Origin of the sequence: Sulfitobacter sp. (assembly GCF_036960155.1) — a bacterium.
Lineage (GTDB): Bacteria > Pseudomonadota > Alphaproteobacteria > Rhodobacterales > Rhodobacteraceae > Sulfitobacter.
Genome location: NZ_JBALWB010000012.1, coordinates 1 through 114,482, shown reverse-complemented (window position 1 = coordinate 114,482; position 114,482 = coordinate 1). Strand labels below are relative to the sequence as shown.

110 protein-coding genes and 2 pseudogenes (1 of these 112 running past the window's edge) are annotated in these 114,482 nt (G+C 53.4%); 61 read left to right on the top strand and 51 right to left on the bottom strand.

The window, feature by feature from the left end; translation table 11 throughout:
- The 8 genes from V7775_RS19960 to V7775_RS19925 form a co-directional block, all read left to right on the top strand.
- A protein-coding gene (locus V7775_RS19960) for an FAD binding domain-containing protein (protein WP_335753677.1) crosses the window boundary here: on the top strand, positions 1-680 show its 3' portion. Its footprint begins 175 nt before the window's first position; only the last 680 of its 855 coding nucleotides appear in the window; its start codon lies beyond the left edge, outside the window; its stop codon occupies positions 678-680.
- A gap of 13 nt (positions 681-693) precedes the next feature.
- Positions 694-1,188 carry a (2Fe-2S)-binding protein gene (locus tag V7775_RS19955; protein WP_335753676.1) on the top strand — a complete coding sequence of 165 codons (495 nt, stop codon included), beginning with the start codon at positions 694-696 and terminating at the stop codon, positions 1,186-1,188.
- Positions 1,185-3,611 carry an aerobic carbon-monoxide dehydrogenase large subunit gene (locus tag V7775_RS19950; protein WP_335753675.1) on the top strand — a complete coding sequence of 809 codons (2,427 nt, stop codon included), beginning with the start codon at positions 1,185-1,187 and terminating at the stop codon, positions 3,609-3,611. The genes V7775_RS19955 and V7775_RS19950 overlap by 4 nt, the downstream gene beginning before the upstream one ends.
- Before the next feature lie 51 nt (positions 3,612-3,662).
- On the top strand, positions 3,663-4,538 hold the full coding sequence (locus tag V7775_RS19945; protein WP_335753674.1) for an AAA family ATPase: 876 nt from the start codon (positions 3,663-3,665) through the stop codon (positions 4,536-4,538).
- Positions 4,535-5,722, top strand: coding sequence for a vWA domain-containing protein (locus V7775_RS19940; protein ID WP_335753673.1), 1,188 nt, complete (start codon positions 4,535-4,537; stop codon positions 5,720-5,722). The genes V7775_RS19945 and V7775_RS19940 overlap by 4 nt, the downstream gene beginning before the upstream one ends.
- Positions 5,719-6,498 (top strand): XdhC family protein, encoded by a 780-nt coding sequence (locus V7775_RS19935; protein WP_335753672.1) that lies wholly within the window; start codon positions 5,719-5,721, stop codon positions 6,496-6,498. Before V7775_RS19940 ends, V7775_RS19935 begins: the two co-directional genes overlap by 4 nt.
- Positions 6,491-7,096, top strand: a complete 606-nt coding sequence (locus V7775_RS19930) for a nucleotidyltransferase family protein (RefSeq protein WP_335753671.1) — start codon at positions 6,491-6,493, stop codon at positions 7,094-7,096. Before V7775_RS19935 ends, V7775_RS19930 begins: the two co-directional genes overlap by 8 nt.
- Positions 7,097-7,212: 116 nt before the next feature.
- Complete coding sequence (locus V7775_RS19925; protein WP_335753670.1) at positions 7,213-7,665, top strand: CoxG family protein; 453 nt, start codon at positions 7,213-7,215, stop codon at positions 7,663-7,665.
- A 150-nt stretch (positions 7,666-7,815) separates the two neighbouring features.
- On the opposite strand, the gene V7775_RS19920 is transcribed toward V7775_RS19925, so the two are convergent.
- The 6 genes from V7775_RS19920 to V7775_RS19895 form a co-directional block, all read right to left on the bottom strand.
- On the bottom strand, positions 7,816-9,501 hold the full coding sequence (locus V7775_RS19920; protein WP_335753669.1) for a phosphate ABC transporter substrate-binding/OmpA family protein: 1,686 nt from the start codon (positions 9,499-9,501) through the stop codon (positions 7,816-7,818).
- 112 nt (positions 9,502-9,613) lie between these two features.
- Complete coding sequence (locus V7775_RS19915) at positions 9,614-10,528, bottom strand: type IV pili methyl-accepting chemotaxis transducer N-terminal domain-containing protein (protein ID WP_335753668.1); 915 nt, start codon at positions 10,526-10,528, stop codon at positions 9,614-9,616.
- Between the two features lie 60 nt (positions 10,529-10,588).
- Positions 10,589-11,497, bottom strand: a complete 909-nt coding sequence (locus V7775_RS19910) for a type IV pili methyl-accepting chemotaxis transducer N-terminal domain-containing protein (RefSeq protein WP_335753667.1) — start codon at positions 11,495-11,497, stop codon at positions 10,589-10,591.
- Positions 11,498-11,792: 295 nt separating this feature from the next.
- Positions 11,793-12,596, bottom strand: a complete 804-nt coding sequence (locus tag V7775_RS19905) for a metal ABC transporter permease (RefSeq protein WP_335753666.1) — start codon at positions 12,594-12,596, stop codon at positions 11,793-11,795.
- On the bottom strand, positions 12,596-13,351 hold the full coding sequence (locus tag V7775_RS19900) for a metal ABC transporter ATP-binding protein (RefSeq protein WP_335753665.1): 756 nt from the start codon (positions 13,349-13,351) through the stop codon (positions 12,596-12,598). Before V7775_RS19900 ends, V7775_RS19905 begins: the two co-directional genes overlap by 1 nt.
- A complete protein-coding gene (locus tag V7775_RS19895; protein ID WP_335753664.1) occupies positions 13,348-13,860 on the bottom strand; it encodes a Fur family transcriptional regulator in 513 nt (170 codons plus the stop codon). The genes V7775_RS19900 and V7775_RS19895 overlap by 4 nt, the downstream gene beginning before the upstream one ends.
- A gap of 56 nt (positions 13,861-13,916) precedes the next feature.
- On the opposite strand from V7775_RS19895, the gene V7775_RS19890 reads away from it, so the two are divergent.
- Positions 13,917-14,888 (top strand): zinc ABC transporter substrate-binding protein, encoded by a 972-nt coding sequence (locus V7775_RS19890; protein WP_335753663.1) that lies wholly within the window; start codon positions 13,917-13,919, stop codon positions 14,886-14,888.
- Between the two features lie 90 nt (positions 14,889-14,978).
- Here the strand turns inward: V7775_RS19890 and V7775_RS19885 are convergent, their stop codons facing one another.
- The gene (locus V7775_RS19885; RefSeq protein WP_335753662.1) at positions 14,979-17,168 is read right to left on the bottom strand and encodes an NADP-dependent isocitrate dehydrogenase; all 2,190 of its coding nucleotides are present in this window, start codon (positions 17,166-17,168) and stop codon (positions 14,979-14,981) included.
- A 154-nt stretch (positions 17,169-17,322) separates the two neighbouring features.
- The gene (locus V7775_RS19880; protein WP_335753661.1) at positions 17,323-18,747 is read right to left on the bottom strand and encodes a DUF6880 family protein; all 1,425 of its coding nucleotides are present in this window, start codon (positions 18,745-18,747) and stop codon (positions 17,323-17,325) included.
- Between the two features lie 236 nt (positions 18,748-18,983).
- Between V7775_RS19880 and aspS the strand changes: the two genes are divergently transcribed.
- Positions 18,984-20,837 carry an aspartate--tRNA ligase gene (aspS, locus tag V7775_RS19875; protein ID WP_335753687.1) on the top strand — a complete coding sequence of 618 codons (1,854 nt, stop codon included), beginning with the start codon at positions 18,984-18,986 and terminating at the stop codon, positions 20,835-20,837.
- 277 nt (positions 20,838-21,114) lie between these two features.
- Positions 21,115-21,852 (top strand): GNAT family N-acetyltransferase, encoded by a 738-nt coding sequence (locus V7775_RS19870; protein ID WP_335753660.1) that lies wholly within the window; start codon positions 21,115-21,117, stop codon positions 21,850-21,852.
- Here V7775_RS19870 and V7775_RS19865 read toward each other — a convergent pair.
- A complete protein-coding gene (locus V7775_RS19865; RefSeq protein WP_335753686.1) occupies positions 21,849-22,568 on the bottom strand; it encodes a response regulator in 720 nt (239 codons plus the stop codon). The genes V7775_RS19870 and V7775_RS19865 overlap by 4 nt on opposite strands.
- A gap of 132 nt (positions 22,569-22,700) precedes the next feature.
- Here V7775_RS19865 and mce point away from each other — a divergent pair, with 132 nt between their 5' ends.
- Both mce and V7775_RS19855 read left to right on the top strand, forming a co-directional pair.
- Positions 22,701-23,105, top strand: coding sequence for a methylmalonyl-CoA epimerase (mce, locus tag V7775_RS19860; RefSeq protein WP_335753659.1), 405 nt, complete (start codon positions 22,701-22,703; stop codon positions 23,103-23,105).
- A 2-nt stretch (positions 23,106-23,107) separates the two neighbouring features.
- On the top strand, positions 23,108-23,404 hold the full coding sequence (locus V7775_RS19855; protein WP_335753685.1) for a DUF1467 family protein: 297 nt from the start codon (positions 23,108-23,110) through the stop codon (positions 23,402-23,404).
- Here V7775_RS19855 and V7775_RS19850 read toward each other — a convergent pair.
- From V7775_RS19850 to trpS, 7 genes are all read right to left on the bottom strand, one after another.
- The gene (locus V7775_RS19850) at positions 23,334-24,071 is read right to left on the bottom strand and encodes an EI24 domain-containing protein (protein ID WP_335753658.1); all 738 of its coding nucleotides are present in this window, start codon (positions 24,069-24,071) and stop codon (positions 23,334-23,336) included. The two genes, V7775_RS19855 and V7775_RS19850, sit on opposite strands and share 71 nt — an antisense overlap.
- Entirely contained in the window at positions 24,062-24,634 is a 573-nt protein-coding gene (locus V7775_RS19845) for a nitroreductase family protein (RefSeq protein ID WP_335753657.1), read from the bottom strand. Before V7775_RS19845 ends, V7775_RS19850 begins: the two co-directional genes overlap by 10 nt.
- Positions 24,635-24,637: 3 nt before the next feature.
- On the bottom strand, positions 24,638-25,744 hold the full coding sequence (locus V7775_RS19840; RefSeq protein WP_335753656.1) for a class II histone deacetylase: 1,107 nt from the start codon (positions 25,742-25,744) through the stop codon (positions 24,638-24,640).
- A 55-nt stretch (positions 25,745-25,799) separates the two neighbouring features.
- Positions 25,800-26,270 (bottom strand): VOC family protein, encoded by a 471-nt coding sequence (locus V7775_RS19835; protein ID WP_335753655.1) that lies wholly within the window; start codon positions 26,268-26,270, stop codon positions 25,800-25,802.
- 90 nt (positions 26,271-26,360) lie between these two features.
- Positions 26,361-26,981 (bottom strand): cysteine hydrolase, encoded by a 621-nt coding sequence (locus V7775_RS19830; RefSeq protein ID WP_335753654.1) that lies wholly within the window; start codon positions 26,979-26,981, stop codon positions 26,361-26,363.
- A 60-nt stretch (positions 26,982-27,041) separates the two neighbouring features.
- Positions 27,042-29,321: a mechanosensitive ion channel family protein gene (locus tag V7775_RS19825; RefSeq protein WP_335753653.1), complete on the bottom strand. Its 2,280-nt coding sequence runs from the start codon at positions 29,319-29,321 to the stop codon at positions 27,042-27,044.
- A 124-nt stretch (positions 29,322-29,445) separates the two neighbouring features.
- A complete protein-coding gene (gene trpS / locus V7775_RS19820; RefSeq protein WP_335753652.1) occupies positions 29,446-30,471 on the bottom strand; it encodes a tryptophan--tRNA ligase in 1,026 nt (341 codons plus the stop codon).
- 87 nt (positions 30,472-30,558) lie between these two features.
- Here trpS and V7775_RS19815 point away from each other — a divergent pair, with 87 nt between their 5' ends.
- Positions 30,559-31,254 carry a rhomboid family intramembrane serine protease gene (locus tag V7775_RS19815; protein ID WP_335753651.1) on the top strand — a complete coding sequence of 232 codons (696 nt, stop codon included), beginning with the start codon at positions 30,559-30,561 and terminating at the stop codon, positions 31,252-31,254.
- On the opposite strand, the gene murJ is transcribed toward V7775_RS19815, so the two are convergent.
- From murJ to V7775_RS19795, 4 genes are all read right to left on the bottom strand, one after another.
- Positions 31,251-32,795, bottom strand: a complete 1,545-nt coding sequence (gene murJ, locus V7775_RS19810; RefSeq protein ID WP_335753650.1) for a murein biosynthesis integral membrane protein MurJ — start codon at positions 32,793-32,795, stop codon at positions 31,251-31,253. The two genes, V7775_RS19815 and murJ, sit on opposite strands and share 4 nt — an antisense overlap.
- Before the next feature lie 100 nt (positions 32,796-32,895).
- On the bottom strand, positions 32,896-34,110 hold the full coding sequence (locus V7775_RS19805; RefSeq protein ID WP_335753649.1) for an MFS transporter: 1,215 nt from the start codon (positions 34,108-34,110) through the stop codon (positions 32,896-32,898).
- Positions 34,111-34,156: 46 nt separating this feature from the next.
- Positions 34,157-36,931 (bottom strand): [protein-PII] uridylyltransferase, encoded by a 2,775-nt coding sequence (locus tag V7775_RS19800; protein ID WP_443070149.1) that lies wholly within the window; start codon positions 36,929-36,931, stop codon positions 34,157-34,159.
- An 8-nt stretch (positions 36,932-36,939) separates the two neighbouring features.
- Positions 36,940-38,124, bottom strand: a complete 1,185-nt coding sequence (locus tag V7775_RS19795; protein ID WP_335753683.1) for a penicillin-binding protein activator — start codon at positions 38,122-38,124, stop codon at positions 36,940-36,942.
- An 89-nt stretch (positions 38,125-38,213) separates the two neighbouring features.
- On the opposite strand from V7775_RS19795, the gene rsmI reads away from it, so the two are divergent.
- The 4 genes from rsmI to V7775_RS19775 are packed head-to-tail and all read left to right on the top strand — an operon-like array spanning position 38,214 to position 41,359.
- Positions 38,214-39,077, top strand: a complete 864-nt coding sequence (gene rsmI / locus V7775_RS19790) for a 16S rRNA (cytidine(1402)-2'-O)-methyltransferase (protein ID WP_335753648.1) — start codon at positions 38,214-38,216, stop codon at positions 39,075-39,077.
- Positions 39,078-39,082: 5 nt separating this feature from the next.
- Entirely contained in the window at positions 39,083-39,463 is a 381-nt protein-coding gene (locus V7775_RS19785; RefSeq protein WP_335753647.1) for a YraN family protein, read from the top strand.
- Between the two features lie 58 nt (positions 39,464-39,521).
- The gene (gene gshB / locus V7775_RS19780; RefSeq protein WP_335753646.1) at positions 39,522-40,457 is read left to right on the top strand and encodes a glutathione synthase; all 936 of its coding nucleotides are present in this window, start codon (positions 39,522-39,524) and stop codon (positions 40,455-40,457) included.
- The gene (locus V7775_RS19775; protein WP_335753645.1) at positions 40,454-41,359 is read left to right on the top strand and encodes an alpha/beta hydrolase; all 906 of its coding nucleotides are present in this window, start codon (positions 40,454-40,456) and stop codon (positions 41,357-41,359) included. The genes gshB and V7775_RS19775 overlap by 4 nt, the downstream gene beginning before the upstream one ends.
- On the opposite strand, the gene V7775_RS19770 is transcribed toward V7775_RS19775, so the two are convergent.
- The 4 genes from V7775_RS19770 to cobU all read right to left on the bottom strand — a co-directional run bounded on the left by V7775_RS19770 (position 41,331) and on the right by cobU (position 44,752).
- On the bottom strand, positions 41,331-42,845 hold the full coding sequence (locus V7775_RS19770; RefSeq protein ID WP_335753644.1) for a YifB family Mg chelatase-like AAA ATPase: 1,515 nt from the start codon (positions 42,843-42,845) through the stop codon (positions 41,331-41,333). The genes V7775_RS19775 and V7775_RS19770 overlap by 29 nt on opposite strands.
- Positions 42,846-42,912: 67 nt before the next feature.
- Positions 42,913-43,590 (bottom strand): glutathione S-transferase, encoded by a 678-nt coding sequence (locus V7775_RS19765; protein ID WP_335753643.1) that lies wholly within the window; start codon positions 43,588-43,590, stop codon positions 42,913-42,915.
- 59 nt (positions 43,591-43,649) lie between these two features.
- Positions 43,650-44,234, bottom strand: a complete 585-nt coding sequence (locus V7775_RS19760) for a histidine phosphatase family protein (RefSeq protein ID WP_335753642.1) — start codon at positions 44,232-44,234, stop codon at positions 43,650-43,652.
- Positions 44,231-44,752 carry a bifunctional adenosylcobinamide kinase/adenosylcobinamide-phosphate guanylyltransferase gene (cobU, locus tag V7775_RS19755; RefSeq protein WP_335753641.1) on the bottom strand — a complete coding sequence of 174 codons (522 nt, stop codon included), beginning with the start codon at positions 44,750-44,752 and terminating at the stop codon, positions 44,231-44,233. The genes V7775_RS19760 and cobU overlap by 4 nt, the downstream gene beginning before the upstream one ends.
- 93 nt (positions 44,753-44,845) lie before the next feature.
- Between cobU and V7775_RS19750 the strand changes: the two genes are divergently transcribed.
- The 5 genes from V7775_RS19750 (at position 44,846) to V7775_RS19730 (ending at position 50,620) form a co-directional block, all read left to right on the top strand.
- On the top strand, positions 44,846-45,724 hold the full coding sequence (locus V7775_RS19750) for an RNA polymerase factor sigma-32 (RefSeq protein ID WP_335753682.1): 879 nt from the start codon (positions 44,846-44,848) through the stop codon (positions 45,722-45,724).
- Positions 45,725-45,844: 120 nt separating this feature from the next.
- Positions 45,845-47,041, top strand: coding sequence for a bifunctional phosphopantothenoylcysteine decarboxylase/phosphopantothenate--cysteine ligase CoaBC (gene coaBC, locus V7775_RS19745; RefSeq protein ID WP_335753640.1), 1,197 nt, complete (start codon positions 45,845-45,847; stop codon positions 47,039-47,041).
- Positions 47,038-47,499: a dUTP diphosphatase gene (gene dut, locus V7775_RS19740; RefSeq protein WP_335753639.1), complete on the top strand. Its 462-nt coding sequence runs from the start codon at positions 47,038-47,040 to the stop codon at positions 47,497-47,499. The genes coaBC and dut overlap by 4 nt, the downstream gene beginning before the upstream one ends.
- A 1-nt stretch (position 47,500) precedes the next feature.
- A complete protein-coding gene (locus V7775_RS19735; RefSeq protein ID WP_335753681.1) occupies positions 47,501-48,556 on the top strand; it encodes a HesA/MoeB/ThiF family protein in 1,056 nt (351 codons plus the stop codon).
- A 51-nt stretch (positions 48,557-48,607) separates the two neighbouring features.
- Positions 48,608-50,620 (top strand): M3 family metallopeptidase, encoded by a 2,013-nt coding sequence (locus V7775_RS19730; protein ID WP_335753638.1) that lies wholly within the window; start codon positions 48,608-48,610, stop codon positions 50,618-50,620.
- Here the strand turns inward: V7775_RS19730 and V7775_RS19725 are convergent.
- The 7 genes from V7775_RS19725 to V7775_RS19695 all read right to left on the bottom strand — a co-directional run bounded on the left by V7775_RS19725 (position 50,617) and on the right by V7775_RS19695 (position 57,758).
- Positions 50,617-51,546 carry a 2-hydroxyacid dehydrogenase gene (locus V7775_RS19725; RefSeq protein ID WP_335753637.1) on the bottom strand — a complete coding sequence of 310 codons (930 nt, stop codon included), beginning with the start codon at positions 51,544-51,546 and terminating at the stop codon, positions 50,617-50,619. The two genes, V7775_RS19730 and V7775_RS19725, sit on opposite strands and share 4 nt — an antisense overlap.
- Positions 51,543-51,953, bottom strand: a complete 411-nt coding sequence (locus V7775_RS19720) for a VOC family protein (RefSeq protein ID WP_335753636.1) — start codon at positions 51,951-51,953, stop codon at positions 51,543-51,545. The genes V7775_RS19725 and V7775_RS19720 overlap by 4 nt, the downstream gene beginning before the upstream one ends.
- A 69-nt stretch (positions 51,954-52,022) precedes the next feature.
- Positions 52,023-53,162, bottom strand: a complete 1,140-nt coding sequence (gene rodA, locus V7775_RS19715) for a rod shape-determining protein RodA (protein WP_335753635.1) — start codon at positions 53,160-53,162, stop codon at positions 52,023-52,025.
- Positions 53,159-55,084: a penicillin-binding protein 2 gene (gene mrdA, locus V7775_RS19710; RefSeq protein ID WP_335753634.1), complete on the bottom strand. Its 1,926-nt coding sequence runs from the start codon at positions 55,082-55,084 to the stop codon at positions 53,159-53,161. The genes rodA and mrdA overlap by 4 nt, the downstream gene beginning before the upstream one ends.
- Positions 55,085-55,103: 19 nt before the next feature.
- Entirely contained in the window at positions 55,104-55,736 is a 633-nt protein-coding gene (locus tag V7775_RS19705) for a rod shape-determining protein MreD (protein ID WP_335753633.1), read from the bottom strand.
- 3 nt (positions 55,737-55,739) lie between these two features.
- Positions 55,740-56,657 (bottom strand): rod shape-determining protein MreC, encoded by a 918-nt coding sequence (gene mreC / locus V7775_RS19700; protein ID WP_335753632.1) that lies wholly within the window; start codon positions 56,655-56,657, stop codon positions 55,740-55,742.
- Positions 56,658-56,711: 54 nt separating this feature from the next.
- Positions 56,712-57,758, bottom strand: a complete 1,047-nt coding sequence (locus V7775_RS19695) for a rod shape-determining protein (protein ID WP_335753631.1) — start codon at positions 57,756-57,758, stop codon at positions 56,712-56,714.
- Positions 57,759-57,938: 180 nt separating this feature from the next.
- Here V7775_RS19695 and V7775_RS19690 point away from each other — a divergent pair, with 180 nt between their 5' ends.
- Positions 57,939-58,523: a VOC family protein gene (locus V7775_RS19690; RefSeq protein ID WP_335753630.1), complete on the top strand. Its 585-nt coding sequence runs from the start codon at positions 57,939-57,941 to the stop codon at positions 58,521-58,523.
- 181 nt (positions 58,524-58,704) lie between these two features.
- Here the strand turns inward: V7775_RS19690 and V7775_RS19685 are convergent, their stop codons facing one another.
- Positions 58,705-60,270, bottom strand: coding sequence for a 2-isopropylmalate synthase (locus tag V7775_RS19685; RefSeq protein WP_335753629.1), 1,566 nt, complete (start codon positions 60,268-60,270; stop codon positions 58,705-58,707).
- A gap of 287 nt (positions 60,271-60,557) precedes the next feature.
- On the opposite strand from V7775_RS19685, the gene V7775_RS19680 reads away from it, so the two are divergent.
- Complete coding sequence (locus tag V7775_RS19680; RefSeq protein ID WP_335753628.1) at positions 60,558-61,223, top strand: SDR family NAD(P)-dependent oxidoreductase; 666 nt, start codon at positions 60,558-60,560, stop codon at positions 61,221-61,223.
- Positions 61,224-61,325: 102 nt separating this feature from the next.
- On the top strand, positions 61,326-61,781 hold the full coding sequence (locus tag V7775_RS19675) for a hypothetical protein (RefSeq protein ID WP_335753627.1): 456 nt from the start codon (positions 61,326-61,328) through the stop codon (positions 61,779-61,781).
- Here V7775_RS19675 and V7775_RS19670 read toward each other — a convergent pair.
- Both V7775_RS19670 and V7775_RS19665 read right to left on the bottom strand, forming a co-directional pair.
- Positions 61,778-62,122 (bottom strand): antibiotic biosynthesis monooxygenase family protein, encoded by a 345-nt coding sequence (locus V7775_RS19670; RefSeq protein ID WP_335753626.1) that lies wholly within the window; start codon positions 62,120-62,122, stop codon positions 61,778-61,780. The two genes, V7775_RS19675 and V7775_RS19670, sit on opposite strands and share 4 nt — an antisense overlap.
- Positions 62,119-62,442, bottom strand: a complete 324-nt coding sequence (locus tag V7775_RS19665; protein WP_335753625.1) for an NIPSNAP family protein — start codon at positions 62,440-62,442, stop codon at positions 62,119-62,121. The genes V7775_RS19670 and V7775_RS19665 overlap by 4 nt, the downstream gene beginning before the upstream one ends.
- Before the next feature lie 73 nt (positions 62,443-62,515).
- On the opposite strand from V7775_RS19665, the gene V7775_RS19660 reads away from it, so the two are divergent.
- Both V7775_RS19660 and V7775_RS19655 read left to right on the top strand, forming a co-directional pair.
- The gene (locus tag V7775_RS19660; RefSeq protein ID WP_335753624.1) at positions 62,516-63,202 is read left to right on the top strand and encodes an ArsR/SmtB family transcription factor; all 687 of its coding nucleotides are present in this window, start codon (positions 62,516-62,518) and stop codon (positions 63,200-63,202) included.
- A 66-nt stretch (positions 63,203-63,268) separates the two neighbouring features.
- Positions 63,269-63,991 (top strand): FkbM family methyltransferase, encoded by a 723-nt coding sequence (locus V7775_RS19655; RefSeq protein ID WP_335753623.1) that lies wholly within the window; start codon positions 63,269-63,271, stop codon positions 63,989-63,991.
- Between the two features lie 7 nt (positions 63,992-63,998).
- On the opposite strand, the gene V7775_RS19650 is transcribed toward V7775_RS19655, so the two are convergent.
- Positions 63,999-65,426 (bottom strand): MORN repeat-containing protein, encoded by a 1,428-nt coding sequence (locus V7775_RS19650; RefSeq protein ID WP_335753622.1) that lies wholly within the window; start codon positions 65,424-65,426, stop codon positions 63,999-64,001.
- 162 nt (positions 65,427-65,588) lie between these two features.
- On the opposite strand from V7775_RS19650, the gene V7775_RS19645 reads away from it, so the two are divergent.
- From V7775_RS19645 to gltX, 3 genes are all read left to right on the top strand, one after another.
- Positions 65,589-67,247: an NAD+ synthase gene (locus V7775_RS19645; protein ID WP_335753621.1), complete on the top strand. Its 1,659-nt coding sequence runs from the start codon at positions 65,589-65,591 to the stop codon at positions 67,245-67,247.
- Between the two features lie 124 nt (positions 67,248-67,371).
- A complete protein-coding gene (locus tag V7775_RS19640) occupies positions 67,372-68,169 on the top strand; it encodes an alpha/beta hydrolase family esterase (RefSeq protein WP_335753620.1) in 798 nt (265 codons plus the stop codon).
- Between the two features lie 109 nt (positions 68,170-68,278).
- Positions 68,279-69,613, top strand: coding sequence for a glutamate--tRNA ligase (gene gltX / locus V7775_RS19635; RefSeq protein ID WP_335753619.1), 1,335 nt, complete (start codon positions 68,279-68,281; stop codon positions 69,611-69,613).
- 7 nt (positions 69,614-69,620) lie between these two features.
- On the opposite strand, the gene V7775_RS19630 is transcribed toward gltX, so the two are convergent.
- Complete coding sequence (locus V7775_RS19630) at positions 69,621-70,184, bottom strand: gamma-glutamylcyclotransferase family protein (RefSeq protein ID WP_335753618.1); 564 nt, start codon at positions 70,182-70,184, stop codon at positions 69,621-69,623.
- A 124-nt stretch (positions 70,185-70,308) separates the two neighbouring features.
- On the opposite strand from V7775_RS19630, the gene V7775_RS19625 reads away from it, so the two are divergent.
- Positions 70,309-70,674 carry a glycine cleavage system protein H gene (locus tag V7775_RS19625; RefSeq protein WP_335753617.1) on the top strand — a complete coding sequence of 122 codons (366 nt, stop codon included), beginning with the start codon at positions 70,309-70,311 and terminating at the stop codon, positions 70,672-70,674.
- A gap of 2 nt (positions 70,675-70,676) precedes the next feature.
- Here the strand turns inward: V7775_RS19625 and V7775_RS19620 are convergent, their stop codons facing one another.
- The 3 genes from V7775_RS19620 to V7775_RS19610 form a co-directional block, all read right to left on the bottom strand.
- A complete protein-coding gene (locus V7775_RS19620) occupies positions 70,677-71,582 on the bottom strand; it encodes an inositol monophosphatase family protein (protein ID WP_335753616.1) in 906 nt (301 codons plus the stop codon).
- Positions 71,583-71,651: 69 nt separating this feature from the next.
- Entirely contained in the window at positions 71,652-74,168 is a 2,517-nt protein-coding gene (locus V7775_RS19615; protein WP_335753615.1) for an ABC transporter permease, read from the bottom strand.
- Positions 74,165-74,833 carry an ABC transporter ATP-binding protein gene (locus V7775_RS19610; RefSeq protein ID WP_335753614.1) on the bottom strand — a complete coding sequence of 223 codons (669 nt, stop codon included), beginning with the start codon at positions 74,831-74,833 and terminating at the stop codon, positions 74,165-74,167. The genes V7775_RS19615 and V7775_RS19610 overlap by 4 nt, the downstream gene beginning before the upstream one ends.
- A gap of 49 nt (positions 74,834-74,882) precedes the next feature.
- Here V7775_RS19610 and V7775_RS19605 point away from each other — a divergent pair, with 49 nt between their 5' ends.
- The 4 genes from V7775_RS19605 to preA all read left to right on the top strand — a co-directional run bounded on the left by V7775_RS19605 (position 74,883) and on the right by preA (position 78,714).
- On the top strand, positions 74,883-75,530 hold the full coding sequence (locus V7775_RS19605) for an arylesterase (protein WP_335753613.1): 648 nt from the start codon (positions 74,883-74,885) through the stop codon (positions 75,528-75,530).
- 144 nt (positions 75,531-75,674) lie between these two features.
- Positions 75,675-76,997, top strand: a complete 1,323-nt coding sequence (locus V7775_RS19600) for an NAD(P)-dependent oxidoreductase (RefSeq protein ID WP_335753612.1) — start codon at positions 75,675-75,677, stop codon at positions 76,995-76,997.
- 54 nt (positions 76,998-77,051) lie between these two features.
- A complete protein-coding gene (locus V7775_RS19595; protein WP_335753611.1) occupies positions 77,052-77,399 on the top strand; it encodes a DUF1428 domain-containing protein in 348 nt (115 codons plus the stop codon).
- A 10-nt stretch (positions 77,400-77,409) separates the two neighbouring features.
- Positions 77,410-78,714: an NAD-dependent dihydropyrimidine dehydrogenase subunit PreA gene (gene preA, locus V7775_RS19590; protein ID WP_335753610.1), complete on the top strand. Its 1,305-nt coding sequence runs from the start codon at positions 77,410-77,412 to the stop codon at positions 78,712-78,714.
- A gap of 86 nt (positions 78,715-78,800) precedes the next feature.
- Here preA and V7775_RS19585 read toward each other — a convergent pair whose 3' ends face one another.
- On the bottom strand, positions 78,801-79,457 hold the full coding sequence (locus V7775_RS19585; protein WP_335753609.1) for a TetR family transcriptional regulator C-terminal domain-containing protein: 657 nt from the start codon (positions 79,455-79,457) through the stop codon (positions 78,801-78,803).
- Between the two features lie 131 nt (positions 79,458-79,588).
- Here V7775_RS19585 and V7775_RS19580 point away from each other — a divergent pair, with 131 nt between their 5' ends.
- From V7775_RS19580 to V7775_RS19540, 9 genes are all read left to right on the top strand, one after another.
- Complete coding sequence (locus tag V7775_RS19580) at positions 79,589-80,839, top strand: Zn-dependent hydrolase (RefSeq protein WP_335753608.1); 1,251 nt, start codon at positions 79,589-79,591, stop codon at positions 80,837-80,839.
- Positions 80,836-81,165 carry a hypothetical protein gene (locus V7775_RS19575; RefSeq protein WP_335753607.1) on the top strand — a complete coding sequence of 110 codons (330 nt, stop codon included), beginning with the start codon at positions 80,836-80,838 and terminating at the stop codon, positions 81,163-81,165. The genes V7775_RS19580 and V7775_RS19575 overlap by 4 nt, the downstream gene beginning before the upstream one ends.
- The gene (hydA, locus tag V7775_RS19570; protein WP_335753606.1) at positions 81,166-82,626 is read left to right on the top strand and encodes a dihydropyrimidinase; all 1,461 of its coding nucleotides are present in this window, start codon (positions 81,166-81,168) and stop codon (positions 82,624-82,626) included. It abuts the gene before it with no gap.
- Complete coding sequence (locus tag V7775_RS19565; RefSeq protein WP_335753605.1) at positions 82,626-82,988, top strand: hypothetical protein; 363 nt, start codon at positions 82,626-82,628, stop codon at positions 82,986-82,988. The genes hydA and V7775_RS19565 overlap by 1 nt, the downstream gene beginning before the upstream one ends.
- Complete coding sequence (locus V7775_RS19560; protein WP_335753604.1) at positions 82,981-83,760, top strand: ABC transporter ATP-binding protein; 780 nt, start codon at positions 82,981-82,983, stop codon at positions 83,758-83,760. The genes V7775_RS19565 and V7775_RS19560 overlap by 8 nt, the downstream gene beginning before the upstream one ends.
- Before the next feature lie 66 nt (positions 83,761-83,826).
- A complete protein-coding gene (locus V7775_RS19555) occupies positions 83,827-84,747 on the top strand; it encodes an ABC transporter permease (RefSeq protein ID WP_335753603.1) in 921 nt (306 codons plus the stop codon).
- The gene (locus V7775_RS19550) at positions 84,744-85,586 is read left to right on the top strand and encodes an ABC transporter permease (RefSeq protein ID WP_335753602.1); all 843 of its coding nucleotides are present in this window, start codon (positions 84,744-84,746) and stop codon (positions 85,584-85,586) included. The genes V7775_RS19555 and V7775_RS19550 overlap by 4 nt, the downstream gene beginning before the upstream one ends.
- Before the next feature lie 55 nt (positions 85,587-85,641).
- Positions 85,642-86,637: an ABC transporter substrate-binding protein gene (locus V7775_RS19545; protein ID WP_335753601.1), complete on the top strand. Its 996-nt coding sequence runs from the start codon at positions 85,642-85,644 to the stop codon at positions 86,635-86,637.
- Between the two features lie 274 nt (positions 86,638-86,911).
- Positions 86,912-87,220, top strand: a complete 309-nt coding sequence (locus tag V7775_RS19540; protein ID WP_335753600.1) for an EthD family reductase — start codon at positions 86,912-86,914, stop codon at positions 87,218-87,220.
- 122 nt (positions 87,221-87,342) lie between these two features.
- Here the strand turns inward: V7775_RS19540 and V7775_RS19535 are convergent, their stop codons facing one another.
- The 3 genes from V7775_RS19535 to ettA form a co-directional block, all read right to left on the bottom strand.
- Positions 87,343-87,894, bottom strand: a complete 552-nt coding sequence (locus V7775_RS19535; RefSeq protein ID WP_335753599.1) for a L,D-transpeptidase — start codon at positions 87,892-87,894, stop codon at positions 87,343-87,345.
- 156 nt (positions 87,895-88,050) lie between these two features.
- Positions 88,051-88,257 (bottom strand): cold-shock protein, encoded by a 207-nt coding sequence (locus V7775_RS19530; RefSeq protein ID WP_108836582.1) that lies wholly within the window; start codon positions 88,255-88,257, stop codon positions 88,051-88,053.
- A 440-nt stretch (positions 88,258-88,697) separates the two neighbouring features.
- Positions 88,698-90,353 carry an energy-dependent translational throttle protein EttA gene (gene ettA, locus V7775_RS19525; RefSeq protein ID WP_335753598.1) on the bottom strand — a complete coding sequence of 552 codons (1,656 nt, stop codon included), beginning with the start codon at positions 90,351-90,353 and terminating at the stop codon, positions 88,698-88,700.
- An 83-nt stretch (positions 90,354-90,436) separates the two neighbouring features.
- Here ettA and V7775_RS19520 point away from each other — a divergent pair, with 83 nt between their 5' ends.
- The 4 genes from V7775_RS19520 to V7775_RS19505 all read left to right on the top strand — a co-directional run bounded on the left by V7775_RS19520 (position 90,437) and on the right by V7775_RS19505 (position 94,611).
- Positions 90,437-91,726, top strand: coding sequence for an alpha/beta hydrolase (locus tag V7775_RS19520; protein WP_335753597.1), 1,290 nt, complete (start codon positions 90,437-90,439; stop codon positions 91,724-91,726).
- 208 nt (positions 91,727-91,934) lie between these two features.
- Entirely contained in the window at positions 91,935-92,375 is a 441-nt protein-coding gene (locus tag V7775_RS19515) for a universal stress protein (RefSeq protein WP_335753596.1), read from the top strand.
- A gap of 13 nt (positions 92,376-92,388) precedes the next feature.
- Complete coding sequence (locus V7775_RS19510; RefSeq protein ID WP_335753595.1) at positions 92,389-93,939, top strand: alanine/glycine:cation symporter family protein; 1,551 nt, start codon at positions 92,389-92,391, stop codon at positions 93,937-93,939.
- Positions 93,940-94,008: 69 nt separating this feature from the next.
- Positions 94,009-94,611: a nicotinate-nucleotide adenylyltransferase gene (locus V7775_RS19505; RefSeq protein ID WP_335753594.1), complete on the top strand. Its 603-nt coding sequence runs from the start codon at positions 94,009-94,011 to the stop codon at positions 94,609-94,611.
- Here V7775_RS19505 and V7775_RS19500 read toward each other — a convergent pair.
- Entirely contained in the window at positions 94,603-95,427 is an 825-nt protein-coding gene (locus V7775_RS19500; protein ID WP_335753593.1) for a DMT family transporter, read from the bottom strand. The two genes, V7775_RS19505 and V7775_RS19500, sit on opposite strands and share 9 nt — an antisense overlap.
- An 87-nt stretch (positions 95,428-95,514) precedes the next feature.
- Between V7775_RS19500 and dacB the strand changes: the two genes are divergently transcribed.
- On the top strand, positions 95,515-97,011 hold the full coding sequence (gene dacB, locus V7775_RS19495) for a D-alanyl-D-alanine carboxypeptidase/D-alanyl-D-alanine endopeptidase (RefSeq protein WP_335753592.1): 1,497 nt from the start codon (positions 95,515-95,517) through the stop codon (positions 97,009-97,011).
- A gap of 13 nt (positions 97,012-97,024) precedes the next feature.
- Here the strand turns inward: dacB and V7775_RS19490 are convergent, their stop codons facing one another.
- The gene (locus V7775_RS19490) at positions 97,025-97,447 is read right to left on the bottom strand and encodes a tellurite resistance TerB family protein (protein ID WP_335753591.1); all 423 of its coding nucleotides are present in this window, start codon (positions 97,445-97,447) and stop codon (positions 97,025-97,027) included.
- 121 nt (positions 97,448-97,568) lie between these two features.
- Between V7775_RS19490 and V7775_RS19485 the strand changes: the two genes are divergently transcribed.
- Positions 97,569-99,146, top strand: coding sequence for a lysine--tRNA ligase (locus V7775_RS19485; RefSeq protein ID WP_335753590.1), 1,578 nt, complete (start codon positions 97,569-97,571; stop codon positions 99,144-99,146).
- Positions 99,147-99,368: 222 nt separating this feature from the next.
- Positions 99,369-101,663, top strand: coding sequence for a glycosyl hydrolase family 28-related protein (locus V7775_RS19480; RefSeq protein WP_335753680.1), 2,295 nt, complete (start codon positions 99,369-99,371; stop codon positions 101,661-101,663).
- A gap of 36 nt (positions 101,664-101,699) precedes the next feature.
- Here V7775_RS19480 and V7775_RS19475 read toward each other — a convergent pair whose 3' ends face one another.
- A complete protein-coding gene (locus V7775_RS19475) occupies positions 101,700-102,377 on the bottom strand; it encodes a hypothetical protein (RefSeq protein WP_335753589.1) in 678 nt (225 codons plus the stop codon).
- A 140-nt stretch (positions 102,378-102,517) separates the two neighbouring features.
- On the opposite strand from V7775_RS19475, the gene V7775_RS19470 reads away from it, so the two are divergent.
- Positions 102,518-102,916, top strand: coding sequence for an NYN domain-containing protein (locus V7775_RS19470; protein ID WP_335753588.1), 399 nt, complete (start codon positions 102,518-102,520; stop codon positions 102,914-102,916).
- A gap of 3 nt (positions 102,917-102,919) precedes the next feature.
- On the opposite strand, the gene uvrB is transcribed toward V7775_RS19470, so the two are convergent.
- Complete coding sequence (gene uvrB, locus V7775_RS19465; RefSeq protein WP_335753679.1) at positions 102,920-105,124, bottom strand: excinuclease ABC subunit UvrB; 2,205 nt, start codon at positions 105,122-105,124, stop codon at positions 102,920-102,922.
- Between the two features lie 159 nt (positions 105,125-105,283).
- Here uvrB and V7775_RS19460 point away from each other — a divergent pair, with 159 nt between their 5' ends.
- Entirely contained in the window at positions 105,284-105,595 is a 312-nt protein-coding gene (locus V7775_RS19460; RefSeq protein ID WP_335753587.1) for an ETC complex I subunit, read from the top strand.
- A 663-nt stretch (positions 105,596-106,258) separates the two neighbouring features.
- Here V7775_RS19460 and V7775_RS19455 read toward each other — a convergent pair.
- Complete coding sequence (locus V7775_RS19455) at positions 106,259-106,972, bottom strand: IS110 family transposase (protein ID WP_335753586.1); 714 nt, start codon at positions 106,970-106,972, stop codon at positions 106,259-106,261.
- A gap of 435 nt (positions 106,973-107,407) precedes the next feature.
- On the opposite strand from V7775_RS19455, the gene V7775_RS19450 reads away from it, so the two are divergent.
- The 5 genes and pseudogenes from V7775_RS19450 (at position 107,408) to V7775_RS19435 (ending at position 110,337) form a co-directional block, all read left to right on the top strand.
- Entirely contained in the window at positions 107,408-108,943 is a 1,536-nt protein-coding gene (locus tag V7775_RS19450) for a cryptochrome/photolyase family protein (protein WP_335753585.1), read from the top strand.
- On the top strand, positions 108,930-109,100 hold the full coding sequence (locus tag V7775_RS24885) for a DUF2256 domain-containing protein (protein ID WP_443070148.1): 171 nt from the start codon (positions 108,930-108,932) through the stop codon (positions 109,098-109,100). Before V7775_RS19450 ends, V7775_RS24885 begins: the two co-directional genes overlap by 14 nt.
- Entirely contained in the window at positions 109,097-109,528 is a 432-nt protein-coding gene (locus tag V7775_RS19445) for a hypothetical protein (RefSeq protein ID WP_335753584.1), read from the top strand. Before V7775_RS24885 ends, V7775_RS19445 begins: the two co-directional genes overlap by 4 nt.
- A pseudogene (locus tag V7775_RS19440) lies at positions 109,426-109,683 on the top strand (deoxyribodipyrimidine photo-lyase); the annotation flags it as partial. The gene V7775_RS19445 and the pseudogene V7775_RS19440, both read left to right, overlap by 103 nt.
- Before the next feature lie 108 nt (positions 109,684-109,791).
- Positions 109,792-110,337, top strand: a complete 546-nt coding sequence (locus V7775_RS19435; protein ID WP_335753688.1) for a hypothetical protein — start codon at positions 109,792-109,794, stop codon at positions 110,335-110,337.
- A gap of 21 nt (positions 110,338-110,358) precedes the next feature.
- Here V7775_RS19435 and V7775_RS24880 read toward each other — a convergent pair.
- Positions 110,359-110,565 (bottom strand): annotated as a pseudogene (locus V7775_RS24880) (M48 metallopeptidase family protein); the annotation flags it as partial.
- A 236-nt stretch (positions 110,566-110,801) separates the two neighbouring features.
- Between V7775_RS24880 and V7775_RS19430 the strand changes: the two are divergent.
- Positions 110,802-110,990: a hypothetical protein gene (locus V7775_RS19430; RefSeq protein WP_335753583.1), complete on the top strand. Its 189-nt coding sequence runs from the start codon at positions 110,802-110,804 to the stop codon at positions 110,988-110,990.
- A 52-nt stretch (positions 110,991-111,042) separates the two neighbouring features.
- On the opposite strand, the gene V7775_RS19425 is transcribed toward V7775_RS19430, so the two are convergent.
- On the bottom strand, positions 111,043-111,810 hold the full coding sequence (locus tag V7775_RS19425) for a CDP-alcohol phosphatidyltransferase family protein (protein WP_335753582.1): 768 nt from the start codon (positions 111,808-111,810) through the stop codon (positions 111,043-111,045).
- A complete protein-coding gene (locus V7775_RS19420; RefSeq protein ID WP_335753581.1) occupies positions 111,807-112,499 on the bottom strand; it encodes a phosphatidylserine decarboxylase in 693 nt (230 codons plus the stop codon). Before V7775_RS19420 ends, V7775_RS19425 begins: the two co-directional genes overlap by 4 nt.
- Before the next feature lie 564 nt (positions 112,500-113,063).
- On the opposite strand from V7775_RS19420, the gene V7775_RS19415 reads away from it, so the two are divergent.
- Positions 113,064-113,870 (top strand): crotonase/enoyl-CoA hydratase family protein, encoded by an 807-nt coding sequence (locus V7775_RS19415; RefSeq protein WP_335753580.1) that lies wholly within the window; start codon positions 113,064-113,066, stop codon positions 113,868-113,870.
- The last annotated feature ends 612 nt before the right edge of the window (positions 113,871-114,482 follow it).

The window sequence follows — 114,482 nt, the reverse complement described above, 5'->3', positions numbered from 1 at the left end:
GGCTCAACAGCATTAGTGTAAACGATGGTGTTGTGACTATTGGTGCGATGACAACCCAGCATGACATTATCAATTCAGAGCCAATGTTGGCTGCTGCTCCGATCATGAAAGAAGCTGCGTTGCAGATCGCTGATCCGCAGGTCCGCTACATGGGTACTGTTGGCGGCAACGTCGCAAACGGCGACCCTGGAAACGACATGCCCGGTCTGATGCAGTGCTTGAATGCGCAGTTCCATCTCACTGGACCAGAAGGTGATCGTACGGTTGATGCACGCGACTTTTACGAAGCGGCCTACATGACTGAGCGTGAAGATGAAGAGGTGCTGATATCTGTATCATTCGCGGTACCCGTAGGTGGATATGCCTATGAAAAGCAGAAACGCAAAATTGGTGACTATGCTACTGCCGCCGCTGCGGTTCAGATTTCCAAAGAGGGTGAAAAAGTAGCGACTGCTTCGATAGCGATGACAAACCTCAGCGATGTACCAGTTTGGTCCGAAGCTGCCGCTGAAGCACTTGTTGGAACTGATTGCGGTGACGCAGCAGTGAAGGCCGCTGTTGCTGCCATGCTGGAAGACATTGACCCGACAGAAGATAACCGCGGCCCTGTCGCATTCAAACGTCACGCTGCAGGCATTGTACTGGGCCGCGCCATCGCGCGCGCTTGGTCACGGGCCTAGGGAGGAGAACACCATGTCAAAAAAAATGCACGTCAAACTGAACGTAAACGGTGAGGACCATGAGTTCCTCGCGGAACCACGCGAACTGCTGATTTATGCGCTGCGCGAAAAGCTAAACATCACTGGCCCACACGTTGGGTGTGAGACATCCCATTGTGGTGCCTGCACTGTTACGATGGATGGCAAGTCCGTAAAGTCCTGCACAGTATTTGTGGCCCAGGCCAACGGAGCCGAAGTTACCACCATCGAAGGCCTCGGCACACCGGACTCCCTGCACGTTTTGCAAGAGAACTTCAAAGAGCACCACGGCCTTCAGTGCGGCTTTTGCACACCGGGTATGATCACCCGCGCAGCCAAGCTGCTTGAAGAAAACCCGAACCCTACCGAAGAAGAAGTTCGGTTTGGCATTGCTGGCAACATTTGCCGCTGCACGGGTTACCAGAACATCGTGAAATCCATTCTGTCAGCAGCGTCTGAACTGAATGCAGCCAAGGAGGCGGCACAATGAAGGACGAAATCACACGCGACGAACGGGTTGCCAATCTTAAAGGTATGGGCTGTTCACGCAAACGCGTTGAGGATGCTCGATTTACTCAGGGTAAGGGTAACTACGTCGATGACGTGAAACTGCCCGGTATGCTGCACGGCGACTTTGTGCGTTCACCTTATGCGCACGCTCGGATTAAATCGATCAACATTGATGCGGCGATGGCGCTGCCCGGTGTGACCGCGGTCTTGACTGCCAAAGACCTTGAGCCACTTGGCCTACACTGGATGCCAACGTTGGCAGGCGACAAGCAGATGGTTCTGGCAGACGGCAAAGTGCTGTTCCAAGGTCAGGAAGTTGCTTTCGTTGTGGCCTCTGATCGTTATGTCGCTGCAGACGCGGTTGAGTTGGTCGAAGTCGACTACGAAGAGCTGGAAGTGCTCGTTGATCCGTTTAAATCACTGCAGTCCGACGTGGTTTTGCGCGAAGATACGGTAAATGAAAACGGCAAGGCCATGGACGGCGCGCACGGTCCTCGCAACCACCCCAACCATATCTTCACATGGGAAGCTGGCGATCTGGAAGCTACAGATCAGGTCATCGACAACGCCGAAGTCGTTGCGACCGAAGAGATGTATTATCACCGCACGCATCCTTGCCCGCTCGAAACATGCGGATCAGTTGCGTCGATGGATAAGGTTAACGGTAAGCTGACCCTTTGGGGTACTTTCCAAGCGCCACACGTGGTGCGTACGGTTGCTTCTCTCCTGTCTGGCATCGAAGAGCACAACATCCGCGTGATCTCTCCTGATATTGGGGGTGGTTTCGGCAACAAGGTTGGCGTCTATCCCGGCTATATCTGTTCCATCGTGGCATCCGTCGTTACTGGCGTGCCAGTGAAATGGGTCGAAGACCGGATGGAAAACCTGATGTCCACCGCATTTGCGCGCGACTATTGGATGAAGGGCAAGATCAGTGCCACAAAAGACGGCAAGATCACGGGCCTGCATTGTCATGTCACAGCAGACCACGGCGCGTTTGACGCTTGTGCAGACCCTACCAAGTTCCCAGCGGGCTTCATGAACATCTGTACAGGTTCCTATGACATCCCAGTGGCGTACCTTGGCGTTGATGGAGTCTACACAAACAAAGCACCGGGCGGCGTGTCTTATCGCTGTTCCTTCCGTGTGACCGAGGCTGTGTACTTCATTGAGCGGATGATCGAAGTCCTCGCGATTGAGTTGAACATGGATCCAGCAGAGCTGCGGTCTATCAACTTTATCAAGAAAGAGCAGTTCCCCTACACCGCTGCACTTGGTTGGGAATACGACTCCGGCGACTATCAAACTGCTTGGGACAAGGCCCTCTTGGCTGTTGACTACAAAGGCCTGCGCGCCGAGCAAGCAGAGCGTGTCGAAGCGTTCAAACGCGGTGAAACCCGTAAGGTCATGGGCATCGGTCTGTCGTTCTTTACCGAGATCGTCGGCGCGGGTCCTGTGAAAAACTGTGACATCCTTGGGATGGGCATGTTTGACAGCTGCGAAATCCGCATCCACCCAACGGGTTCAGCGGTTGCGCGTCTTGGCACAATCTCTCAGGGGCAGGGCCACGCGACAACCTTCGCGCAAATCTTGGCCACCGAGATTGGCATATCTGCGGAAAGCATCACCATTGAGGAAGGCGATACTGACACAGCACCTTATGGTCTGGGTACGTACGGGTCACGCTCAACCCCTGTTGCTGGTGCCGCTGCTGCGATGGCTGGACGCAAAATCCGAGCCAAGGCGCAGATGATCGCAGCCTATCTTCTCGAAGTTCACGACAACGATGTGGAATTCGACGTGGATCGTTTCGTAGTCAAAGGCGCACCTGAGCTGTTTAAGACGATGAAGGAAATCGCCTACGCAGCTTATAACCAAGCAATCCCTGGTCTTGAGCCAGGTCTTGAAGCGGTCAGCTATTACGATCCGCCCAACATGACCTATCCGTTCGGCGCCTATGTCTGTGTTATGGACATCGACGTGGATACTGGTGTTCCAGAAGTTCGTCGTTTCTACGCGTTGGATGACTGCGGCACACGGATCAATCCGATGGTGATTGAAGGCCAAATTCACGGAGGTCTGACAGAGGCTCTTGCCGTCGCACTGGGACAAGAGATTGCCTATGATGACATGGGCAACTGCAAAACTGCTACGTTGATGGACTTCTTCCTTCCAACCGCGTGGGAAGTGCCCAACTACGAGACGGACTTTACCGTAACACCAAGCCCGCATCACCCAATCGGTGCCAAAGGTGTTGGTGAAAGCCCGCACGTTGGTGGCGTGCCGTGTTTCTCAAACGCTGTGCAGGATGCATTCCGTCCGTTTGGCAACCGTCATACCAACATGCCCCATGACCACTGGCGCATCTGGAAGACAGCCAACGATCTTGGCATGCACGACTAACGCACTTGGAACAGGCCGCGATGTGCGGCCTGTTCCACCGGGAGGATTTTGATGACTTGGACTACGTTACAATCGGCCATGGCCGAACAGGGATATATTGCCTCAGGTGATCTGGCGATGGCGCTGCATCTGTCGCTCTCACTTGGGCGTCCGCTGTTGCTGGAAGGGGCAGCTGGCGTTGGCAAAACCGAGGTGGCACGTGTACTTGCTGCTGCGCAGGACACACAGTTGATCCGTTTGCAATGTTACGAGGGCCTTGATGCCGCACAGGCTATCTATGAGTGGAACTATCAACGGCAATTGCTGGCTATCCGCGCCGCATCTGAAGATGGTGAGACGGGAAAGTCCGTTGAAACCCGTATTTTTTCAGATGAATTCTTGTTAGAGCGGCCACTGCTTAAGGCGATTCGCCAGCAAAAAGCTCCCGTACTGTTGATCGATGAAATCGACCGCGCGGATGAGGAGTTTGAGGCATACCTGCTTGAAATTCTCTCTGAATTCCAAATTACGATCCCGGAAATGGGAACTATCACGGCGACAACTCGGCCGATGGTTATTCTTACGGCTAATGGTACCCGCGACCTAAGCGATGCTTTGCGCCGTAGATGCCTTTATGCCCATGTTCCCTATCCAGATCATGAAACTGAACTGTCGATACTTGTTACGCGCTACCCTGACATCACTGATCTGCTGTGTGCGCAGATTGTGGGGTTTGTGCAGGCTTTGCGTAAAAAGGATCTGGAAAAGAAACCGGGCATTGCAGAGATGCTAGATTTTGCTGCGGCACTGATGGGCCTTGGCGTTGCTGATCTGACGGCCGATCCCGTGATATTGCAGGCGACCCTTGCGACCTTGCTGAAAACGCAAAGGGACCGCGACGCGATGCCTACTGAAATTGCGCAACGACTGGCAGGGAAAGCCGCATGAGCCTTGTAACCAAATTTGCAGCACGTGATCCGGGGCCTGCCGCGCGCATGGCTGGATTTGTTGCGCATTTGCGGGATAATGGCTTGCGTCTTGGCGTGGGCGAGACGGGAATAGCATTGGATGCTTTGACCCATATCAACGCTGCAATTCCACATGATACACGCCGTGCGTTGAAATCGATCTTTACGGGATGTGCTGAAGAAGCTGCGCAGTTCGATGGGCTGTTCAACAGCTTTTGGATGAACGGAGGACGCGTCAAAACCCGAGTAACGCCAACAGCTACGCCACACCTGAATGAAAACACACATTCGTCCCGCGATGCGGATACCCAAAGCGACCCCAGTAGCGGGGCAGGTGATATCAGCGCCCCTGACGGCGGAGATGGCGAAGCGGAAAGTGATGGCGAGGGCAAGTTGGTAGCCACGGATGTGGCCAACCTGTTCAAAAAAGACCTGCGCGATATCGTGCGCCCCGAGGACATTGCCGAAGCTGAAAAAATCGCGCTACGTCTTGGTGCCGCAATGCGGGATCGGCGCTCACGTCGTCGAAAAGCGGCGCGCAAAGGTGATCAAATTCACTTTCGTAAGGTCATGCGGCAAAGCCTTGCAACAGGTGGAGAGCCCTTTGCACTGCCCAAACGCAAGCGGCCTGAGCGGACCCTTAGGATTACAGCGATCTGCGATGTTTCTGGTTCAATGACAGTATACTCACGCATCTTTCTTGCGTTTCTAGCGGGGCTCATGCGAGCAGACGCGCGCGCTGACGCATATCTGTTTCACACCCGTTTGGTTCGGATCACCGAGGCGTTGCGCGACAAAGACGCTCTGCGTGCTCTTGCGCGCTTGTCGTTGCTGGCGGATGGTTTTGCCGGGGGGTCAAAAATAGGCGAAAGTCTGGACCGTTTTGCAGGCACCTATGGCCGTAAATTTGTCGACAACCGAACTGTCGTGATGATCCTTTCAGATGGCTATGACACGCAATCGCCTGACAGTATTTCAGATGCGTTGGAGCGTCTGAAAAAACGTGGCTGCAAGATAATTTGGTTAAACCCGCTAAAGGGCTGGGATGGCTATGAACCAACGGCGCGTGCAATGGCGGGAGCATTGCCGCACCTTGACCTGTTTCGCGCGGCCAACACGCTGGATGATCTGGCGGCACTAGAACCGGAGCTTGCCCGGTTATGACACCTCAACAACTTATGAATAACGGTCTGCAAGAGGGTGAAGATTGCTTTGCCATTGCGACGATTGTGCGCACAGCTGGTACAACGGCGGCAAAGCCCGGTGCAAAAGCATTACTGCGTGAAGATGGTACAATCCTTGAAGGTTGGCTTGGCGGCGGCTGTGTGCGCGGCGCGATCAAAACCGCAACCTTGCGCGCCTATTCAACGGGCCAACCGCAGTTCATTTCGGTCGCCCCAGAGGAAGAACTAACGCAAAAAGGTGTCCGTGCGGGCGATGACGTTGAAGGAATCCGATTTGCGCGCAATGGGTGCCCGTCCAAAGGCACAATCGATATTTTCATCGAACCCTTTCTGCCTGAACCAGAATTGTTGATTTTCGGGGAGTCTCCGGTCGCGACCAAATTACGGGAGCTTGCTCCGCATTTCGGTTGGACTATGACGGCGGCAAAGGGGGACACTCCGCTAGCGCCGCGAACCGCTGGGCGTGGCCGCTATCTGGTGATTGCAACACAGGGGCAGGGCGACCTTGTCGCGTTGCAAACGGGACTGGCGGATACAGCGGACTATGTTGCGTTTGTTGGCAGCACCAAAAAATATGCGAGTCTGTCCGACAAACTAATCACGGGTGGTATCGACGCAGCGCAGGTTGCTTCGGTTAACGCGCCGGCAGGCCTTAACATCGGGGCGGTTACCCCTTCCGAGATCGCGCTATCTATCCTTGCAGAACTTACGCAGGCCAAACGTGATCATCTAACGCGTGTTGCTCAAAATGGATAAGGTTGGAGCCATCATATTGGCTGCGGGCCTGTCCCGTCGGATGGAAGATCGCAATAAGTTGCTGCTGCCGATAGGTGGCGTGCCGATGATCCGGCGCGTTGTGGAGACCTACCTTGCCGCTGTGGACGGAGAGGTTTGTGTGGTCACCGGATTTGAGGCCGCTCGGATTGAGGCGACAATTTCAGACTTGCCTGTCCGCTTGATCCGTAATGCCGAGTACGAAAAGGGCCAACCCTTCTCTGTTCGCTCAGGGCTTCTTGAGGTGCCGATGGCTGAGCACCTGTTGATCGGATTGGGTGATCAGCCTGAGTTGACGGCCCAAGACTTGCGTACTTTGGTAGAGGCCCATTTGGCTACCGATTTGACCAAGATTTCGATCCCTTTCCACAACGGAATTCGCGGCAATCCGATCGTAGTACCAGCATCTATGCGTACTCAATTACTTGAGGATAAGACAAATCCTGGCTGCGGAAAATTCACTCGGAGCAACCCAAAATTGGCACAGAATGTATTGTTGCCGCAGGGTGGATTTTTTACCGACATCGACACACCAGCCGCATACGTGGCCTTTCAACAAATTGCGTCCAAAGGGGCATGACATGAACCAACTACGCAAATATTTTGGCGCGTTGCGCCAAAAATGGAGGCTCACTCCGGAGCAAGCCGAAACGCTTGCGACCATCAAATTCCCCTGCTGTTAAAAAAGGAAAAACAATGGAACTTAAAGACGAAATTGTAATCAATGCCTCTAAAGAACGGGTTTATGCTGCCCTGAATGATCCAGAAATTTTGCGTCAATGCATCCCGGGTTGCGAAGAACTGCTCCAGCATTCGGACACAGAGCTTGAAGCGAAGATTGTGCTCAAAGTTGGGCCAGTTAAGGCTCGTTTCAGCGGCGACGTTCAGTTGGACAGGAGCGGCGCGCCTGATGCGTTTTCACTGACTGGGCAAGGGAACGGCGGCGCTGCTGGGCACGCAAAGGGTGGCGCGGATGTCACGCTGGTGGCTGACGGCGATAAAACGATTTTATCGTATGACGCGAAGGCCCAGATCGGCGGCAAGCTGGCACAGTTGGGCAGTCGCCTTATCCAAAGCACTGCGAAGAAACTCGCGGCCAAATTCTTCAAGAGCTTTGCACAGGTCTTGGAAGAGGAAAAAACTGCTTAACGCGAAGATATTCAAAATGAATACGTTTACCGACTAGGTGGAAATCGCGTTCTTTTTGCTTTCAAAAATAAGCTGCCCTTGCCGTATAATTACGACGAGGGCAGCTTTTTATTTATTAGAACATTGGGCCCGCGCTTTTGACGGCATGGATCAATTTTGTACGCGTGCCCATACTTCGACGCGACGGTTGCTTGCACGACCAGAATCGGTGTCGTTACAATCGACAGGCATCTGTTCCCCAAAGCCCATACTCGTCAGGTTCAACCTCTGAAGTGTCGTTGGATCAAACTCTTGCGCTAACACATCCTGAACAGCTTGAGCACGGCGTGCAGAAAGCGATGTATTGGGTGCTGCCGGACCAGTGTTATCAGCGAATCCAACCAGAAGAACTTCTTGACCATCAAATTCGTTCCCACGAAGACGTTTCGCAAGATCTTTGATATTTAGAAGAGATTCTTCATCCAAAACTGAGGATCCGGTAAGAAAGCGGAACGTAATGGACAGCCGGTCAGCTGAACGTAACTCTCTCATCATAGACGCAAATTCTACTCCATCGAAATCAGGCTCGACTGCGGCTGTGTGGACTACGGCAACACCCATATCCTGAATTTTTTCGCGTTGGAGCTTGGCGGCCGTATATCCCCATTTGGTAATATTCGTTACTGCCGCTGCTGTCTGGGTCCACTCTAGGAACGATTGCGCAAATGGATGAGCGCCAGTTCCGCGTGCATAGGAATAGATGGGCTGTGTGAATGGGTAATGCTGGGTACGTATGCCGAATTGAGTAGGTTCTGCGGTCAACCCGCATGCTTTGCGTACTGCTAGCATTTTGGCGTTCGATTGGTCTGCTACAGTGCGATGCACTAGGCCAAGAGCATTACGGTTCGCTTTTACCGCCTCAACAACCTGTGCTTCGGTGCTATGGGTGATGACGGCGCTAGTGCTGGAGGCACTTAGCCCTGTGAGCCAGCCAGCCGTGTCGCCGCCTTCTTCAGCCATATGAATTGTAATCGGTGCTTCCCCTGCCCCAAGGGAGCGCCAAGAGGTGATATCCCGGTCCCAAATCCGGCTGATTTCAACAAGGCTCAAATCACGGACGGGGTTGTCACGGTGACCGACGATCACTTGTCCGTCAAAGGCTAAAGGGCTCTGTAATAGATCGTTAAGACCTGCAGCGGATGCAAGTAGCGTGTCAATTTGTTGTTGTTCATAGACGAGCACTTCAGCTGATCTATCTGAAAGTGCGCCAACAGCATCTTGTGGGCTTCTTATCACCAAGCTGATGTCAGCAACCAATTCGCTGTCATCTGAAGAAAAGATTTGAACGGACCGCGTCGTCTCATCATTTGTTTTGGATTCAAACGTCTGGCCCGTTTCCTCAGCGTAGCCAACAAGTAGGTCCGCCAACATTGTGCTGATCCGAGGGGATGATGCAAAAATTGTAAATTCTGGTTTGTAGGTGTCGATGACAGGACAGGCAGGCCCCTCGCAGCTTACATTTCCGGCTGCTACCCGAAATTCGCCCAGTGCATTGCGAATGACATAATGGCCTTCTTCAACGGCTAATAATTCGCCGCTTATTCGAGTTTCGTCATCAATTGAATTGAGCACAACCTGTCGAGTCGTTGCCACCACTTCGGGTATGATCGGCACAACGGGGCACCCAGCGCCAGTGCATTGAACTGCGTTGCGGGGGACGGTCATAAGCCCAAGAGTCCCCTTTATCGTAAAGTTCTCTTCATCAAAGGCGATCAATTCACCAGTAATCGAAATGCTTCCGGTGGGTGAATCAAGCGTAACAATGGGCTGTGATTGCGCGAAAGCAGGGAGGGACATGGCCAGTATTACTGCCCCAACGATTGAAGTTGCTGAGCATATTCTTTTTGGCAGGGGAAACATCGACTTCTCCAGTAATAACTTATTACAAATTAGTTTCATCAAAATAGCATTAAATTTTTGAACCCAACTCGACATATAAATGTTCGATGTGTTGGGCTGCCTCTAACAAGGCTTCTTCTTGTGATGCAATTGAGTAGAGTTCCAGAAGACCTGGTTCAGCACCGTCCGCGACGCTGCGAATGATTGGACCAAGGTCGCTCCAGCGGCTTTTTTCTTCTAACAACGCAAGTTTGATGTGTTCCGGCGGTGGCGGCAAAGTCAGTTCTTCAACGCCGCCGATCAACGCCTGCAGTGAATTTTCGTAGAGATCTGCAGAGTCAGCCAAAATTTTGCGGTTTTCTTCGGGTTTAAATCCAAGCGCGATGTTACCAACTTCTTTCGCCATCTTTTGCGTTAGCATCTCCTGACGGGCAGCCAGTTCAACTGAAATTAGAACAGCGAGCTTTTTCGTACTGTCGCCATATACCGAAAGTAGACGCTTTTCGACGTTTTCGGACATGAACAGCAATGCTGAACTTGCTCTGGCAATAGCGTCAAAGTCGGCTTCTTCAACGAATCCATTAGAGACGATGGAGGCCACGGCCCCCCGCATGATTGGCCAAACTGAATCAACAGCAGATAGCGCCTCGAGAACTTCACCACTTTGTTCTGCTGTGATCCCTAGGTCTGCATCACCGTTACGCAACCCCGCGAGCACTTTATCAAACCGTGCTGCCGCACTTTCGATACCAGCTAAGAAGCGAGACGGTTCGACATTCAGTTTGATGAAATTCGCGCACATTGGGATGCGCTGGGTGATTACGGCCTGTTCCTCGGCCAATCCGATGCGGCGAACGGCAGCAGAGAAATCGCTTTCGTCGCCAGCGGCCTGCGCTGCATTTCCGCTTACAAATAGCGTGCCCGCAGCCGCCGCTGCACCTCCTGCAAACTCTCGGCGGGTGAGGGCATTTAGAACCTTGGTCATCTTGTCATCCTTGTCATCGCTCAGGGGCGTAACGTATTGTGTCGATATTAATTTGTAGGTTTAGACTAGCTCGGCTTCTTTGATCAGCACGTCAGACATAACATCAAAGGCGGCAAGCATAACGTCGGCCTCTTTTGCCAGCTCTTGCACTTCGTCAGGGCTCACTTGATGGGATTGATCCAGTTTTTCAAGGATCGGTTGGAGCTTTGCCCAGCAATGTTTGGCCTTGGATAGCTGTTTTGAAATCTCTTCGCTCGGTGTGGGCAGTGTCTGTCCATTGTGCTGCATTTGACCTGCAAGCTTATCCAGACCAAACTGGAACAACTGTACCGATCCGGTCAACATCTCATGATGCGCTTCGACATCAAATCCGAGTGCCACCAGGATCGCTTCTTTGATCATCTTTTGCGACAGTGTCCGCTGCGTACCAACAACGTCGATTTGATACGCAAGGCCAAGCGGAATTTCTTCTTTGTATTCCAACAGAATTCGATGAATGAGGCTGTCGGCCAATGTCATAACCAGTGTGTTGGTCTTTTCGATCTTGGTAAACTGGGCTTCATCAACAGCATCTGTTTCGATGACCGCCTTGAGTTCAGGGCCAAGCGCTTTCCATCCAAACTCCACCGTATTGATAGCCTCAAGCACTAATTTGTTTTGCTCTGGCTCCATTGCGTAGTTTGAATCGCCCATCCGCAGTGCGGCTATGTCGGATTCGAACTCATCGTATTCTTCTCGCAGTACGTCGAGGTAGTGATTTTTTTCAACATCAAGCATGACAAAGGCTGCCGAAAGAGCCATGCGCTGTGTGAACATACGCAGATCGCCAGCAATCTTAATCTTATGGCTGATATCGATTGCGGCAGCGGCGATACTAGGGCTGAAGGCCAGAATACTCATGGCGATAATCGACGTGGATGACACCAATTTTAGAAGGGTCCTGCGGTCAATTGCTCTTGTACTTTTCATGGGGCCTCATTTGTCGAATGGTTACAATTAGATCCATGACAGCAATCGTACGGCACAGTATTACGGCGCTTTTATTTAGCCAGTCACCGACGCTTGGTATTTATGGTCCGAAAATACTAAGCTTCGATTTAAATCAGTGCAAGCGTTCCGATGCGTCGCAATCGCACTATTCTGGTTTCTTAATTGGGTTTGGTTCCGCTTTTCTATATCCGTACTTAACCTAACTTTGCCGCCAAATTAACAATGAGAAATTTGGCTACAAAGACCAAAATTCTAACAGTTATCCCGACGGGCCCTATCGCGATTGCACCGCTGTTCGTAGGCCATTCATAACGCTGAGCGTGGCGAAAATGAGAGCGGCGACGCAGACAATGGAGGGACCTGCGGGCGTATCCAGAATATAGGCAGCTCGCAGGCCAGTCACCGCTGAAACACTCCCTATGCCGGCGGCAACAATGGCCATGCCTTCGGGTGTTCGACTTAGAGGTCTGGCAGCGGCAGCAGGGATGATGAGCAGGGCGGCAATCAACAGGACGCCTACAACCTTGATAGCAACGGCAACAGTTACCGCAAGCGCAAGCGTCAGCACCAGCTGTTCACGTTTGGGATCGATCCCGCAGGCATAAGCAAGGTCTTCGTTCAGTGTTGACGTCAGCAACGCTGACCAGCGCCAGCAAATGAGGGCGACAACAACGGCGGCGCCACTCCATATTACCCAAAGGTCAGTTTTGGAGACAGCCAAAATGTCACCAAACAGGTAGGCCATCAGATCGATCCGTATCCCAGACAGGAACGAAACAGCGACCAAGCCAAAGGCAAGAGCCGAATGTGCCAGAACGCCCAACAGTGTATCCATCGCGTACCCGCGCCCCGTTAGAATGTTCACGGTTATGGCCATGACAAGCGCGACCGCTAAAGCCCCAGCAAAGACGGAAATTGATAGGGCCAGCGACAATGCCACGCCAAGAATGGCGGCATGTGCCGTAGCGTCGCCGAAATACGCCATGCGCCGCCATACAACAAAACACCCCAACGGAGCGGCTGCCAGTGCTACACCAATGCCCGCGATTGTCGCACGCATCATAAAATCATCAAACATTATTCCGCGGCCTCTGTGTGATCATGGTCGTGAGAATGATCGTGTGGATGGTGATCGTGGTCATGATCGTGGCGATAGAGGGCCAAGGCCCCCATCGTGCCGGACCCAAACAGCGCGCGGTACTCTGGCGCAGAAGCAACTACTTCTGGTGTTCCCTCGCAACAGACGTGCCCATTCAGGCAAACCACTCTGTCTGACGCGCTCATCACAACATGCAATTCATGGCTAATCATTAGGATCGCACAGCCTGTGTCGCGCCTGACCGTTTCTATCTGACGATAAAACGCTGCAGACCCCGGTTGATCAAGCCCTTGAGTGGCTTCATCCAGCAACAAAAGCTGCGGCTTGCCAATCAGCGCCCGCGCAAGAAGAACCCGCTGGAACTGCCCGCCCGACAGTCGAGCCATTTGGGCGCTAGCAAGGTTGGGTACCCCCGCCTGAGCAAGCGCTTCATTGACAGCAGAGGAGGCGGCACCGCGGGGGAGTGTCAAGAACCGCGCTACTGTCATGGGCAAGGTTGGATCAATGTGCAGTTTTTGTGGGACGTAGCCCAGCCGAACTCCCTCGCCGCGCGTGACCTGCCCCTTGTGAGGGCGCACCGCACCAATGATTGCGCGCAATAGGCTGGTTTTCCCTGACCCGTTTGGACCAACAATGGTTACGATTTCTCCGGCATCAATATTTAGCGTCACGTGTGACAGTACTGTATTGGCACCGTATCGAATGCTCAGGTTCTCAACTGAAACGAGGTTCATGAATCTTCCTTTTTGGCGCACCCGGGGCAGATACCTTCGGCTTCGACCACTGTGCGCTCAATTTGAAACCCTGTTGCTCGTGCGGCATCGCTCAGTGCGCTTTGGTCAGGGTCCGATTGCGCCTCTGCCACGGAATCGCACAAACGGCAAATCATAAACGAAGGGTTGTGGGATTCGTCAGGGTGGGCACAGGCAATAAAGGCATTGAGGCGTTCGATTTTATGCGCCAACCCGTGGTTCACCAGAAAATCGAGCGCGCGGTACGCAACGGGTGGCTGAGATCCGAAGCCGTCTTCGCGCAATCGGTCTAGGATGACATAAGCGCCTAACGCGCGATGCTCTTGCAGCAGAATTTCCAACACTTTACGGCGCACCGGGGTAAAGCGCAGGCCATCTTCAGCGCACCGTGTTTCTGCGGCTGATAGACCGTCCGAAACGCAGGCCGCATGGTCGTGCCGTGCAAAGCCAAGAGGCGTTGCCGTCGAATTGTTCCGAGCATCACTTGTCATGTTATTACATTTCTATTATGTGATTTGAAATGTTATAAAATCACATGGAGAATATGATGTCCAGAACGCTACTGCCTATTTCGCTTGTCACGGCACTGACCGCAGGCGTTGCTTTTGCCGATGTGCCGCGTGTTGCCACTGACATTGCGCCAGTTCATTCTCTGGTTGCGCGGGTCATGGGTGACCTCGGCACCCCGGGTCTGGTTATTCAGTCAGGTGCAAGCCCTCATGAGTATGCGTTGCGCCCGTCTGATGCGAACACCCTACAGACCGCCGATCTGATTTTCTGGATCGGTTCTGATTTGACGCCGACACTGGGTGACACCATCACAACCATCGCACCGGATGCTTTGGTTATCGAGCTTTTAGAGGATGAACGCACCGTAATGCTGGAAACCCGAGAGGGAGCCTTGTTTGAAAAGCATGATCACAGCGACGAAGAACATGAAGGCGAAGATCACGAGACGCATGAGGAACATGAAGATGGGCATGAAGATCACGCAGATCATGAAGGTCACGATCATGACCCCCATGCGTGGCTTTCGGTGCAAAACGCGGCAACTTGGTTGAACGTCATTGCCGGGCAGCTTTCCGAGGTGGACCCAGAGCACGCGGGCACTTATTTTGCTAATGCTGCGGCGGGCCGCGCAGAGTTGGCGGTCTTAAGTGATGAAGTCAACGAAATGCTTGAGCCCGTACGCACGGGCCGCTTCATTGTCTTCCATGACGCCTATCAATACTTTGAAACAGATTTTGATTTCACGGCCTCGGGAGCGATTTCAATCGGTGACGCATCTGATCCCAGCCCTGCGCGTATTGGAGAGATCAGAGACAGAATTGCCGCACAGGGCATTGATTGTGTGCTGACCGAGCCGCAATTTAACGCGGGCCTTGTGGCTGCTGTGCTCGATGGTTCTGAGGCAAAAACTAGCGTCCTTGACCCGATGGGATCGGACCTGAAATCGGGGCCTAAGCTGTATCCCCAAATGATCCGCAACCTAGCGGCGGCACTTGTTGAATGTCTGTAAGACATATCGTTCTGGGTATTTTGGTGATGTAAAAATAGAAAGGCCGCGCATTCGGGAACGAAGCGCGGCCTTTCTTATTATTTGATCCGCTTATCCGATGATACGGTTCAGCGTTTCTGAAGGGCGCATGACCTTAGCTGTCTTTGCTGGGTCAGTATGAAAATACCCACCCAAGTCGGCAGCGGACCCTTGAGCAGCAGCAAGTTCAGAAATGATCTGTGCTTCGTTTGATGCCAATGCTTCGGCGACGGGTTTGAAGTATGTCGCAAGATCGGCGTCATCTGATTGTGCAGCCAATGCATCAGCCCAGTACCGTGCGAACCAATAGTGACTGTCGCGGTTATCAGGCTCACCTACTTTGCGCGAAGGCGAGTGGCCATTGTCCAAGATGCCCTGTGTGGCGGCATCAACGGCATTGCCCAAAACGCGGGCCTTTTCGTTGTTCTTGGCATCTGCAAGGAAGGTCAGGCTTTCACCCAATGCACAGAACTCGCCCAGGCTGTCCCAGCGCAAGTGACTTTCTTCCTGAAGTTGTTGGACGTGCTTTGGAGCAGAACCGCCAGCGCCTGTTTCAAACAGACCGCCACCGTTCATCAACTTAACAATGGAGAGCATCTTGGCAGAAGTTGCCAGCTCTAGGATCGGGAAAAGGTCGGTCAGGTAGTCGCGCAGCACGTTGCCTGTGATGGCAATTGTGTTTTCGCCTTTTGTGATCGTCTCCAGTGATGCGCGGGTGGCTTCGCGCGGCGCCATGATCTCGAATTTGTCGGCAACGCCTTGGGTTTCGAGGATCGGTTTGACATAGGCAATCAGTTCCGCGTCGTGCGCGCGGTCTGCATCCAGCCAGAAAATTGCGCGGCAGCCTTCGGCCTTTTGGCGAGAAATGGCAAGATTGACCCAATCTTCAATCGGTGCTTGGCGTGCAGAGGCAGAGCGCCAGATGTCGCCCGCCTCAACAGCATGCTCATGAAGCACAGTACCGTCTTGCAGGATCATCTTTACGGTGCCTGCTGCTGGCATCTCGAATGTTGTCGGGTGAGAGCCGTATTCTTCGGCTTTCTGCGCCATCAAACCGACGTTTTGAACGGTGCCTGCGGTGGCTGGATTCAGCTTGCCGTTTTCCTTAAAGAATTTGACTGACTCGTCATAAACGGGCGCGTAGGAATTGTCAGGGATCACGCAGTTGGTGTCTGATTCAGTGCCGTCTGGTCCCCAACCCTTGCCGCCAGCGCGGATCAGTGCGGGCATGGATGCATCAATGATGACGTCTGATGGCACGTGAAGGTTGGTGATGCCTTTGTCGGAATCGACCATGTACATTGGCGGACGGGACGCAATGCACGCATCGATGTCAGCTTTGATTGCTGCGTTGCCTTCAACACGGGCCAGCAGATCGCCAAGGCCTGAGTTCGGGTTTACGCCAAGGTCAGCCATTGCATCGCCGTGCTTTTCAAACACAGGAGCAAGGAATGCTTTTACAGCGTGACCAAAGATGATCGGGTCAGAGACCTTCATCATCGTGGCTTTCATGTGTAGCGAAAACAGCGTGCCATCTGCTTCGGTCTCTTCGATCTCGTTTTTCAGGAACGCCTGAAGGGCTGCTGCGCTCATGAACGTGGCGTCAACAACGGTTCCAGCTGGGTATGTAATGCCCTCTTTCAGAACGGTTTCGCCTGTGTCTGTCGTAAGGACGATCTTGGCGGTTGCCTCAGCAGCAAGCGTTTTGGATGTCTCATTGGCGAAAAAATCGCCACCGGACATCGCGGAGACCTTTGTTTTGCTGTCGCCAGTCCATTCACCCATGCGGTGTGGATTGCTTTGGGCAAAGCTTTTTACAGCTTTTGCTGCGCGGCGGTCTGAGTTGCCTTCGCGCAAAACTGGGTTCACGGCAGAACCTTTGAGCGTGTCATACTTGGCGCGCACTGCTTTTTCATCGTCTGTTTTGGGGGCTTCGGGATAGTCGGGCAGGGCGAAACCTTGTGTCTGAAGCTCTTTGACCGCGGCAACCAGTTGCGGCACGGACGCAGAGATATTGGGGAGCTTGATGACGTTGGCATCGGCTGTTTTGACCAAAAGACCTAGCTCGGCCAGATCGTCGGACTGGCGCTGGTCTTCTTTCAGGTGCTCAGGGAAGGTAGACAGAATTCTGGCCGCAAGACTGATGTCTTTTGTTCCGACAGATACGCCTGCGGCGGCTGCAAATTTCTGAATAATCGGCAGGAACGATGCAGAAGCCAGCTCAGGCGCCTCGTCCACTTTGGTGTAGATGATATCTGACATGGGAATCTCCTTTGAAATGACTTTGCCGCTTCTTAGCGGATAGAGCGGGATACGTCGATAGTATACCGTGGTATACTGTGCGATCTGTAACAATGCGCTAAATCATCTGGAAAGCAGGTAGTTCAAGTACAGTACTGGCCGCTGTTACTGCCCATTAACGAACCTTTGCCCAGAATGATGCTTTGTGTGCATATCTCTCGCGTAAACTATCCAGATATGTTTGGTGCGAGTGAAACCTGCCATAGTCTTCAATTTCGTTATCTGCTGCTGTGCAATCCATTAAGAAATCGACAGATTGCGGGTATTGTTTGGCGCGACCATCCCACAGTGTGTAATCGATCATCACGCGCCACAGCAAAACTGCTGCCAGTGGATGGCGGTTGCGCAAGGTTTCCGCCGCAGGCGCGAGGAAGTGATCATGATGACCGTCAATTTCGGAAATTCGTTGTGTTATCAACTGCGCCGCATGTGGCAAATCAGGCCACTCTAGGAAGAACTGCAGAGCGGTTTCAGCGTTCTCATGCTCTAATGCGTGCGCCTTCGCGGCGTCTTCGACCTCGATGTCGTCAAAATCGGGGAGTACCTTGAGGTGATCACGTAGATGTTGCGCATCAAGGGTTGAGGTAAAGCAAGCCCAGCGGTGCGCTTGAGCGTCATCAATACGTCCCAGCGCAAGGAGACACGCCACATAGGCATGATCCCATTCTGTCTCAGACTGGGCGCCGTCAAGGTCGGCGTCGCATAAAATGTCTAGCGCGTCCTGTGGCTTTGCGCTGTCTAGATACAGCATGGCCACCTCGGCTGCGATGCGCGGGTACATCAGATCAGCACTGGAATACTGCGCGATATAGGCGTCCGTATCTCCCTGGGCTGTGGCAATGTCTTGTAGGGTCGTTCTGATGAGGCGCGCTTTTTGATCTTCAACAAAACTCCCTCCGCTGCTGCGCAATTCGCGCAGAAATTGAAGGGCCGCGTGATCGTCGCTTTCTTCTACGGCGGTGTCCTTATGCGCCAGTACTAACGCTTTAAGATGATCAAGACCCTCGCGGCCCAATGTCGGCGCAAGGGCTGGAATGATCCCGTCAAATTCGCCGCAGCTGTTTTCACGCACAGCGCCCCAAACACGTAGGGCTAGATCCATAGGCCCAAGCTGCGCGCGTGGCGCAATCTCGCCAAAATGGACAAAGGCCGCGTGAAACACGTCGGCGACTTCGCCGCGACTATCATCAACCCGTAGATACACAGAAGGGGCCATTTCGATGAATTGCCACAACAGGTCAAAGGCATCATTCGGCGCTTCTGGAGCGATCTTGTCCGCGATCATTTCCGATTGTGTGCTCAAGTCTTTGATCAGGGACTTCCGCTTGCGCCAGCTGACACGGCTCTTTGATCTGCGGATTGATGTCAGGCGTTTTTGCACATCCCGCGCCAGCTCTTCAGAGCCCAGATTATGGCTCAGTTCCAGCCTGATGCGACGCTTGATTTCAGCGCTACCGGTGCTGACTTCCATCAGCAGTTGCGCAAGGCGATCTGCACCAAGGGCGGCAAGATTGGCCTCGTTGAGGGTTTTCTTTGACATGGCTACTTCTGCCATTCGGTAAGGCAGAAGAAAAGGGTGAGGGATTGTTTGAGCCGCGCGCAGCGGTGATCCGTCGGATTGCCATGCAAATATAGGCCTGACGCCCCCTATTTCCTGCCGATTATTGGCCCGTCCCCTTGACTTCGCAAGCTGTGCGCGGTGTAGCTGCCCGCGATATATCCGTTTTGCGCGTAGCCATTGCTGCGCTGCATTTGCCGAACACAAGAGGGACCGCCATGCACGCCTACCGAAGCCAAACCTGCGCCGATTTGAATGCCACAAACGTGGGGGAGAATGTCCGCCTTTCAGGTTGGGTGCACCGCGTACGCGACCACGGTGGTGTGTTGTTCATCGATTTGCGTGATCACTATGGTATGACGCAGCTGATCTGTGATGCGGATTCGGCGGCATTTGCTGGCGTTGAAAAGGTGCGTTCCGAATGGTGCATACGTATCGACGGCGAAGTGAAATCTCGTGGTGCCGATTTGGTGAATGCCAAGATCCCAACTGGTGAGATCGAAGTTTACATTCGTGAGATCGAAGTGCTGGGCCAAGTAAACGGCGATCTGCCCCTGCAGGTTTTTGGGGAGCAAGAATACCCAGAAGAAACACGTCTGCGCTATCGTTACCTCGATCTGCGCCGCGAAAAGATGCAGCGCAACATGATCTTGCGCTCCGATGTTGTCAGCTCAATCCGCCAACGCATGTGGGATCAGAAATTTAAAGAATTCCAAACACCGATCATCACCGCCAGTTCACCTGAAGGCGCACGCGACTTTTTGGTGCCTTCGCGTCAGCACCCCGGTAAGTTCTATGCGCTGCCCCAAGCACCGCAGCAGTTCAAACAGCTGCTCATGGTTTCCGGTTTTGATAAGTATTTCCAGATCGCGCCGTGTTTCCGCGACGAAGATCCCCGCGCTGATCGCTCACCTACCGACTTTTACCAGCTCGACCTCGAGATGTCGTTTGTTGAGCAACAAGACGTGTTCGACACCATCCAACCCGTTCTGACGGGTATCTTCGAAGAGTTCGGCGGCGGTAAAGCGGTTGATCAAGAATGGGCCCAGATTTCCTATAAGGATGCGGCGCTGTGGTACGGCTCTGACAAGCCTGACCTACGTAACCCGATCAAGATGCAAGTTGTATCCGAGCATTTTGCGGGCTCTGGATTTGCCATCTTCGCAAAGCTGCTTGAGCAGGAAGGCACGCAAATTCGTGCGATCCCAGCACCAAAAGGCGGCAGCCGTAAATTCTGTGACCGCATGAACGCTTTCGCCCAAAAAGAAGGCCTGCCGGGCATGGGCTATATCTTCTGGCGCAAAGAGTCAGCAGATAGCATCGCACAAGAGCGCGGGATTTCTGTGAAAGAGGTCAACGCCCTCATCAAGTCCGGTGAAATCACGCTTGGCAACGAAGCGGCGGGACCATTAGCCAAGAACATCGGGCCTGAACGTACTGAAGCGATCCGCCAGCAACTTGGTCTTGAGGTAGGAGATGCGGCGTTCTTCCTGGGCGGCAAGCCAAAAGCATTCGAAGCGGTAGCGGGGCGTGCGCGCAACGTCATCGGCGAAGAATTGGGCCTAACGGATATGAACCGCTTTGCTTTTGCTTGGATTGTGGATTTCCCGATCTATGAAAAAGACGAAGTAAGCGGCAAGATTGATTTTGAACACAACCCGTTCTCGATGCCTCAGGGTGGAATGGATGCGCTGTTGGGTGATCCGCTTGAAGTGCTAGGTTACCAGTATGATTTGGCCTGTAACGGGTATGAGCTGGTTTCGGGCGCTATCCGGAATCACCGTCCCGAAATCATGTTCAAAGCCTTTGAGATCGCGGGCTACGGCAAAGATGAAGTTGAAAAACGTTTCGGCGGAATGGTGAATGCGTTCCAGTACGGTGCCCCTCCGCACGGTGGGTGTGCTGCTGGTATTGACCGCATTGTGATGTTGTTGGCCGAAGAGAGCAACATCCGCGAAGTGATCCTCTTTCCGATGAACCAGCGCGCCGAAGATTTGATGATGAACGCGCCAAATGATCCAATGCCAGACCAGCTCATGGAGCTGGGATTGCGTGTGATCCCACAGGACTAAACAAAAGCGCCGCAGGAGACTGCGGCGTTTTTTCGTTCTAACGTTCATGAGTTGAACATCCATCAGATACCGGAAGTCTAGGTCTGCTCGCTTGTACTTTTGGGTTCGAGCGAAGGATGCACGCCCATCCAAGAACAGCGCTAAATTGCAACTTTTCGATTAGACTGAGAGTGACAGGGCAGCTGAGCCACGCATTTGAAATAATGGCGAACTGGAATGCAGTTGCCGACGTTATTCAACGCTTGGCGTTGTGGTGAATGCATCCTATCACTGAGGTATGAATACATATTCCTCATCCGATGCGCCGATGAGCGCCGTTGTTGAAAACTGGACCCCGCCAGCGCGTCCGGATGGAGCCGTGCTGCAAGGGCAGTATGCGCGACTTGAACGACTAAGTGCTGAAACGCATGCAGCGCTTTTGTACCGCGCATATGCGGATCATGACGAGGTCTGGGATTATCTTCCCTACGGGCCGTTTTCGTCGGCCTCCCAATACCACCGATGGGTTCGCGACAATGCAAATCTGGATGATCCTTGGTACTACGCCATCAAGAACCTCAAGACGGGAGAGTTCGAGGGTGTAGCAAGCTTTCTGCGTATCTCACCTGAGTCCGGATCAATTGAGGTCGGAAGTATCAGCTTGAGCCCCGCCTTGCAGCGCACGACGGCTGCAACAGAAGCTATGTACTTGATGATGGCTTGGGCATTCGAGGCTGGATACCGTCGTTACGAATGGAAGTGCAACGCAGCTAACATGCCATCACGCCGCGCAGCACAACGGCTTGGTTTTAGCTTTGAAGGTGTGTTCCGTCAGGCAGCTGTCGTTAAAGGGCGCAACCGTGATACCGCGTGGTTTGCGGCGATTGACGCTGAGTGGCCAGCGTTGAAAGAGGCCTATGCCGCATGGCTGTCGCCTGCCAATTTTGATGCAGAAGGCCACCAGCGAGAGAGCCTTGGCGACATGACCCGACTTGTCCGTGTCGCCGAAGACCCTGCACAACCTCAGCAGCGTTAAATAGCTATCTTTGTCGCCAGCCGTTGCTGGATAAGGCCCGAAATCTGTGCTGTTTCAGATACGGCGGCTTCACCCGTGGCGCGCCTATTGGCTAGTGCACGGGCTGCGTCTTCCATGCGTACGTCTTCAACCGAGCGTGCAACGCCTTCTAGAAACTGCGCAATATAATCCAGCGCGGGGCCATTTGGTGAATTATCCAAAAGCTCTGCTGCGTAATTTATGTCGTCATGGTAAGCAATTTCGTCCGGCGATACTTGTTCGTCGACAATGGCACGCAAGCCAGGAGGTTGGCGATCGGCTGGTAATGCTGAAAGCACAAGCTGTTGAAAAACCGCCAAGGAGGTGATTGGTTTGCTCAAAAAACCTTGAGCACCGGCGGCCATGGCTTCACTTTCCAGCGCGTCATCTCCCGAAGTGGCGAGAACAACGCTTTTATCAACTTCGACTTGTGCCAACTCAGCAATCAAATCTGCACCGTTGCCATCCGGCAGCCCCATATCGATGACCACAACCGTGGGACGGTATACCTGAAGGTGGCGGCGGGCAGAGCGGATGCAGTCTGCGCGACGAATGCGGGCGCCAGATCGCAGGCATAAAAGGCGCATCGCCTCGCAGGCGTATCTACTGTCTTCAACGACCAAAACAGTCAGGCCCAATAGCGGGCGCGCAGCGGTAGGGGCCGGATAATTGGCCGCAAACGGGTCTTGGGTCTCCATATTGCTCTCCGATTCCATTTCAGGTTTCCTCATGGTTACCCAAGCATGCCTAAGAGACAGTTAACGCGTCGCATTGCGCAGCCGTGATTTGCACCCCATAAACGCGCAAAGCCCATTTTGTGAGGAAAAACCATGATCGGACGACTTAACCATTTGGCCATTGCCGTGCCTGACCTTGAGGCCGCAGCAGACCAATATCGCAACGCGCTGGGCGCAAATGTGGGGCCTGCACAGGATGAACCAGACCACGGTGTAACTGTAATCTTCATCGAGCTGCCAAACACAAAAATCGAACTGTTGTACCCACTGGGCGAAAGCTCCCCCATTAAGGGCTTTCTGGAAAAGAACCCTGCGGGCGGCATCCACCATATTTGTTACGAAGTGGATGACATTATCGCCGCACGTGACCATCTGAAATCAACAGGCGCACGCGTGCTAGGGGACGGAGAACCAAAGATAGGCGCACACGGTAAACCTGTGATTTTCTTGCATCCAAAAGACTTTAACGGCGCACTTGTCGAGCTGGAGCAGGTTTGATGATTGGCCCCGTATCGGGCATCGTCCTGTTTGCTATCGTCTGGTTTATGCTGTTCCTGATTATCCTGCCGATCCGCATCCAAACCCAAGGTGATTTGAAAGACATCGTGCCCGGAACGCATGCGGGCGCTCCGGAGCATCATCATCTAAAAAAGAAGGCGCTTTGGTGTACGGGCATTTCGTTGGTCATCTGGGGGGCGTTCGTTGCGATTATCCTGTCAGGCGTGATCAGCGTCGATGATCTGGAAAACTGGATGGGGCGGGGCGCCCCTGCGGCAGCATCTGAAATAAGTGAGTAAAGGTCGCAGCGCCCATTATGGGAATCAGCAGGTTCAGCAAAGGAACGGATAGCGGGATGGCCATTAAGGTTCCCGCTGCCCAGATCGTCAGGAAGTTTTTGCGCCGCAATTCTTTTGCGCGCTTGCGCCCAACCCTGCGCATGGCGACGAGAGTGTAATACTCTCGTCCCAACAGCAGCCCGTTCACCGCCCAAAAGATGAAAATCGCAATGGGCGCAAAGGCGGCATATAGGATCAGGGCGAGTAAATTAACGCCTATGATTACTCCCAAAAAGTTCACCGTATCGCGAAATGCTTCCCAAATTGGTGTGCGGGGCCGTTGGGGGATGTGGGGATAGTGCACCGCCTCTACAGCGTCCGCGACATCATCCAGAAACATCGACGTGATGGCCGAGGCAACAGGGATCATCAGGAATACAGATAGGACCACAAGTAACGCAACAGCGCCCCAGCTAAACAGATCGTCGAGCCACTGAACTTCACCCAAGAAGGGCAACCATATCGTGTCGCCAGTGAGCCAGTCGATAAACCAGACAAAGCCAGCAGCGGCACAGATCAACAGGGCCAGCGTTAAACCTACGCCCAGAAATAGAACCCGCCGAAAACGCGGATCGCCGATTTGGCCCAAGGCAAGACCGAAGGCTTTGAATATCGTGCCTAAAGCCATGTTGTGATGCCCTCAATTGCGGGGCGTGGACGATCCGGTGGCGTGCTTGTTTCAGTGCCGATGTGGATCAGTCCAGCGATGCGTTCATGCGGTTCGAGGCCAAAACCCTGTTCCATGAATGCGCGGTCGTGGCTTGCCCAACCACTAAGCCAGTTTGCGCCCCAGCCGGCCGCCAAGGCCGCGTTGACCAAGGCAAGACATACAGCACCAGCGGAATACGTCTGCTCTAACGCTGGGATTTTAGGGGATGTTTTTTGAACTTCAATGACCGCCACAGCGAGGTTGCCTAGGTCAAATTGAGCGCATCCTTTTGCGATTTGTTCGGGATCAAGGGCAAGTGCCTCGCCGCGTGTCTGCGCCAATGCAGACAGCGGAGCCATGGCAGCTTGATCAACAACGATAAACCGCCAAGGCTCCAACTTGCCGTGATCAGGAGTGCGGGCAGCAGCCGTCAGGAGCTGCATCAAGACATCTTTGTCCGGCACAGGTGCCGTGAGGGTCTTTGCCGGACGGGAACGGCGCGTAAGTAGAAATTCCAGAGCATTAGGGTTTGGCGTAGGCATATCTTACAGGTCCAATTCTGTCGCTAAATCGTCAATGTACTCTTTTTGGAACGCTAAGATGCGCGAGTTTGGTTGACGGATTGTCAGGCTTTTGTGCATGGGATCAGGAGCGTGAATATCACTGCCGCTCAGGGCTTCCATAACTGCGTGACCACAGAACGGAACGTACACCTCGGAATAACCACCTTCATGCACGACGACCATCTTGCCATCACATACCTCAGCTGCGGTTTGTTTGATGCGCGCAGTCATATCACCGAATGTCTGCGCCATGGCTAACATTGAACCCAACGGATCAGGCGCGGCACAATCATAGCCACATGCAACGATGATGATATCCGGTGCAAATGCTTTGATCTGAGGGATCACAACCGTATCGATGGCATGCAGGTATCCTTCATGGCCCGTGCCCGCAGGCAGTGGCAGGTTGAGGTTAAACCCTTCGCCCGCGCCTGTACCGCGGTCGTGTAATTTACCACTGGTGGGCGGGTAATTACCTTCTTGATGCAGCGAAATCGTCAGTACATCATCGCGGTCATAAAATGCCGCCTCAGAGCCGTTGCCGTGATGCACATCCCAATCTAGGATCACAGCGCGTTTGATCTGGCCTTCGGCCTGCGCGGCCTCGATGGCAATCGCGATGTTTGCAAGTAGGCAAAATCCCATTGGCTTGTCCGGCTCACAGTGATGGCCGGGTGGGCGGCTAAGGGAATACGCATTTTCCAAATCGCCGCTTGCGACCGCGCGAACAGCTGCCGTGGCGAGGCCTGCCGACAAGGCTGCGATCTGGAAGCCATCTTTGGCAAATGGCGCGTGGTGGCCTAGCTCTCCGCCGCCATTGTCGGAGGCCTCTTTGAATGCGTCCAGATAACTGGTTGGGTGGACCCGTTCAAGCTCAGCTCGGGTCGCGGCGGGGGCACTGCGCATATCAAGCTCACCTGAAAGGCCCGTAACGTCCATCAGGTTTTTGAAGCGGCGCTTGGTTTCTGCGCTTTCGGGCAGCCCTCCTGCGGCCAATGGCTGGACCAACCCACCAAGCGGCAGCGTTCCGGCATAGTTGCCGCCAGCATGCCAAAATGTACGTTCATCCCAGAAAAATCCAGTAGCCATATCGGTCCCCTTTATTTGGTCTGAACGTGACAAAGCGGGCGGGGAATGTCCACGGCTATGGTGCGCCGTCCATCAAGGCCTGCACATCTAGCCGCGCATTCACCATGGCGAGATTACCGTTGGCGTCATAAGGCCATTCTTCACGCGGACGATCATGGTACAGTTCAACCCCGTTACCATCAGGATCGCTGAGATAGACAGCCTCACTTACTCCGTGATCGGCAGCGCCCTCAAATCGGATGCCAGCGGCAGCAACACGTTTGAGGGCTGCACCCAGCGTTGCACGATCAGGATATAGAAATGCCGAATGATACAGGCCTGTATGTCCAGCAGGGGGCGGTGTCGCACCTTTGCTGGCCCATGTGTTCAGCCCGATGTGGTGATGATATCCGCCCGCCCCCAAAAAGGCAGCGCTATCGCCCACCCGCATGGTGACTTTAAAACCTAACACATCGCTATAAAAGGCAATGGAGCGGTCCAGATCAGAGACACGAAGATGCACGTGTCCGACGCTTGCATGGGGCATTTGGTAGTCCTTTGTGCTTGTGACAAGACATAGCTAAGTCGCCAGTCCGCTCACGACGAGGGCCCACAGTCGCACAAGGTCTGTGCAGCGTTACACAGCCTGAAGGGCAGCCGTCACTTGGGCAAGCGTCACAATGGCACCCGTTTGCAGGTACTCCATGGCTTTTAAGGATGCGTCATGCGCCTCTCGCGAGGAACCAGCGACGCAATCCTCAATCACACGGCAGAAATAGTCTTGCTGGTGGCCATCCACATAAGTGTAATGCACGCAGACATCAGTAAGGCCACCAACCATGATCAGCGTGTCTACTTTCAATCCCTTAAGCAGGATCTCAAGATCCGTGCCAAAGAAGGCCGAGTAGCGGCGCTTGCGGATCAGATAGTCAGTCGGCCGGAAATCCATTTCTTTAACGGCAATGTCAGTCTTTGGGTTGTCTTCAAGGCAGTGGATATCCTCGTCCCCATCCAGCTCACGGCCAAAATCCACCAGATCGGGGCGGTGGACCTCTTGGATGAAGATCACGGGAATATCTGCGGTACGAGCGGCATCAATGGCGCCGCGCGCTGCCAACATCCGGTCGCGGTAACCCGCCATGTTATCGATCGATCGGACTTCAGACGCGTCGATGAAAGTACTGGCCTGAATGTCGATCACGACAAGCGCTGCACGTCCTTCGACTAGGGCGCGTTTGGGGCGGTTTTGATTTACCATGTGATGGTCCTAACAGGTTTAGTCGGGGTTACATTTTTGCGCTTCACATCATCAATCTGATCATCGCTTGTTGTTCTGGGCTGCGCCGTCTTCGGCTTTAAGCTCTTGTACTGATTGCGTCGCAGCAGCCGAAATTGCCTGTTTGTCTTCTTCGGTCAGTTTCACACCTTCCATAGGAGGAAGAGCCACACGAACTTCACGACGGGCAAATTCCAATCCATTTTCAGCGAATGCAGCATTCACACGGCTAAAAATCTCCTTGCGGATTGTGAACTGAGAGCCCGGTTTGGCCATGAATTTACCACGGAACACCATGCCAACATCGTCGATCTCCAAAACGCCCTGCGATTTGAAGGGCTGCAGGAAATCATCTTTGAATTCCTCAAGAACCAACAGGTCTTGGCCAATCTTCTTGAATATCTTTTTGATTTTGTTGGGGTCGGTGTTGAACGGAACAGTAAAGCGAAGCTTCATAATCACCCAATCACGAGAAAAGTTAGTGATCTTGGGGATTTCGCCGTAGGGAATTGTGTGGATCGGTCCCTTATGGTGTCGCAGTTGCATGGAACGGATTGAGATTTTCTCAACAGTGCCCATGGTGTCTTCAACCGTGACATACTCACCAACGCGGAACGCGTCATCAACAAGAAAGAAGATGCCTGACACAACATCAGTCACCAGCTTTTGAGCACCAAAACCGATGGCAAGACCGACGATACTGGCACCAGCCAGCAACGGAGTTGTGTCCACGCCGATGTTACTTAGCCCCAACAATAGGAAAAGCGTGACGATGAAAATTCTAGCCACCAACAAAATCAGCGGCAGAACTGTTGATAGCCGTGAGCCGCCAGCACCGCCGCCGTCGCCGCCAACCTGCTGCTCATCAGGCATATAACCTGCCGCAGTCTGTTCTGCAGCCAGCTTGCGATTGACGAAAAGGGAAACCGCTTCGTACAGGAGGTACCCAATGGACATTATGATCAAGAACTCGATGACATTGGCGGCCAATTGCGCTCCCACGCCAGCAGCAGCAATCGCGGTTGCGCTCATTCCCCAGAAATCTGCGATCGACAGAACAACAATGGCAAAAATGACTACGCGGCCGATGCGGATATAGGACCGTTTGGATGCATAGTAAGCGCGCTCTGCCACAGGGCCTTCGCCCGTCATTGCGGGGGTCAGGTGACGGACCAAGCCGCGAATGGCAGTGTCCATGGCAGGGGCGAACATGAGTAGGATCATCGTCTTGTAATGCGGCGCAGTCGCGAGGAGCTCAAAGTTGCCGTAGCTCACGACGATGTTGATGATCCACCAAACAGTTATGATGATGGCGATATTTGCATAGGGATATAGCTGGGCCGCGCGCTCTTCTGTTGGAGTGACGTCTGGATCGGCACCTCGCATCATTTCGACCCCATCTTTGCGATAACGCCAGAACAGTATGACCAGATAAATATGCAGCCCCAAGTTCAGCCAAAAGGCAAGACGTGTCAGCCCCGGGGGTATTCCGTTATTGGCATTGAAGATTTGAATGGCACCGGAAAAACCGAGCAACATTGCGATCCAGAATTGGTGAAAACAAAACGCGCGCGCCGCTGGTGTAGCCACATTCAACAGCCGGTATTCTGGGTTCATTGGCGCAAAGAAGAAAAACGCAAAGGCCAACATAAGGCGGGGAAAGCCAATCATATAGATGCCGACGAGCTTCACTGTTGCCAGGAACATCTCGGGAATGAGTAGTTGCCCTGCCGTACGTGCCGCCACTACAAAAATGACCACGGCAACAACCTGCGTCGTCAGTCTTTGCGCCAAAAGCTGTAGCGTCTCGCGCAGTGTGGTGTTGTCGGGGTCCGCTGGCGGCAGAATGTGCCAGCCACGGGTTGCACGCCTGAAGACAATTTCAAACAGGGCACCAATCGCAAACACAAGTGCCATATAACCTAGCAATTGCAGGAGCCCTATCGCACCACCAATAGTTTCATAAAACTGGGTGAATGCACGGGCCTGTCCCGAAAACAGATCGGGTAAGCGTTTGATCGGAATAACAACAGACTGCCATGCGCCAGACGTTGCGTGGTATAGAAAAACTTCGTTACCTGCCGCATCATCCGAGACGATTTTTTCGGCCTGCGTATTGAGCTGATCTAGCAACAAGGCACGCACTTCGGAGTCTGATAGACGCGAGATCAATGCATTCGCAGATTCCGTTGTCAAAGGTTCAGGCAGAGAGAGTGTGATTTCAGCAGTTGCACCAGAAGATAAAAAGGGCACCTGGGCATCTGCTGTGTTGGCCCAAGTCAGGGCAGCAATCAGGAATGCGACTAAATATCTGAGATGCACTGAAACGTATCCTTTGATCTAAACTGTCGAACAACTAGAAAGATTAGTGGTCGTTACATCAAGGATAAAATCAGATTAGAGCGGCTGCTGTGTCTTTAATGGGGCAGCCGCCCGAGTGTTTACTTTAGGCACCGACCATGCCGACGATCTCATATGTTTTCTTCAGGATCGGAGTGGCGATCTCACGCGCTTGCATTGCGCCCTTTGCCAACAGACGGTCAATTTCAGCAGGGTCATTCATCAGACGGGCCATCTCGGTTGAGATCGGGGCCAACTTTGCCACGGCAAGTTCGGCCAAGGCGGGTTTGAATGTACCAAACTGCTGGCCTCCCACGTCTGCCAACACCTGTTCGACGGTTTGTTCGTTCAGGGCGGCGTAAATATTGACCAAATTGCGCACGTCGGGGCGGTCTTTTAGGCCCTCAATCTCTGATGGCAATGCGTCTTGGTCGGTCTTCGCCTTGCGGATTTTCTTTGCGATTGTGTCGGCATCATCCGTCATGTTGATGCGGCTCGCGTCTGAGGGATCAGATTTTGACATCTTTTTTGACCCATCGCGCAAGGACATCACGCGCGTAGCTGCACCCTCAATCACGGGTTCCGTAATGGGAAAGAAATCAACGCCGTAGTCATGGTTGAACTTGGCTGCGATGTCGCGTGTCAGCTCTAAGTGCTGTTTCTGGTCCTCACCAACGGGAACATGCGTCGCGTGATAGATCAAGATGTCGGCGGCCATCAGCGCAGGGTAGGCGAGCAGGCCCAGGGATGCAGCTTCAGCATTTTTACCCGATTTTTCTTTCCATTGGGTCATACGGCCCATCCAGCCCATTCGCGCTACACAGTTGAAAATCCACGCTAATTGTGTGTGTTCAGGTACCTGAGATTGATTGATCAGGATGGATTTCTCGGGTGAGATACCAGAGGCGATAAACCCAGCCGCAAGTTCGCGTGTGTTGTGGCGCAATGTGGCAGGATCAAGCATCTTTGCGGTGATCGCGTGTAGGTCAACCATGCAGTAGACCGTTTGGTAATCACCCTGGTCTTGCATGTCTACGAAACGCTTGATCGCGCCCAGATAATTCCCAAGCGTGAGGCCGCCGGACGGCTGAATGCCTGAAAAGACGCGGGGTGTGAATGTGGTCTCGGTCATGGGATGCTCCGGTTGGGGCTGGATATGCTGTTGCGTTGGGCTTACCCATGGCACCACGTCCCGTCAACCAGACCTGAAAGCCGCCCTATGTCAGACCAACACGAACCAGAATTTGAATCGCCGTTTAACAAGCTGCCAATTGTGGTTGTGTTCTTGTTTGTGATCATGGCGGGGATCGAGCTGACGTTGACCGCAGGGGCAGCCGGATTTGTCGGAGGGCCTGAGGCAATTGGCTGGCGATTGGGGCTGGTGCGCGATTGGGGTTTTTCGGGCGATTTGTTTGATGCGATGCTGGCCCAAGGGTATTGGGCGCCTGAGCATCTAGCACGCCTTGTGACCTATCCGTTTATCCACCTCAGCTTTACGCATGCGCTTGTCGCAATTGTTTTGATGTTGGCGCTGGGCAAGATGGCGGCCGAAGTGATGGGCCCGCTGGCGATGCTGGCGCTGTTTGTCTTGTCAGGTGTGGGCGGTGCGTTGGCTTATGCGTTGCTGTTGGATGATCCGGTTTGGTTGGTTGGGGCATACCCACCCGTTTACGGCTTGATTGGGGGATACAGCTTCCTGATGTGGCGTAAACTGGGGGCAACGGGAGGGCAGCAAATGCAAGCCTTCTCGCTGATTGCAATGTTGATGGGCATGCAACTGATCTGGAGTCTGTTCACCTCGGTTGGCTACGGCTGGGTTGCCGAACTATCGGGTTTTGTATGTGGTTTTGTGCTTAGCTTTCTATGCGCGCCCGGGGAATGGGCACGCATTTTGCAGAAGTTGCGGCAGCGTTAACGCCCGCGCCGCACGGCGGCTTTGAATTCGGATAATTTAAACGCGCCAAGCATCTGACCGCTGCCGAAATACACAAGGGCACCAATCACCATCAATATTAGCAGGCCCAAACCGCGCCACCACGGCAGCGCCAACAATGCGCTGAACTGGATGTTAAAGAACCAAAGCGCGACGCCCATTAGCAGAGATGCCGCAATGATCCGCCAAATGCGCTTCCTGAAACGCGCATCTACCCGCGCCGCGTCGCCAAAACCGCGTGCACCAATTGCTAGCAGCGCGTACATCGCCCAGCCCGCTATGGTGGCGGCGATAGCGGGGGCCAGCCAGCCAGCAATGGGCGCAAGTCCAACAGCAAGGGCTGCGTTGATTATCATCGCGACGATCGCAAAATAGAAGGGCCGCCGCGTGTCTTCACGGGCAAAATAAAGCGGTTGCACAATTTTTTGCAGGACAAAGGCAGGCAACCCAAGACCATAAATCATGACGGCTGTGGCAATGGCGGCGCTGTCATCAGTGCCCGATGCGCCGCGTTCAAACAGGACCGACACCAGCGTAAGAGGGATTACCATCAGCGCAACGGCGGATGGGATCGTAAGCGCCAGCGAAATTTCTGCCGCACGGCTGAGAGCTGTCTTAGCGCCAGCATCGTCACCAGCGCGCAAACGACGGGACAGATCAGGGAGCAGAACAACGCCAACAGCAATGCCGACAACACCCAAAGGCAATTGATACAGACGATCGGCTGCGAACAGCCAGCTCACCGCGTTTTCGTATTGGGATGCAACCAGCTGCCCCACCACAAGGTTGATCTGCATTACACCAGAGGCCAAGGCGGCGGGCAGGGCTATAGTCACAAGATCCCGCATGTCCTTGTTCCAGCGCGGACGTTTGATGCGTAGCGAAAACCCGGCCTGCGCTGCGGCGCGCCATGTAAGGGCCAATTGCGCGATACCTGCCACTGGGATGGCCCAGATCAGCCAATGTATCGCCTCACCACCCGTAAGAGCGGCAAAGGTAAGCGCAGAGATAACCGCAATGTTCAAAAGGACAGGAGCGGCTGCCGCAACGGCAAAGCGTCCCGTTGCATTAAGAATACCTGAGAACAGCGCGGATAGGGACATAAACAGGATGTAGGGAAATACGATACGCCCAAAGCCGACCGTAATGTCAAACCGCCCATCACCCGAAAATCCCTCAGCGGTGAGCCAGACCAATCCGGGCATAAAGACCATGCCAAGGGCGGTCAGTAAGGTGACTACAAAGAACAAGCCTGAGAACGCATTCTGCGCAAACTCTGCTGCACCCTCGTCACCCTCCAGACGTTTGGAAAACATCGGCACAAAGGCGGCGTTAAAGGCCCCTTCGGCGAAAAAACGGCGGAACATGTTGGGCAACCGAAAAGCTGCAACAAATGCATCCATCAAAGGACCGGGGCCGATCAACGACAGGATCATAACTTCCCGAACAAAGCCCAAGATGCGGCTGAGCAGGGTCCAGACTCCGACGGTGAAAAAACCTGACATCAGGCGAATGGGTTTCATGGATCGGGGCCTTTGTTACGGATATGCATTGGGGTAGCGATAGGCGCGCTGCTACGCAATTGTCTTTTGCTGGTACGCCTTGGTGTTGGGCGCTGGACCGCTAGTCGGATGGGTGCTCTGGCGCAATTTGTACCCAACGTGCCCAGACCGCAAGTCCGGCGAGGCATAGCAGGCCGCCACCCGTGTACCATCCAAGGATGCGCTGCAGATCGGCGGCGGGCAATAGCCCCGCGTCTTTTGCCGTTGTAGCCGCAAATAGCAGGGTCACCGCAAAAAACACCTTCCCTCCCAAACTTTTGAGCGAAAGATAGGTCGCGCGGGTTCCGTCTTTCAATAGGGGCTGAATACGCGCAAGGATGAAGGGGTAGGCCAGTGAATCGGGCACAATTCTAAGCATCAAAACGCCGATCACCAACACCGAGGTACTTGCGGCTAAGGTGCCCGCTAAAACGATCTGCAAGGCGAACGCACATAATAGTAACACTGGTAATCCTAATAGGCGACGCAGGCGAACTGCAACCAATGATGCGATGACGGAAATCAACATCATTGCGCTGGAAATTGCCCCACTGACCAATGGTGCCTCAGACGCGAGTCCCCATCCCTCTAATGCGGAATGAATAAAGGGTTGCCCAAAAACAAAAGGTAGATGACTGAAAGCGTACATTAGCACGGTCAATACAAACAGCCATGCCAACACAGGGTTCAAGAACGCGGTTTTCAGAGTCGCGATTTGCACAGCGATAGGCTCTGCGGTCTTTAGACGTTTAGGCTCGGCCATACGGAGAACCACAAAAAAGGCCACGGCAAATGAGGCGGCCGTCGCATAGAAAGGCGACTCGGGAGACCACAAAGACATAACGCCACCAGCAATTGCCGACAGGGCAAACCCTGCGAGGCTGAAACGCCACGCGCGTATTTCTTGTGCTTCAATTTCATCTGCGCGCCCCGTGGCGGCAAGGGATTCATACAACAACGAACTGTCGGTCCCGGACTTAAACGCCGCACCAGCGCCAATTAAGCATTGCCCCAGCGCAAACACCGCAAAACTACCCCCCATCGCGAGTGCAAGACAGCCAAGCAGCATACAAATCGCAGACAGCATCAAGGTGAACCGCCGCCCGATCCGGTCGGAGAAATAGCCCGATGGTACCTCTAGAACGGTGGTTGAGATATCATAGACTGAATACAAAATAATAGCTTCAGCACCAGAAAGTGAGGCCTGAAAATACAAAAACCAGACGGCTTGCCAAAACAGCAGGCTATTAAAAAACTGATACCAAGGCATCAACGTAACGGTGCGACTAAGGCTCACTGTGGGGTGCCTTTCAAATGGTTGGCATTGATCCTGCTGGTAATTTTCAGGTATCCGCCCGTTCCACACCTTCAACAATCGCTTCTCGCAGGCGTTTTTCCAGCGTGCGTTGTTTGCTTTCTGAGTGGTATTTGAGGCCAAACATGTCTTTGACGTAGAAGGTGTCAACAACCTGTTCACCGTACGTCGCGATGACCGCATTTGCGATGTAGACGTTTAGATCGGCCAACGTGCGCGCCAGATCATACAGCAATCCAGGGCGGTCACGGGTGTCGACCTCGATGATGGTGTAAATCTCGGAACCTTCATTATCAAAGCTGATGGAGGTGGGGACGCGAAATGCCTTTTCCCGCTTCTTGACCTTATCACGGGATTTGAGCGCATCGCGCGCGATCACCTCACCGCGCAGTGTTTTTTCAATCATCTGGCGTAGGCGCGGCAGTTTGGATGCTTCATAGGCATTGCCTTCGGCGTCCTGAATCCAGAATGCGTCGGTGACGTAGCCAGTTTTTGTTGTGTAGCTACGGGCATCCACAACGTTGGCCCCGACGAGTGCGAGCGCACCAGTGAGACGGCTAAAGATCCCGTGGTGATCTGGCATTACAAAACAGGCGCGCGTGGCGTCACGGTCTTCGTCGGGGTGGAGGTTGATGTTGATCACACTGTCGTCGATATCCCGGAACATCTTTGCAAATGCGACATGCGCGGTTACGTGCAGGCCTTGCCAGTAGGGATCGTAATAGCGAGATGTTTCTTCCTTGAGGGCCTTCTTGGGCCAATCCGGCAGCGCGGCACGTAGCGCCTTTTTGGCTTCTGTTCCACGGTTCTGGCGGTTCAGATCTTCGAGGCCAGTCTCAAGCGCGCGTTCGGTCTGCCGATAAAGCGCACGAATGAGGACGGCCTTCCAGTTATTCCACGTATTTGGTCCCACGCCGCGAATATCACAAACAGTAAGAACACAAAGCAGATCAAGGCGCTTAACGGTCTTAACAGCTTTGGCAAAATCACGGACTGTGCGGGGGTCTGCGATGTCGCGCTTTTGCGCCATGTCCGACATCAACAAGTGATAACGCACCAGCCATTCTACCGTGTCGACCTCGTCTTGTTTTAGACCCAGACGCGGTGCCACCTTGCGCGCAATCTGCGCACCAAGGATCGAGTGGTCTTCAGATCGACCTTTGCCAATGTCGTGCAACAAAAGGGCCACGTAAAGAACCTTGCGATTCACGCCACGTGTCAAGATCGAAGACGCTACGGGAAGTTCTTCTTCAAGCTCATTCTTTTCGATCATCGCGAGGTTTGCGATGGTCTGGATCGTATGCTCATCGACAGTATAACTGTGGTACATGTTGAACTGCATCATCGCCACGATGGGTTCAAATTCTGGGATAAAGGCAGCAAGCACACCCAGCTCATTCATGCGACGCAAGGCGCGTTCGGGGTTGCCGTGCTTTAGCAATAGATCAAGGAAAATGCGCTTTGCTTCGGGCGTGTTGCGCAACGTGTCGTCGATTAGATGAAGGTTGGCTTTGACCGTGCGCATGGCATCAGGATGGATCAACATACCAGTGCGCAGCGCTTCTTCAAAAAGGCGGAGCATGTTAACCGGATCACTCAGGAACGTTTCGGTGTCCTGAATGTCGATGCGGTTATGGGTGACCGAATAGCCCTTTTTGACCCGAGGTTTGCGGCGGAAGAGGCGTTCAAGCAGAGGCTCGGATTTTACGTGCATGTCTTCCAGCTTGGTCAGGAAGATGCGGGTGAGGTCTCCGACAATTGTCGCATGGCGAAAATAGGCCTGCATAAAGACCTCTACAGCGCGGCGGCCGTCACGGTCCTTGTATTGCATTGCTTCGGCTACGCTGACTTGCATGTCAAACGTCAACTGCTCGGTCGCGCGGTTGGTCAAAAGGTGAAGGTGTCCACGCACAGCCCAAAGGAAGTTCTCAGCGTCGCTGAAGGTTTTGTATTCATCTGCGCTGAAAACGCCCGCGCCGACCAGATCGGCGGCGTCTTCGACGTGGTGGATATATTTTGCGATCCAGAACAGCGATTGCAAATCACGCAACCCGCCTTTTCCTTCTTTTACGTTGGGTTCAACAACATATCGTTGACCTTGCTTTAGATGGCGGGCGTCACGTTCGGTCAGTTTGGCTTCGATGAATTCGTGACCTGACCCTGAAAACAGATCCCGCTTGAGCGTTTTGTCCAGTTTGTTGCATAGCTTTAGATCGCCGCAGACATATCGGTGCTCCAGCAGGGTGGTCTGGATTGTGAAGTCTTCGGTGGCGAGCTGCACACAATCACGGATTGTGCGGCTTGAATGGCCAACCTTTAGTTTGAGATCCCAAAGGATATACAGCATCGCTTCGATGACGTTGCTGGCCCATGGAGTGACCTTTGTAGGCACCAAAAACAGTAAATCTACATCTGAAAATGGTGCCATTTCGCCGCGCCCATATCCCCCCACGCCGATCACGCTCAGTGTTGCTGCACCTTTTGGCGCCGGGTACAGATGATTGACCGCTACCTTGAGGACGGATTTCACCATGCCATCGGTCAGGTAGGTATAAGACGCAGTCATTGCCTCAGCGTCAAACGGTTTTGCGGAAAATGAAGCGGCGATGGTGTCCCGCCCCTTAGTTTGCGCCGCGCGCAAAATCTTTACGGTTTCACTGCGCAAAGAGGTCTCAGAGCTATCTAACGCTGCTGCTGCCTCGATCTGTGCATCAATAGCGACACCATCATAGATGTCTACGGGATCGGCACTCAGACGGGGTATTATGGGGCCGTCTGAGTGCTTCGCTTTGGTTTTGCTCACTGATTTACTCAGAATCCAGCGCCGCTAAACGCTTTTGGAGCAGCTTCAAGCATTACGACTTGATTGTTGCGGACGGTAGCAACAGCCAGACCGCGCTGGTTTGTGCCGTCTGCGCGCAAGCGGAAGATGCCACTGGCACCCTTGAATCCAGCGCCTTGGGTCAATGCCGCACCAGTCAGAGCATTTTTCTTACCGCTTTTCACAAGTGACCCGACGGCCGCAATGCCATCAAATGCCAATCCTGCGATGTCCAACGGACGTTCGCCATAAGCGGCGTTGTAACGCGACGCAAATGCGGCACTTGGGGCAGGGTCAGGTAACGCGAACCAGCCGCCTTGAATGCCAGATAATGCGAGGGTCTGCGCAGGAATATCCCAACGTGTCAGCCCAATGTATTGCGATGATGCATTGGTAACGCCTGCGCTGGGCAATAGATCGGCCAACAAAGGCAACGCAGTTGCGGAGTTCGCGGTCATGAACAGTGCGTTGGCACCTGTGGTGCTCATGAGGGCCTTCACCTTTGGAACAGACGCGCGTACCGCTTCTTGGCTGAGGGCGTATTCAACTGAGCCTGATAGGGTTGCGCCATTTGCTGCGATGGCTTGCTGAATGGCGTTGCGGCCTAGCTGCCCTCCGATGTTGTCTGCATGTAGGACCACGATTTTGTCTTTGCCCGCGCGCTTTGCGTAGCTTACCAAACGGTTTGCAGTGTTATCAAATGTTGCTCCAAGCACAAAGACGTTGCCGCCTGCGATGGTTGTGTTGTTCGAGAACGACAAGACGTTAACGCCAGCTGGTGCCGCAGCATGACCTGCAGCGTTTGCAGCTTCACCGTATACGGGGCCCAAGATGATCTTGGCACCATCCGCCACAGCCTGAGCTGCCGCATTTGCGGCTGTGCTTGCTTTGCCTGCAGTGCCGTAAACGCGCAGGTCAATTTGAACGCCGTCCAGATCGCGAATCGCTAGGCGTGCAGCGTTTTCAAGGTTCTTTGCCAGAAGGTTGTCAGACGCGCTGCCGCCACGGGGAATCAAAAGGGCAACTGGTACAGGTGCATTGGGATCGATCTTAGGACCACCAGCAGTGCCTAATCCGCCAAGGGCAGCAGGATCACACGCTGAAAGGAGAATCGCGAAGATTGGTAATAACAATAGCCGCAGTGGCTTTCGGATGGTGCGCAGAATGGCAAACATGGTAACGGTACTCCCCAGAACGATGGCGTAGGCAACTGCCGACGCTAATACTGTGGCAATCATATCGTGTCCAAAGGGCGGGTCCAGCGTTGAATATCCATAAGCAGAAGTTAGTACCCGGTATTACATTCGTGGGTGTCCCAATTGGCACAGCCCGTGACATTACCTTGCGGGCGCTGGATGTGCTCGCCAGTGCAGACATGCTGGCCGCAGAGGACACACGTAGCCTGCTCAAATTGATGGACATTCACGGAATTCCATTGGATGGCCGCAAAATTACCGCGCTGCATGATCACTCTAGCGAGGGCGCTGTGATGCGCCTGATCAATGCCGTTAAAGATGGTAAATCAGTGGCCTATGCGTCTGAGGCGGGGATGCCACTTATTGCTGATCCGGGGTTTGAGCTGTCGCGCGCGGCGGCATTGGCAGGGGTGAATGTTACCTGTGCACCGGGGCCTTCTGCAGTGTTAACCGCACTTGCGTTGGGTGGTTTGCCCACAGATGCGTTCCATTTTTTCGGATTTTTGCCAAATGCCAAATCTGCCCGCTTAAATGGGCTGGAGGGGCTACGCGATACCCGCGCTACTTTGGTCTTTTACGAATCGCCCAAACGATTGGGCGCAATGTTGCGGGATGCACAGACTGCTCTGGGCGGCACCCGCAACGCCGCTGTCTGCCGTGAGCTGACCAAAAAGTTCGAAGAAGTACGGCGTGGAACACTAAACGAGCTTGCCGAATACTACAGCACGATAACCCCAAAAGGAGAGGTTGTTGTCCTTGTAGATCGCGGGGAGTTAGAAGTTGTTAACTCTGATGATTTAGAAACGTCGCTAAAGGCTGCCTTGCAGGATTTATCCATGCGGGATGCTGTTGACTTGGTTGCAAAGGCACACGCATTGCCGCGCAGACAGGTGTATCAAGCAGCTTTGGAGCTAAATACGCGAAAAGAGTGAACCGTATGACATCATCAGAAAATAAGATTCATCGTGGTGCTATGTCATTTCATGCGGGTTTAGCAGCCGAAGGGTGCGTTGCCCGAGATTACGAGCGGCGGGGTTTTACAATCGCGGATCAACGCTGGCGTGGCAAAGGCGGCGAGATTGATCTCATTGTGCAAGACGGTGATGCCCTGATTTTTATTGAAGTCAAACAAAGCCGTAGCTTTGATCGCGCAGCACTTAGCCTGAGTGAGGCACAGAGGCGGCGTATCTATAACAGTGCAGCTGAATATCTGGGCACACAACCGCGTGGAAGTCTGACTGATGTACGCTTTGACGTGGCGCTGGTGAACGGTCAAGGTGAGACACAAATAATTGAAAATGCCTTCGGTCACGGCTGAGGGCATTGCACCTGACCGCTTGCTTTGTCATCAAGATGACAACAGCAAGGATAAGCCCATGAAAATCGCCTTTCAGATGGACCCTATCGGGGACGTTGATATCAACGCAGACAGCAGCTTTCGCCTCGCCGAAGAGGCGCAGGCACGTGGCCATTCACTTTTCTTCTACACGCCAGATCATCTTGCGTACCAGGAAGGCCGGATAACTGCGCGCGGTCACGATATGACAGTCCAGCGCGTGGCAGGTGACCCTGCTGTGTTAGGGCCGTTTCGCGAAGTAGACCTCGCAGAGTTCGACGTTGTTTGGCTGCGCCAAGACCCCCCATTCGACATGAACTATATCACTTCGACACACTTACTGGATCGTCTCGCGGAAACCACATTGGTGGTGAACAACCCGTTTTGGGTGCGCAACTATCCCGAAAAGCTATTGGTCTTGGATTTCCCGGATCTTACGCCCCCCACAACAATCGCGCGTGATTTGACAACGATCAAAGAATTCAAAGAAAAGCACGGCGATGTTATTCTTAAACCGCTGTACGGTAATGGCGGCGCTGGTGTGTTCAAGCTGACCCGCGAAGACCGTAACCTCAGCTCGCTACATGAACTGTTTACCAGCTTCTCCCGTGAGCCGCTGATCGTTCAGAAATTCCTGCCCGACGTTGCTAAAGGCGACAAACGCGTAATTTTGGTGGATGGCGAACCCGTAGGTGCAATCAACCGTGTGCCCGCCGAAGGTGAAACGCGTTCGAACATGCATGTTGGTGGGCGCCCTGAAAAAATCGGGCTGACGGACCGCGACCTTGAAATTTGTTCGCGGATCGGCGGACTACTGAAAGAAAAAGGCCAGGTTTTTGTCGGGATTGACGTGATTGGTGACTACCTTACTGAAATTAACGTTACCTCCCCGACAGGCATTCAAGAGCTAGAGCGTTTTGACGGCGTGAACATCGCCGGAAAAATCTGGGACGCGATTGAAGCCAAACGCGCATGAGCGTGATGCAGCGCCTGCTGAACCCGTGGTTGCGGGCCGTTGAAAAGCGTCGCCTACGAACGGGAACACCAGCGGCGCTGCGAAAAGCGTTAGAAGTGCAGGCGCGTCTGTTTTTCCATGGGCCGCGCGGCACGCAGCAGCAATGGATATCCTACGGTGACATCCCTTGCAAAGAAATGACACCGCGCGGCAGTAATACTGAGCGGGTTCTTTTCTACATCCACGGCGGCGGATTTGTTTTTGGCAGTCCTGATACCCACAGTGCGATGGTGGCCCAGCTTGCAGACAGGATCGGCGCAAGGGCTGTCTTGCCGCGCTACAGGCTTGCCCCCGAAGCATCGTTTCCTGCGGCACCGCAAGATGTGCGCGCTGCATGGAACGGACTGCTGGCTACCGGTGTAGATCCGGCCAATGTGGTGATCGGCGGCGATAGTGCTGGCGGCGCGTTGGCCTTTGGACTGATTGCAACGCTGTGCGCTGATGGCGCAGCGATGCCCGGCGCGGTGTTCGGGTTTTCCCCACTGACGGATCTGACTTATAGCGGTGATAGCTTTCGCGCGAATGCCCAAAGTGATGTTATCTTGCCCGCCGAACGTGCTGAGGAATTGGCTGAACTGTTTTTAAAAGGCCAATCTGGCAGAGAGCCAAGTGTCAGCCCGCTGTATGGTCGCTTTGAAAATGCGCCTCCTGCTTGGGTCACGGTTGGAGATACGGAAATACTGTTGGATGACGCGCGCAGATTAATTGCGCGGCTGCAGGAAGATGGGGTGGAGGTCGAACTGGTCGTCGAGCATGACCTCCCCCATGTCTGGCCGATTTTTCACAACATCCTGCCCGAAGGTCGCCGCAGCCTTGATGCGCTGGGGCAATGGATCAGGCTAACGCAAAACTGGGAAGCCTAAAGCTGACCGCTTCGGCGATGTGGGGTTTGCGCACATTTTCAGAAGCGTCCAGATCAGCAATTGTGCGCGCAACCCTAAGCACACGATGATATCCGCGCGCAGACAGACCAAAACGTTCCGCTGCGCGCAGCAACAGTTCGCGCCCTTCTGCATCGGGTGCTGCGACTTGTTCCAGCACATCACCCTGCGCATCTGCATTGCATAACATGTCGGAATGGTCGGCAAATCGGTGTTCTTGTACCCCGCGGGCTTGGGCGACGCGTTCGGCGACCACAGCCGAGCTTTCGCCGGAAGATGGTAAGTCGAGGTCGCTATAACTAACTGGCGGTACATCGACGCGAATGTCAAAGCGGTCCATCAATGGGCCCGATATGCGCCCCAAATAGTCATCGCCGCAATGAGGTACCCGTGCGCAGGCACGGGCCGGGTCAGTCATGTAGCCGCATTTGCAGGGGTTGGCCGCCGCGACTAGCATAAAGCGGCAAGGGTATTTTACATGCGCGTTGGCGCGCGAAATCATCACTTCACCCGTTTCAACGGGTTGGCGCAGGGTCTCCAGAACATTGCGCGCAAATTCGGGGAACTCATCCATGAATAAGACGCCGTTATGGGCAAGGCTTACTTCGCCAGGTTTGGCATTGCGTCCACCGCCGATAATGGCCGCCATAGATGCAGTGTGGTGTGGTTCGCGAAAGGGTCGGGTACGGCTGATCCCACCTGCGTCCAAAAGGCCGGCAAGCGAATGGATCATGGAAGTACCAAGGGCTTCGGCGGCTGATAGCGGGGGCAGAATCGTCGCAAGGCGGGCGGCTAGCATTGATTTTCCGGAACCGGGTGTGCCCACCATCATTAGATGGTGACGCCCAGCAGCCGCGACTTCTAATGCACGTTTGGCGCGTTCTTGTCCCTTTACATCGCGTAGATCGCGGCTGTGTTCAATTAGCGCAACCTCCCCCGGCTCGGCGGGCGGTAGGGGAACCTGCCCCGTGTAATGGCGCACGACATCCCCCAATGAATGCGCTGCTATAACTTGGCATGCGTTTACCCATGCCGCTTCAGCACCGGAATCAGCGGGGCAAAGCAGGCTGCGATTTTCCTGTGCGGCGGCCATAGCCGCAGGGAGCGCGCCAACCACCGGAACCAAAGAGCCATCAAGCGACAGCTCGCCCAACGCGACAACAGTTTCCACAACGTCTTTGGGTAGAATTTCCAACGCTGCCAACAATGCCAGCGCAATGGGCAGATCAAAGTGGCTGCCTTCTTTGGGAAGGTCGGCGGGGCTTAGGTTTATGGTGATGCGTTTGGAGGGGAGCGCAATCGCCATAGAAGTGAGCGCGGTGCGGACGCGGTCACGTGCCTCGGACACTGCCTTGTCAGGTAGGCCGACAATGGAAAAGGCGGGAAGGCCGGGGGTGACGGCGCATTGTACTTCGACAATGCGCGCTTCAACCCCCTGAAATGCAACGCTGTAAGCGCGAGCAACCATCATCTATCTCCATCCCTACCGAATGGTTAATGGTAGGGCTTGGAGTCTTTAAGAATGGTTAATTTATCTAGACGGGCCAAGCAGCTGTGTTGCCCGTCGGAGGGTAGGGAAAAGGGTCGTAAGTGGTCTTTAACCCTTCAGCGCGCCATTGTTGAAAATCGGGATCACTGAGGGTGGTCATGCAATAGGCTTTGGTCGCATCGGATACGGGTAGGTTGTAGCCAATGATGCGTGCGCAAACTGGTGCATAGAACGCATCAGCCAAAGAATACGCGCCAAACAGCCACGGGCCATCGGTCGCTTTTTCACGAGCGAACGCCCAAAGCGTTTCGACCCTTGCGAGGTCTTTCTTTACCGCGTCAGATGGTTTGAAATCCGCGTCAATATGGGCCAACTGCATTGAGCAATCACCGCGTATTGCGCCAAATCCAGCGGTCATCTCCGCGCTTAACCAACGGGCGCGAATACGCGCAGAGGGATCAGCGGGCCACATGTTGGCCTCTGGATGGCGCTCTGCCAGCGTTTCAGCCATTGCAAGGCTTTCGCCTACAACGTCACCCTCGGGTGTGCGCAGAGCAGGGACAAGGCGTGCAGGGGCCAAATCGGCCATATCCTGCGCCATCGTGCCGCCGTAAAGGCCGATCAGATGTTCCTGAAAAGGAAGGTTGAATTTCTGCAGCATAAGCCAGCCGCGCAAAGACCAGCTCGAAAATGTGCGGTCACCAATATAAAGATCATATGTCATAAATCAGAGGGTACGCGTGGTCGCACCAAGGGGCAAATTCAAAAGCGTTTTGAATGACATCACGGGAGGTGATTGATCTGTTCAACGTTCCACTGTTCTTTGCCTTGGTGGCGCAAAGTCGTGACCGAAATATTGTCGATCTTGTGAGCCATCGCTTCATAGGCTGATACGCCTAACGCGCGTTGGACCTGGGTCAAGATCACACCAAAATGCGCGACTGCGATGATGTGCGCATTAGGGTGTGCTGTATTTAGGCGATCCACCACGGTATCGACACGCTCTGAGGTTTCATTCCAGCTTTCTCCGTCTGGTGCACGAATGTCACCGGGTTGCTCCCAAAAGGTGCGGCTAAGTTCGGGATCGCGCGCAGCGACGGCGTCAAATCGCATGCCGTCCCAAACGCCAAAATTCATCTCACGCAGGTCAGGGTCGTGGGGCAGGCGCGTATGGGTCGGTGCTGTAAGTGCGTCTGCAGTATGCACCGAACGGATCAAATCAGACGAAATCATCATCGCCTCTAGCGGTAGATGCGTGCGCACCCGTTCAATCAGTGCAGTATCCGTTAAATCAGCAGGAACATCGCGCCATCCGACAAATGATTTTTCATGGGTGGGCCCGTGGCGTACCCAGTGCCAAGTGGTCATGATAGCGCTCCTTTCAAGACTTGTGGCAAGCCGGCGACGACCATAACGGCAAGGTCTGCCTCGCGCGCTAATGCGATGTTTAACCTACCCTGAGCTTCGCGAAACAGCCGCGCTAGTTTGTTGTCTGGTACGATGCCATGCCCAACCTCATTGGATACGATGACCCACGGCGCTGGGCATCCTTGCAGAGCTTTCACAAGGGCGGCTGTCGCTATGACCAGATCATTTTCGGCCATCATCTGATTGCTGAGCCACATGGTTGCACAATCGATCAAGACGGGTGTGTTTGGGTCCAAATTCGCCAGCGGGGCGGTCAGGTCCATTGGCTCTTCGATTGTGACCCAACGCGCGTCACGCCGTGATTTATGTATTTCGACCTTAGAAAAAGTTTCGTCATCTTCAACACGGCCAGTCGCTAGGTAAATAACCCGTAACCTACTGCCAAGAATGTAGTTTTCGGCCCACTCAGATTTCCCTGATGCAGCGCCGCCGAGAATGAATGTACCGTTGGGCAACATTTCTGAGACCTTTTCCAAGCATTTTACAATTCAATGACTATTATTAACATGAGCCTACCGCAAGATGACGGCTTGGTTAATGGAGGCAGGCTGATGGTGACTGGGCGTACGCAGGACTTTTCGATAACCCGCACGGCGATGAAAGCTGAGCTTTTGGATGCTGAGACGGAGTTGAAATTAGCATATGCTTGGCGCGATGATCGCGATGAGGCCGCATTGCATCGTTTGATCACAGCTTACATGCGTTTGGCCATCTCGATGGCGTCAAAATACAAACGCTACGGGGCCTCGCGGAACGATCTCATTCAGGAGGCTAGCTTAGGCTTGATGAAAGCTGCGGAAAAGTTCGATCCTGATCGCGGTTTCCGTTTCTCTACCTATGCAACTTGGTGGATCAAGGCCTCTATTCAGGACCACGTCATGCGCAATTGGTCTATGGTGCGTACTGGTTCGACCTCGTCGCAGAAATCTCTTTTCTTCAATATGCGCCGTGTTCAGGCAAGACTGGAACGCGAGGCCGCATCGGCAGGTGAACCGCTGGACCGCCATCAGTTGCACCAAATGATCTCGACAGAGATTGGCGTGTCGTTGCGTGATGTGGAAATGATGGAGGGGCGTCTTTCGGGGTCCGATTATTCACTTAACGCTACACAGTCGGTTGAAGATGAAGGCCGCGAATGGATTGATGCGCTGGAAGATGACAGTGTGCAAGCGGCTGAGCTGGTCGAAGAACAACACGACACAGCGCAATTGCGTGCGTGGCTGGTGGCGGCGACGGGTGTTCTGAGCAAGCGAGAACAGTTTATTATACGCGAACGCAAGCTTCGCGATACGCCGCGTACATTGGCGAGCCTTGGTGATGAAATCGGCCTCAGCAAGGAGCGGGTGCGGCAACTGGAGGCAGGGGCCTTTAAGAAAATGCGGCAATCGCTTGAGGCGCAGTCGGACGAAGTATTCCACTTTTTGAACTGATGGTTTTGTGCCTGTGCACATCAAGATGACCTCAAGCTGTAACTTCCCAAAGTAGGGGTCTGGTGCTGCATGCCACTGCCGCCTATGTTGAGGTCGAAATGACGATCCGAGGGACGCACCATGCTTGCTGGAAAACACATCCTATTGATCATTGGGGGCGGGATCGCAGCGTTTAAATCGCTCGATTTGATCCGCCGATTGCGTGAACGTGGTGCAAGCGTGACACCAGTGTTGACCCGCGCAGGTGAAGAGTTTGTAACGCCTCTGTCGGTCTCAGCCTTAGCTGGAAATAAGGTGTTCCGCGATTTATTTGATTTGGGGGATGAGGCCGAGATGGGTCACATCCAGCTGAGCCGTGTTGCTGATCTGGTTGTTGTTGCCCCGGCGACCGCTGATTTGATGGCAAAGATGGCAGGGGGGCTGGCCAATGATCTGGCCTCGACGTTGTTGTTGGCTACAGACACGCCTGTGATGATTGTCCCTGCCATGAACGTTCGTATGTGGGAACACGCTGCAACCCAGCGCAACCTCACGACGTTACGCGGTGACGGGATCACGGTCGTTGGGCCAAATGAAGGCGATATGGCCTGCGGTGAACACGGCCCTGGCCGTATGTCAGAGCCAATGGAGATTGTCGCCGCTGTTGAAAACGCGCTCACGGATGGGCCGCTAAAAGGTCGTCGTGTGCTGGTTACATCAGGACCAACCCACGAACCGATTGATCCAGTACGCTACATCGCCAACCGATCGTCTGGCGCACAAGGGACAGCGATTGCTCGTGCATTGGCCGCTCTGGGGGCACATGTGGTTTTTGTCACGGGTCCGGCGGACGTAGCACCACCAGAGGGTGTCGAGGTGGTCCCCGTGCAAACGGCACAGCAAATGAAAGACGCGGTAGAGGCGGCCTTGCCAGTGGAAGCTGCGGTGTTCGCTGCTGCGGTAGCGGACTGGCGTGTCAGTTCGGCCTCTGATCGCAAGCTGAAGAAAACCAAAGACGGTCTGCCCGAACTTGAATTTGCCGAAAATCCCGACATCTTGCACGGCGTCAGTCAGATGAAGCAGGGGCGCCCAGCCTTGGTTGTCGGTTTCGCTGCAGAAACGAATGACGTGATTGAAAACGCCACTGCAAAACGGTTGCGCAAGGGCTGTGACTGGATCGTGGCCAACGATGTCTCGCCCGAGACGGGGATTATGGGCGGCAGCGAAAATGCAGTAACCCTGATCAGCAATGAGGGCGCAGAGGACTGGCCACGTATGAGCAAAGATGAAGTTGCGCAAAAACTGGCAGCCCGCATTGCTGCAGTGATCACCGCATGAGCGGCGTTAATATCGAGATGATTTGGGAACAAGGTGCCGATCGCACGCTGGGCCTTCCCACTTATGAAACCGCAGGGGCGGCAGGAGCCGATCTGCGGGCAAATCTACTAGATGAAACCCCCATCACTTTGGACACTGGTGCGCGGGCATTGATCCCAACTGGGCTGCGCCTTGCAATTCCCGAAGGGTATGAGGTGCAAATCCGTCCTCGTTCGGGGCTTGCTCTGAAACACGGGATCACTTTGCCCAACAGTCCCGGTACAATTGATGCGGACTATCGCGGACCGCTTGGGGTGATATTGATGAATTTGGGCGATGCTACGTTTACCGTTGAGCATGGCATGCGCATTGCACAGATGGTTGTGGCGCCTGTGGTGCAGGCGAAGTTTTCCATCGTCAAAGCACTGGATGAAACCGCGCGCGGCGCAGGGGGCTTTGGCTCCACGGGAACGGAATAGCATCGTGTTAGTATTTGTACTTGCAGGGGTCATTTGGGGGTTGGGTGCCGTCCTGCATACGCCGCGTTCGATGCGCTGGATCATGATAGCGGTATTGCTGGCTGGTGTGATTACAGGCCAACTGCTTCTACCAGAGGGCCATCCATTTCGCGATGCAACTGGAGGAAGTGCCGCAATCTGGCTCATCGTAGCTGTCATCGGCCTGCTGATCTGGGCGTATTCACGCATCATCATTCGGGTGCGCCAGCGCACTGGTGTGGATACCCAGCAACCCGAGGTATCAGGGGGCAAACAAGGCAGCTTTTCCGAAACCGAACTGAACCGCTATGCCCGTCACATCATTTTGCGCGAAGTCGGCGGTGCAGGGCAAAAGGCACTAAAGAATGCAAAGGTGTTGGTGGTTGGCGCGGGTGGCCTTGGTGCGCCCGCCCTTCAATATTTGGCGGCTGCAGGAGTTGGCACCATCGGCGTGATTGATGCCGATACCGTCGAGAATACAAACCTGCACCGACAGGTGATCCACAAAGATGCCTCCATCGGCATGCCCAAGGTGTTTTCTGCCAAGGCCGAAATGGAAGCGCAAAACCCCTTTGTGCAAGTGCGCGCTTATGATCGGATATTGGATGCCAGCATCGCACCAGAGTTGATTGCCGAATATGATCTTGTGCTTGATGGGACGGATAATTTTGAAACACGCTATCTGGTGAACGCCACCTGTGTTGCGGCAGGCGTTCCACTGATTTCTGGCGCGCTCAGCCAATGGGAGGGTCAGCTTAGCATCTTTGATCCTGCTAATGGCGCACCCTGCTATCAGTGCATTTTCCCCAAAGCACCCGCGGCCCATCTTGCGCCCAGCTGTGCAGAGGCAGGCGTGATTGGCCCGTTGCCCGGCGTGGTGGGCGCAATGATGGCTGTTGAAACGGTCAAAGTGATCACTGGCGCTGGCGCGCCGCTGCGCGGGCAGATGGTAATCTATGACGCACTTTACGCTGAAAACCGCACAATCCGAATAGCGCCACGCAGCGATTGCCCGATCTGCGCCGAAATCCAAAGCTGATTATTGTATCCCCCTCTTGGCATCTTACCTTGAGGGCAAAGGAGACCACCCATGAACCCGTTATTGCAAAACTGGACCACGCCATTTGGCCTCGCACCGTTTGACAAGATCTCGGATGATGATTTCGCCCCGGCGTTAGAGAAGGCGCTGACTGCGCATACCGCCGAGATAGACGCAATCGCCGCTAACTCCGCGACTCCTGATTTTGCTAATACTGTTGAGGCGTTGGAATCTGCTGGCCATCTTTTGGATCAGGTGTTGGGTGTGTTTTTCACAGTTGCAGGCGCAGATAGCACGCCAGCGCGGGAGGCGTTACAGCGTGATTTCTCTCCAATGTTATCGGCGCATTTTTCTGAGATTTCAGCCAACAAAGCCTTGTTCGAACGCATTGATGCGGTTTGGCAGGGACGCGATGCGCTGGGCCTTACAGATGAACAGGAACGCGTATTGATGTTGACCCACCGTGGGTTTGTGCGGGCAGGATCCGCGCTGACAGGCACGCATGAAGACCGCATGAAAGAGATCAAGGGGCGTCTTGCAGTATTGGGGACGCAGTTCACCCAAAACCTGCTCAGCGATGAGCGCAGCTGGTTTATGAAACTGAATGAAGATGACCTAGAAGGGCTGCCTGAATTTGTGATCGACGCGGCGCGCGCGGCGGGCGAAGAGAAAGATGCAGGCGGGCCAGTGGTCACGTTATCGCGCTCCCTGATTACGCCTTTTCTGCAATTCAGCCCGCGCCGTGATCTGCGTGAACAGGCGTTTAAAGCATGGGAAGCACGTGGCGCAAATGGCGGTGAAACGGACAACCGCGCCATCGCAGGTGAGACCCTGGCCCTGCGCAAAGAGCGTGCAGCCCTGTTGGGCTATGACAGCTTTGCAGATTATAAGCTTGAGACAGAAATGGCTAAAACGCCGGATGCTGTGCGGGATTTGTTGATGCAAGTCTGGGAACCAGCAAAAACACAGGCAAACGCGGACGCCGAAGTCCTGACCAAGATGATGCATGAAGACGGTGTGAACGGTGATCTTTCGCCGTGGGACTGGCGCTATTATGCAGAAAAGCGCCGCGCTGTTGAGCATGATCTGGATGAGGCTGCGCTGAAGCCGTACTTCCAATTAGACCGTATGATCGAGGCATCGTTCTCTTGTGCGACGCGTTTGTTTGGACTGGAGTTCAAAGCGCTCGATGTACCACTTTATCATGAGGACTGCCGCGCATGGGAAGTGACCCGTGATGGGGCACATGTTGCCGTGTTCATCGGGGATTATTTTGCACGTGGGCCCAAACGTTCTGGCGCGTGGTGTTCAGCGATGCGCGCGCAGGCGAAGTTCCCAAAGGTGCAATCGCCTGTGGTGATGAATGTGTGCAACTTTGCAAAAGGCGATCCAGCGCTTTTGTCTTATGATGATGCGCGTACGTTGTTCCATGAATTTGGCCACGCTCTGCACCAAATGCTATCCAACGTCACCTACGAGAGCATCTCTGGCACATCAGTTGCACGCGATTTTGTGGAATTGCCAAGCCAGCTATACGAACACTGGCTCGAAGTCCCAGAAGTGCTAGGAGAGTTCGCAACTCATGCCAAAACGGGTGAGGCGATGCCTAAAGAAATGCTGGATAAGGTGCTGGGTGCCGCGACCTTTGATATGGGGTTTTCAACGGTTGAGTATGTCGCCTCGGCGCTAGTTGATCTGGCGTTTCACGAGGGCGATGCACCTGCTGACCCTATGGTCAAACAGCGCGAAGTTTTGGACGGCATCGGAATGCCATCTGGGATCACAATGCGCCACGCCACGCCGCAGTTTGCGCATGTCTTTTCCGGTGACGGATATTCCAGCGGCTACTACAGCTACATGTGGTCCGAAGTGATGGACGCAGACGCATTTGAAGCTTTTGAGGAAGCAGGCGGAGCCTTTGATCCGGAGCGTGCAAAAGCGCTAGAGGAAAACATCCTCTCGACGGGGGGCAGCCGTGATGCGGCGGAACTGTACGTGGCGTTCCGCGGTCGACTGCCCGGCGTGGAGGCGCTGCTCAAAGGGCGCGGTTTGGTCGCTGCCTAATATCCAAGGGCGCGGTCGACGAGGTTGAGAAATGGCTCACCCGCTTCGCCGCGCCTGATGTTTTCAACTACTGCTTGGCTGGCAGTGCTGGCGCGGGTTTCGGCAGCGATGTGCGGCGTTACTGTGACCTGAGGATGCGCCCAATAGGGGTCGTTCTTGGGGAGCGGTTCTGTCCGAAAAACATCCAATGTAGCATGGGCGATCTGGCCGGAATCCAGTGCCCCTATCAGGGCGCCATCGTCAATCAGCGGGCCACGACCCGGATTAATCAGGAACGCGCCGCGTGGCATCATCGCCAGCGTTTGGGCGTTCAGGATGTCAGTGGTGGACGACGTGTCTGGTAATAGGGTCACTGCGATTTCTGCCAGCTCAAGCGCTTTGTTGAGGCCATCATCACCGTGTAGGCAGTTTACGCCCTGCACATCCTTGGGGCTGCGGGACCATCCTGTAACGCGAAAGCCAAGGCCCAGAAGGGTTTGTGCACAAGCAGTGCCCAATGCGCCAAGGCCAAGGATTACAATATTGCGTTCTTGCGCCAAAGGCGGCGTAAAGACTTCCCACGCATGCGATGGATTGACGATATGTGCATCCATCCCAAGGTGATACCGCATCACGTGGCCTGTGACCCACTCGACCATCCCTTTGGTCAGGCCGGGATCAACCATACGCGCGAGCGGAATTTTCAGGGTTTCATTACCAGTGATCTGTTCAACGCCAGCCCAAAGGTTCAGCACTGCACGTGCCCGTGTATAGGGCGTAAAATCTTGCAGGTCGCTGTTGGGCGCATAGATGATGTAATCGACATCAGTAGGTGCGATGTCCTGCGCGAGGTGGGCGGTGATCCCTGCCGCATCTAGCGCGTCGTGCAAGGGTTGCTCGTAGGTTACCCAGCGCTCGGGACGGGCGGCAAATAGGATGTTGATCATGTTGCAAATGCTCCGTCCATATCGGCAAGGCCCTTTACTTCAACGGGGTTTCCCGACGGGTCCATGAAGAACATCGTTGATTGCTCACCCGGTTTGCCTGCAAATCTGGTCTGAGGCTCTAGTACAAATTCCATGCCTTGTTGGATCAAATGATCTGCCAGTGCGCGCCATTCTGCATAGGGCAGCACAACGCCAAAGTGCGGCATTGGCACTTTATGTTCACCCACCAGTCCAGTGGCCGCGACAGCCATCGGTGTGCCCAGATGGCAAGAAAGTTGGTGACCGAAAAAGTCGAAATCCACCCATGTATCGGTGCTGCGCCCTTCGGTACATCCTAGCAATGTGCCATAGAATGAACGCGTCTGGTCAAGGTCGGTCACGTTGAAAGCAAAGTGAAATATGGACATGAGTTTGAGCCTTATCTTGCGAATTTCTCTCAGAGATAGCGCAGGTACGGCGGCGTGCAAAGGCCTGCGTTAGCGAGGCCTATGCACATGCGCCGACTGGACCAACCCAAAGGCCAGCATCAGCACCAGCATGGCTGAGCCGCCATAGCTCACTAATGGGAGTGGCACACCTACAACAGGAGCCAAACCCATCACCATCGACATGTTCACAGCAAAGAATAAAAAGAAGTTTAGCGCGACGCCGAGGGTCAAGAGGGATGCAAATCGATCCTTGTTCAGGATCGCAGAGGCGATGCAGAAGATGATGATCAGTGCGTAAAGCGCCAATAAGGAAACGCCGCCGATAAAGCCGAATTCTTCGGCCAAAGTCGTAAAGATGAAGTCGGTGTGCTTTTCGGGCAAAAAGTTAAGCCGCGACTGTGTACCTTGCATATACCCGCGTCCCGTCCAACCACCCGAACCAAGGGCGATTTTGGACTGGGTAATGTGATACCCTGCGCCAAGCGGATCAGAACTGGGGTCAAGGAAGGTATCAATGCGGCGGAACTGGTAATCCTTTAGCATTTGCCAACCTGTGCCACGGGATTGGAACACCGCAGCAACCATCCCAAATCCAGCAGCAATGACTGTTGCGAAATAGGCCCAATGAACTCCGGCCAAAAACATCAAGCCACCACCAGCTGCCATCAATAAGATTGCGGTGCCGAGGTCGGGTTGTTTCAGGACCAAGGCGGTCGGAACAATGATGATCAAAATTGGGAGTAAGACCCACAATGGATGTGAAGTTTTCTTGGAAGGAAGCCAATCGTAGTAAGCCGCCAGAAACATCACCAATGTTATCTTGGTCATTTCAGATGGCTGTAGACGGATCACACCTAGGTCAATCCACCGCTGGGCCCCCATACCAACAGCGCCGAAAAATTCGACCCCGATAAGAAGCATCACCGATATGCCATAGGCAACCCCTGCAAGGTTGCGCCACATCCAGATAGGAACGACCCCCACAGCGATCATTAACAATAATCCAAGGCCAAAGCGTTTCATTTGTGGTTCTGCCCATGGTGCATACCCGCCACCAGCGACAGAATAGAGCATCAAAAACCCAGTACCTGCTACCGCCGTCAGGAGTAAAATGAGAGGCCAGTTCAGAAATAGAATTTTGCGCAAACCCGTCGGAACGGATTTGACGGTATACTCAAGATAGCTCATGCTTGATCCTTGCCCTTTTTGATCCGGGCTTCGGGCTTCACATCGCGTAATTTGCGTTGCAAGTTTTTGATGCTGGCTCGGTCCGCACTGGGGTAGGCATCAAGGGGCGGTTCGCCTTCAAAAAGTGCCTGAAGCATCACGTCACGGGCGATGGGCGCGGCGGCCTTTGAGCCACCACCACCGTGTTCAACAAGGACTGCGCAAGCATAGCGCGGGTTGTCATAGGGGGCAAAGCTCACGAATAGTGCGTGGTCGCGCTGTTCCCACGGGACTTCGCTATTGTTTACGACGGCTGAACGCACCTGTGATGTTCCGGTTTTCCCCGCCATGCGCATGCCATCCGCGATGATGCGGCTGCGGTACGCTGTGCCGCGCCTGTCATTCACAACCGAGTACATAGACTTGCGCATTTTGCGCAGGTTGCTTTCTTTCATCTCAAGCGAACCATTGCCCTTTACGGGTTGCTCGATGCCGTTCACCGACTTTACAAGCCTTGGCGTCACTTCGCGACCCGTGGCAAGCCGTGCGGTCATCACAGCAAGCTGCATTGGAGAGGCCAGCATAAAGCCCTGCCCAATTGAGGCGTTGACCGTATCTCCGATCACCCATTCTTCACCACGTTGGCGCAGTTTCCAGTCTTTGGTGGGCGTTAGCCCCGAGTTAACAGAACTCAGTGAAAGGTCATGTTTTATGCCTAAGCCAAAACGATTGGACATCGCTGATATTTTCTCGATCCCGACTTTCAGCGCAAGATCATAATAGTAGACATCACAAGAGCGTTTTAGGGACGTTTCCAGATCGACCCAGCCATGACCAGCCCGCTTCCAACAGTGAAACCGCCGCCCCCCGACTTCGAGGTGACCAGGGCAGTAAACAGTTTCGTCTGGGCTAATGATTCCAGCCTCAATCGCTGCCATGGCTGTCATCATTTTGAATGTCGAGCCGGGTGGGTAAGCACCCTGAACAGTCTTGTTTACCAATGGGCGGTATTTGTTCGTCAAAAGCGGATCGTAATCTTTTGACGAAATGCCACCAATAAACAGGTTTGGATCATAAGACGGTGCGGAACAGTTGGCGACAATATCGCCTTTTTCACAATCAATGATCACCACGGCAGCGCTTTCACCCTGAAGGCGGGCTTGCACATAGTTTTGCAGCTTGGCGTCGACGGTTAGTTGCAAGTCAGCGCCTGATTTTCCTTCGCGCCGCTCCAATTCTCGCATGACGCGGCCTGTTGCATTGACCTCGACCTGTTTCGTCCCTGCGGTACCACGCAGCTTGGCTTCTTCGCGCGATTCAACATTGATTCTGCCGATCTGGAAGCGCGGGATGCGCAGCACGGCGTCTGGGGTTTCCTGCGCATCAAGATCTTTGAGGCTCACACTGCCGACACGGCCAACCACGTGGGCAAAATCCGACCCACGTGGATACACACGGGTAGAGCCAACTTCGGGTGAGACGCCGGGCAAGGCGGGTGCGTTGACCGATACGGCGCTCACCGCCTCCCAACTTACGTCTTCGGCAATTGTGATGGGCAAGAAGCGTGCGGAGTCTGACGTCAACTCGTCCAACGCCCTTTGCGTTTGCTCGGGAGTGAGATTAATCAGGCGCGCAACACGCAGCATGACGTCCTCGGCGTCGCCCGCAACTTCGCGAACCATTACGATGCGGTAGCTTGGCACATTCTGGGCCAACTGAATGCCATTGCGGTCAAAAATCTCACCGCGCACGGGTGGGATTAAGCCAATGTTGATACGGTTTTCTTCTGCCAGAAGGCGAAATTGATCTGCTTGATCAACCTGCAGGTATTGCATGCGGGCTGCCAAGCCTCCCATAAACAATAGCTGCGCTCCGCCCAAAAGGGCCGCGCGACGACTGAGTTTTGCGTGGCTCGAATCTGTCTCGGCTCTGGAGCGTCTCATATGGTCGACCTCATCTTCGTTATGCCCGCCCACCAAGGGCGTCGAGCTCTCCGGGGGCCGCGCGGCGAACGCCCATCAAGGTACTCGTTACCAGCACCACGATAGGGTAAATAAGTACTGTCACCCCCAACTCAAGCAAACTTAGCCTAAGCTGAGGCGGTGTGACCAACAAGACAGATAGCACAATTCGGTTTGCTAACAAAATGCCTGTCAGAAGTATGGCCACTGCAATCCATTCCGCACCGAAAGTTGCATCACGCAGTGAACGCCCGCGCCCCTTTAGATTTTCGCAGGCAAGCAAAGTCAGCAATGCCCAAAGACCCGGAGGCCGCTGAAGCAGCAAGTCACTTAACAAGAAAATACCAGCCAGCAGAACCGCGGGCACATATTCGGGGCGCCGCAAGGACCATGCAAAAGCGAATGCAATCAGCAGGTCGGGACCTACTAATATCCGCTGCGTACCTTGATCGAGCAGCGCACGTAAGCGGGCTTCGGCGGGGTCAATCGATGCAAGTGGTGGTGATAGTTCAGGTGCAAACAAGCTTACTGGTTGCGTATCGAATGGCAGTAAGTGGAAGAAAACAATCAGTAAGGCCAGCACGACAAATGCGCAGCGCATAAGGAATAATCGAGCTGGGGAAAGTTCATCCATGGGTTAGTTGTCCACAGCGATAGCTTCCGCTTCGGTCAAGGGACCTTCAGCGGCTTCTGTTTGAAAGCCGGAAATCACGGCGGGGTTCGCTTTTAAAGCATCTGTCCCGTGATGGCGCAGTACACGCAGGAACTCCAATCGCTCAAAATCGGCGGCAAGGCGGACCCGAAGGCGTCCGCCCGGATCAGCAGCAATTTGACCGATCAGCAAACCTTCGGGGAAAACACCGCCATCGCCAGAGCTGATTACGCGGTCTCCGGGGCGCACCAAATCAGGGTTTTCAAGGAAATCAATTGGGGGCGCAGCAGAGTTATCACCTGCAACAATAGCACGTTGCCCAGAGGGCTGGATCACAGCGGGTATACGGCTGGAAGCATCCGTGAGCAGAATGACCCGCGCTGTGTTTTCGCCGACACCCGAAATTCGACCAACCAGGCCGATGCCGTCCATCGTGGCCCAACCTTCGATCACGCCGTCGCGCGCACCGACGTTTAACAGAACCGATTGGCGGAAGGGTGAGCCAGAGTCGGCTAGGACAACGCCAGTCACATAGGTCAGTCGTGGATCAAGGCGAACCTTATTCAGATCCAACAGCCGCGCATTTTCTTGTTCAAGCTGAAGTGCGGCCTCTTTCCATGTCTGCATCTTGCGCAGCTCAGAGCGCAATTCACCGTTTTGTTCCGACAGGCGCTGATAGCTTTGGAAATCGCGCAGCAAATTAACGGTGCCAGTCACAGGGGCCATTGCCCACTCAAGGTTAGGCACTAGACGATCAGTGACCTGAGCGCGAAAGCGTTCCACACGTGGGCTGTCGATCCGCCAAAGAATAAATATCGCGGCCAACAGAACCACTAACACAGCGGTAAGCAACCGCCGCAACGGGCCAGTATAATCATTGGACTGGTGTCGGTCTCTGGACATGACGGGGTTAGGCCCTCCTTGGCGGGTCTGCCTGCGAGACGCCCATGAGGGCGATTAGCTGTCGTAGTCGATAGCGTGACGCAACTGCTTCTCGTACTCAAGTGCTTTGCCTGTTCCAAGCGCAACACAATTGAGCGGTTCATCCGCAACAGAGATGGCCAGACCTGTCTGCTCACGCAGGGCCAGATCAAGATCACCCAACAATGCGCCGCCACCCGTTAGCATTACGCCACGGTCTACAATGTCAGCCGCAAGGTCTGGCGGAGTGGTCTCAAGCGCGGTCATAACTGCTTCGCAAATTTGCTGCACAGGTTCGGCCAGTGCTTCGGCAATCTGGGCCTGTGTTACTTCGATTTCTTTTGGAACACCGTTCAGCAGGTCACGTCCGCGAATCTGCATGGACGTGCCGCGCCCGTCATCAGGCATGCGTGCCGTGCCGATAGAAGTTTTGATGCGCTCAGCGGTGGTTTCACCCACCAGCAGGTTTTGCTGACGGCGCAGGTAGCTGATGATGGCCTCATCCATGCGGTCACCGCCAACGCGGACAGAACGAGCATAAACGATATCACCAAGCGACAGAACCGCGACTTCGGTTGTACCACCGCCGATGTCGACAACCATGTTACCAGTTGGATCAGTGATGGGCATGCCTGCGCCAATGGCCGCCGCAATCGGTTCTGCAATCAAACCCGCGCGGCGTGCGCCAGCGCTAAGGACGGATTGGCGGATCGCGCGTTTTTCAACAGGTGTCGCGCCATGCGGCACACACACAATGATTTTGGGTTTGGAAAAGGTCGAGCGTTTGTGAACCTTGCGGATGAAGTGTTTGATCATCTCTTCGGCGGTATCAAAATCAGCAATAACACCTTCGCGCATCGGGCGGATCGCTTCGATGCTGCCAGGTGTCCGGCCAAGCATCAGTTTGGCATCTTCGCCCACGGCGAGCACCTTTTTAACGCCGTCTTTGACGTGATAGGCGACGACAGATGGCTCGCTTAGGATGATGCCCTTGCCCTTCACATAGACCAGTGTGTTCGCAGTTCCTAAATCGATCGCCATATCAGACGAGAAAAGGCCGCGGAGATTTCCAAAGATCGACATGTGAGGTAGCACCTTGCAAAATACGTAATTGCCCGCGACTCTGCAGAGCGCGGGCTAAGTCCTTATATGCTGCTATAGCGCTGAATTAAAGGGTCGTTCGCCGTGTTTCGGCGTGAATGCGCTACATGAGTGCCGTGATGAATCCTTTGGATGAAAACACGTAAGAGGAAAGGTCATAGAATGAAGAAAATACAATCGCTTGGGGTGCATCACATCACTATGATGGGGGCCGATCGCCAGACCAGTATCGACTTCTGGGAAGGTGTGTTGGGCATGCCATTCCTGTTTGATCAGCCCAATCTGGACGATCCAAATGAGGGGCACCTATATTTTGATCCCGGAGACGGCCGATTAATTACAATTTTCACCAATGAAGATCGTAAGCGCGTTCATAACAGAACGCCTATGGATGCAGGATGTGTGCATCACGTTGCGTTCGAAGTGGATCAAGCAATGTTTGATCAGGTGATCCCCCGACTAGAGGCGCGAGCCATTGGGCATTCAGGTGTAAAAGATCGCGGTTTCATGCACTCGATCTATTTTAAAGATCCGCTGGGATTGCTGATTGAGCTTGCCTGTTACACGTTTATTCCCCCACGCGGTTCCAGCCATGCAGAAGTAATGCTGGAGGCGCATAAGTTACGTGTGGCCTGCGGCGATAGGGCTATAGGACGTGAACATCTTGCTGATGCGAGCGTTTTGATTGTTGAGCGCTCCCAAGGGTCGCTTTCAAGTGATCGGGATGCAAAAAACCCGTATCGTTAGGGCCAGCTTGGTTTGGATTTGGGATGCTTTGGCAGCTGCGTTATTGAAAGTATTGCAGTTGAACGAGGAAATTCATGTCGAACATTGAGGGTATTGAACCCGTATCGCAGGCCAACGTGATGGCCTGCGAGGTTGTTGCTGATTACCCCTACAAATCGTAGCTCGTAGGGGCTGACAGGGATTAGTTCACGTCTTTGTAGCTGACTTCGCGTTTGTCGGTGCCGCCTTTTTCGCGGCGCATCAGCAAGCGGTTGAGCGCATGGATATACGCCCGCGCTGAGGCAACGACCGTATCGGTATCCGCAGATTGACCCGTCACAATGCGATCATCTTCTTCCAGCCTTACAGACACAGTCGCCTGCGCATCAGTGCCTTCGGTCACTGCTGCAACTTGGTACAGTTGCAGACGTGCAGAGTGCTGGACCAGTGCCTTGATGCATTTAAAGGAGGCATCGACAGGGCCATCACCTGACTGTTCGGTGCTGTGTTCAACGCCGTCAACGATAAGGGTCATCTTCGCCTCGTTCGGACCATCAGTGCCGCAGACCACATGCATGGACTTCAGTTTGATCCGGTCTGCTTCGGGGTCAGATGCCGTGCGCATGAGTGCAACAAGGTCGTCATCGTAGACTTCCTTCTTGCGGTCAGCCAGTTCCTTAAAGCGCACAAATACATCCTTAAGCTGGTTGTCACCCAACTCATATCCGAGGTTTTCGAGTTTGGAGCGCAATGCCGCACGACCAGAGTGTTTGCCCATGACGATATTGGTTTCGGTCAGGCCAACGTCTTCGGGGCGCATGATCTCAAACGTTTCTGCATTTTTCAGCATACCATCTTGGTGGATGCCGCTTTCGTGGGCAAATGCGTTTTTGCCTACGATGGCTTTGTTGTACTGCACTGCGAACCCGCTCACAGCGGCAACGCGGCGCGAAATGTTCATGATCTTGGTGCTGTCGATCCGCGTCTGATACGGCATGATATCGTTGCGCACCTTCATTGCCATTACAACTTCTTCGAGGGCAGTGTTACCTGCGCGTTCGCCAAGGCCGTTGATGGTACATTCGATCTGTCGCGCACCTGCCTCAACAGCGGCAAGGCTGTTGGCGGTCGCCATGCCAAGGTCGTTGTGGCAGTGGGTGGCAAAGATGATTTCATCTGCACCGGGAACGCGCTCTAACAGCATCCGGATCAGCTCGGCGCTTTCGCGCGGCGCCGTGTAGCCGACTGTGTCGGGGATGTTGATGGTAGTGGCACCGGCTTTGATTGCGATTTCAACGGTGCGGCACAGATAATCAACCTCGGTGCGGGTTGCGTCCATCGGGGACCATTGCACATTTTCACACAAGTTGCGTGCATGAGTTACTGTCTCGTGAATGCGGTCCGCCATTTGGTCCATGTCGAGGTTCGGGATCGCACGGTGCAAAGGCGATGTGCCGATGAACGTGTGGATGCGCGGGTTCACAGCGTGTTTGACCGCTTCCCAGCAGCGATCAATGTCGCCGATCTGTGCGCGGGCAAGGCCGCAAATCTGGGCTGTCTTTGCCTGACGCGCGATCTCGGAAACAGCGGCGAAATCGCCCTCAGATGCGATTGGAAATCCGGCCTCAATCACGTCAACGCCCATTTCATCAAGCAGCTGCGCAAGTTCCAGCTTTTCTGCGTGGGACATTGTCGCGCCGGGCGATTGTTCGCCATCACGCAATGTCGTGTCAAAGATCAAGACGCGGTCTTGTTTTTGGTCAGTCATGGGATTGTCTTTCTGTTGTCTGCTGTAGCTGTTCTTGGCGCGCGACACTTCCCTCTGAGCGGGCGCGCCGGACGGCACGCTCAGAGGCGGGCTAGCAGCAGTGCACGTAGCAGCGGCGCAATAGATTGCGCGAAGATGGGGCTATGTGCGTTCGTTTTCATAGTTCTTTTATAGCGGCGGTTTTTCAGATGAAAAGGGGTGGCGTTGAGTCTTTTTTAGATGAATGTGTGGGCGAAATTGGTGCAGGATTTGTAAAAACGGCGCACAGGCAGTTTGGATCGGTGAATATGGATAGAGTTCTAATAATAGGCGGATCGGGCGGCATAGGTATGGCACTGGTCAAATGCCTTGGGGTGCAAGGCGCACAGGTTGTCGCGTTGTCACGATCGGTTGATGGTTTGGATATCACCAATGAAGAATCGGTTGAGGTGCATCTAGGTGCGTTGCAAGGGCCCTTTGACGGGATCATCATTGCAACAGGCGCGTTGGAGATTGACGGCGCCGCGCCAGAGAAGTCCATCAAGGGGGTTACTGCCGCGTCGATGGCAGCCCAATTTGCAGTGAATGCGATCGGCCCAGCACTCGTTTTGCGTCACGCTGCGCGCCTGCTGCCGCGCGATAAGCACAGCATTTGTGCCGTGCTGTCTGCGCGCGTTGGGTCGATCGGGGATAACCGCATTGGCGGTTGGACCAGTTACCGCGCGGCCAAAGCGGCGGCAAACCAGATCGTGCATACTACAGCGATTGAACTTGCCCGCACACACCCCGATTTGGTGTGCGTCGCCCTGCACCCGGGAACTGTGGAGACGCCGTTTACTGCAAAGTATCTAGGTCGCCATCCTGCTGTTCCTGCTGATGAGGCTGCACAAAACCTGTTATCCGTGATGTCTCAGTTAACACCAAAGCAAACGGGCGGCTTTTTTGATTGGGCGGGGCATGAAGTGATTTGGTAAGCAAGGGCCCGATGATGCCATAGGCCCTGCTTTGACGGTGATTGATTTTGAACTGGGGATGAGTTAATCAATAAGAACAAAATATGAACATGGGGGGTGAGTATGGATAATTTATCAAATTACACTGCAAAATCAGGTCGGTTGATTCCCGTCTGGACGCTGGAAATTCAAGTGCGGCCAGATGATGTTGACCGGATTTTGGATGTCGTGATGGGAATCTATCCTCTTCCTTACGGACGCTATCAGCGCAATGCCAGCGCCTCTGCTGTGGGTATGGAAACGACCCAACCAGAGGCAGGTTCAACCACGACAACACATGTTGAGGGGTTTGAGGCGGGGCAGACCGAAGATTATCCGATGGTTGAGCTGAAAGTATCGGTTCCGCGTGAATTGGCGTTGCTGGAATCCATCATGGATGCGGTCATTTATGCCCACCAATATGAAGAGCCTGTGATTTATATCCGCGAAGATTGGGCCAGCCGCTCGGCCTATGACCCCACCAGCAATAATCCGAATCGCTGGTGGAATGATGGGCGGGGGTTGCCTGCCCGTCTCTAGGTGTGGGTTGCTTTGCTGTCTTCGGGCGCTTCATCGCGATCGAACATGCCATAATCACGGATCACATGTGCGATGCGCAGGTGATAATCCGTGAATATCCCACCGCGCCCTGCTGTTTGTGCCGCGCGGTGTTTGGTGAGGCGGCGCCAGTCGGCGACCGCCTCTTCGTCCCTAAAGAACGAAAGTGACAGTAACTTGTCAGGGTTGGTCAGGCTTTGAAACCGCTCAACTGAGATAAAGCCGTCGATTTCATCAACAAGCGGACGCATGGTTGCGGCGACGTCTAGATATTCAGTTTTGCGGTCGGGGTCAGGCATGACTTCGAAAATGACAGCGATCATAGTTTGTCTCCGTGTGGGGCAGAGGCAAGCGTGAGGAATGTCCGGTCTTCGCGCAATAGAAATTTTTCAGATTGGGCAAATTCATAGTTTTCACGTCCCAGTGGATCATTGGCTAGGCGTGCGCGGTATGCCTCGTATTCCGCCAGTGAGGGGATGTTGTAGATGCCATATGCCAGCGTTGAGGATCCTTCGTGCGGTGCGTAATATCCCACAAGGTCGGCTCCGCAGCGTGGAATGGCTTGGCCCCAATTGCGGGCGTATTGCGCGAACTGGGCCTTTTTAGTGGGGTCAATTTGGTAGCGGATAATACAAGTAAGCATGGCGGTTTCCTTTGATGTGTTTCATCCTTTGTAGACTGTTGATCTGCACGAATGCTTCGCTTACGGTCGAAGTATGAAAGAAGGTCCAGACATTGCCCGTATCGCTGCCCTGATTGGCGATCCAGCGCGCGCAAATATCCTAAGCGCTTTGATGACTGGTAAGGCCCTTACCGCGACCGAGCTTGCGAATGAGGCAGGCGTGACAGTGCAAACCGCCAGTGCCCACCTTGCAAAGTTGGAGGCGGGCGGGCTGACATCTGTGCGCAAGGCCGGGCGGCACAAATACGTTTCCCTTGCAGGACCTGAAGTTGCGGATGTGCTGGAAGCCTTGATGGGGCTCGCCGCAGGTGCGGGGCACCTCAGGACGCGAACGGGACCAGCCGATAACGCGCTGCGTGAGGCGCGTGTGTGTTATAACCATTTAGCAGGGGCGCGCGGCATCGCGATGTTTGACGCATTAGTCGAACGCGGACATCTGGATGTGGCAGACAACGACGTAACGCTAACACCTTCTGGCGCTGATTTTGTCACGGGATTTGGTGTTGATTTGGACGCACTGGAACGCGCGCGTGCGCCAGTTTGCCGTGCCTGCCTAGACTGGAGCGGACGGCGCACGCATCTGGCTGGTGGCTTGGGGCGCGCGATGTTGTCCCGGTTTGAAGGTCTAGGATGGGTCACCCGGCGCGAGGGAAGTCGGGCTGTGCATTTTTCGCAGTCAGGGAGGGCGGCGTTTGAGGTACAGTTCGGAACCAAAGCGTAACTTGCCACTTTGAATTGCTGTTATGCCTCTGTAACGTCGACAAAAAAGAGCAGGAAAGTAAATAGCATGTCAGTTACCCCGCCGGACTTCCCCTATCTTACAGCAGTGAATGCTTATGGTTTTTATTGCATTCCAGAAACATTCCGCAAACGTGAAGTGTCTAAGCTGCTGATGAACGGCAAAATAAACGAACCGCGTACATTACAACTGATCCAACAGTTTGTCCGTGATGGAGACATCGTGAGCGGTGGCGCGTTTGTGGGTGATTTTCTGCCGATCATGTCGCGCTCACTCAAAGGCGATGCGATGTTGCACTCGTTTGAACCAAACCCAGTAGGGTATGCCGCTACTTCAATGACGCTGGCGCTGAATGATCTGAAAAACGTCAGATTGTCACCCGTGGCCGTCGGTAGCGAACAGGCCATTTTGCCGCTGCAGGTTTCTAACGCTGCGGGGGTTGCAATGGGCGGTACATCCAAGATTGTCGAACAGGCCAGCGATGGCCAAACAATCGATGTCGAGATCACGCGTATTGACGATCTGGTGCCGAAGGATCGTAGAGTGAGTGTTTTGCAGTTGGACGTGGAAGGTTATGAGTGGCCCGCGATCGAAGGCGCTGCTGCGACGATCCGCGCAGGTCACCCATTGATAGTTCTCGAAACACTGGCTGCCCAAGATCCGAAGGAAGTTGAAGCAAAGCTGCAGGAACTTTGCCCTGAAGCAGGCTACACTTTGATGGGGATGATGGAGCGTAATGCGTTCTACAAGCCAGTCAAGCTCGGGACTTGAATTAAGGTTATCCGTCGCTGGCGCCAGTATCGGGTGCCAGCGCAGGTTCTTCTAAGGTGCCATTGTCCCAATCGCCTGATGCTTCTTCGCCTGTCGCATAGCGCATAGTGCCAGCGCCTTGCCGTGTTCCGCCTTTGAACAGGCCGATATAAACATCACCGTTTGCATAGGTTGCGGTGCCAGTGCCTTCTATCTCGCCACCAGCCCATTCGCCCTCATAGATAAATCCGCTGGCCATTGTGATCGTGCCAGTGCCATGGCGGCGGCCATTCAAAAAGGCACCCTCATAAACAGTCCCATCAGGATAGGTCGCTGTTCCAGCGCCGTGGCGCAGACCTCCCTGCCATTGGCCAACATACGTGCGACCGTCACCATAAGTGAGCGTGCCTTGGCCTTCATTGCGAGCGTTCACAAACGCGCCCTCATAGATCATTCCGTTTGGATAGGTCGCACGGCCTTGGCCATCAATCACACCTGCAACCCATTCGCCGTCATAGGTTGAGCCATCCGGATAGGTGATTTTTCCGGCGCCGTCTGCGAGGTTGTCCTTGAATGTTCCGGCCTGAACCGAGCCGTCAGGGTACGTGACAGTGCCAGCCCCTTCGGCGCGGCCCTCGACCCAGTTACCTTCGTATTTGTAGCTGTCAGAGCCTGTAAACGTTCCCGTGCCATTGCGCTGGTCATTAAGGTACGCGCCTACATAGGTATCCCCTGCTGCGGTTACCGATTTTCCCATACCTTCGCGGCGGCCTTCAACCAGATCGCCCTCATAGATGTCGCCATTGGCCTGACTGATCTTGCCTTTGCCATTAAGCTGACCATTGGCCCAAGTCCCCTCAAGCGTGAAGCCTTCGGGATGAGTGAGTTTACCTTCGCCAGCCCGCGCGCCATTTACGACGGTGCCTTCATAGATAGCCCCTTCGGCATCTTTAATGACAGCCTGCCCTGTGGCCTGTCCATCCACCCAATCGCCTTTGTACTCATAGCCGCTGGGGGTCGCGAGCACGCCTTTTCCGTGGCGTTTTCCGTTGCGAAATCCGCCTTCAAACCGCTCGCCCGTGGCGTGGATCGCGACGCCTTGGCCAACGATTGTGCCGCCCTGCCATTCGCCTTCATAGGTTCCGCCGTCTGACATGGTGATTTTGCCGATGCCTTCGGGTTTTCCTTTGGCGAAATCGCCCTCATAGACAGAGCCATTGGGAAACTGGGCAACGCCCGTACCTCTGATTTCGCCCTCAACCCATTGGCCCGTGTATTGATATCCGTTGGGCAAGATATACGTGCCGCTGCCATGTTGAAGCCCGTCCTTAAACGTACCCTCATAGACGCCACCGTCGTCATATTGCTTGCTCAACACTTGAGTGTTTTGTGCAATCGCGGGCGCGAACATCAAAGGGGTCAGCGCGGCGGCAAGGAGCAAAGTACGAAAGGTCATGGCGGTCCCGTCAGCTATGGCGGGCGTTCTGGCCCATTGTATCTGCATCAGACTAAGGGCGCAGGCACAAAGGGGCAACGACCTTTTGGCATGTCGGCCAATGTGGGCTTTCCCTAGGCGTGTGATCTGATACATCAGGCGGTAGAAATAAGAGGTAAGATCATGGCAGAGCGGTTTCGCATCACATTGGGCCAACTAAACCCGACGGTTGGTGATCTGGCAGGTAACGCTGCACAAGCGCGTGCTGCATGGGTGGAGGGCCGCGATGCCGGTGCTGATCTGGTTGCGCTGCCCGAAATGTTTATCGCGGGGTATAATGCGCAGGATTTGGTCAGCAAACACGCATTCCAACTGGATGTGATGACCCACATAGAAGCGCTAGCGGCAGATTGTGCCGACGGGCCAGCATTGGCCATCGGCGCACCGTGGGCTGAAGGTGCCGAACTGTTTAACGCCTACCTGATTCTCAAGGGAGGTAAGATTGCATCGCGTATTCTCAAACACCACCTGCCCAATGAGACCGTATTTGATGAAGTCCGTATTTTTGACAGTGGGCCACTTGGCGGGCCTTATTCGGTTGGAAATACCCGTGTCGGAAGCCCGATCTGCGAAGACGCGTGGCATGAAGACGTTGCTGAGACGCTCGCCGAGACAGGTGCCGAATTCCTTCTCGTGCCGAATGGGTCGCCTTATTACCGCGGTAAATTTGACACCCGCCTGAGCCACATGGTGAGCCGCGTCATTGAAACCGATCTGCCGCTGATCTATCTCAATATGGTGGGTGGTCAGGATGATCAGGTGTTTGACGGGGCCAGCTTTGGCCTCAATCCCGGCGGCAAACTGGCGTTTCAAATGCCTGCCTTTGACGCAGTGACACAGCACATCGATCTAGAGCGAGGGCCAGAGGGCTGGCGCATTCTAGAGGGCGAGAAGGCGATACATGCCGATCCTTACGCGCAAGATTACCGCGTTATGGTTCAAGGCCTGCGCGACTATATGCGCAAGACTGGCTTTAAAAAGGTTCTGTTGGGCATGTCTGGCGGCATCGATTCGGCATTGGTTGCCACAATCGCAGTGGATGCGCTGGGCGCAGAAAACGTGCGCTGTGTGATGCTCCCGTCTGAGTACACTTCAGCGGCATCGTTGGAAGACGCTGAAACTTGCGCAAAAGCGCTGGGTGCGCGCTATGACTATGTGCCGATCAAAACAGGGCGCGATGCGATTACGCAAACGCTTGCACCTTTGTTTGAAGGAACTGACGAAGGTTTGACTGAGGAAAACATCCAGAGCCGCCTGCGCGGTTTGTTGTTGATGGCTCTTTCGAACAAGTTCGGAGAAATGCTAATGACGACGGGCAATAAGTCCGAAGTCGCGGTGGGCTATGCGACGATCTATGGCGATATGTCAGGTGGTTATAATCCAATCAAAGACCTGTATAAAATGCGGGTGTTTGAGACCTGTCGCTGGCGCAATGAAAACCACGCCGACTGGATGATGGGCCCTGAGGGTCGTGTGATCCCTGAGAACATCATCACCAAAGCACCTTCGGCTGAATTGCGCGATGACCAGAAAGACAGCGATAGCCTGCCTGATTACCCCGAACTTGATGCGATGCTTGAAATTCTTGTAGATAATAATGGCTCAATTGCGGATTGTGTGGCAGCAGGATTTGACCGTGATGTCGCCAAAAAAGTCGAGCATCTGGTCTATATCTCTGAGTACAAGCGCTTCCAATCTGCACCCGGGCCCCGCCTGACCAAAGGCGCGTTCTGGCTTGATCGTCGTTATCCGATTGCAAACCGTTGGCGTGATCCAAGCTGATTATCAACCATGTGAAGCTTCTCACTGAGGGCAACACATGATTTGCCAACGTGAGAACACAAGCTGGTGATTTGCCACTTGCCGAGTGCTGGCTCATCATGTTGTTCCAAACAGGAGCGGTGTGATGCGGTATTGTCTAATATTAATTGCTATGATGATTGCGCCGATGGCGCAGGCGTGCGGCGAGGATACCGATTGCGTCGTCGGGGACAGGGTTTATCGCATTTCTATGCCGGAAGGGCAGACGGGTGCTGTGGGTGCAGTTATCTGGGCGCACGGGTATCGCGGTTCGGCAGCGGGGGTCATGCGCAATGGCAGCTTGCGCAAGATGGTTCATGCACAAGGGCTGGCATTGATCGCGGCGCAGGGTGTGAATGGCTCTTGGGATTTGCCGAAAGGGCCCCGTACATTTAACAGTACTGGTGCATCCGAACTTGAATATTTCGAAGCCGTGATTGCAGATGTATCATCGCAGTTTGGGATCGATACCACACGGCTGGTTGCCAGCGGGTTTAGCGCAGGTGGTATGATGGTGTGGAACCTCGCATGTGCGCGTCCAGACGCGTTTGCGGGTTTTGTTCCGATTTCGGGTACTTATTGGTTACAGCCGCCGGTGTCGTGTGCCACCCCTGTTGCGAGTATTGTGCATTTGCACGGGAATCGCGACACAACCGTGCCGCTGGATGGGCGCGTAATCGGAGAAACACGTCAAGGTAAGGTATCTGATGCATTGGCGATGTATGCTGCGCATGGCCGGTTTGGGGATGTAAAAGAGACCACAACCGAAGCATTGCATTGTTCTGATCAGACAAATCCGGACAACGCGATACTTGAGTTTTGTTTGTTTGAGGGAGGGCACTCATTTCGTACGGAATATCTGGCGTATGGATTAGGCCGCCTCAAGAAAGTTGGCGGCCTATAATCTGACCTTGCTGACAGGCTGAACGCCTTAATTCTGTGGAAGGCGAGATGTGGCCTAACTGGACAAAGTGGCTTGGCTGTGACAGCAAGCGCGGCAACAGGAGGCCTTCATGTCTGATAAAACCATTACACGTTTCGCACCGTCGCCAACCGGCTGGATCCACGTAGGAAATCTGCGCACAGCGTTGATGAACTATCTGATCGCGCGCAAGGCGGGTGGTGAATTTATTCTTCGGATCGATGATACCGACCCGAACCGTTCAAAAGAAGAGTATGTCGATGGGATCAAACGTGATCTTGATTGGCTTGGGCTGCACTGGGACCGCGTAGAGCGCCAATCTTTGCGGTTGGAAAAGTATCAAGAAGCTGCACAGAAGCTTCGCGATATGGATCTCTTTTATGAGGCATTCGAGACGCCCACCGAGTTGGACCTGAAACGAAAAAAACAGCTGAACATGGGCAAGCCGCCAGTCTATGACCGTGCTGCACTGGCCTTAAGCGATGAGGACAAAATAGCATTGCGCACGGAACGTGGCAGCGGTGTGTGGCGCTTTAAGCTCAAGCATGAGCGCATCGTTTGGGATGACGGGATTCTGGGCGATGTTAGCATTGATGGTGCATCCGTTTCCGACCCTGTTTTGATCCGTGGTGATGGGCAAATTTTGTACACGCTGGCCTCTGTTGTTGATGACACAGAGATGGGCGTGACCAATGTTGTACGTGGAGCAGATCACGTGACGAACACAGGGACACAAATCCAGATTATGCAGGCGCTGGGCGGCAAGGTGCCGACATTTGCGCACCACTCATTGTTGACTGGTCCGCAGGGTGAGGCACTGTCCAAACGTCTGGGCACGCTTGCGCTTAAAGACTTGCGCGAGGCGGGGATAGCACCGCAGGCATTGCTGAGCTTGATGTCGCGCTTGGGATCATCTGATCCGGTAGAGCTGCGCACCGAGATGGAAACCTTGATCGAGGGTTTCGATATTTCCCGCTTTAATTCGGCGCCAACGAAATTTGATGCAGAAGACCTTAAGCCACTGACAGCAAAATATTTGCAGACGCTGCCAGTGGCGGATGTTGCGGATGACATTCGCGCGCTGGGCGTGCCGGATGATCAGGCCGAATTGTTCTGGGACGTAACCCGCAAAAACATCACAACGCTCCATGACCTTAAGGGCTGGTGGGACATGTTTAGCGAAGGCGCGGAGCCCGTCATCGAGGATGAAGACCGCGAATTCATCAGCCAAGCCATGGCATTGCTGCCCGAAGGGTCGTTTGATGCCGATACATGGGGCAGCTGGACAGCTGCAGTAAAAGAAGCAACTGGCCGCAAGGGCAAAGGTTTGTTCATGCCATTGCGCAAAGCGTTGACAGGGCAGGCGCACGGGCCAGAGATGGGCTCAGTGCTTCAGCTGTTGCAAGTGATCAAAGCACGGGGATAACCCCCGCCTAGATTACTAGAATAGGCGTTCCGCGCAGGGCGAGGTGTTGATCAACCAATGCCGATTCTTGCGCGGAAAGGGTTTGGTCACGTGGGTATCGCGGCACGGTGCGATCATCCAACACTGGCGTGTCCCACCCATCGGTAGTGGCAAAGAAATTTGCCACACCGTTTGCGCCAAATTCGCGCAAGTACCCTTGGACGACGACGTCTAGATAGCTCATCAAGATATGATTTTCAGTGCTTTGTACCCATGTTTCTTTGGGTACCGCGTAATGTGATATCTGCGTTGCGATATCGCGGGGGTGGCGGATGGCCTCGCCCGAGGTGATCCGAGCATAGCCATGTTCACGCTCATCCAATGCAATCCAATCGGCATTGGGAACTTCGGCAATCAACCCGTCGATGCTGCTGCTTGGATCAGGTACCACAGTTAGGAATGATATCCCACGCGCCTCTGTGTTGACCCATTTGCGCCGCCATCCATCTAGCTGGGCGCGGGATGCTTCAGCGTAAAGATGTGTTGCGCGATTAACGAGGCTGCCGTAGCCGAAAAAACAGGGATGCATCATGGACCTTTGTTCTGAATGTTCATGGGCCACATAATCATTGGTATTAATGCAGGGCAACCATGCACACAGTGGATTGATAAATCCTGCGTGCTTTGGCAATAAAGAATCTCGGAGGGCCAGTGGCATGAAATTTACAGAAGAACATTTGTGGGTGCGCGTCGAAGACGGCGAAGACGAAATCACAGTAGGATTGAGCAGTTATGGTGCTGCTGAAATTGGCGATGTGAAATACATCGAGTTACCCGAAGAGGGTGACATCATTTCTGCCGATGATCCGGTTGTTGTTGTCGAAGCAGGGGATGACGCGATTGACATCCTTGCGCCGTTAGACGGCGAAGTAACCGAAGCCAATATGCGCTTGATCGACGCGCCCGAAATCATCGCCGAAGACCCTCAGGGCAGCGGCTGGCTCTTTAAGATGAGCATTGATGATCCGGATGTGTTGGAAGAATTCATGAGCGAAGCTGCGTACCAAAAATATACGCGGTAATATTACTTCGTTTCGGTGTTCGGCTCCGCAATAAGGAAGCTGAACACTTTTTTCAGCTTGTTCCACGTTGCTTTGTCGGGCGCGATCAATAGGTGGCCTGTTTGGCGGGCGGCGGAATAGTCACCGCCGTCCAGCATTTCCACGTGCGCGCCCGCGCGCTGCGCGATAAGTGCGCCTGCTGCGTGATCCCAAGGGTGGAGTAACCCTGTCAGGCTGAAATCATAGTTTCCCTGGGCCAACATACGGTATTCATGCGCAGAACACCGCAGGGTGCTGATCCGCGAAAATCCAGGAAATGTTGCAGCGAGTTCGGCTTGCTTGTCTTTTGGGAATAACCCTAGTGGGATGATTCCTGACAGCTCTTCAATAGGTTTGCCCATAGCGACCTTGAGGTCACGCGCCGCACCAAAGGAGCGCTGAAGCTGCGGGAGCATTTCTTCGTCGGCCACAGCCCAGTCATCGCCAACGGGGTCGTAGATAAGGCCAAATACTGGTTTGCCATATCTTGTTGCCGCAATAATCACACCAAACAACGCTAATCCATTGGCAAAGTTCCATGTGCCGTCAACCGGATCGATGTGAAATGCCAGCTGTGCGTCTGCAATGCCATCCAGCAGTGATGGTTTAGCAGCGACGGCCTCTTCGCCAATGACAAGGGCAGAGGGAAACGCGATTTGCAGCGCGCGGGCGATCATGGCCTCGGCTTTTGTGTCGGCGTCGGTGACAAGGTCATCGGCGCCGGACTTTGTGCGAATGTCACCATCTGACAGGCGGCGGAACCGTGGCATAATTTCGGCACGCGCAGCGCGGCGTACGATGTTGATGATCTGGCTGCGTTGGGCTGGCGAAATGGCAGGCCGCAGCGTGGCGGGCAGGGTTTCTACGGATGAAGTGGCGGTGTCTGACATAATGGCGCTCCTTGTTGTACTCATTTCTACGCTCCTGCGCGGCAGAGGCAAAGGGGGAACCGTATGTGTTTACTCCCGTGAGCGTAGCACACGGGCAGGACGCGCCTGCAAAGCGCGGCGCGCAAAACCCAATCCTGCTAGCACGGTTGCGATAATACCGCCTGCAATGATCATCAGTGCGGAGGGCCAGATCACGGAGTAATCTGTTTCCATAACAAACGTGCTGACGGCCCATCCCCCCAAGATACCTGCGAACAGGGCCACGGCACCAGCTGCAAGGCCCAGTAACGCTGCGCGCAAGATAAAGCTGGCAGCGATCATGCGGCGGGATGCGCCGAGCGTTTTGAGCATCGCAGCCTCATAGGTGCGTGCATCCGCGCCTGCTGCTGCTGCGCCGATCAGCACCAAGAAACCAGTGAGCAATGTTGCAGTTGCGCCATAAGACGTGGCGGCGGCTAATCCGCCCAAGACATCTGCAACGCGATCAATTGCGTCGCGCACGCGAATGGCTGTGATATTGGGGTAGGCCGTGGCGAGATCCCGCAGAATGGCGGCTTCGGCGTGTTCTTCGGCGTAGACCGTTGAAATGAATGTATGCGGCGCGCCCTGCAGTGCACTGGGGTTCATTGTCAGGATAAATCCAATACCAGCCGTTGAAAAATCAACTTCCTGAAAGTTGACGATTTCACCCGTGATATCGCGCCCAAGGACGTTGATTGTCAGTGTGTCGCCTAGCTTTAGTCCAATCTCTTCGGCTTCTTCGGCGGCAAAGCTAATGAGCGGTGGACCCGAATAGTCCTCATCCCACCATTTTCCTTGGGTGATGTTGGTCTTGGCACCTGGGGTTGCTGCGTATGTCACGCCGCGGTCCCCTCTAACGACCCAGTGATCCCCAGCGACATCGCGCGCAGGAATGCCGTTGATCTGCGTAACCACACCGCGCAGCATGGGCGCGCTATCAACACGGCTTACGGCTGGGTCCTCAGACAGGCGTTTGGAATACCCCTCCATCTGATCTTTTTGGATATCGACAAAGAAATAGCTGGGGGCGACATCAGGCAGGTTGCCCGCAATGACCTGTCGCAGGTTGCCGTCAATTTGCCCGACTGCCGCAAGCACCGATAGCCCAAGCCCAAGCGATAGTACCACGGCACCCGCGCCTTCGCCCGTGCCGCCAATGGCCGCCATGGCCCACCGCCAGCGGGGGTGTCCTCGCAGGCGGTGGCTTAATGTGCGCGCAGCAATGCGGATGATGAACGCGGCAATGGTCAGTAATGCCAATGCGCCAGCAATGCCGCCCAGCGTCCAAAGTGTCAGCCACCAGCTGCCATTGAACCACCCTGCAAGTCCCACAAGGGCTGCAACAGCAGTCACAGTGGCTATGAAAAAGGGTAAAGATGGCAGACGGCTCGCACCATCCCACGCATCGCGGAACAATGTCGCAGCCTTTACGCGATCCGTTCGCGCAAGAGGCCAAAGTGTGAAGATGAATGCAGTGAGAAGGCCGTAAAGAGCGGCCTCAAAGAGAGGTGCAGGGAATACGCCAAAGGCGGCAGGGATCGGTAAACGGTCCTCAAGGATGGGCGCGATGAGAAGGGGGGCAATGGCACCAAGGGCCACTCCAATAGCGACACCAAAGAGGGAAAGGATGCCGATTTGGATGAAATAGGTTTGGAAGATCGTCGCGCGATCAGCCCCTAGGGCGCGCAATATGGCGATGACCTCGGTTTTGCGCGAAAGATAGCTGCGCACTGCAGCCGAAACACCCACGCCACCCACTGCTAGGCCGGATAATCCCACGAGAATGAGGAACGCGCTGAGGCGGTTCACAAATTGCGCAACACCGGGCGCGCCATTTCGGGCATCCCGCCAGCGCATGCCGCTATTGGCAAAGGTATCTTTTGCCTCAGTTTCAAGCGCAGGAATATCTGCACCCTCTGGCAGAGTAAGGCGGTATTTGCTGTTAAATAATGTGCCTGGCGCCAGCAGGCCGGACGCAGTAAGGCCGCTGCGGGCAACAAGTGTACGCGGCCCCAGCGCAAACCCACCAGCGGCATTATCCGGCTCGCGGGTTATTTCGGCGCTAAGGCGGAAGGATTGAGTGCCCAATGCAAAAACATCACCAAGCTTAAGATCAAGGCGGTCGATTAAAGCCCGCTCCATCACCGCGCCGGGGATATTGTTCTGCACTGCAAGTGCGGTATCCAGCGTCATATCAGGCGATAACGTGATGGAACCAATTAAAGGGTAAGCGTCGTCGACGGCTTTTACTTGGGTCAGGGCGCGATCCGCTGTCGTTGTGGCCATAGAACGGAATTCAGCGACCTCTGAAACAGCAGTAGACTGGGCCTGCATCCATGCCGTTTCTTGAGCGTTTGCAAATCGGTAGGTTAATTCTAGTTCTGCGTCACCTCCAAGGAGAGCCGCCCCTTCGCGGGCCAGTCCTGCTTGGATACCTGCGCGCACGGAGCCCACAGCCGCAATCGCAGCGACCCCAAGGGCAAGACAGGCAAGGAACAGGCGAAAGCCACGCAATCCGCCGCGCAGTTCACGGCGGGCGAATTTGGCCGCAAGGCGCAGGCTCATGCGACGCGACCGTCGCGCAGGGTGACGATACGGTCACAGCGCGCGGCCAACGCATCAGAGTGCGTGACCAGAACCAACGTCGATCCATGCTGGTCGCGCAAGTTAAACAATAAATCCATAATTGCCTCGCCATTGGCGCTGTCTAGGTTGCCTGTTGGCTCATCCGCCAGCAAAATTGCGGGGCGGGGCGCGGTGGCGCGGGCAAGCGCGACGCGTTGTTGTTCTCCGCCTGACATTTGCGCGGGATAGTGACCTGCGCGTGGGCCTAGACCCACGATGTCTAATGCTTCGGCGGCGCGACTGTAGGCGTCTTTGTGACCTGCAAGCTCTAGCGGGGTGGCGACGTTTTCCAGCGCGGTCATTGTCGGGATTAGATGGAAAGACTGGAACACGATGCCCATGCGATCGCGCCGAAATAGGGCCAGCGCATCCTCATTCATTGCTGTGAGGTCTTTGCCCATAGCGTGAATACTGCCGCCCGTGGCCTGTTCTAGCCCACCCATGATCATCAGCAGGGAGGATTTCCCCGAGCCTGAGGGGCCAATCAGCCCGATGCTTTCTCCGGCGGCGACCTCAAGCGAGATGCCATGTAAAATATCAACAGGTCCGGCATTGCCATTCAGGCGTAAGGCTGCATCTTTAAGGGAGAATATTGGATCGTTCATAAGGTGCCCTTCTGGTGGCGTTATTATGGGATATGGAAGGATTGACGGGATGCGCAAGGTTTGGGCGATTATTCTTATGATGTGCGGTAGTTTGGCACAGGCAGATGAAGTGGTAATTGCGGCGCTGGGTGACAGCCTCACACAGGGGTACGGGCTGATGCAGGAAGACGGGTTTGTGCCGCAGCTTGAGGCGTGGTTACATGATCACGGGGCTGATGTACGGCTGATTAACGCAGGCGTTTCGGGGGACACCAGTGCAGGCGGTTTCGCACGTGTTGGATGGACGTTGGAGCCTGAAATAGACGGCATGATTGTTGCACTGGGTGGTAATGATTTGCTGCGTGGATTGGAGCCGGACCAAGTTTTAAGCAACATCGACGGAATTTTGCAGGCCGCGCAAGCCGCGAATGTTGAAGTATTGTTAATCGGAATGCAGGCCCCTGGAAACTTTGGACCAGAGTATAAAGCGACGTTTGATCAACTGTATCCGGACTTGGCGAAGGCCTATGGAACGGTCTATCTGAACAGCTTTTTTGCGGGCCTTGGTGAAGGTGTTGCACCAAGCGACCTCTCAGCATTACGTCAATGGTTTCAATCGGATGGTATTCACCCAAACCCGGAAGGTGTCGCGCGGATTGTCACTGCTGTGGGGCCAAAGGTGTTGACACTTGTTGAGCAAATCGAGGCCGCCAACTGAGGGCTTGCTAAAAAATTAAGCAGGTCGACCTGAATTCTTGATGTTGGGCGGCTTGCGCATTGTTTCATAAATTTTACCAGTTGATAAAAAAATAGACCTGTGCCAGCGTTAGCCCAAGTATTGCTCTAGGCAGAGGATCAACCCATGGCAGACAAAATATTTGAGCCCGGTGTGCAAGCAGGTCGTTTAGACCCGCAAACCTACGAGGCGCATTTTTCGGACTTACACGCACCCCTTGACGGACATGAGGCCTTGGTGGCCGCTGATCGTTGTTATTTTTGCCATGATGCACCGTGCATTACGGCCTGCCCTACGGATATCGACATCCCGTTGTTTATTCGCCAGATCGCCACGGGCACTCCGGATGCTGCGGCAAAGACGATCCTGAGCCAGAACATCATGGGTGGCATGTGCGCCCGCGTTTGTCCGACAGAGCAGTTGTGCGAAGAGGCTTGTGTGCGTGAAGAAGCCGAAGGCAAACCTGTCTTGATTGGTCAGTTGCAACGCTTTGCGACCGACCAGTTGCAAGAACGCGGCATTCACCCATTTACCCGCGCTGCCAGTACGGGCAAACGTGTGGCGGTTGTTGGGGCAGGGCCTGCGGGCCTCAGTGCGGCACACCGCCTTGCGATGCTGGGTCACGACATTGTTGTGCTAGATGCGCGCAGCAAGGCAGGTGGCCTGAATGAATACGGGATCGCGACCTACAAAACGCCTGATGATTTTGCTCAGGGTGAAGTTGATTGGCTGCTCAAAATTGGCGGCATCAAGATCGAAACAGGTCGTGCGCTGGGCGCAGATCTGACTTTGGATGCGCTACAGTCTGAATATGATGCTGTGTTCCTTGGCATGGGCCTTGGTGGTGTGAACGCGCTTGGTGTCGATGGCGAAGACAAAGACGGTATTTTGGACGCCGTGGATTTCATTGCAGAACTACGCCAAGCATCGGATGTGGCGCAGGTGCCAATTGGCCGTGATGTTGTTGTGATTGGCGGAGGGATGACGGCGATTGATGCTGCTGTTCAGTCTAAGCTGCTGGGCGCATTGAATGTCACCTTGGTGTATCGCCGTGGTCGTGACCGGATGAATGCAAGTGTTTTCGAACAAGATTTAGCCGCCTCAAAAGGGGTGCGTATCGTAACGCACGCCACACCCAAAGCGGTGATCGGCAACGGTGCCGTGCGCGAGATTGAGTTTGATTACGTGGGCGCCGACATGACGCCAACAGGCCAAACGCTGCGCCTTGTTGCAGATCAGGTGTTCAAAGCAATTGGTCAGACGCTTGAGGGTGAAGGACTGCCCGAACTGGAAGGTCGCAAGATCAAAGTTGATGCAAATGGCCGGACTTCGGTGAAGGGTATCTGGGCCGGTGGCGATTGTGCATCCGGCGGGGACGACTTGACCGTGACTGCCGTTGCTGAAGGTCGCGATGCTGCGATGGACATGCATGCTGCATTGGTGGGTTGATGTCCAATTTGACCCCGAAATGTGCTATGGCGTTTGGCAGGGAGGACTAGAATTATGTATGTAATGACTTTTGTTGCTGCCGTTCCAACGGCACAAAAAGACGCCTATCTGGCGCATTGTTCCAAAGCGGCAGAGATATTCAAATCCCACGGCGCGCTGCGTGTGGTCGAATTGTGGGGCGCTGATGTCCCCGCTGGAACCACAACATCCTATCCAATGGCAGTCGCTGCGAAAGAGGATGAGACAGTGGTGACTGGCTGGCAGGAATGGCCTGACAAGGCGACCTGCGATGCAAATGTGGAAAATGCGATGCGCGACCCGCGCCTTGCAGAAATGGGTGCGTTGCCCTTTGACGGCGCGCGATTGATTTACGGCGGATTTGAAACGCTGGTAGACGTTTAGGAGACAACAAATGGCTGATCTAACAACTGATTTTCTCGGCATCAAATCTCCGAATCCGTTCTGGCTGGCGTCTGCGCCACCAACGGACAAAGAGTACAATGTCCGCCGCGCGTTTGAGGCGGGTTGGGGTGGTGTTGTGTGGAAAACCCTTGGCATGGAAGGTCCTCCTGTCGTGAACGTCAACGGGCCGCGCTATGGTGTGATCCACGGCGCTGATCGTCGCGTGCTGGGGCTCAATAACATTGAACTGATCACTGATCGTGATCTGCAAACTAACCTAGATGAAATCACACGGGTGAAAGCAGATTACCCTGATCGCGCGATCATCGTATCCCTCATGGTGCCCTGTGAAGAACAGGCGTGGAAAGATATCCTGCCCTTGGTTGAGGCCACAGGCGCTGACGGGATTGAGCTTAACTTTGGCTGCCCGCATGGCATGTCAGAGCGTGGCATGGGCGCTGCTGTTGGGCAGGTGCCGGAATACATCGAAATGGTCACGCGCTGGTGCAAGCAGTATTACTCTAAGCCAGTGATCGTGAAATTGACGCCGAACATCACGGATGTGCGCAAACCTGCCGAGGCCGCCAAACGTGGTGGGGCTGACGCGGTGAGCCTGATCAATACAATCAATTCGATCGTTTCCGTTGATCTGGACACCATGAGCCCACACCCAAGCATTGATGGCAAAGGGACGCACGGCGGCTATTGTGGCCCAGCGGTGAAACCTATCGCGCTCAGCATGGTGAGTGAGATCGCGCGTGCACCTGCTACAGCGGGCCTACCGATTAGTGGCATTGGCGGGGTCACAACGTGGCGAGATGCAGCGGAATATATCACGATGGGCTGTGGCAATGTGCAGGTTTGCACAGCGGCTATGACGTACGGTTTTAAGATTGTTGAGGAGATGATCAGCGGCTTGTCCGAATGGATGGATGAAAAGGGTCACACTTCTATTCAGGATTTCATGGGTGCTGCCGTACCAAATACGACGGACTGGCAGTACCTGAACCTGAACTACATCGCCAAAGCATCCATCAATCAGGATGATTGTATCAGTTGTGGGCGCTGTTTTGCTGCGTGTGAGGATACCTCACATCAAGCGATTGCCATGTCTGAGGACCGGACATTCAGCGTCATCGATGAAGAATGTGTGGCCTGTAACCTTTGCGTAGAAGTTTGTCCCGTTGAAAACTGTATCACTATGGTTGAGATGGATGCGGGCACAACAGACCCGCGTACTGGCAAGGTGGTTGAGGATGTGTATGCGAACTGGACAATGCATCCAAACAATCCGTCTGCTACAGCCGCTGAGTGAAGTAATAGGGCCGCTGGCGTCTAAGGAATTCTAAAAAAGGCCGCTATTGATAGCGGCCTTTTTCGTGGGCAAATGTAGTCGTTTCGCTAGACGGGGGCAGGTTGTAGTAATCGGCGAAACATTTGTTCTAGGTGTGCGTGCGCACCTTGGGCGGGGTCTTTTGCGTCTAGCAAAGCGGCCACCTGCGCTCCGAAATCAGCATAGTGCTGGGTCGAGGACCAGATCGAAAAAATCAGATGTGGGGGGTCTACTGGCGCTAACCGTCCTGCATCTATCCAATCCTGAATGATTTGGCATTTACGGTCGAACAGGGGCTTAAGTTCGTTGTTCAAATGGTCGGCCATACGCGGAGCACCTTGCAACATCTCGCCAGCAAATAGTTTGCTTTCTGCGGGCATTTCCAAAGCCATATCAAGCTTGTGCCGCACATAACTGAGCAGTTCTTCAACGGGATCGCCTTCTGGATCAAGCTCGATCAAGGGATCAAGCCACGTCTCCAAAAGCTGACTGAGCAAAGTGACGTAGATTTCTTTTTTGCCGTCAAAATAGTACAGCAAGTTGGGTTTGCTGAGACCCGCACCATTCGCGATAGCGTCCAATGTACTCCCGCCATAGCCGTCGCGGGAAAATACATCCAATGCCGCATCGAGAATCAGTCGTCGGTTTCGCATTTGTATGCGGCTGGGTTTTTTATCAGTGGCGTCTGTCACAAGTGTCTCCGCAGATGCTGGGAAAATGGGCATTTAGTCAAAAGGATTGTGATTCTTTCTAAAGCAGTTCTTGACAGACATGAAGGGAGGGGCAATCGTGAGTTTACCAATTGGTAAAATTTTGATCACTCCGGTGATCTCCATAAACAAGCAGGAGCCAGCCCATGCCAGCGCCCGGACAGAACCTCAAAATCAACCCCGATCGTTTGTGGGACAGCTTGATGGAGATGGCACAGATCGGGCCGGGAGTGGCAGGTGGCAACAACCGCCAAACGCTGACTGATGAGGATGCCGAAGGCCGTGCGCTGTTCCAGAAATGGTGCGAGGCTGCGGGTTGTACGATGGGCCTCGACCAGATGGGCAACATGTTTGCGCGTCGTGAAGGAACGGACCCAGAGGCGTTGCCAGTCTACGTAGGGTCGCATTTGGATACGCAACCAACTGGGGGTAAATACGATGGCGTATTGGGTGTCCTCGGTGGTTTGGAAATCCTGCGCACGATGAATGATCTGGGCATCCAGACCAAACACCCTGTTGTTGTAACGAACTTCACCAACGAAGAAGGTACGCGGTACGCACCAGCGATGCTGTCTTCGGGTGTGTTTGCTGGCATCCACACGCAGGACTGGGCCTATGCCCGCGAAGATTCTGAGGGCAAATCATTCGGCGATGAGCTCAAGCGGATTGGCTGGCGCGGCGAAGAAGAAGTTGGCGCGCGCAAGATGCATGCGTTCTTTGAACTGCACATCGAACAGGGGCCGATTCTGGAAGTCGAGGGCAAGGACATCGGTGTTGTAACCCACGGCCAAGGCCTGTCATGGACACAAGTGACAGTGACGGGCAAAGACAGCCATACCGGATCAACGCCAATGCCGATGCGCAAAAACGCAGGTTTGGGTATGGCTCGGATATTGGATAAAGTGGATGAGATCGCATGGTCGCACGCGCCTCACGCGGTGGGTGCCGCAGGGCATATCGATGTTTACCCGAACTCGCGCAATGTGATCCCTGGCAAGGTGGTGTTCACCGTCGATTTCCGCTCCCCCGATCTAAGCGTTATTGAAAACATGGAAGCAAAGCTGCGTGTTGAAGGCCAGAAAGTGGCTGATGAGATGGGGCTGAGCATTGAGTTTGAAAAGGTTGGCGGGTTTGATCCCGTGACGTTTGATGAAACCTGTGTAACTGCAGTACGCAACGCGGCCGAGCGGTTGGGTTATTCCCACATGGATTTGATTTCAGGTGCAGGGCATGACGCCTGCTGGATCAATCGTCTGGCGCCTACGGCAATGGTGATGTGCCCTTGCGTAGACGGGCTATCGCATAATGAGGCCGAAGAGATCACCAAAGATTGGGCAATGGCAGGCGCGGATGTGTTGCTGCATGCGGTAGTGGAGACCGCGGAGATTGTTGGGTGAGGGCCCTCATCTTTCCGTTCTTCATTCTTACGGTGCAGGCCGCCCCAGCATTTGCTGCGGATGTTGGCATGATTTGCAAGAACCCGGGCCGTGAATACTATTTGGAATACAGCGAGGGGACGAAGTATATTGTTGTGATGCCCGATAGCGAAGCGACAAAGTTTCCGGTCTTAATCGACGAAAAGACCGACGCGCGCCATGTCGTCACAGCAAATACAGTCGCTGGTGGGCCAATTGTTCGACTACACATCAGACCTTATCAAAAGTTAGAGTTTTGGTTGGATGGCGAGTTGGACCAAACCGACGGTTGTTACAGGAGTAAGTAAATGACCAAAGTAATTAAAGGCGGCACTGTCGTCACGGCGGACCGTACGTGGAAAGCGGACGTTCTAATTGAGGGCGAAAAGATCATTCGTATTGGCGAGGATCTGGTCGGTGACGAATACATCGATGCTGAGGGCGCTTATGTGATCCCCGGCGGGATTGATCCGCACACGCACCTTGAGATGCCGTTTATGGGAACCACCGCCGCTGAGACGTTTGAGAGTGGCACATGGGCTGCCGCCTGTGGCGGGACCACCATGATTGTGGATTTCTGTCTGCCGGGTGAGGATGGCTCGATCAAGAACGCGATCAATGAGTGGCACCGCAAAAGCGCGCCGCAGATTTGTTCGGACGTAGGTTACCACATGGCGATCACGGGCTGGAACGAGAACGTCTTTAATGAGATGAAAGACGCTGTGGACATGGGCGTGAATTCGTTCAAGCACTTCATGGCGTATAAAGGCGCGTTGATGATTGAGGATGACGAAATGTTCGCCTCTTTCAAGCGTTGTGCGGAACTGGGTGCGCTGCCGATGGTACATGCGGAGAACGGCAATCTGGTGGCCGAACTTCAGCAAAAATACTTTGACGAAGGGATCACCGGGCCAGAGGGCCACGCGTTTTCGCGTCCACCCGAACTGGAAGGCGAAGCGGCCAACCGCGCGATCACAATTGCGGATACCGCAGGTGTGCCATTGTACATCGTGCATGTATCTTGTGAGCAGACCCACGAAGCCATTCGCCGCGCGCGCCAAAAAGGCATGCGTGTGTATGGCGAGCCTCTGATCCAATTCCTGACACTGGATGAGTCTGAGTATTTCAACAAGGATTGGGACCATGCCGCACGGCGCGTCATGTCACCGCCTTTCCGCTCAAAGGATCATCAGGACAGCCTATGGGCGGGCCTGCAATCGGGCAGCTTGCAGGTTGTTGCCACGGACCACGCGGCGTTCAGCACCGAGCAAAAACGTGCTGGCAAGGATGATTTCCGGATCATCCCAAACGGCTCTAACGGGCTTGAAGAACGTCTGGCCGTACTTTGGACAGAAGGTGTTGAGACAGGCCGTCTGACGATGAACGAATTCGTTGCAACCACCTCAACCAATGTCGCAAAGATTTTGAACATCTACCCGCGCAAAGGCGCGATTGTAGAAGGGGCGGATGCGGATATCGTTGTGTGGGATCCCAAGATCACCAAGACGATTTCACCTGCAAACCACCATTCGGTTTTGGATTACAACGTGTTTGAGGGCTTTGAGGTGCGTGCGCAGAGCCGCTTTACGCTAAGTCGCGGCGAAGTGATTTGGGCGTGGGGGCAGAACAGCCAACCAAACCCGGGACGGGGTAAGTTTATCCCACGTCCAGCGTTTCCGTCCGCCAATGTCGCATTGAGCAAGTGGAAAGAACTGAATGCGCCGAAAATGATCAAACGTGATCCGTTGAATATTCCGGCGGGGATTTGATGGGGTCACCGTTTGGAATTCTTGTTATCTTGCTGATTTTGGTAGGGGTGTTTGTTGGTATCGTGTGGACGTTGATGTGGGGTTTATCCAAAGTCCATACTGGTCTGAGCTTTATTGTCGGATTAGCTGGGCTTGGGTATCTTGGTTGGACAGCTATTCAGACGTTAAAGAGCTGCGCGGCTGACCCTGTTCTAATTCCTCCTGAAGTAGGTGGGGGTGGTGAAGGCCGCGCGATCTTTGCTTGTGACGGCCCGAGTGGAATGTTGAGCTATGGCTACGCTTTGATCGTTTCTCCCTTAGCAAGTGTAACAATTATCGCTACCCTAGAGTGGCTACGACGCAGAGAGACGAAAAATGCTTGAAACAGTGATCTCAGCTAAAAACCTCGACCTGACGTTCGAGACGAATGATGGCCCCGTGCATGCCTTGAAGGGCGTTGATCTAGACATCAAGCAGGGCGAGTTTGTTAGCTTTATTGGGCCGTCCGGCTGTGGGAAGACGACATTTCTGCGGGTGATGGCGGATTTGGAGCAGCCTACGGGTGGGAAAATTACCGTGAACGGTGTCTCGCCTCAGCAGGCGCGTGAAGCGCGGGCTTACGGGTATGTGTTTCAGGCGGCGGGACTGTACCCTTGGCGTACAATTGGCGGGAACATTCGGTTACCGCTTGAGATTATGGGGGTTCCAAAGGCTGAGCACGCCAAGCGCGTGGCGCGGGTGTTGGAGCTGGTGGAACTGTCAGGGTTTGAGAATAAGTTTCCATGGCAATTGTCAGGTGGGATGCAGCAACGGGCTAGCATTGCGCGGGCGTTGTCGTTTAACGCGGATCTGCTGTTGATGGATGAACCTTTTGGGGCGCTGGATGAAATTGTTCGGGATCACTTGAATGAGCAACTGCTGCATCTTTGGGCGCGGACAGAAAAGACAATTGCTTTTGTCACACATTCGATCCCTGAAGCGGTATATCTGAGCACCAAGATTGTTGTGATGAGTCCTCGTCCTGGACGGATTACGGATGTGATTGAAAGCACATTGCCCAAAGAGCGGCCTTTGGAAATTCGCGAGAGTCCCGAGTTTTTGGCGATTGCGCACCGTGTGCGTGAAGGGCTGCGGGCGGGGCATGCTGATGATTAGAGATACCGTGCGACGCGCGTCTGCGACGGCGCCCCACCCGCCATCCCGATTGGTGGAGGGTTTGTGGTGAAATCCGTCCTACCTGTACTCACCGTTGTTGCAGCTATCCTTGGGATTTGGCTGTTGGCAGTGATCCCTATGAATATGCATTTGGTAGCGGATCAAGCGCAGCGTGATGGGGCCGTTGTGCAACCCGATACGCCTGCGGCGCGGCAGGATGTTAGTGGCCTTGCATTGGCAATGGCTAACCCTGATCTGATTTCGCTAGCCTACAGTTTTAAACGACCCCGTTTGCCAAGCCCGCAGCAGGTAGCAGGTGAGATGTACAAGACAATTTTCCAGAAGAATATCACGTCAAAGCGGTCGCTGGTTTATCATGGCTGGGTGACGTTGGCGCCGACGCTGCTGGGTTTCGTCATGGGTACTGGAATGGGAATACTGCTAGCTGTCGGCATTGTTTACAGTCGTGTGATGGATCGCTCGGTTATGCCTTGGGCGATTGTAAGCCAGACGATACCGATTTTGGCGCTAGCTCCGATGGTGATTGTTGTCATGGGGTCCATGGGCATTCAGGGGCTATTTCCCAAGTCGTTGATTGCGGCCTATCTTTCATTCTTTCCTGTGGTTGTCGGGATGGTTAAAGGGTTGCGTAGCCCGTCGGGTATGCAGCTGGACTTGCTGCGTACCTATAATGCGTCGAGCAACCAAGGGTTTTGGTCATTGCGCCTTCCTGCGTCAGCGCCTTATCTGTTTGCGTCCCTTAAAATCGGGATTTCGGCATCGTTAGTTGGTACGATTGTGGCTGAGTTGCCAACCGGAGCACGCGCAGGTTTTGGGGCACGTATGTTGGTCGGGGATCAATATGGACAACCGTTGGTTTCGTGGGCTGCTTTGTTTGCTGCAGCCTTAACAGCGGCAGCTTTGGTCGCGCTGTTTAGCGCGATAGAACGGGTCACGCTGCGACGCATGGGGATGGATGCAACATGATGTATGTCCTAATAGCGTTATTGTTCTGGGCTGGCGGTTGGGTGCTGAACGTACGATTGGCGAATGGCCCTAGGTCAGATTTGCTAGTGATAAAAGTAGCGATTCCCGCCATATTCGGCCTGACGATTGTGGTCGTTTGGGAGCTGATGGTGATCGGGTTTGAAGTGAACCCGGTGATCCTGCCTGCGCCCTCTTCGGTGCTTTCACGGCTTGCGCAAGAAGGCCCAATCCTGTGGGCTGATTTTAGGCAGACGATTTTGAAGGGTGCGCTAAGCGGCTATATCATTGGCGCTGTGGGTGCATTGATTGTGGCTGTGATCGCGGACCGTTCAGATTTTTTAACCCGTGGAATCCTCCCTGTAGGGAGCTTTATGGCAGCGTTACCGATTGTGGGGACTGCGCCGATTTTTGTGAAATGGTTGGGGAGTGATTGGGAATCTAAGGCTGCTGTAGTTGCGGTTATGGTTTTCTTTCCAATTCTTGTGAATACAGTTGCAGGCCTGAAAGATACTAACGGCATGCAACGCGATCTGATGCGCACCTATGCGGCGGGGTATTGGCCCACGTTGTTCAAGTTACGATTGCCTAGTGCGATGCCCTTTATCTTTAACGGTCTCAAGATTGGGACTACCCTTGCGCTAATCGGTGCGATTGTTGCTGAATTTTTTGGCTCGCCGACAGTGGGAATGGGATTTCGCATATCAACCAGCTTTGGGCAACTTGCGCTGGATATGGTTTGGGCCGAGATTGTGGTGGCTGCATTGGCAGGCAGTGCGTTTTACGGCGCGATGACGTGGGTAGAAAAACGGGTGACCTTCTGGCACCCTTCACAACGATAACGACGACCCCGTAGAACGGGGCAGAGTGTTAACCAACCGACTTGGAGGTCGAAAGATGAAGAAATTTATGATGGCAGCGGCATGTGCCGCAGGTTTGACAGCAACACCCGTTTTTGCGGATGGGCATGCAAACTCTGTAGCGCTGCAGCTGCAGTGGGTTACTCAATCACAATTCGCGGGTTACTATGTGGCTCAGGATAAGGGCTTTTTCGAAGAAGAAGGTCTAGAGGTAACGATCTTGCCGGGTGGTCCTGATATTGCACCGCCTCAAGTTCTAGCTGGTGGCGGCGCTGATGCGATGCTCAACTGGATGCCTTCCGCGCTGGCGGCACGTGAAAAAGGCCTTCCGGTTGTGAATATCGCGCAGCCGTTTAAAACATCGGGTTTGATGCTGACCTGCTGGAAAGATACTGGCATCACATCAGTGCAAGACTTTAAAGGCAAAACGATTGGCGTTTGGTTCTTTGGGAACGAGTATCCGTTCCTGAGCTGGATGAGCAAAGAGGGCATCAGCACAGATGGTGGCGATGACGGCGTGACCGTTCTTAAGCAAGGCTTTAACGTTGATCCACTGTTGCAGCGTGAAGCTGATTGTATCTCAACGATGACCTACAATGAGTATGGTCAGGTGTTGGATGCAGGCGTGAACGCGGATGAGCTGATCACGTTCAAGTACGAAGATCAGGGCGTTGCGACGCTTGAAGATGGTATTTACGTACTGGAAGACAACCTGAAAGACGAAGTGTTCGTGGACAAGATGGTCCGCTTTGTGCGCGCGTCTATGAAGGGCTGGGAATATGCTGCTGCACACCCAGAAGAAGCAGGTGCGATCATCATCGAGAATGATGAAACAGGTGCCCAATCTGAAGAAGCACAGGTACGTATGATGAAAGAGATCGCCAAACTGACTGCTGGTTCAACAGGTGCATTGATTGAGGCGGATTTCCAACGCACAGTTGATACGCTGCTGGCAGGTGGTTCTGATCCGGTTATTTCCAAGCAGCCTGAAGGCGCATGGACATCTGTGATTACGGATGCCGCACTAAACTAAAGCAGCCGTTTATAGGTTGCGAGATCATAATTTACTGGGGCTAGCACAAATGTGCTGGCCCCTTTTTGTTGTAGGCTTTGTTTTGTGATTTCGATTTTGATCTTGGGTAAATGACAATTCTTGTGCGGGTATCCATTCCAACGAAATGCGGGGGGGCTAAATTTGACACATGACAGTTAAGTCATCATCTTCTGATTAGGCTATTCAAAGCTAATATTAATTCCTAAGCTGTTGAGGCTAGCCGATATGGTTGGCCTTTATAGGAAAATTTAAAATGACCATTTCGCTGCAAGTTTTGTATTCGACCGAAAACGACACGACGTTTGATCACGATTATTATGCCGCTACACATCTGCCCTTGGTCAAAGAGCACATGGGCTCGCACATCGACAATACAATGGTTGTTAAAGGGCTGGCGGGCGGGCCTGATGTTCCAGCTGGATTTCACACAATTGCAACAATGACTTTCGCAGACCAAGCGGCGATGGATGCAGCAATGGGTGCAGCGGCGCCAGTTTTGGGCGATATTCCAAATTTCTACAATGGTCAGCCGCAGATGCTAATTGGCGAAGTTCTAGGATAAGAACGCTGCGCTGGAGCTGTGATTGTTGCTCCAGCTTCAATCACATGTCTCTGGATAGCTTCGATTGCGCACAAAAAAGGGCTGGTGAAAGCACCAGCCCTTTTTGAATCTTGAGGTGGGGTTTATAAAACCGTAACGGTTGTCCCGATTGGCACGCGTTCGTACAAGTCTTTGACGTGCTCGTTCAGCATGCGGATACAGCCGTTAGATACAGAACGCCCGATGGATTTGGGCGCTGTTGTTCCATGGATGCGGAAGTATGTGTCTTTACCACCTTGGAAGAGATACAGTGCGCGCGCCCCCAGTGGGTTGCTGGGGCCACCTGGCTGGGCCTCAGTGTTGCCGATGAAGCGGCCATAGGCACTTGGGTCGCGTTCGATCATCTCGTTTGTGGGACGCCATGTGGGCCACTCTTTTTTGACGGAGATTGTCGCGGTGCCGGAAAATTCCAAACCAGCTTTGCCGACGCCAACGCCGTAGCGCATTGCTTCGCCAGGTGCAGTTACGAAATAGAGGTAATAACTACGTGGCAAAATGAGGAGTTCGCCTACTTGGTAGCTCTTTTTGATGCGTACCTTTTGAGGGGTCGGATCAAAGTTTGCAGTTTTTGCTGAAACAAGTTGTGGCAAAGTTGTAGCGGCAATAGAGCTTGCGATAAATGTACGACGGCGCATGTAACGGTCCTTTTGTAGAATTGGATCGCCCTAATGTCCCAAATTTTCGCCCATTATCAAGCTTGAAACGCAAAAACCGGCCATCCGTTGCAGAATGGCCGGTCAATTCTTCGTGTGTTAAGGGTTTTGGATTTTATCCGCCGCCCTCAAATCAGCTTATGCAAGCGCGATGTTTGCCGCAGACTCGCGGCCATCACGGCCTGCTTCAATGTCAAAAGTCACTTTCTGGTTGTCGGCAAGACCAGTAAGGCCAGCGCGCTCAACAGCTGAGATGTGTACAAACACGTCTTTGCTGCCGCCATCAGGTGCGATAAAGCCGAAGCCTTTTGTAGTGTTAAACCATTTTACGGTGCCAGTAGCCATTCCGTAGTCTCCTAGTAGATAGATGCCATCCGCGAGAGTGCGATGGCCCGGCTTGGTCGGTCTGTAATCGAGAGACTGAACGCAAAAGCGGAGACAGTGGTCTGGATAAAGATAACGTTCGCAATTGAATAGATGGCATGTAGACGCCAAAATTTCAAGTGTGCAGGCGGAAGCAGGCAAAGATCAGCCAGTTTGGTTTGTTCTAAAGGTGGGTGCAGGTAGGCGTATTATATTGTTGATATTGTTAACTAATTTTTGATCGTGATGCGTTTAAATTGATGGCGCAATTTATTGATCTGAGCGTGGCTTGGTTTGCTTGCTTCGTGCGGATTTTTTGTGATCGGCCTAATTTGGCACCGATTCTTTAGAGCACTTGTTCTTACAACGATTTACTTGGAATGAGCTTGGGGCGACTCGATAGGCCGCCCCAATAGGGTACTTTAACGTACGAATTTCTTGTGCTTGAGGCGCTTTGGTTCCAGCGCATCAGCGCCAAGGCGACGTTTCTTGTCTTCTTCGTAATCTTCGAAGTTACCTTCAAACCATTCGACATGGGCTTCCCCCTCGAAAGCGAGGATGTGAGTACAGATACGGTCAAGGAAGAAGCGATCGTGCGAAATGACCACGGCACAGCCTGCAAAATCAACCAAGGCATCTTCGAGTGCGCGCAGGGTTTCAACGTCCAGATCGTTTGTAGGTTCATCGAGGAGCAGTACGTTGCCGCCTGATTTCAGCAGTCGTGCCATGTGAACGCGGTTACGTTCACCACCAGATAGCAAACCAACTTTCTTTTGTTGATCTCCGCCTTTAAAGTTGAACGAAGAACAGTAGGCGCGTGAATTCACTTCAGCATCGCCAAGCTGGATCAGCTCTGCACCGCCTGTGATGGCCTGCCAAACATTGTCGTCGGGCTTTAGGTCATCGCGGGACTGGTCAACATAGCTGAGTTGAACAGTATCACCGATTTCCACTGTGCCGGAATCAGGCTCTTCCTGACCGGTCAGCATTTTAAACAGCGTGGACTTACCTGCACCGTTGGGGCCGATGACGCCAACAATTCCACCGGGCGGGAGTGAGAATTCGAGGTTTTCAACCAGCAGTTTGTCACCCATTGCTTTGGTCAGACCTTCAACATCAATGACCTTGCTGCCCAAGCGTTGACCGTTGGGAATAACGATCTGCGCATGCGCGAGTTTTTCGCGTTCTGACTGATCCGCCATTTCGTTGTAAGACTTGATCCGGGCTTTGGACTTGGACTGACGTGCTTTGGCTCCTTGGCGCATCCACTCCAGTTCGCGTTCGAGCGTTTTCTGGCGTGATTTGTCTTCGCGGGACTCTTTGGAGAGGCGTTTGGCTTTCTGCTCAAGCCAGTCGGAGTAGTTCCCTTCATTGGGGATGCCGCGACCACGGTCTAGTTCAAGAATCCAGCTGGTGATGTCATCAAGGAAGTACCGATCGTGCGTGACGATCAGGATTGTGCCTTTGTAGTTGATGAGGTGCTGTTGCAGCCATGCGATGGTTTCCGCATCCAAGTGGTTGGTCGGTTCATCGAGAAGCAGCATTTCGGGAGCTTGAAGCAGCAATTTGCACAAAGCCACACGGCGAGATTCACCACCTGATAGTTTTGAAATTTCGGCATCATCTGGAGGGCAACGCAGCGCCTCCATGGAAACGTCGATCTGGCTGTCTAGGTCCCAAAGATCTTCTGCGTCGATTTGATCCTGAAGCGCGGCCATCTCATCAGCCGTTTCATCGGAATAGTTCATCGCCAGTTCATTGTAGCGGTCGAGGATGGCCTTTTTCCCGGCAACACCTAACATCACGTTTTCACGCACTGTTAGCTCAGGATCAAGCTTTGGCTCCTGCGGGAGGTAGCCAACTTTGGCGCCTTCGGCGACCCAAGCCTCGCCAGTGAAGTCCTTATCTAGACCTGCCATAATCTTCATCAGGGTTGATTTGCCCGAGCCATTGACGCCGACAACACCAATTTTCACTCCTGGAAGGAAGTTTAGGTGTATGTTTTCAAAGCACTTCTTGCCGCCGGGATAGGTCTTTGAGACCCCTTGCATGTGGTAGACGTATTGATAAGCGGCCATTGCGCGACTCCTCGAGTTTGTCTGGATTTACCTTGCAATATCGGTCACTGGGGGCAAGATCAACGCCACAAGGGAGCTCAGCGATGGCCAGACGGATAATACTATGGGCTGGGCTCGTATTGGGACTGGGTGCATGCAGCCTTGGTGTGCGCCTAGCCGCGCCGCCAAACCTGTATTTGGATGGGGTAAATTACCCGGCTGATGCAGTGCCCGCACCATTACAAAGTGTTACTCCGCAAATCTTTTATGTAACGGACCGCCTGCCAGAGCGCACTAATGGTAAGGTGACGGGGTATGGGCGGGAACGTTCGCAAGCGATGGCATTTGGGTCAGCGCCAGTGAAATTCGGAGCCGAGGATTGGGATGATTTGGTTGCGCGAACCCACGTTGATCGCCGCGGAAGTATCAGCCGCCTTGATCTGGGCGAGGTGGATGAGCGCGTACGCTTTGACCCTGTTCCACTGGCCGACAGGCGAACGGAAGGTGGGTTGCGCGTTGAACCAAGCGCAGCACTTAGCTACGAAAAAGGGCGAAAGGCATTTCAAGAACAGGTCCGAGCTGAGGTGGCGCGGACAGGCAATGGCCGGATTCTTGTCTATACGCACGGCGTCGCAAACGATTTCGAAAGTGGGATGACAACGCTCGCAAACCTGTGGCATTTTACGGGTCGCAGAAGTATCCCTATCGCTTTCAGCTGGCCGGCTGGTAATCGCGGGCCTTTGGGGTATTTCCGAGACAGAGCATCAGGTGATTTTAGCGTCTATCACGCCAAAGAGTTTCTGACGATGTTAGCAGAAATTCCCGAAGTAGAAGATATCGATATTGTGGCTCATTCGCGTGGTACAGACGTGATGACCCAAGCCTTGAGAGAATTGATTTTGGTACAGCGTGGACGCGGTGTGGCACCAAAATTGGGTCTTAAGACAGGGACGCTAATTCTAGCGGCGGCTGATCTGGATACGGGGATCGTACGACAGCGGTTATTGACCGAACGGTTTTCCGAAGCTTTCGAGCAGGTCAACATTTACGTTAATCCCAATGACTCTGCACTGCGTCTGTCTTCATTTTTGACCAAAACAACGCGCATCGGGGCGTTGGGCGAAGATGATTTTACAGAAGACGAAGTGCAGAGATTGGCAAAACAGGGACTGATACACTTTATTCGTGTTGAAGACGCTGGAAGCGCTGACAGCCATTCGTATTTCAGAGCTAACCCAGCGGTTTTGTCGGACATCGTTCTCGCACTGCGCAGCAGGGCATTCCCGGGAGGGACGTTGCGCCCGCTTGATCGCGATGAAGACGGAATATGGGTATTACAGCCGAATTACCCGCTTGAACGGCTGCCAGTGTTGGAAAACGTCCTAGAGCGTTAAGGCAAGTTCGCGCCGAAGACGACGCAAATGGTTCATTTGCAGTGAAATATGATCTGTATTTGGGTTAATATTCTACGATGACGATAATTTAGGGCAATTTGCCGCATCGTGTTCTGTTAAGTTGCCCCAGTTCGATTTGTGACCTGTTTACGGAAACAGATCGATAACCAGACCGTAGATTAATATGGTCGATGACAGGGAGAAAAAAATGTCTCAAACAACCCTTATTGTAGGGCTGGACGGATCTGATGCCGGTGCACGCGCGTTAGATTTTGCCATGACCCGAGCTAAACTGATCGGCAATTGCCGTATTGTGCTGGTCTATGTGATCGAGTGGTCGCCATACAGCTTCCAAACAGCGGAAGAAAATGAAGTGCGTCATGGACGCCGCGAAGAAGAGCTGAAACTGGCGCATGAACGCGTTGTTGATCCAGCGGTTCAATCCACTCAAGCGGCAGGCTGCGAAGCTGAAGGCATCGTAAGGCACGGCGATGTTGCTGACATCCTTGAGAGCCTCGCGAAAAAGCTTGATGCATCTCAGATTGTTGTGGGCCGTGTTGGTGAACGTGGCCTCAAAGAGCGTCTGTTCGGTGGTGTTACTGGCCGGCTTGTTGCTGCGTCGAGTGTACCGATTACAATCATCCCATAAGGCGGAGGCAAATATGAAACGATTTATTACAAGCGGGATTGCAGCCACAGCGCTGAGCCTTCCAACGTTGGCCGCCGCTCAGGAAGCGGTGTCTTTCGACCAAAAGGTCAATGATATTTTTGCGGGTTCAACTGGCTGGTTCGTGAACCTGATCTTTATGAACCTACCTGGCACAAACTTTCCTTGGATCGTGTTGTGGTTGGTTGTAGCGGCATCGATCTTTACGGTCTATTTTGGCTTCATCCAGATTAAAGCGTTTGGTCACGCGATCAGCTTGGTCAAAGGTGACTATTCTGATCCAAATGACGCGGGTGAGGTGAGCCACTTTCAAGCTTTAACCACTGCGCTTTCTGGTACTGTTGGTCTGGGTAACATCGCAGGCGTTGCGGTTGCTGTTGGGATCGGTGGACCGGGTGCAACATTCTGGATGGTGGTTGCAGGTCTTTTGGGCATGGCATCCAAATTCACAGAATGTACGCTGGGTGTGAAATACCGGAATGAATATGCAGACGGTTCCGTTTCTGGTGGACCGATGTACTATATGACCAAGGGCTTTAAGGAGCGCGGTCTGCCGGGCGGTAAAGTGCTGGCGGTTATATTCGCGATCTTCACCATCGGTGGCGCATTGGGCGGCGGGAACATGTTCCAAGCCAACCAAGCACACGCACAGATCACGCAGATCACTGGCGATTTCTCCGGTCTGATCACTGGCGGTATCTTTGCCGTTGTCGTGTTTGCCGTTATCGTTGGCGGGATCAAATCCATCGCAAGCGTGACTGAAAAAGTTGTGCCAATCATGGGCGTTATGTACGTCATTGCGGCGCTGATCATTTTGATTGTTAATGCGGATCAAATTGGCTGGGCGTTTGGCCAGATCTTTGCTGGTGCGTTTACCGGTCTTGGTGTTGCGGGTGGTTTCGTTGGTGCGTTGATCCAAGGTTTCAAACGTGCTGCGTTCTCGAACGAAGCTGGTGTTGGTTCTGCTGCGATTGCGCACTCTGCTGTTCGGACAAAAGAGCCAGTGACCGAAGGTGTCGTTTCCTTGCTGGAACCGTTCATTGATACGGTTGTGATCTGCACGATGACAGCGCTGGTAATCACCATTTCTGGTGTGTTGGTCGTGGATCCTGCAACAGGCCTTTATGCGTTGAATGAAGCCGGTACAGCGATCAAAACTATTGATGGTTCTGGCGGCGTTGCTCTGACGTCTGCGGCGTTTGCAAGTGGCTTTAGCTGGTTCCCATACGTTCTGGCGGTTGCTGTGATCTTGTTTGCTTTCTCCACCATGATCTCTTGGTCTTACTACGGCCTAAAAGCATGGACCTACTTGTTTGGTGAAGGCAAGACGACTGAACTGGTGTTCAAATTGATCTTCTGCTTCTTCATCATCGTAGGTGCTGCTGCCCAGCTTGGCGCGGTAATCGACTTCTCTGATGCGATGATCTTTGCAATGGCAGTTGTTAACATCACGGCGCTCTACTTCCTGATGCCGATCGTGAAGCGTGAGATGAATAGCTACTTTGGTCGCTTGAAATCTGGCGAGATCGTCAAGCACAAGCACTAAGTCTGATTGACAATTGGCGGGCCATCCCGTCCTTTCGGCCCCTGAGTAACTTCGGGGGTCGTATTCGTTTTGCGCTATGATATTCCATATGCAGCACCGGGACAGGTGATTGGCTTGTTAGGGGGGTCGTTTGATCCTGCACATGCAGGTCACGCCCATATCACCCGCGAGGCCCTTAAGCGGTTTGGCCTTGATCAGGTATGGTGGCTGGTGAGTCCGGGGAATCCGTTAAAGACCCGAGGCCCTGCACCGATGCTGGAGCGGATAGCCCATGCAAGGGAGGTTATGGATCATCCCAAGGTTCAGGTCACTGGTATCGAAGAGCGGTTGAAGACGCGCTACACTGCGCAAACGCTGCGTGCTTTGCAGCAGTTATATCCCAAACAGCGGTTTGTCTGGTTGATGGGCGCTGACAACTTGGCGCAATTCCATTTATGGCAGGACTGGAGGGATATTGCACAACGTGTTCCGCTGGGTATTTTGGCGCGCCCGGGGCAACGCATTTCTGCGAGATTGAGTAGGGCGGCATCGCTTTATGCGCCATACCGCATTGCAGGCAGGAATAGCCAACAGTTGGCACATGCGTCTGCACCTGCGTGGTGTTTTGTGAATGTGCCAATGACGGATGTGTCATCCTCGGCGATCCGTTCGGCGGGTGACTGGTCAGCGTAAGCGGGCTGAAGCAAGTCCAGCTGTGAGGATCACGATCAACCCTGTCCACGTCCAGATATCCGGCAGATCACCGAATATGGCCCAGCCAAGCCCGATAGCAGCAACCAGCTGGAAATAGACAAGCGGGGCCAATCGCGTGGCTGGTGCCAGACCGTAGGCATACAGCAGCAATAAGTTACCAAGCATCGAGAACAGCGCAGATACTCCTGTGAGTGCAACGATAGTACCTGAAAACTCTGGCAAGTTAGTTAAGCCGAATGGCAACAGAAATAGCGCTGAGATGAACAACTGAATAAATGTCATTGCCATAGGTGTGGCCAAGGGCCCAAGCCAGCGCGACATTGTTAAAAATGCACCGTAACAACATCCTGCAGCTATGGCCCACAGAACGCCTGCGCTTGTGTCCATGCCAGGGCGAACAACGATCAAAACCCCTAAAAATCCCATCAATACGAGTGCTGAACGCAGTAAAGTTACAGGTTCGCGCAGGAATATGACGGCCAACACATAACTGATTAGCGGACCGATGAAGAATGCCGCAAAGACGGTTGCGATCTCTTCGAGCTGTAGTGCCACTTGGATGCAAGATATTCCTGCTGCCAATGTACTGGCACGGACCCAAATGCGCCAATTGCGCAAAAGCGACCAAGCGCTGCGCGGCACAAATGGAAAGATAAAAATGGCTCCTAATACAAACCGCGACCATGCGACAAAAACCGGGGCGGTTTCATATGTTCCAGATAGCAGTTTTCCCGCACTATCCCCTGTTGGAATGAGCGACATGGCGAGGAACATGATCAGGACGGCGCGTTGCATGTCGCAGCGGTACCACGCGTTGAAGTTGGACGAAATGTGATTTTTGGATGCTTGTAGCCTCTGCGCTATTTAGGGTACCCCTAGGTTATGACACGCGCATTTTCACGTAGACACTTTTTAGGTACAGCTGCCGCAGCAAGTATTCTAGGCGCGGGCGCAGCTAGGGCCGCTCCCCCTACATCCTCCCTTAGGCCTGTGTTGCGCGGTGAAGACTTCTTTAAACGCGCCGTACGCAGTGTCGAAGACATCATGGGTGAGGCCAAACTGTCGGGCAAAGTGTCGTTTGCGGTTTCTGATGTTAAGACTGGTGTGGGAATAGAGGCGCATGACGCCATAACAGGCCGTCCGCCAGCAAGTGTCGCAAAGGCGATTACTGCGCTTTATGCGCTGGATGCGTTTGGTGCAGATCACCAGTTTGAAACGCAATTATTGGCAACAGGTCCGGTTGTTGACGGTGTGATTGATGGCGATCTGGTGTTGGTTGGTGGCAGTGATCCGACATTGAGCACGGATGCTTTGGCGACAATGGCTGCCAATCTAAAGGCGGCGGGCGTCACGAGCGTAAAAGGTGATTTCAAAATATATGAAGCGGCACTGCCTGTGTTGCCAAGGATTGATCCCAAGCAGCCTGATCAGGTTGGGTATAACCCTGGGGTTTCGTCGCTCGCGTTGAACTACAACCGCGTGCATTTTGAATGGAAACGCGCAAACGGAAAATACGCGGTTACAATGCAGGGGCGTACGGAAAAATATCGCCCGTCGGTGCGCATGGCGGTCATGAAAATCCGCGACAGGGCTTCGCCTGTTTATACCTATGAAAACCAAAGTGGCGTTGACGCATGGACCGTCGCGCGCGGTGCACTTGGTCGGAATGGGTCGCGCTGGCTACCTGTTCGCAAACCGGGGCTTTATGCTGGGGAAGTATTTCAAAGCCTTGCAGGGGTGCAGGGTATTCAACTTGGGGCACCCAAGAACGTCGATGCCGTGCCGCCGGGCGTCATTTTGGTGCGCCATCAAAGTGCCGATTTGCAGCATATTCTGCGCGATATGTTGAAATGGTCGACGAATTTAACCGCTGAGATGATGGGTTTGGCTGCATCAACAGCACGCGGGAGCAAACCTGTAGACCTGAAGGCGTCGGCAGAGCGGATGAACCATTGGGCGCGTGATAGCCTGGGAATGGAAAGTGTCGCGCTGGTTGATCATTCCGGTTTGGGAGATGACAGCCGTGTCACTGCCAAGGACATGGTCGCAGCACTGCTAAAAGTTCATCGCGAAGGTTTGCGTGAGATTCTAAAACCGATCGCCATGCGGGATGCAAAGCGCAAGGTGATCACAGATCACCCGATAAAAGTGAATGCGAAAACAGGTACGTTGAATTTTGTCTCTGGCCTTGCTGGGTATTTGACGGGGCCAGACGGTACAGAAATGGCATTTGCCATTTTTGCTGCGGATGAGAGCATTCGTGCAACCCTGACCCGCGCAGAACGCGAACGCCCACCCGGTGGGGTGAACTGGAATCGCCGCGCGAAGCGGATGCAGCAACAATTGATTGAGCGCTGGGGCGTTCTTTACGGCGCCTAACTAGTGTTTGCGTTCAGGTTAGGTGCCTTGCACGCGCGCCGCGTTCGATGGCTGCTGCGTGCAGACGATCAATTTCCAGCTCATACCGAATTTCTTCCAAAAGGCGCAATTCAGTTTCTTCCAGAGTTCCATCTGCTGCAGCAACATCACATGCAAGCGCATAGGCGGTTTCATTCAAGCGATGAGGCAGTGCTTCTTTGACAAGACCAAAGAGAGCATCAAGGCCGTCTTCCTGTTCAAACAGATCGAAAACCATTTGACTGACTGTCTTAATGCGATCGACATCAAATTCGGCAAAGATTGGTAGTAGATTAACAGCCGTCTGGATTTTGATCAGTTCTGCTGTTCCGATATCTTCGTCAGAAGCCGAGACCGCGACCATTACGGCGATAAGGCAATCTTGCGGGCTTAACGTGAGGGATAGGTTCTCGGGCATTTAGTCACGTCCTTTACGCATTTTTTGGTGCTGTCGAGATTATTGACGGCACGGGTCTTGCACAATAGATGAAGCCAGAGCTGCGCGATAGTGCGCTGGTTATAATTTCGGGAAGTTTGATATGTCTGAGATGCGGGATGCAGCAATGCAGAGCAAAGCGTGGCCTTTTGAAGAAGCGCGCCGTGTACTCAAACGTTTTCAGGGCAAGATGCCTGAAAAGGGATATGTTCTGTTTCAAACTGGGTACGGTCCATCTGGCCTGCCGCATATCGGGACCTTTGGAGAGGTCGCGCGCACAACCATGGTCCGCCGTGCGTTTGAGGCGATCAGTGACATCCCGACACGCCTGATTTGTTTTTCGGATGATTTGGACGGGATGCGCAAAGTGCCGTCGAATGTTCCTGATGCAGCCGCATTGGAAGAGCACCTGCAAAAGCCGCTGACGTCCGTGCCTGATCCGTTTGGGACACACGAGAGCTTTGGCCACCATAACAACGCGCGATTGCGGGGGTTCCTTGATACCTTTGGGTTCGAGTATGAGTTTTATTCCGCGACCGAGTTTTACGGCACAGGGAAGTTTGACGAAATTCTGATGCGGGCTGCCGAGAAATACGATGAAATCATGGCCGTGATGTTGAAGTCATTGCGTGAAGAACGCCGCCAGACCTATTCCATCTTTTTGCCGATCCATCCCGAAACAGGACGGGTGATGTATGTTCCGATGAAGGAAGTGAATGCCAAAGCAGGCACCATAACGTTCGACACGCCTGATGGTGAGGAAATGACGCTGCCAGTCACAGGTGGCAACGTGAAGCTACAGTGGAAGCCCGATTTTGGCGCACGCTGGGCTGCCCTTGGTGTTGATTTCGAAATGTACGGCAAGGATCACTCAACCAATACACCGATCTACGATTCGATCTGCCGGATTTTGGGTGCCCGCGCGCCTGAGCATTTCAGCTACGAGCTGTTTTTGGATCAAGACGGGCACAAAATCTCAAAAACTTCGGGTAATGGCCTGACGATCGACGAATGGCTGACCTATGCCAGTGCTGAATCGCTGTCATACTTTATGTATCTCAAGCCAAAGACGGCCAAGCGGATGTATTTTGACGTGATTCCTAAAGCAGTTGATGAGTATCACCAGCAGCTGCGGGCCTATGAGACACAAGATGTCAAAGCTCAATTGAACAATCCTGTCTGGCATATCCACAGTGGTGATGTGCCAAAATCTGACATGGTTGTGCCGTTCTCGATGCTGCTAAACCTCGCATCGGTCTCGTCAGCTGAGGACAAAGCGCAATTGTGGGGCTTTATCCAACGGTACGCGCCCGAAGCAACGGCCGAGACGCATCCGGGAATGGACGCTGCTGCAGGATATGCGGTGAGCTATTACAATGATTTTGTGAAGCCTGCGAAAGTATTCCGCGCGCCGTCTGATCTGGAACGCGAAGCGCTCGAAGATCTGCGTGGACGACTTGTCGTTTGGGAGGGAGGGTTGGACGCTGAGGCGTTGCAATCTGAAGTATTTGCCTGTGGTCGCGAACGGTTTGATCCACTCCGCAATTGGTTCACAGCGCTTTATGAGGTTCTGCTCGGGGCGAGCCAAGGTCCACGATTTGGTGGGTTCATTGCGCTTTACGGCGTGGATGAGACCGTTGCGCTGATTGATGAAGCGTTGGCAGGCAACCTTGTTGGGTAAGTGATAATATCCCCTTTTGGCCTACGCAGGTGGCTTTTTACAGCGTAGGCCAAAGGAACTTATTTTGGATTTTCCTCGGCTCTCGGAGTGTCTAAAAACACTGGTTGCCGCTGTTGATCCGCAACATCACCGTTACGGTGGTATAGCTGCGCCTTAACACCATGTTGATATCCCCCAACGCCTGTCCGGCAGTTGCGCCGGAGAAGCGCGAAAAGGGATACAATCAATATGGCAATCACTAGCGGAACTCAATTGACGCCCACACCTTACTCTGATGGTTTGGCGGCGTATTCAGACGGAAACGGCACTGCAGGGTCCTCCAGCTACGCAACCTCATCCAATGGCGTTTTTGTGCCAGCAGATCAGGATTTTGGTGGTGCGTTGGAGATCTTGAAAACGGATAGCACACAGTTGCTGCGCTATAAGGGGCAGACACCTATTGTTGCGGGTTGTTATGTGCAGATCAAAGCGCGGGTCAAAGCAATTAGTGGGAACCTCCCATCGGTTCGCATTGCGGCCTATGCTGCCCAATCAAATGGGAGTGTGTTGTCGGGGGTTGTTACGCAAGGGGCTTTGACGGGACTCACAACCTATGGCGAGGTTGTTGAGATCAGTGCAATCGTTGGCATTGGTAATCGCGATGGCGTTGATATGGTTTGGGGGGCAAACGCGGGCTACGGTCACTTTGGTATTGATCTAGTTGGCCAGAATGGCGGCGTTGTGCGTGTCGATGACATCGAAATCAACGATGTGTCGTCGTTTTTCCTAAGTGACATTGTAGCGACGATTGATGTGCGTGATTACGGTGCGGTTGGTGACGGCGTGACGGATGACACTGCAGCATTTGAAGCAGCGAACAGTGCGGCAAATGACCGAACTGTATTGATTCCTGCAGGGACCTTCCGGTTGAACGGGGATGTTACATTTGACGCGCCGACCAATTTTGAAGGTACAGTCAGCATGGCAACCGACGCGGTACTTCTGCTCCGTCAAAATTTCGATTTGCCTAACTATATTCAAGCCTTTGATAACGAAGAAACAGCGTTCCGAAAAGCGTTTCAAGCGCTGTTAAATAATTCGGATCATGAATCGCTGGATTTGGGCGGGCGAAAGGTTGCCTTGACTGGTCCTGTCGATATGCAAGCAGCAGTACCCAGCCGCACCCGTTATGAAACACGTCGCGGAATCCATAACGGACAGTTGCTTGCTCTGTCGGGTGGCGATTGGGACACGATCACAGTCACTTCGCAGGCGACCTATAACGCGAGCAATTCGCGTACGCTGACTGGCGTTGCGAATGTGGCAAATATCGAAATTGGGAGCCATGTAAGCGGTGCGGGTGTCGGACGTGAAATTTATGTTCGTGAGAAGAACGTAGCAAGCGGTGAAATCACGCTGAATGCGCCTCTATATGACGCGGAAGGGACGCAGAACTTTACATTCAACCGCTTCAAATACCTTTTGGATTTTAGCGGTTTTGATGTCATCTCCAAATTTATCTTGCGCGATATTGAATTCCAGTGCCAAGAATTTTGTAGTGCCATTATGTTGGCCAGAGCGGGAGCAGTGTTTACGATTAAAGACTGCTTTATTACGACGCCAAAGGACCGCGGGATTACTTCTATTGGCGGTGGTTGTCAGGGGATGTTTGTTGAGGGGTGCCAGTTCCTGTCTTCGGAAAATGATCTGACGGTGTCTCAGAGAACATCAATTGCTCTGAATGTGAATGCTAACGATGTAAAATTGCGCAATTGCCGGTCAGAACGCTTTCGTCACTTTGCAGTTATGGCAGGCCAGAACCATCTAATCATTGGGAACCATTTCTTTCAGGGTGATTCAGTTTCTGGAGGTATCCGGTCGGCGGGTTTGGTGCTGGCGGAGGCATATGCATCATGTGTGTTCAGCCAAAACTACGTGGATAATGCGTTTTTTGAGTGGACAAATGAACGTGATCCAAGTCCTGTTTTCAACAGCGGCTTTTCGTTTAGTTCATTGGATATCACGAGCAACGTGTTCATATCTGGTGAGGTCGCAACAAGCTTTAGCTATCTGGTTCTAAAGCCATTCGGATCTGGGCATTCCATCAATGGTTTGAACGTATCTGGCAACCGCTTTCGCAGTATTAACGGGTATGTTGATCGCGTGGAACGGGTGGATACCAGTTTCTCTGATCTGAATTATGCGAAGATGCGCAATGTCCGATTTGAGGGGAACTCGTTTCATGGCGTGAATAGTCCTGTGGCAAATCCGCATTTAATCGAGTTTGAACAAAACTCTGATACCCAGACTTGGGTTGTACCGACAGGGCCAGGATTGCCGTTTGAAGCGCGTTCCTTGAGCGTGGATGCCGTGGTGGTGCGTGGGGGCGTGCGCAACGCCGCAAATGCGCTTAATTACGACAACCCGTTCGTGAGAGCCCAGCAGGGGACAGAAGCGGATCAGGTTCATGTGATTTGGTCAGAGGCAGTGAGCGGGAAGATTGCGGTGACTGTCCGCATGGATAACGACGTAGTGTAATTGAATTCGGCTTCGGCGTTCGCGCCGGAGCCACTTTTAGAATTCTCGCCATAGGCCAATTTTCAACGCACTGTTTTCCCAGTTTCCTAACTGGCTTTCCGCACCAATTTGGATGCGGAATTTGCTGTTTTTTGGATTGAATATGAGTGATGGCGCCAGTGTCCCAAACGTTTGATCCACAACATTGGCAGTATATATTTGCAGCATTCCCGAGGTGATTTCTGTAAAATTTATACCAAGGGTCGTATCTATCTTAGTTACATGATGCGCGTCGCTCAGATCCCAAATCACGGCGGCTTCAACGGTCATCCAGCCTGATTTCTTGCCCCATTCCATTCCACGCCCCCAACTGAGCCCGGTTCGGACATGGGGAAGGGTCGTTGATCCGATCCAACCGGCACCAATACCAAGCTCATACGCCCATTTTGACTGTGCATCTGGGGCGCTAAGAGCCCTGCGCAGGGATACGGTCGCGTATCCGCTGTTTTCGACGTAATGTAGGCGAGCCATGCCAAGATCAGCAACAACCGTGGTTTTGTCGCTTAGACCGTATTCCAAATACGTCTGTGTTGCTGTTTCCATGTAATAGGTGCTGGAAAATGAAGCAGCCGTAAACGCAGACCCTTTTTCACGTAGCCATGGTCCAGCCTGCGCCATTTGCGCAAAACTGAGAGCGAGGAATATAAGGACGACGCGGTAAAACACTTGGGGCAAAACTCCTGCTTCGATTTTGGTTAATATCCGTTAAGAAAGAGTTACTAACGTACAGCAGAGAAGAGTTAGCGCGAGAAGATGCCAGCAGTGATGGCAGGGCGAATAGGTTCATATCGTTGATTTTTGTGTGAGGAGGCGGCGTGACAAATTCGATATTGGTGGATGGAAGTAATGTGCTGTTTTGGCGCGGAGGTCAGGTAGATGCGATCATACCAATGTTGGTGGCGCGTGCGTTAATCGCACGGCGGTTTGCGCCTGTTCTCTATTTTGACAACAGTATTCATCGCCATGTTAGAGACGCAGATTTAAAGCGCCTAAGCGAATTGGTGCAGGTGCGGGTCACGCCGCGGGGAACACAAGCTGACGCATTGTTGCTGGATGCCTGTACACAGGGCCGGATACAGATTGTGAGTAATGATCGTTTTAGGGGATGGCGCGTAGATCACCCATCGCTGCGCAGCGGTTGGCTTGTGACTGGTTCAATTGGAAAAGGCGCGCGGGTAAGTTTATCAAAGAAACTTAGACCCGCGCCACTTTAGTTTTTAACGGCCGCGCCGCTTAACGCCGCCGCGCATTCCACCTCGGCCCATTGTGCTGCGACCCGATTTGGTTTTGGCGTCGTCGACGGCTTTATCAACGGCATATTGCCGCGCCATCGGATCATCTGCGATGGTGAGGTCGACAGCTTCCAAACGCTTGACTTCGTCCCGCAAGCGGGCGGCCTCCTCAAACTCAAGGTTCTCGGCTGCTTTGCGCATGTCTGTGCGCAAACCTTCAAGGACCGATTGCAAATTCCCGCCTGCCAAAGGACTGTCGATCTTTGCTGTGACGCGAGATTGATCAGTGTCGCCTTTATAAAGACCCGCGAGAATGTCCTCGACGTTCTTTTTGACAGTTGTCGGCGTGATGCCGTGCTTTTCATTATAGGCCTCTTGCCTGGCGCGCCGGCGGTCAGTTTCGCCTATCGCGCGTTCCATTGAGCCAGTGATCTTGTCAGCATACATAATGACGCGGCCTTCGGCGTTACGCGCGGCGCGGCCGATGGTCTGCACAAGGGAGGTCTCTGAACGCAAGAAACCCTCTTTGTCGGCGTCCAAAATCGCGACAAGCCCACATTCAGGAATATCCAAACCTTCACGCAACAGGTTGATCCCGATCAACACGTCAAAGGCCCCCAAACGCAGATCGCGTAGGATTTCGATCCGCTCGATTGTGTCGATGTCCGAGTGCATGTAGCGCACGCGGATGCCCTGTTCGTGCATGTATTCGGTCAGGTCTTCTGCCATGCGTTTTGTCAGCGTCGTGCACAGCGTGCGCATTCCATCGGCGGTTACTTTGCGCACCTCGTCCAACAGATCATCGACCTGCATCTCAACAGGGCGGATTTCGATCTGAGGATCAACCAAACCTGTGGGGCGAATGATTTGTTCTGTAAATACGCCGCCTGTTTGCTCCATTTCCCATGAGGCGGGTGTCGCAGAAACAAATACCGACTGCGGGCGCATCGCGTCCCATTCCTCAAATTTGAGGGGGCGGTTGTCCATACAGGACGGTAAGCGGAAGCCGTGTTCAGCCAGTGTCATCTTGCGCCTAAAGTCACCTTTATACATGCCGCCGATTTGCGGCACGCTAACGTGACTTTCATCTGCAAAGACAATTGCATTGTCGGGGATGAATTCGAATAGGGTGGGGGGCGGCTCACCTGGCGCACGGCCCGTGAGGTAGCGTGAATAGTTTTCAATCCCGTTGCAAACACCCGTCGCTTCTAGCATTTCCAAATCAAAGTTGGTGCGCTGCTCCAGCCGTTGCGCCTCTAATAGCTTACTGCCGCCAACAAGCTGGTCCAACCGCGTGCGTAGTTCCTTTTTGATGCCAATGATGGCTTGGTTCATGGTGGGTTTTGGGGTCACATAGTGTGAGTTGGCGTAAACGCGAACTTGCTCCATGGTGTCGGTTTTTTCACCAGTTAGGGGATCAAATTCTGTGATGCTCTCTAGCTCTTCACCAAAGAACGACAGCCGCCAAGCGCGATCATCAAGGTGGGCTGGGAAAATCTCAAGGCTATCACCACGTACACGGAAGGTGCCGCGCTGGAACGCCGCATCGTTTCGCTTGTAGGCTTGTGCAACCAGATCTGCGATCACCTGTCGTTGGTCATACGAGCTACCTACCTTCAAATCCTGGGTCATCGCGCCATATGTCTCGACCGAGCCTATACCGTAGATGCAAGACACTGATGCTACGATGATGACATCATCCCGCTCTAACAACGCCCGCGTGGCCGAGTGGCGCATGCGGTCAATCTGTTCGTTGATCTGCGATTCTTTTTCGATGAAAGTATCTGAACGGGCAACATAGGCTTCGGGCTGGTAGTAGTCATAAAAGCTGACAAAATACTCAACCGCATTGCTTGGGAAAAAACCCTTAAACTCACCATAGAGCTGGGCGGCCAGTGTCTTGTTTGGCGCAAGGATGATCGCAGGGCGTTGAGTTTCCTCAATCATCTTCGCGATGGTAAACGTCTTACCGGTCCCCGTGGCACCCAAGAGAACCTGATTACGTTCACCATTGCGAATGCCTTCAGACAATTCCGCAATGGCTGTTGGCTGGTCGCCGGCTGGCTCAAACTCGGTTTCAAGGACAAATGCCTTGCCGCCTTCCAGCTTGGGACGGCTACGCACATCCGGAGCGGCGTTGGCTAAAAACTCAGGGGTCGCTTCGCTTTTGTCTGTTTGCGCGTAGGGCATCTGGGCAGTCTCCGGGTTACGTTCCCTATAGGTGTCATGTTTTGTCAGGGTATCAAGGTATAGAAGGCGTTCAGATGTCATAAACTGTCAGGAGAGCGCGCTCTTGAACCAAATGCGTGGTCATGCCATATCCTGACATACATCAGACGGAGAGAAACTATGCGCGCGCGAATCTATCAGCCAGCCCGTACTGCCATGTCGTCAGGCACGGCAAAGACTCATAAGTGGGTTCTTGAATTTGCCCCTTCCGAGGCCCGCGAAGTTGATCCTCTGATGGGATGGACCTCATCCTCCGACACACAGAGCCAAGTTAAGCTGGAGTTCGCGACAAAAGAACTCGCTGTCGCTTACGCGTCCGAACACGGCATTGATGCCCAAATTCAAGAACCGCACCGCCGGAAGCCAAACATTCGGATGGGTGGCTACGGAGAAAATTTTGCGACGGGTCGCCGTGGTGCTTGGACACATTAGGCTGCTGTAAATCGGGGTAAAGTTGTCTCGGAATCGGGGTGAATATCCCGCGAAGATGAGCATCAATCAATATATAGATATCTGGCACATTGCCCTTACCATATCTTGATATTCTTCGCATGTCTCTGCCAGGCATGACCCAGAGACTACAGAAAAGGTGGGCTTGAAGCGCCGCAGCTCTGAATGGCCCCGTACCGGTTAAAATTTTCGTCTTGATCGAGAACGTGCACGAACATATTGCGAACCTTATCTCTCAATATCTTGAGCTGGTGGTTGGGAAGTGTGGATCGTGATCAAGTTACGGCCAAATTCCACTCGGGATCCGGTTAAGTTGCAAGGACGCTATCTGTAGCGCTGCAATTATGGGCACAGTATTGTTGGAAATGGGGTGAAGATTTCGCAAGCTCAAGTTGCGATCACTATCCAGCGCTCGCTCGTCTTGGAGGCCTAAATATAGACATGGTTTCTTTTGCGTCTTCAAATTCCGGGTGTTCAGTTCACCGCCTTTTACTTCGATTGTCTGACCTCAGGCCATCTTCCTGATTGAAAGGGTTTCTATGACCTTGTCTCGTTGCAATGGCCGCGAGCGTCAGTGGTTTGAAGGGTGCTTCCAAGGATTCCAGTCTCACTGTCTCAATTGCCGTCCTCGAACTGGGTGTCTCATTACCTGAGCAATTGAAGGTCACCCCGCAACGCACGCAGTGCGTCAACGACAGGCCCAAATCGCCATGCTGCTACGGTGTCTGCTATGGCTTGATCCAAAGTCGCTACACGTTCGTCGATCTGCCGGATGGCGCGCTTCAATTCTTCGAAGGCAAGTTGCTGGTACGGATATCGGAACTTGCGCAATTCGTTAATCCAGCGCCAGTGGATCTTTGTCCATCGGGTAGGTCTGTCAAAGCGCAAACCATGCCGTAACAGAAAGCTGAGCAACTGCTGTTTAGCAACTTTTAGAGCTGACATCGCTTGTTTGCGGGTCCGGATCAGATCCCGCATCGCCTCATGTTCTTCGTCTGGTGTCCAGATAGCGGTCAATTCACCCGCGCGCCAAAGCCGGGCCAGCATCTCCGCATCCCGGCGATCTGTTTTGACACGATCACCCACCTTACGCGGGATCATAGTTGGGGCCACCACTGCGCATTCAAATCCAAGCTTTGTTAAGAGCCGATGAATTCCATAGCCGCAGGGCCCAGCTTCATAGCAAAAAGCCGGTGTCGTGTTCCCGCTCGACAATCGTTTGGTTAGGCGCAGGATCGAATCCGCGGTATTCCTGATTGTCCCATAAAACCTGATCTCACCGTTGCGACCATCATCCGCCGTTGCAACGGCGATGGTCTCTGCATGGACATCAAGGCCAACGTAAACTGTGCTTGTCATTGTTTTCTCCTCTGCAAACAGTTCTGTGTCTGCCAAGAAAACCAGCCTCTCAATTGAAAGGCAAATCGCTCATCTGGTCTAAGCTTCGTTTGGGTTAGCAGCCGTTCGTGCCCATCGCGGCGAACGGCAGTTCCGAGCCCACTTTACTCATTTTCTGCATTGCAGCCAATGTCGGCTTTGCGAAATAAGCAAAGCTTAGTATTGATGCACAAACCGCGCTGACCTGCACTTGTGGCAAACAGTGATTGACCCGCACTTGGGGCCGTTGTTTGCAAAAAATCACCAACAAGACCCACCTCATGAATAGTTAAAACCAATAGTCTATTGATTTTGCATCTTCGCGCGCCAATTCTCAGTTATGAAACCACCCTCCGCCCAAATTACGTATTTTGATTAATCAGGTTTTCACCCTTGATCGACAGAATGGAACCGCTTATGAAACTGCGCTTGATACTTGGTGATCAGCTAAGCTTGACCCTATCCAGTCTTACCGATCTCGACCCGCAAAACGATCTACTCTTGATGTGTGAGGTCCGCAGTGAAGCGACCTATGTGAAACACCATAAGAAAAAGATCGCCTTCGTGTTCTCAGCAATGCGCCATTTTGCGGAAGGCCTATCTGGCAAAGGGCTTAACATCCGCTACGTCAAATATGATGATCCAAACAACACCGGATCCTTGTTTGGTGAAGTGGCACGTATCATTGCGCAGAATGCGATTTCCGAAGTTGTCTTGACCGCCCCAGGCGAATACAGACTACAAACAGAAATGGCTGGCTGGTCAGCCAAACTCGATTTGCCTGTAACCATCAAAGACGATAATCGCTTCCTTTGCACACCCACTGAGTTCGCCGACTGGGCCGAGGGCCGCAAGCAATTGCGAATGGAGTATTTCTACCGCGAAATGCGTCGGAAACATTCGATATTAATGGATCAGGATGGTCCCCGCGGTGGTCAGTGGAATTACGATTCAGAAAACCGCAAACCACCCAAGTCAGGATTAGAAATCCCTGATACCTACCACGCTCAGCCAGATGACATCACTCAAGAGGTTATTGCGCTTGTTGAGGCCCACTTTCCAGATCATTTCGGCGATTTATTGCCCTTCCATTTTGCCGTTACACGGGACCAAGCGTTAGAAGCGTTGGATGAGTTCATTGCCAAACGATTGAATCTGTTTGGCGATTACCAAGATGCGATGATCCAGAACGAACCCTGGATGTATCACAGCCATATCGGGTTCTACCTAAATTGTGGTCTGTTGACCCCACTGGAGTGCGTGGAAAGGGCGGAAGCCGCTTTTCACAAAGGCACAGCGCCGCTAAACGCGGTCGAGGGATTTATCCGCCAAATCCTTGGATGGCGGGAATATGTACGCGGTATCTATTGGCTCAAAATGCCCGACTACAAATCTACAAATTTCCTTGAGGCCACGCGACCCTTGCCAGATTTCTATTGGACGGCAGAGACGCAGATGAACTGTATGCGGCAATGCATCACTGAAACGAAACAGAACGCTTACGCACACCATATCCAACGATTGATGGTTCTAGGCAACTTTGCATTGATCGCGGGTCTCGATCCTGATGAAGTTAACAACTGGTATCTGTTGGTTTATGCCGATGCCTATGAGTGGGTCGAACTGCCCAATGTCACCGGTATGGTTTTGTTTGCCGATGGCGGACAATTGGCGTCCAAGCCCTACGCGGCCAGTGGTGCCTACATCAATAAAATGTCCAACTACTGCGGGTCGTGCAAATACAAACCTACCGTTAAAAATGGCCCAACGGCCTGTCCATTCAATTACCTTTATTGGGACTTCATCGGCCGTAATGATGGCAAGCTGCGGGGCAACCCACGCATGGGGTTCATGTATAAAAGCCTGGATCGAATGAGTGATGAAAAGCGCCAAGCAGTGCAAGACGACACCCGCCGCTTCTTCACAGCGATAGATACAGATGAAAAAGTCTAACCTGCCGCAGAAAACCTGCTCGACCTGTGGGCGGCCGTTCACTTGGCGCAAGAAGTGGGCAAAGGTCTGGGACGAGGTGCGTTTTTGTTCCGAACGCTGCCGTCGGTCACGCAACACGAGTTCACCAGATAGTACAAAAGGTACTCCAACTTCATGACCATACCAGACATGTTTCCAGAGGCCCAACACAAATCAGAGACAATCGTATTTGAACCAACACGGCAGGCAGGCATTGCGCGGTTGAACAAATCCATCCCCCATACAGGCGTGCATTACGCGGATCAGCGAAATTATGATTACGGCCCGACCAATCGCAGCTCGGTATCGTCATTGTCGCCGTGGATTAAACATAGGCTGATCACCCAAGAAGAAGTCCTCACCCAAACGCTTGCCCACCATAGCCTCTCTGCCTCGATGAAATTCGTCCAAGAGGTAATTTGGCGCAGTTATTTCAAAGGCTGGATGGAACAACATCCAAGTGTCTGGCACGGTTACCCCTCTACATTGTTGAACCTGAGTATTGGGAACAGCCCTTTGCATCCCGCCGCCATTGGCATTTCATTCACGATTGCCTTGTCGATCTGAACATCGCCTTGTTAGACCTAGGCCAACCCCTAATCATAAAGGTTGGTAATGCTTGCGAGATTATCAAAAACCTTCATTTGGATCATCAAGTAAGCGACGTTTACTCTTATGAAGAAACCGGAAACCTGTGGACATACGAGCGTGATATCGCAGTTCAAAATCTGTGCTCGACCAACGATATCTTGCTACACGAGTCCCCCTCAAACGGCGTTGTACGCAAACTGCGCAGTCGCAATGGTTGGTCCAAAATCAGGAATACCCGCATGGCAGAGAAGATACTGCCAAAGCCAAACTCCCTTATGCCACTGTCAATCTGCCGATCGGATATCTTGCCAAAAAAAGACGACACTATGTTTGGCAACATACCCATTGGCAAAGTCCAAAAGGGCGGTAGAAAAAATGCAGTCGCTGACTTACGCAGCTTCCTAAATCACCGATCCCGCCACTATCTTTACCACATCTCGGCACCAGACTTATCAGAGTTCTATTGCTCACGCCTTTCTGCCCACCTTGCATGGGGCACCCTTTCTGTTCGGGAGGTTGCGCAATCTATTGTCAAACGCCGTTCGCAATTGTCTCCCGATGAGAAAAAAAGCCTTGGGCGGAATCTAACAGCCTTTGGCTCTCGCTTGGCGTGGCGTTGCCACTTTGTCCAAAAAATCGAAGACCAGCCCGAAATAGAAACCCATTGCATGCATCCCGCCTTTGAAGGGCTGCGCGTGAACGAGCACAACGAGGCGCATTTCCAAGCGTGGGAAAATATCCCGTTCAATATGTTCACTTGTCATGTTCAAAAGGCAGAGAATTGAGGATATCTTTGTGGTGTACCAGTCAGGTATCACAGTTTCCAACAACGCCATAAGCTCTGCGCTGTGGTGGCGCATTCGAAGATGAACCAATTCATGCGCAATGATGTATTCTACGCATCGAAGTGGTTTCTTTGCTAATTCTAAGTTGACCATGATGCGCCCGGTTCTCGGATTGCAACTTCCCCATTTCGTCCGCATGCGCTGGATGTGGGTTTCAGGCGGGGTCAACGTTCAGCGCCTCGCACCATTTCGGAACGGTTTGCTGAAGAAGCTCAATCAGATGCTGGCAGTAAAAGTTATCGAATGCTCTTTGTCTTGCAGAATAGCTCGCACCTTCGCGACAATGAAGTTCGATGCGACCGTTTCCTGCGATGGCGATCCGGTACGTGTGTTTTGATCGCAGAAGACGGTTGCACCCCTGACGTTCTCCATTAACGCGCTCAGATACTTATAGGGTGGTGGAAATGGAAAAACGCTTCTTCTCCGAGCACGATATTTGCAGAAAATTTATTATGCCTGCCCTGGCCGAAGGGAAAGAAGGTTACCATAGGGGCGGAAGCATTCCTCGCTGTATTGCTGGAAAACACCACGAATTGATCGATATCGGGGTAATAATGATGCCTGACGTGAGGCCTTTGCTCTGCGCCGCATGATACCTGAAGTTTGCCCCTTGTCTGGCTCAAATTAGGGGCTGTCGTCCGCCCTTCAATCACTGGAATGCGGATGTGTTTCGTTGTGTGCTTTGATGTGTTTGCGTTGGGATAGATAGGAAAAGGGTAAGGACAACAGGTAGAGACAGTTTCCTAAAATCAAAGTCGGCCAAGGGTAGACGATCAAACTGACTACCAAAATTACCGCCAATATAACTGCAAATGGCAGATGCGCGCGTTTGATACTCGCATGTTTTATGGACACTGTTGGTATCGTGCTGATCGCTAATAAACCGACGCCGATAATATAGACTGCGCGGGCGATCGGGAGATCTGTATCCTGCCATCCGTAAAGGTGCATAAAGATAGGCATCAAGGCCAGACAGGCCAGTGCAGGTGCTGGTACGCCGACAAAGTGGTCATCTTTTGTAAGGCTGATGTCATCAGCCTGTTTGGATAAGCTAAACCGCGCCAATCGAAGCGCACAGCAAACGGCTAGAACCAAGGAGGCCAAGAAGCCCAAGTTATCAAATTCGGTACCGATATAGAGCGTACTATACAGCAGCACACCCGGCACGATGCCAAAGTTGAAGAAGTCAGCCAATGTATCAAGCTCGGCACCAAATGGACTGGCAGTGTTTAGAAACCGCGCAAGTTTTCCATCAGCGGCATCGAGAAATACAGCAATAAGGATGAAATAGAGCGCCTCTTCCAAGCGGCCCTCCAAACCCATCCTTATTGAGCTCATCCCTGCGCAAATGCCAAAGACGGTGACCATACTGGGTACGATATGGCGCAGCTTGATCTTTGGGGTGTTCGTCATTCTGGTAGGCCAACAAGTTTGGGGTCTGGGTTTGTAAAATCAGCCAGCACGGTCTCTCCGGCTACGGCAGTTGTACCAACGGATACCATCGGCGCCACTCCTTGTGGGAGATACACGTCCAAACGGCTCCCAAAGCGTATCAAACCAAAGCGGTGGCCCGTCTTTATTTCGCTTCCTTCTTTGACAAAACAAACGATCCGCCGCGCGACAAGGCCGGCGATCTGCACTACACCGATGCTGACGCCATCACTATCCTGAATGGTAATGCCATTGCGTTCGTTGTGCTCGCTCGCTTTATCCAGTGAGGCATTCAGAAATTTACCATGGTGATAAACGACATGAGTGACCTTGCCTGCGATGGGTGCACGGTTCACGTGGCAGTTAAAGACATTCATAAATACCGACACGCGGGTTAGGGGCGCGTCGCCCAAACCTAGATCAGTGGGCGGAACCACGTCTTCGATCAGCGAAACGATGCCATCAGCGGGGGACATAACCAGCCCCTTTTGTTGGGGAATGATGCGAACTGGGTCGCGGAAAAAGTAATAGCACCAAACCGTCGCGCCGACCCCAAGCCAGAACAGTGGTGTCCAAACAAAGTAAAGGACTGCAGCGATGGCAGCAAAAATCGCGACAAATTTGCGGCCTTCTTTGTGCATGGGCACGGCGACGATCTTGAGCATGTTCATTGGAAGGACTTTCAGGTCAGAGCGAATGAGCGAACGATAGCCGCTCTAAGAAAAAACACCGTTAGCAAACAGCAAGGGAATTGTCGTTAGAAACCCTAGGTATTGGGTTCCTCGCGCAAATTTCTCACAGTGGGGTGCTAAATGCCTAACGATGCATTTGCATCATCGTATTCAGCCCCCTACGTCAGCAACGCAGAAAACAGTTTGTAGAGTATAGTACTCTGTCATGGATACATGGAAAGCAGGGAATGCTGCTCCCCACATTGGAAGTGCCCGCGTGATATGTCGAAACGGCGTCTCTTGCCATAGCCGTCTTATCCGACCGAAGGAATAGTCAGGGGGGCTACATCTCAGACTAATATGCGTTGCCGCTGTTCTAAGGGGCTCCTTGGAGTTAGGGATGTTGATGGAACATTAGTTGCACGTTAGCGGGTCCCTAAAGCAGTCGGATTGGTGAAGGGGAACGAAACGCGCGCAGTTTGCGCAAACGGAACCTTGCGGTTCTTTGATAAATAGAAGACCAAATCTCCAACGGAAATTCAAAAATCATGCGGAGATGCGCACATGGCTCTTACAATCGACACTGCACGTTATACTAACCTAGCACTAGTAGAGCATGACGACGGCGTTTGGGTCGTAAGCCTAAACCGTCCTGCCAAACGCAACGCACTTGATATCGATACGATAGAAGAGCTGGTTGAGTTTTTCTCAACGGCCCCACGTGCGGGTGTGCGTGCAGTTGTGTTGGCGGGGGCAGGGGACCACTTTTGCGCTGGCCTTGATCTGGTTGAACATCATGACGAAGACCGAAGCCCAGCGGACTTTATGCATGTTTGCCTGCGTTGGCACGAAGCCTTCAATAAGATGGAGTATGGCGGGGTTCCAGTTATCGCAGCCCTTCAGGGCGCTGTTGTGGGTGGGGGGCTAGAATTGGCCAGTTCGGCCCATATTCGTGTCATGGATCAAACCGCGTATTTTGCACTACCTGAAGGGCAGCGAGGCTTGTTCACAGGTGGGGGGGCTACAATCCGGGTTACGGATCTGGTGGGCAAGTCCCGCATGATCGACATGATGCTAACGGGTCGGGTTTATCAAGGCCAAGAGGCGGTGGACCTTGGCCTTGCGCAGTACATTGTAGAAGGATCAAGTTTTGATGTGGCTATGGATATAGCCCGTAAAACTGCCCAAAACCTACCCTTGTCGAACTTTGCGATCTGTTCAGCAGTGAGCCACATGCAGAACATGTCAGCCATGGATGCTGCATATGCCGAATCCGTTGTTGCAGGCGTAGTGAATACCCAACCTGCTGCGCGCGCACGTCTTGCAGCCTTTGCGGACAAAAGCGCGGCAAGGGTTAGACCAAATAAATGATGCAGGTGGCACTATATCCCTAGGCCCTAATCACCATAGGGCGACACCAAGGTTTTAGGGACACTGCGAACATCGCTCGACCGTGACTTCAATTCACGGTCGAGCGTAGCTCATTTTACCTCAGATCACCTGGTAGCCCAAATGTTGTGCGAGGCTTTGCTCCGGAACCATATAAGTCTTCCAGTCGAGGCAAGGTGGTTTCGCTGACGGAGAGTTCCATAGAGTGCCTCTCTATATAGTACCTCAAGACATTACGGATCGTGTGCTGAAGAGGTAGATGGTCCGCCGGCACCCTCTTGTTCCAGATGAGACAGACCCAATTGACCAAAATGAAGGGGTTTTGGGGATGCGACTCGCAAGAATCCCGGGGAATGGACCTCCGACCCGGGCAGAAGTGAATGATTCACTCCAAGTAACAGCCAAAAAACTCACCAACATCGCAAAATGAGTGGTGAACTTTCCGGTTTATCAGAAAAGTTGTTAAGGGGCCGTCCGTTGCAGGGCCATAAAAATAGGGGGATTCACGGCAGATCACAGAGAGAGGACTGTGAAACCTGAAAAAGATTGATTTCAGTGTAGAAAGGGCTTGCGGGTTTGTTGTGTAAACCCTAG

Bases quoted from the DNA above. Each gene is read 5' to 3' on its own strand.
- V7775_RS19955 (WP_335753676.1), top strand. From the start codon at position 694: ATGTCAAAAAAAATGCACGTCAAACTGAACGTAAACGGTGAGGACCAT.
- V7775_RS19950 (WP_335753675.1), top strand. From the start codon at position 1,185: ATGAAGGACGAAATCACACGCGACGAACGGGTTGCCAATCTTAAAGGT.
- V7775_RS19945 (WP_335753674.1), top strand. From the start codon at position 3,663: ATGACTTGGACTACGTTACAATCGGCCATGGCCGAACAGGGATATATT.
- V7775_RS19940 (WP_335753673.1), top strand. From the start codon at position 4,535: ATGAGCCTTGTAACCAAATTTGCAGCACGTGATCCGGGGCCTGCCGCG.
- V7775_RS19935 (WP_335753672.1), top strand. From the start codon at position 5,719: ATGACACCTCAACAACTTATGAATAACGGTCTGCAAGAGGGTGAAGAT.
- V7775_RS19930 (WP_335753671.1), top strand. From the start codon at position 6,491: ATGGATAAGGTTGGAGCCATCATATTGGCTGCGGGCCTGTCCCGTCGG.
- V7775_RS19925 (WP_335753670.1), top strand. From the start codon at position 7,213: ATGGAACTTAAAGACGAAATTGTAATCAATGCCTCTAAAGAACGGGTT.
- V7775_RS19920 (WP_335753669.1), bottom strand. From the start codon at position 9,501: ATGTCCCTCCCTGCTTTCGCGCAATCACAGCCCATTGTTACGCTTGAT.
- V7775_RS19915 (WP_335753668.1), bottom strand. From the start codon at position 10,528: ATGACCAAGGTTCTAAATGCCCTCACCCGCCGAGAGTTTGCAGGAGGT.
- V7775_RS19910 (WP_335753667.1), bottom strand. From the start codon at position 11,497: ATGAAAAGTACAAGAGCAATTGACCGCAGGACCCTTCTAAAATTGGTG.
- V7775_RS19905 (WP_335753666.1), bottom strand. From the start codon at position 12,596: ATGTTTGATGATTTTATGATGCGTGCGACAATCGCGGGCATTGGTGTA.
- V7775_RS19900 (WP_335753665.1), bottom strand. From the start codon at position 13,351: ATGAACCTCGTTTCAGTTGAGAACCTGAGCATTCGATACGGTGCCAAT.
- V7775_RS19895 (WP_335753664.1), bottom strand. From the start codon at position 13,860: ATGACAAGTGATGCTCGGAACAATTCGACGGCAACGCCTCTTGGCTTT.
- V7775_RS19890 (WP_335753663.1), top strand. From the start codon at position 13,917: ATGTCCAGAACGCTACTGCCTATTTCGCTTGTCACGGCACTGACCGCA.
- V7775_RS19885 (WP_335753662.1), bottom strand. From the start codon at position 17,168: ATGTCAGATATCATCTACACCAAAGTGGACGAGGCGCCTGAGCTGGCT.
- V7775_RS19880 (WP_335753661.1), bottom strand. From the start codon at position 18,747: ATGTCAAAGAAAACCCTCAACGAGGCCAATCTTGCCGCCCTTGGTGCA.
- aspS (WP_335753687.1), top strand. From the start codon at position 18,984: ATGCACGCCTACCGAAGCCAAACCTGCGCCGATTTGAATGCCACAAAC.
- V7775_RS19870 (WP_335753660.1), top strand. From the start codon at position 21,115: ATGAATACATATTCCTCATCCGATGCGCCGATGAGCGCCGTTGTTGAA.
- V7775_RS19865 (WP_335753686.1), bottom strand. From the start codon at position 22,568: ATGGAGACCCAAGACCCGTTTGCGGCCAATTATCCGGCCCCTACCGCT.
- mce (WP_335753659.1), top strand. From the start codon at position 22,701: ATGATCGGACGACTTAACCATTTGGCCATTGCCGTGCCTGACCTTGAG.
- V7775_RS19850 (WP_335753658.1), bottom strand. From the start codon at position 24,071: ATGGCTTTAGGCACGATATTCAAAGCCTTCGGTCTTGCCTTGGGCCAA.
- V7775_RS19845 (WP_335753657.1), bottom strand. From the start codon at position 24,634: ATGCCTACGCCAAACCCTAATGCTCTGGAATTTCTACTTACGCGCCGT.
- V7775_RS19840 (WP_335753656.1), bottom strand. From the start codon at position 25,744: ATGGCTACTGGATTTTTCTGGGATGAACGTACATTTTGGCATGCTGGC.
- V7775_RS19835 (WP_335753655.1), bottom strand. From the start codon at position 26,270: ATGCCCCATGCAAGCGTCGGACACGTGCATCTTCGTGTCTCTGATCTG.
- V7775_RS19830 (WP_335753654.1), bottom strand. From the start codon at position 26,981: ATGGTAAATCAAAACCGCCCCAAACGCGCCCTAGTCGAAGGACGTGCA.
- trpS (WP_335753652.1), bottom strand. From the start codon at position 30,471: ATGACCGAGACCACATTCACACCCCGCGTCTTTTCAGGCATTCAGCCG.
- V7775_RS19815 (WP_335753651.1), top strand. From the start codon at position 30,559: ATGTCAGACCAACACGAACCAGAATTTGAATCGCCGTTTAACAAGCTG.
- murJ (WP_335753650.1), bottom strand. From the start codon at position 32,795: ATGAAACCCATTCGCCTGATGTCAGGTTTTTTCACCGTCGGAGTCTGG.
- V7775_RS19795 (WP_335753683.1), bottom strand. From the start codon at position 38,124: ATGTTTGCCATTCTGCGCACCATCCGAAAGCCACTGCGGCTATTGTTA.
- V7775_RS19785 (WP_335753647.1), top strand. From the start codon at position 39,083: ATGACATCATCAGAAAATAAGATTCATCGTGGTGCTATGTCATTTCAT.
- gshB (WP_335753646.1), top strand. From the start codon at position 39,522: ATGAAAATCGCCTTTCAGATGGACCCTATCGGGGACGTTGATATCAAC.
- V7775_RS19775 (WP_335753645.1), top strand. From the start codon at position 40,454: ATGAGCGTGATGCAGCGCCTGCTGAACCCGTGGTTGCGGGCCGTTGAA.
- V7775_RS19770 (WP_335753644.1), bottom strand. From the start codon at position 42,845: ATGGTTGCTCGCGCTTACAGCGTTGCATTTCAGGGGGTTGAAGCGCGC.
- V7775_RS19765 (WP_335753643.1), bottom strand. From the start codon at position 43,590: ATGACATATGATCTTTATATTGGTGACCGCACATTTTCGAGCTGGTCT.
- V7775_RS19760 (WP_335753642.1), bottom strand. From the start codon at position 44,234: ATGACCACTTGGCACTGGGTACGCCACGGGCCCACCCATGAAAAATCA.
- cobU (WP_335753641.1), bottom strand. From the start codon at position 44,752: ATGTTGCCCAACGGTACATTCATTCTCGGCGGCGCTGCATCAGGGAAA.
- V7775_RS19750 (WP_335753682.1), top strand. From the start codon at position 44,846: ATGGTGACTGGGCGTACGCAGGACTTTTCGATAACCCGCACGGCGATG.
- coaBC (WP_335753640.1), top strand. From the start codon at position 45,845: ATGCTTGCTGGAAAACACATCCTATTGATCATTGGGGGCGGGATCGCA.
- dut (WP_335753639.1), top strand. From the start codon at position 47,038: ATGAGCGGCGTTAATATCGAGATGATTTGGGAACAAGGTGCCGATCGC.
- V7775_RS19730 (WP_335753638.1), top strand. From the start codon at position 48,608: ATGAACCCGTTATTGCAAAACTGGACCACGCCATTTGGCCTCGCACCG.
- V7775_RS19725 (WP_335753637.1), bottom strand. From the start codon at position 51,546: ATGATCAACATCCTATTTGCCGCCCGTCCCGAGCGCTGGGTAACCTAC.
- V7775_RS19720 (WP_335753636.1), bottom strand. From the start codon at position 51,953: ATGTCCATATTTCACTTTGCTTTCAACGTGACCGACCTTGACCAGACG.
- rodA (WP_335753635.1), bottom strand. From the start codon at position 53,162: ATGAGCTATCTTGAGTATACCGTCAAATCCGTTCCGACGGGTTTGCGC.
- mrdA (WP_335753634.1), bottom strand. From the start codon at position 55,084: ATGAGACGCTCCAGAGCCGAGACAGATTCGAGCCACGCAAAACTCAGT.
- V7775_RS19705 (WP_335753633.1), bottom strand. From the start codon at position 55,736: ATGGATGAACTTTCCCCAGCTCGATTATTCCTTATGCGCTGCGCATTT.
- mreC (WP_335753632.1), bottom strand. From the start codon at position 56,657: ATGTCCAGAGACCGACACCAGTCCAATGATTATACTGGCCCGTTGCGG.
- V7775_RS19695 (WP_335753631.1), bottom strand. From the start codon at position 57,758: ATGTCGATCTTTGGAAATCTCCGCGGCCTTTTCTCGTCTGATATGGCG.
- V7775_RS19690 (WP_335753630.1), top strand. From the start codon at position 57,939: ATGAAGAAAATACAATCGCTTGGGGTGCATCACATCACTATGATGGGG.
- V7775_RS19685 (WP_335753629.1), bottom strand. From the start codon at position 60,270: ATGACTGACCAAAAACAAGACCGCGTCTTGATCTTTGACACGACATTG.
- V7775_RS19680 (WP_335753628.1), top strand. From the start codon at position 60,558: ATGGATAGAGTTCTAATAATAGGCGGATCGGGCGGCATAGGTATGGCA.
- V7775_RS19675 (WP_335753627.1), top strand. From the start codon at position 61,326: ATGGATAATTTATCAAATTACACTGCAAAATCAGGTCGGTTGATTCCC.
- V7775_RS19670 (WP_335753626.1), bottom strand. From the start codon at position 62,122: ATGATCGCTGTCATTTTCGAAGTCATGCCTGACCCCGACCGCAAAACT.
- V7775_RS19665 (WP_335753625.1), bottom strand. From the start codon at position 62,442: ATGCTTACTTGTATTATCCGCTACCAAATTGACCCCACTAAAAAGGCC.
- V7775_RS19660 (WP_335753624.1), top strand. From the start codon at position 62,516: ATGAAAGAAGGTCCAGACATTGCCCGTATCGCTGCCCTGATTGGCGAT.
- V7775_RS19655 (WP_335753623.1), top strand. From the start codon at position 63,269: ATGTCAGTTACCCCGCCGGACTTCCCCTATCTTACAGCAGTGAATGCT.
- V7775_RS19650 (WP_335753622.1), bottom strand. From the start codon at position 65,426: ATGACCTTTCGTACTTTGCTCCTTGCCGCCGCGCTGACCCCTTTGATG.
- V7775_RS19645 (WP_335753621.1), top strand. From the start codon at position 65,589: ATGGCAGAGCGGTTTCGCATCACATTGGGCCAACTAAACCCGACGGTT.
- V7775_RS19640 (WP_335753620.1), top strand. From the start codon at position 67,372: ATGCGGTATTGTCTAATATTAATTGCTATGATGATTGCGCCGATGGCG.
- gltX (WP_335753619.1), top strand. From the start codon at position 68,279: ATGTCTGATAAAACCATTACACGTTTCGCACCGTCGCCAACCGGCTGG.
- V7775_RS19630 (WP_335753618.1), bottom strand. From the start codon at position 70,184: ATGATGCATCCCTGTTTTTTCGGCTACGGCAGCCTCGTTAATCGCGCA.
- V7775_RS19625 (WP_335753617.1), top strand. From the start codon at position 70,309: ATGAAATTTACAGAAGAACATTTGTGGGTGCGCGTCGAAGACGGCGAA.
- V7775_RS19620 (WP_335753616.1), bottom strand. From the start codon at position 71,582: ATGTCAGACACCGCCACTTCATCCGTAGAAACCCTGCCCGCCACGCTG.
- V7775_RS19615 (WP_335753615.1), bottom strand. From the start codon at position 74,168: ATGAGCCTGCGCCTTGCGGCCAAATTCGCCCGCCGTGAACTGCGCGGC.
- V7775_RS19610 (WP_335753614.1), bottom strand. From the start codon at position 74,833: ATGAACGATCCAATATTCTCCCTTAAAGATGCAGCCTTACGCCTGAAT.
- V7775_RS19605 (WP_335753613.1), top strand. From the start codon at position 74,883: ATGCGCAAGGTTTGGGCGATTATTCTTATGATGTGCGGTAGTTTGGCA.
- V7775_RS19600 (WP_335753612.1), top strand. From the start codon at position 75,675: ATGGCAGACAAAATATTTGAGCCCGGTGTGCAAGCAGGTCGTTTAGAC.
- V7775_RS19595 (WP_335753611.1), top strand. From the start codon at position 77,052: ATGTATGTAATGACTTTTGTTGCTGCCGTTCCAACGGCACAAAAAGAC.
- preA (WP_335753610.1), top strand. From the start codon at position 77,410: ATGGCTGATCTAACAACTGATTTTCTCGGCATCAAATCTCCGAATCCG.
- V7775_RS19585 (WP_335753609.1), bottom strand. From the start codon at position 79,457: ATGCCCATTTTCCCAGCATCTGCGGAGACACTTGTGACAGACGCCACT.
- V7775_RS19580 (WP_335753608.1), top strand. From the start codon at position 79,589: ATGCCAGCGCCCGGACAGAACCTCAAAATCAACCCCGATCGTTTGTGG.
- hydA (WP_335753606.1), top strand. From the start codon at position 81,166: ATGACCAAAGTAATTAAAGGCGGCACTGTCGTCACGGCGGACCGTACG.
- V7775_RS19565 (WP_335753605.1), top strand. From the start codon at position 82,626: ATGGGGTCACCGTTTGGAATTCTTGTTATCTTGCTGATTTTGGTAGGG.
- V7775_RS19560 (WP_335753604.1), top strand. From the start codon at position 82,981: ATGCTTGAAACAGTGATCTCAGCTAAAAACCTCGACCTGACGTTCGAG.
- V7775_RS19550 (WP_335753602.1), top strand. From the start codon at position 84,744: ATGATGTATGTCCTAATAGCGTTATTGTTCTGGGCTGGCGGTTGGGTG.
- V7775_RS19545 (WP_335753601.1), top strand. From the start codon at position 85,642: ATGAAGAAATTTATGATGGCAGCGGCATGTGCCGCAGGTTTGACAGCA.
- V7775_RS19540 (WP_335753600.1), top strand. From the start codon at position 86,912: ATGACCATTTCGCTGCAAGTTTTGTATTCGACCGAAAACGACACGACG.
- V7775_RS19535 (WP_335753599.1), bottom strand. From the start codon at position 87,894: ATGCGCCGTCGTACATTTATCGCAAGCTCTATTGCCGCTACAACTTTG.
- V7775_RS19530 (WP_108836582.1), bottom strand. From the start codon at position 88,257: ATGGCTACTGGCACCGTAAAATGGTTTAACACTACAAAAGGCTTCGGC.
- ettA (WP_335753598.1), bottom strand. From the start codon at position 90,353: ATGGCCGCTTATCAATACGTCTACCACATGCAAGGGGTCTCAAAGACC.
- V7775_RS19520 (WP_335753597.1), top strand. From the start codon at position 90,437: ATGGCCAGACGGATAATACTATGGGCTGGGCTCGTATTGGGACTGGGT.
- V7775_RS19515 (WP_335753596.1), top strand. From the start codon at position 91,935: ATGTCTCAAACAACCCTTATTGTAGGGCTGGACGGATCTGATGCCGGT.
- V7775_RS19510 (WP_335753595.1), top strand. From the start codon at position 92,389: ATGAAACGATTTATTACAAGCGGGATTGCAGCCACAGCGCTGAGCCTT.
- V7775_RS19500 (WP_335753593.1), bottom strand. From the start codon at position 95,427: ATGCAACGCGCCGTCCTGATCATGTTCCTCGCCATGTCGCTCATTCCA.
- dacB (WP_335753592.1), top strand. From the start codon at position 95,515: ATGACACGCGCATTTTCACGTAGACACTTTTTAGGTACAGCTGCCGCA.
- V7775_RS19490 (WP_335753591.1), bottom strand. From the start codon at position 97,447: ATGCCCGAGAACCTATCCCTCACGTTAAGCCCGCAAGATTGCCTTATC.
- V7775_RS19485 (WP_335753590.1), top strand. From the start codon at position 97,569: ATGTCTGAGATGCGGGATGCAGCAATGCAGAGCAAAGCGTGGCCTTTT.
- uvrB (WP_335753679.1), bottom strand. From the start codon at position 105,124: ATGCCCTACGCGCAAACAGACAAAAGCGAAGCGACCCCTGAGTTTTTA.
- V7775_RS19460 (WP_335753587.1), top strand. From the start codon at position 105,284: ATGCGCGCGCGAATCTATCAGCCAGCCCGTACTGCCATGTCGTCAGGC.
- V7775_RS19455 (WP_335753586.1), bottom strand. From the start codon at position 106,972: ATGACAAGCACAGTTTACGTTGGCCTTGATGTCCATGCAGAGACCATC.
- V7775_RS19450 (WP_335753585.1), top strand. From the start codon at position 107,408: ATGAAACTGCGCTTGATACTTGGTGATCAGCTAAGCTTGACCCTATCC.
- V7775_RS24885 (WP_443070148.1), top strand. From the start codon at position 108,930: ATGAAAAAGTCTAACCTGCCGCAGAAAACCTGCTCGACCTGTGGGCGG.
- V7775_RS19445 (WP_335753584.1), top strand. From the start codon at position 109,097: ATGACCATACCAGACATGTTTCCAGAGGCCCAACACAAATCAGAGACA.
- V7775_RS19435 (WP_335753688.1), top strand. From the start codon at position 109,792: ATGGCAGAGAAGATACTGCCAAAGCCAAACTCCCTTATGCCACTGTCA.
- V7775_RS19430 (WP_335753583.1), top strand. From the start codon at position 110,802: ATGGAAAAACGCTTCTTCTCCGAGCACGATATTTGCAGAAAATTTATT.
- V7775_RS19425 (WP_335753582.1), bottom strand. From the start codon at position 111,810: ATGACGAACACCCCAAAGATCAAGCTGCGCCATATCGTACCCAGTATG.
- V7775_RS19420 (WP_335753581.1), bottom strand. From the start codon at position 112,499: ATGAACATGCTCAAGATCGTCGCCGTGCCCATGCACAAAGAAGGCCGC.
- V7775_RS19415 (WP_335753580.1), top strand. From the start codon at position 113,064: ATGGCTCTTACAATCGACACTGCACGTTATACTAACCTAGCACTAGTA.